The 84,168-nt window shown below is 68.3% G+C and carries 90 protein-coding genes, 6 tRNA genes and 5 pseudogenes (2 of these 101 only partly in view); 39 read left to right on the plus strand and 62 right to left on the minus strand.

Annotated features, from left to right (window positions below; translation table 11 throughout):
• The 4 genes in view from ccmA to ACY5J6_RS00295 are tightly spaced (each overlapping or abutting the next) and all read left to right on the plus strand, a layout consistent with a single transcriptional unit that may run on beyond the window.
• Positions 1-26 carry the 3' end of a heme ABC exporter ATP-binding protein CcmA gene (gene ccmA / locus ACY5J6_RS00280; RefSeq protein ID WP_462845454.1) on the plus strand. 835 nt of this gene lie to the left of the window's left edge, so only the last 26 of its 861 coding nucleotides appear in the window; its start codon lies beyond the left edge, outside the window; the stop codon is at positions 24-26.
• Positions 23-1,144 (plus strand): ABC transporter permease, encoded by a 1,122-nt coding sequence (locus ACY5J6_RS00285; RefSeq protein WP_462845455.1) that lies wholly within the window; start codon positions 23-25, stop codon positions 1,142-1,144. The genes ccmA and ACY5J6_RS00285 overlap by 4 nt, the downstream gene beginning before the upstream one ends.
• A complete protein-coding gene (locus ACY5J6_RS00290; RefSeq protein WP_462845456.1) occupies positions 1,141-1,887 on the plus strand; it encodes a hypothetical protein in 747 nt (248 codons plus the stop codon). Before ACY5J6_RS00285 ends, ACY5J6_RS00290 begins: the two co-directional genes overlap by 4 nt.
• Entirely contained in the window at positions 1,884-2,528 is a 645-nt protein-coding gene (locus tag ACY5J6_RS00295) for an outer membrane lipoprotein carrier protein LolA (RefSeq protein WP_462845457.1), read from the plus strand. Before ACY5J6_RS00290 ends, ACY5J6_RS00295 begins: the two co-directional genes overlap by 4 nt.
• On the opposite strand, the gene cysK is transcribed toward ACY5J6_RS00295, so the two are convergent.
• On the minus strand, positions 2,525-3,439 hold the full coding sequence (gene cysK, locus ACY5J6_RS00300; protein ID WP_462845458.1) for a cysteine synthase A: 915 nt from the start codon (positions 3,437-3,439) through the stop codon (positions 2,525-2,527). The two genes, ACY5J6_RS00295 and cysK, sit on opposite strands and share 4 nt — an antisense overlap.
• A 107-nt stretch (positions 3,440-3,546) precedes the next feature.
• Here cysK and ACY5J6_RS00305 point away from each other — a divergent pair, with 107 nt between their 5' ends.
• From ACY5J6_RS00305 to ACY5J6_RS00315, 3 genes are all read left to right on the plus strand, one after another.
• Positions 3,547-4,014, plus strand: a complete 468-nt coding sequence (locus tag ACY5J6_RS00305; protein WP_054638412.1) for an FKBP-type peptidyl-prolyl cis-trans isomerase — start codon at positions 3,547-3,549, stop codon at positions 4,012-4,014.
• A gap of 79 nt (positions 4,015-4,093) precedes the next feature.
• Positions 4,094-4,168, plus strand: a tRNA-Glu gene (locus ACY5J6_RS00310).
• A gap of 1 nt (position 4,169) precedes the next feature.
• Positions 4,170-4,246 (plus strand) — tRNA-Val (locus tag ACY5J6_RS00315).
• Positions 4,247-4,325: 79 nt separating this feature from the next.
• Here the strand turns inward: ACY5J6_RS00315 and ACY5J6_RS00320 are convergent.
• The 10 genes from ACY5J6_RS00320 to ACY5J6_RS00365 form a co-directional block, all read right to left on the minus strand.
• Positions 4,326-5,507, minus strand: a complete 1,182-nt coding sequence (locus tag ACY5J6_RS00320) for a tyrosine-type recombinase/integrase (protein WP_462845459.1) — start codon at positions 5,505-5,507, stop codon at positions 4,326-4,328.
• 338 nt (positions 5,508-5,845) lie between these two features.
• Positions 5,846-6,313, minus strand: coding sequence for a hypothetical protein (locus ACY5J6_RS00325; protein WP_462845460.1), 468 nt, complete (start codon positions 6,311-6,313; stop codon positions 5,846-5,848).
• A 119-nt stretch (positions 6,314-6,432) separates the two neighbouring features.
• On the minus strand, positions 6,433-6,765 hold the full coding sequence (locus tag ACY5J6_RS00330; protein ID WP_462845461.1) for a hypothetical protein: 333 nt from the start codon (positions 6,763-6,765) through the stop codon (positions 6,433-6,435).
• 217 nt (positions 6,766-6,982) lie between these two features.
• Complete coding sequence (locus ACY5J6_RS00335; RefSeq protein ID WP_462845462.1) at positions 6,983-10,015, minus strand: UvrD-helicase domain-containing protein; 3,033 nt, start codon at positions 10,013-10,015, stop codon at positions 6,983-6,985.
• 2 nt (positions 10,016-10,017) lie between these two features.
• On the minus strand, positions 10,018-12,600 hold the full coding sequence (locus ACY5J6_RS00340) for a PD-(D/E)XK nuclease family protein (protein ID WP_462845463.1): 2,583 nt from the start codon (positions 12,598-12,600) through the stop codon (positions 10,018-10,020).
• Between the two features lie 400 nt (positions 12,601-13,000).
• Positions 13,001-14,014 (minus strand): hypothetical protein, encoded by a 1,014-nt coding sequence (locus ACY5J6_RS00345; RefSeq protein ID WP_462845464.1) that lies wholly within the window; start codon positions 14,012-14,014, stop codon positions 13,001-13,003.
• Positions 14,011-16,779 (minus strand): type I-G CRISPR-associated helicase/endonuclease Cas3g, encoded by a 2,769-nt coding sequence (cas3g, locus tag ACY5J6_RS00350; protein ID WP_462845465.1) that lies wholly within the window; start codon positions 16,777-16,779, stop codon positions 14,011-14,013. Before cas3g ends, ACY5J6_RS00345 begins: the two co-directional genes overlap by 4 nt.
• Entirely contained in the window at positions 16,769-18,151 is a 1,383-nt protein-coding gene (csb2, locus tag ACY5J6_RS00355) for a type I-G CRISPR-associated protein Csb2 (protein WP_462845466.1), read from the minus strand. Before csb2 ends, cas3g begins: the two co-directional genes overlap by 11 nt.
• Entirely contained in the window at positions 18,152-19,087 is a 936-nt protein-coding gene (locus ACY5J6_RS00360; protein WP_462845467.1) for a type I-G CRISPR-associated protein Cas7, read from the minus strand.
• Positions 19,088-19,161: 74 nt separating this feature from the next.
• Positions 19,162-20,333 (minus strand): IS3 family transposase gene (locus ACY5J6_RS00365; protein ID WP_462845468.1). Its coding sequence is split into 2 segments (ribosomal slippage): positions 19,162-20,078 and positions 20,078-20,333, totalling 1,173 coding nucleotides; the frame shifts between segments, so codons are not numbered across the junction.
• A gap of 157 nt (positions 20,334-20,490) precedes the next feature.
• Between ACY5J6_RS00365 and ACY5J6_RS00370 the strand changes: the two genes are divergently transcribed.
• From ACY5J6_RS00370 to ACY5J6_RS00395, 6 genes and pseudogenes are all read left to right on the plus strand, one after another.
• Positions 20,491-21,105 carry a carbohydrate ABC transporter permease gene (locus ACY5J6_RS00370; RefSeq protein WP_462845469.1) on the plus strand — a complete coding sequence of 205 codons (615 nt, stop codon included), beginning with the start codon at positions 20,491-20,493 and terminating at the stop codon, positions 21,103-21,105.
• Between the two features lie 67 nt (positions 21,106-21,172).
• A protein-coding gene (locus ACY5J6_RS00375) for an IS3 family transposase (RefSeq protein ID WP_462845468.1) occupies positions 21,173-22,344 on the plus strand; the annotation gives its coding sequence in 2 pieces (ribosomal slippage) (positions 21,173-21,428 and positions 21,428-22,344; 1,173 coding nt in all).
• Between the two features lie 74 nt (positions 22,345-22,418).
• Positions 22,419-22,586: a hypothetical protein gene (locus ACY5J6_RS00380; protein WP_462845470.1), complete on the plus strand. Its 168-nt coding sequence runs from the start codon at positions 22,419-22,421 to the stop codon at positions 22,584-22,586.
• A gap of 196 nt (positions 22,587-22,782) precedes the next feature.
• Positions 22,783-22,971 carry a hypothetical protein gene (locus tag ACY5J6_RS00385; RefSeq protein ID WP_462845471.1) on the plus strand — a complete coding sequence of 63 codons (189 nt, stop codon included), beginning with the start codon at positions 22,783-22,785 and terminating at the stop codon, positions 22,969-22,971.
• A 6-nt stretch (positions 22,972-22,977) separates the two neighbouring features.
• A pseudogene (locus ACY5J6_RS00390) lies at positions 22,978-23,820 on the plus strand (glycosyltransferase).
• A 195-nt stretch (positions 23,821-24,015) separates the two neighbouring features.
• Positions 24,016-24,153 carry a hypothetical protein gene (locus ACY5J6_RS00395; RefSeq protein WP_462845472.1) on the plus strand — a complete coding sequence of 46 codons (138 nt, stop codon included), beginning with the start codon at positions 24,016-24,018 and terminating at the stop codon, positions 24,151-24,153.
• Positions 24,154-24,207: 54 nt separating this feature from the next.
• On the opposite strand, the gene ACY5J6_RS00400 is transcribed toward ACY5J6_RS00395, so the two are convergent.
• Complete coding sequence (locus ACY5J6_RS00400) at positions 24,208-24,357, minus strand: hypothetical protein (RefSeq protein WP_462845473.1); 150 nt, start codon at positions 24,355-24,357, stop codon at positions 24,208-24,210.
• Between ACY5J6_RS00400 and ACY5J6_RS00405 the strand changes: the two genes are divergently transcribed.
• Positions 24,334-24,801: a HEAT repeat domain-containing protein gene (locus tag ACY5J6_RS00405; protein WP_462846542.1), complete on the plus strand. Its 468-nt coding sequence runs from the start codon at positions 24,334-24,336 to the stop codon at positions 24,799-24,801. The two genes, ACY5J6_RS00400 and ACY5J6_RS00405, sit on opposite strands and share 24 nt — an antisense overlap.
• A 101-nt stretch (positions 24,802-24,902) precedes the next feature.
• On the opposite strand, the pseudogene ACY5J6_RS00410 reads toward ACY5J6_RS00405, so the two are convergent.
• Positions 24,903-25,441 (minus strand): annotated as a pseudogene (locus tag ACY5J6_RS00410) (IS701 family transposase); the annotation flags it as partial.
• A 151-nt stretch (positions 25,442-25,592) separates the two neighbouring features.
• Here ACY5J6_RS00410 and speB point away from each other — a divergent pair.
• Complete coding sequence (gene speB / locus ACY5J6_RS00415; RefSeq protein ID WP_462845474.1) at positions 25,593-26,519, plus strand: agmatinase; 927 nt, start codon at positions 25,593-25,595, stop codon at positions 26,517-26,519.
• Here speB and hutH read toward each other — a convergent pair.
• The 11 genes and pseudogenes from hutH to ACY5J6_RS00470 form a co-directional block, all read right to left on the minus strand.
• On the minus strand, positions 26,511-28,031 hold the full coding sequence (gene hutH, locus ACY5J6_RS00420) for a histidine ammonia-lyase (RefSeq protein ID WP_462845475.1): 1,521 nt from the start codon (positions 28,029-28,031) through the stop codon (positions 26,511-26,513). The two genes, speB and hutH, sit on opposite strands and share 9 nt — an antisense overlap.
• Complete coding sequence (gene hutI, locus ACY5J6_RS00425) at positions 28,022-29,200, minus strand: imidazolonepropionase (protein ID WP_462845476.1); 1,179 nt, start codon at positions 29,198-29,200, stop codon at positions 28,022-28,024. Before hutI ends, hutH begins: the two co-directional genes overlap by 10 nt.
• Entirely contained in the window at positions 29,197-30,852 is a 1,656-nt protein-coding gene (gene hutU / locus ACY5J6_RS00430) for a urocanate hydratase (RefSeq protein WP_462845477.1), read from the minus strand. The genes hutI and hutU overlap by 4 nt, the downstream gene beginning before the upstream one ends.
• Before the next feature lie 9 nt (positions 30,853-30,861).
• Positions 30,862-31,560 (minus strand): ABC transporter ATP-binding protein, encoded by a 699-nt coding sequence (locus ACY5J6_RS00435; protein ID WP_462845478.1) that lies wholly within the window; start codon positions 31,558-31,560, stop codon positions 30,862-30,864.
• Complete coding sequence (locus ACY5J6_RS00440; RefSeq protein ID WP_462845479.1) at positions 31,547-32,296, minus strand: ABC transporter ATP-binding protein; 750 nt, start codon at positions 32,294-32,296, stop codon at positions 31,547-31,549. The genes ACY5J6_RS00435 and ACY5J6_RS00440 overlap by 14 nt, the downstream gene beginning before the upstream one ends.
• Positions 32,293-33,105: a branched-chain amino acid ABC transporter permease gene (locus ACY5J6_RS00445; RefSeq protein WP_462845480.1), complete on the minus strand. Its 813-nt coding sequence runs from the start codon at positions 33,103-33,105 to the stop codon at positions 32,293-32,295. The genes ACY5J6_RS00440 and ACY5J6_RS00445 overlap by 4 nt, the downstream gene beginning before the upstream one ends.
• Before the next feature lie 13 nt (positions 33,106-33,118).
• On the minus strand, positions 33,119-33,982 hold the full coding sequence (locus ACY5J6_RS00450; RefSeq protein WP_462845481.1) for a branched-chain amino acid ABC transporter permease: 864 nt from the start codon (positions 33,980-33,982) through the stop codon (positions 33,119-33,121).
• A gap of 9 nt (positions 33,983-33,991) precedes the next feature.
• A pseudogene (locus ACY5J6_RS00455) lies at positions 33,992-35,113 on the minus strand (ABC transporter substrate-binding protein).
• Positions 35,110-35,817 (minus strand): GntR family transcriptional regulator, encoded by a 708-nt coding sequence (locus tag ACY5J6_RS00460; RefSeq protein ID WP_462845482.1) that lies wholly within the window; start codon positions 35,815-35,817, stop codon positions 35,110-35,112. The pseudogene ACY5J6_RS00455 and the gene ACY5J6_RS00460 overlap by 4 nt, the downstream one beginning before the upstream one ends.
• A gap of 66 nt (positions 35,818-35,883) precedes the next feature.
• Positions 35,884-36,299, minus strand: a pseudogene (locus ACY5J6_RS00465) (transposase); the annotation flags it as partial.
• Positions 36,288-37,036, minus strand: a pseudogene (locus ACY5J6_RS00470) (IS110 family transposase); the annotation flags it as partial. The pseudogenes ACY5J6_RS00465 and ACY5J6_RS00470, both read right to left, overlap by 12 nt.
• Positions 37,037-37,099: 63 nt before the next feature.
• Between ACY5J6_RS00470 and ACY5J6_RS00475 the strand changes: the two are divergent.
• A complete protein-coding gene (locus ACY5J6_RS00475; protein WP_462846543.1) occupies positions 37,100-37,444 on the plus strand; it encodes a hypothetical protein in 345 nt (114 codons plus the stop codon).
• 429 nt (positions 37,445-37,873) lie between these two features.
• Here ACY5J6_RS00475 and ACY5J6_RS00480 read toward each other — a convergent pair whose 3' ends face one another.
• Positions 37,874-39,094 (minus strand): ATP-binding protein, encoded by a 1,221-nt coding sequence (locus ACY5J6_RS00480; protein WP_462845483.1) that lies wholly within the window; start codon positions 39,092-39,094, stop codon positions 37,874-37,876.
• A 180-nt stretch (positions 39,095-39,274) separates the two neighbouring features.
• On the opposite strand from ACY5J6_RS00480, the gene ACY5J6_RS00485 reads away from it, so the two are divergent.
• Entirely contained in the window at positions 39,275-39,490 is a 216-nt protein-coding gene (locus tag ACY5J6_RS00485; RefSeq protein WP_462845484.1) for a ribbon-helix-helix protein, CopG family, read from the plus strand.
• Positions 39,487-39,900, plus strand: coding sequence for a type II toxin-antitoxin system VapC family toxin (locus tag ACY5J6_RS00490; protein WP_462845485.1), 414 nt, complete (start codon positions 39,487-39,489; stop codon positions 39,898-39,900). The genes ACY5J6_RS00485 and ACY5J6_RS00490 overlap by 4 nt, the downstream gene beginning before the upstream one ends.
• Before the next feature lie 456 nt (positions 39,901-40,356).
• Here ACY5J6_RS00490 and ACY5J6_RS00495 read toward each other — a convergent pair whose 3' ends face one another.
• From ACY5J6_RS00495 to ACY5J6_RS00530, 8 genes are all read right to left on the minus strand, one after another.
• Positions 40,357-40,650, minus strand: a complete 294-nt coding sequence (locus ACY5J6_RS00495; RefSeq protein ID WP_462845486.1) for a hypothetical protein — start codon at positions 40,648-40,650, stop codon at positions 40,357-40,359.
• A complete protein-coding gene (locus ACY5J6_RS00500; protein ID WP_462845487.1) occupies positions 40,637-41,164 on the minus strand; it encodes a hypothetical protein in 528 nt (175 codons plus the stop codon). The genes ACY5J6_RS00495 and ACY5J6_RS00500 overlap by 14 nt, the downstream gene beginning before the upstream one ends.
• Positions 41,161-41,409 carry a hypothetical protein gene (locus ACY5J6_RS00505; protein WP_462845488.1) on the minus strand — a complete coding sequence of 83 codons (249 nt, stop codon included), beginning with the start codon at positions 41,407-41,409 and terminating at the stop codon, positions 41,161-41,163. The genes ACY5J6_RS00500 and ACY5J6_RS00505 overlap by 4 nt, the downstream gene beginning before the upstream one ends.
• A gap of 224 nt (positions 41,410-41,633) precedes the next feature.
• Positions 41,634-41,972 (minus strand): hypothetical protein, encoded by a 339-nt coding sequence (locus tag ACY5J6_RS00510; protein WP_462845489.1) that lies wholly within the window; start codon positions 41,970-41,972, stop codon positions 41,634-41,636.
• Positions 41,969-43,744, minus strand: a complete 1,776-nt coding sequence (locus ACY5J6_RS00515) for a hypothetical protein (RefSeq protein WP_462845490.1) — start codon at positions 43,742-43,744, stop codon at positions 41,969-41,971. Before ACY5J6_RS00515 ends, ACY5J6_RS00510 begins: the two co-directional genes overlap by 4 nt.
• Complete coding sequence (locus ACY5J6_RS00520; RefSeq protein WP_462845491.1) at positions 43,741-44,646, minus strand: bifunctional DNA primase/polymerase; 906 nt, start codon at positions 44,644-44,646, stop codon at positions 43,741-43,743. The genes ACY5J6_RS00515 and ACY5J6_RS00520 overlap by 4 nt, the downstream gene beginning before the upstream one ends.
• A 9-nt stretch (positions 44,647-44,655) precedes the next feature.
• Positions 44,656-44,871 (minus strand): hypothetical protein, encoded by a 216-nt coding sequence (locus tag ACY5J6_RS00525; RefSeq protein WP_462845492.1) that lies wholly within the window; start codon positions 44,869-44,871, stop codon positions 44,656-44,658.
• Between the two features lie 77 nt (positions 44,872-44,948).
• Positions 44,949-45,695 (minus strand): hypothetical protein, encoded by a 747-nt coding sequence (locus tag ACY5J6_RS00530; protein WP_462845493.1) that lies wholly within the window; start codon positions 45,693-45,695, stop codon positions 44,949-44,951.
• A 40-nt stretch (positions 45,696-45,735) separates the two neighbouring features.
• Here ACY5J6_RS00530 and ACY5J6_RS00535 point away from each other — a divergent pair, with 40 nt between their 5' ends.
• Complete coding sequence (locus tag ACY5J6_RS00535; protein ID WP_462845494.1) at positions 45,736-45,957, plus strand: DUF1902 domain-containing protein; 222 nt, start codon at positions 45,736-45,738, stop codon at positions 45,955-45,957.
• Positions 45,957-46,151 carry a type II toxin-antitoxin system HicA family toxin gene (locus ACY5J6_RS00540; protein WP_462845495.1) on the plus strand — a complete coding sequence of 65 codons (195 nt, stop codon included), beginning with the start codon at positions 45,957-45,959 and terminating at the stop codon, positions 46,149-46,151. The genes ACY5J6_RS00535 and ACY5J6_RS00540 overlap by 1 nt, the downstream gene beginning before the upstream one ends.
• Positions 46,152-46,367: 216 nt before the next feature.
• On the opposite strand, the gene ACY5J6_RS00545 is transcribed toward ACY5J6_RS00540, so the two are convergent.
• The 9 genes from ACY5J6_RS00545 to ACY5J6_RS00585 form a co-directional block, all read right to left on the minus strand.
• Entirely contained in the window at positions 46,368-47,150 is a 783-nt protein-coding gene (locus ACY5J6_RS00545; RefSeq protein ID WP_462845496.1) for a DciA family protein, read from the minus strand.
• A complete protein-coding gene (gene recF / locus ACY5J6_RS00550; RefSeq protein ID WP_462845497.1) occupies positions 47,135-48,166 on the minus strand; it encodes a DNA replication/repair protein RecF in 1,032 nt (343 codons plus the stop codon). The genes ACY5J6_RS00545 and recF overlap by 16 nt, the downstream gene beginning before the upstream one ends.
• Complete coding sequence (locus tag ACY5J6_RS00555; protein ID WP_462845498.1) at positions 48,166-49,338, minus strand: MFS transporter; 1,173 nt, start codon at positions 49,336-49,338, stop codon at positions 48,166-48,168. Before ACY5J6_RS00555 ends, recF begins: the two co-directional genes overlap by 1 nt.
• A gap of 16 nt (positions 49,339-49,354) precedes the next feature.
• A complete protein-coding gene (gene pstB, locus ACY5J6_RS00560; RefSeq protein WP_462845499.1) occupies positions 49,355-50,134 on the minus strand; it encodes a phosphate ABC transporter ATP-binding protein PstB in 780 nt (259 codons plus the stop codon).
• Entirely contained in the window at positions 50,135-50,980 is an 846-nt protein-coding gene (gene pstA, locus ACY5J6_RS00565) for a phosphate ABC transporter permease PstA (RefSeq protein WP_462845500.1), read from the minus strand. It abuts the gene before it with no gap.
• On the minus strand, positions 50,977-51,924 hold the full coding sequence (gene pstC / locus ACY5J6_RS00570) for a phosphate ABC transporter permease subunit PstC (RefSeq protein ID WP_462845501.1): 948 nt from the start codon (positions 51,922-51,924) through the stop codon (positions 50,977-50,979). Before pstC ends, pstA begins: the two co-directional genes overlap by 4 nt.
• A gap of 64 nt (positions 51,925-51,988) precedes the next feature.
• Positions 51,989-53,065, minus strand: a complete 1,077-nt coding sequence (gene pstS, locus ACY5J6_RS00575) for a phosphate ABC transporter substrate-binding protein PstS (RefSeq protein WP_462845502.1) — start codon at positions 53,063-53,065, stop codon at positions 51,989-51,991.
• 36 nt (positions 53,066-53,101) lie between these two features.
• The gene (gene mnmA, locus ACY5J6_RS00580; protein WP_462845503.1) at positions 53,102-54,202 is read right to left on the minus strand and encodes a tRNA 2-thiouridine(34) synthase MnmA; all 1,101 of its coding nucleotides are present in this window, start codon (positions 54,200-54,202) and stop codon (positions 53,102-53,104) included.
• Entirely contained in the window at positions 54,199-55,080 is an 882-nt protein-coding gene (locus ACY5J6_RS00585; RefSeq protein WP_462845504.1) for a DUF1385 domain-containing protein, read from the minus strand. Before ACY5J6_RS00585 ends, mnmA begins: the two co-directional genes overlap by 4 nt.
• 40 nt (positions 55,081-55,120) lie before the next feature.
• Between ACY5J6_RS00585 and ACY5J6_RS00590 the strand changes: the two genes are divergently transcribed.
• On the plus strand, positions 55,121-56,506 hold the full coding sequence (locus ACY5J6_RS00590; RefSeq protein ID WP_462845505.1) for a leucyl aminopeptidase: 1,386 nt from the start codon (positions 55,121-55,123) through the stop codon (positions 56,504-56,506).
• Between the two features lie 84 nt (positions 56,507-56,590).
• Here the strand turns inward: ACY5J6_RS00590 and ACY5J6_RS00595 are convergent, their stop codons facing one another.
• Complete coding sequence (locus ACY5J6_RS00595; protein WP_462845506.1) at positions 56,591-57,034, minus strand: Fur family transcriptional regulator; 444 nt, start codon at positions 57,032-57,034, stop codon at positions 56,591-56,593.
• Between the two features lie 197 nt (positions 57,035-57,231).
• Here ACY5J6_RS00595 and ACY5J6_RS00600 point away from each other — a divergent pair, with 197 nt between their 5' ends.
• A complete protein-coding gene (locus tag ACY5J6_RS00600) occupies positions 57,232-57,495 on the plus strand; it encodes a septum formation initiator family protein (protein ID WP_462845507.1) in 264 nt (87 codons plus the stop codon).
• Positions 57,492-57,749 carry a hypothetical protein gene (locus tag ACY5J6_RS00605; RefSeq protein ID WP_054638029.1) on the plus strand — a complete coding sequence of 86 codons (258 nt, stop codon included), beginning with the start codon at positions 57,492-57,494 and terminating at the stop codon, positions 57,747-57,749. Before ACY5J6_RS00600 ends, ACY5J6_RS00605 begins: the two co-directional genes overlap by 4 nt.
• Here the strand turns inward: ACY5J6_RS00605 and ACY5J6_RS00610 are convergent.
• On the minus strand, positions 57,746-58,603 hold the full coding sequence (locus ACY5J6_RS00610) for a LysR family transcriptional regulator (RefSeq protein ID WP_462845508.1): 858 nt from the start codon (positions 58,601-58,603) through the stop codon (positions 57,746-57,748). The two genes, ACY5J6_RS00605 and ACY5J6_RS00610, sit on opposite strands and share 4 nt — an antisense overlap.
• Positions 58,604-58,715: 112 nt before the next feature.
• Between ACY5J6_RS00610 and aceE the strand changes: the two genes are divergently transcribed.
• From aceE to ACY5J6_RS00635, 5 genes are read left to right on the plus strand one after another with little or no spacing between them, the layout of a single operon-like run.
• Positions 58,716-61,433: a pyruvate dehydrogenase (acetyl-transferring), homodimeric type gene (gene aceE / locus ACY5J6_RS00615; RefSeq protein ID WP_462845509.1), complete on the plus strand. Its 2,718-nt coding sequence runs from the start codon at positions 58,716-58,718 to the stop codon at positions 61,431-61,433.
• A gap of 9 nt (positions 61,434-61,442) precedes the next feature.
• Positions 61,443-62,675: a 2-oxo acid dehydrogenase subunit E2 gene (locus ACY5J6_RS00620; RefSeq protein WP_462845510.1), complete on the plus strand. Its 1,233-nt coding sequence runs from the start codon at positions 61,443-61,445 to the stop codon at positions 62,673-62,675.
• Positions 62,676-62,700: 25 nt separating this feature from the next.
• Positions 62,701-63,612, plus strand: coding sequence for a hydroxymethylbilane synthase (gene hemC, locus ACY5J6_RS00625; protein WP_462845511.1), 912 nt, complete (start codon positions 62,701-62,703; stop codon positions 63,610-63,612).
• 36 nt (positions 63,613-63,648) lie between these two features.
• Positions 63,649-64,044: a manganese-dependent transcriptional regulator PerR gene (gene perR / locus ACY5J6_RS00630; protein ID WP_462845512.1), complete on the plus strand. Its 396-nt coding sequence runs from the start codon at positions 63,649-63,651 to the stop codon at positions 64,042-64,044.
• On the plus strand, positions 64,044-65,285 hold the full coding sequence (locus tag ACY5J6_RS00635) for a bifunctional folylpolyglutamate synthase/dihydrofolate synthase (protein ID WP_462845513.1): 1,242 nt from the start codon (positions 64,044-64,046) through the stop codon (positions 65,283-65,285). Before perR ends, ACY5J6_RS00635 begins: the two co-directional genes overlap by 1 nt.
• A 152-nt stretch (positions 65,286-65,437) precedes the next feature.
• Here the strand turns inward: ACY5J6_RS00635 and rplL are convergent, their stop codons facing one another.
• The 12 genes from rplL to ACY5J6_RS00695 all read right to left on the minus strand — a co-directional run bounded on the left by rplL (position 65,438) and on the right by ACY5J6_RS00695 (position 70,305).
• On the minus strand, positions 65,438-65,815 hold the full coding sequence (gene rplL, locus ACY5J6_RS00640) for a 50S ribosomal protein L7/L12 (protein WP_428716272.1): 378 nt from the start codon (positions 65,813-65,815) through the stop codon (positions 65,438-65,440).
• Between the two features lie 10 nt (positions 65,816-65,825).
• Entirely contained in the window at positions 65,826-66,347 is a 522-nt protein-coding gene (rplJ, locus tag ACY5J6_RS00645; RefSeq protein WP_054638619.1) for a 50S ribosomal protein L10, read from the minus strand.
• Positions 66,348-66,555: 208 nt separating this feature from the next.
• Positions 66,556-67,245 carry a 50S ribosomal protein L1 gene (gene rplA / locus ACY5J6_RS00650; protein ID WP_462845514.1) on the minus strand — a complete coding sequence of 230 codons (690 nt, stop codon included), beginning with the start codon at positions 67,243-67,245 and terminating at the stop codon, positions 66,556-66,558.
• Positions 67,238-67,681 (minus strand): 50S ribosomal protein L11, encoded by a 444-nt coding sequence (gene rplK / locus ACY5J6_RS00655; protein WP_054638616.1) that lies wholly within the window; start codon positions 67,679-67,681, stop codon positions 67,238-67,240. Before rplK ends, rplA begins: the two co-directional genes overlap by 8 nt.
• Before the next feature lie 45 nt (positions 67,682-67,726).
• A complete protein-coding gene (nusG, locus tag ACY5J6_RS00660) occupies positions 67,727-68,281 on the minus strand; it encodes a transcription termination/antitermination protein NusG (RefSeq protein WP_054638617.1) in 555 nt (184 codons plus the stop codon).
• The gene (secE, locus tag ACY5J6_RS00665; RefSeq protein ID WP_462845515.1) at positions 68,278-68,460 is read right to left on the minus strand and encodes a preprotein translocase subunit SecE; all 183 of its coding nucleotides are present in this window, start codon (positions 68,458-68,460) and stop codon (positions 68,278-68,280) included. Before secE ends, nusG begins: the two co-directional genes overlap by 4 nt.
• Positions 68,460-68,624: a 50S ribosomal protein L33 gene (gene rpmG, locus ACY5J6_RS00670; protein ID WP_054638618.1), complete on the minus strand. Its 165-nt coding sequence runs from the start codon at positions 68,622-68,624 to the stop codon at positions 68,460-68,462. The genes secE and rpmG overlap by 1 nt, the downstream gene beginning before the upstream one ends.
• Positions 68,625-68,670: 46 nt before the next feature.
• Positions 68,671-69,891 carry an elongation factor Tu gene (gene tuf / locus ACY5J6_RS00675; protein WP_462845516.1) on the minus strand — a complete coding sequence of 407 codons (1,221 nt, stop codon included), beginning with the start codon at positions 69,889-69,891 and terminating at the stop codon, positions 68,671-68,673.
• A 62-nt stretch (positions 69,892-69,953) separates the two neighbouring features.
• Positions 69,954-70,029, minus strand: a tRNA-Thr gene (locus ACY5J6_RS00680).
• 3 nt (positions 70,030-70,032) lie between these two features.
• A tRNA-Gly gene (locus ACY5J6_RS00685) sits at positions 70,033-70,108 on the minus strand.
• A 25-nt stretch (positions 70,109-70,133) separates the two neighbouring features.
• Positions 70,134-70,219: transfer RNA gene (locus tag ACY5J6_RS00690), tRNA-Tyr, on the minus strand.
• Between the two features lie 10 nt (positions 70,220-70,229).
• Positions 70,230-70,305: transfer RNA gene (locus ACY5J6_RS00695), tRNA-Thr, on the minus strand.
• Between the two features lie 70 nt (positions 70,306-70,375).
• Here ACY5J6_RS00695 and ACY5J6_RS00700 point away from each other — a divergent pair.
• The gene (locus ACY5J6_RS00700) at positions 70,376-71,671 is read left to right on the plus strand and encodes an MBL fold metallo-hydrolase (protein ID WP_462845517.1); all 1,296 of its coding nucleotides are present in this window, start codon (positions 70,376-70,378) and stop codon (positions 71,669-71,671) included.
• A gap of 102 nt (positions 71,672-71,773) precedes the next feature.
• On the opposite strand, the gene metF is transcribed toward ACY5J6_RS00700, so the two are convergent.
• Positions 71,774-72,652, minus strand: coding sequence for a methylenetetrahydrofolate reductase [NAD(P)H] (gene metF / locus ACY5J6_RS00705; protein ID WP_462845518.1), 879 nt, complete (start codon positions 72,650-72,652; stop codon positions 71,774-71,776).
• Positions 72,653-72,708: 56 nt separating this feature from the next.
• Between metF and ACY5J6_RS00710 the strand changes: the two genes are divergently transcribed.
• From ACY5J6_RS00710 to ACY5J6_RS00720, 3 genes are read left to right on the plus strand one after another with little or no spacing between them, the layout of a single operon-like run.
• Positions 72,709-73,299, plus strand: coding sequence for a nicotinamidase (locus ACY5J6_RS00710; protein WP_462845519.1), 591 nt, complete (start codon positions 72,709-72,711; stop codon positions 73,297-73,299).
• 24 nt (positions 73,300-73,323) lie between these two features.
• Positions 73,324-73,926 (plus strand): hypothetical protein, encoded by a 603-nt coding sequence (locus ACY5J6_RS00715; RefSeq protein WP_462845520.1) that lies wholly within the window; start codon positions 73,324-73,326, stop codon positions 73,924-73,926.
• Complete coding sequence (locus tag ACY5J6_RS00720) at positions 73,916-74,719, plus strand: histidinol-phosphatase HisJ family protein (protein ID WP_462845521.1); 804 nt, start codon at positions 73,916-73,918, stop codon at positions 74,717-74,719. The genes ACY5J6_RS00715 and ACY5J6_RS00720 overlap by 11 nt, the downstream gene beginning before the upstream one ends.
• Here ACY5J6_RS00720 and ACY5J6_RS00725 read toward each other — a convergent pair.
• From ACY5J6_RS00725 to crcB, 4 genes are read right to left on the minus strand one after another with little or no spacing between them, the layout of a single operon-like run.
• A complete protein-coding gene (locus tag ACY5J6_RS00725) occupies positions 74,695-74,964 on the minus strand; it encodes a hypothetical protein (protein WP_462845522.1) in 270 nt (89 codons plus the stop codon). The genes ACY5J6_RS00720 and ACY5J6_RS00725 overlap by 25 nt on opposite strands.
• 28 nt (positions 74,965-74,992) lie before the next feature.
• Positions 74,993-75,595 carry a sulfite oxidase-like oxidoreductase gene (locus tag ACY5J6_RS00730; protein WP_462845523.1) on the minus strand — a complete coding sequence of 201 codons (603 nt, stop codon included), beginning with the start codon at positions 75,593-75,595 and terminating at the stop codon, positions 74,993-74,995.
• Between the two features lie 44 nt (positions 75,596-75,639).
• Positions 75,640-75,972 carry a DUF190 domain-containing protein gene (locus ACY5J6_RS00735; protein ID WP_054638517.1) on the minus strand — a complete coding sequence of 111 codons (333 nt, stop codon included), beginning with the start codon at positions 75,970-75,972 and terminating at the stop codon, positions 75,640-75,642.
• Positions 75,973-75,976: 4 nt separating this feature from the next.
• Positions 75,977-76,354 (minus strand): fluoride efflux transporter CrcB, encoded by a 378-nt coding sequence (gene crcB, locus ACY5J6_RS00740; protein WP_462845524.1) that lies wholly within the window; start codon positions 76,352-76,354, stop codon positions 75,977-75,979.
• A 20-nt stretch (positions 76,355-76,374) separates the two neighbouring features.
• Between crcB and ribH the strand changes: the two genes are divergently transcribed.
• Positions 76,375-76,848 (plus strand): 6,7-dimethyl-8-ribityllumazine synthase, encoded by a 474-nt coding sequence (ribH, locus tag ACY5J6_RS00745; RefSeq protein WP_054638516.1) that lies wholly within the window; start codon positions 76,375-76,377, stop codon positions 76,846-76,848.
• Here the strand turns inward: ribH and ACY5J6_RS00750 are convergent.
• On the minus strand, positions 76,835-77,239 hold the full coding sequence (locus ACY5J6_RS00750) for a DUF4395 family protein (RefSeq protein WP_462845525.1): 405 nt from the start codon (positions 77,237-77,239) through the stop codon (positions 76,835-76,837). The two genes, ribH and ACY5J6_RS00750, sit on opposite strands and share 14 nt — an antisense overlap.
• Before the next feature lie 71 nt (positions 77,240-77,310).
• Here ACY5J6_RS00750 and pgeF point away from each other — a divergent pair, with 71 nt between their 5' ends.
• The 6 genes in view from pgeF to purM are tightly spaced (at most 35 nt apart) and all read left to right on the plus strand, a layout consistent with a single transcriptional unit that may run on beyond the window.
• Entirely contained in the window at positions 77,311-78,036 is a 726-nt protein-coding gene (gene pgeF, locus ACY5J6_RS00755) for a peptidoglycan editing factor PgeF (protein ID WP_462845526.1), read from the plus strand.
• Positions 78,037-78,071: 35 nt separating this feature from the next.
• Positions 78,072-78,548 carry a YqeG family HAD IIIA-type phosphatase gene (locus ACY5J6_RS00760; RefSeq protein ID WP_462845527.1) on the plus strand — a complete coding sequence of 159 codons (477 nt, stop codon included), beginning with the start codon at positions 78,072-78,074 and terminating at the stop codon, positions 78,546-78,548.
• Position 78,549: 1 nt separating this feature from the next.
• Positions 78,550-81,219, plus strand: coding sequence for a type IV pilus assembly ATPase PilB (gene pilB / locus ACY5J6_RS00765; RefSeq protein ID WP_462845528.1), 2,670 nt, complete (start codon positions 78,550-78,552; stop codon positions 81,217-81,219).
• Positions 81,220-81,227: 8 nt separating this feature from the next.
• The gene (locus ACY5J6_RS00770) at positions 81,228-82,331 is read left to right on the plus strand and encodes a type IV pilus twitching motility protein PilT (RefSeq protein ID WP_462845529.1); all 1,104 of its coding nucleotides are present in this window, start codon (positions 81,228-81,230) and stop codon (positions 82,329-82,331) included.
• Positions 82,332-82,334: 3 nt separating this feature from the next.
• A complete protein-coding gene (gatB, locus tag ACY5J6_RS00775) occupies positions 82,335-83,744 on the plus strand; it encodes an Asp-tRNA(Asn)/Glu-tRNA(Gln) amidotransferase subunit GatB (RefSeq protein ID WP_462845530.1) in 1,410 nt (469 codons plus the stop codon).
• 5 nt (positions 83,745-83,749) lie between these two features.
• Positions 83,750-84,168, plus strand: the start of a protein-coding gene (purM, locus tag ACY5J6_RS00780) for a phosphoribosylformylglycinamidine cyclo-ligase (RefSeq protein WP_462845531.1). Its footprint extends 583 nt past the window's final position; only the first 419 of its 1,002 coding nucleotides appear in the window; the start codon lies at positions 83,750-83,752; its stop codon lies beyond the right edge, outside the window.

Consider the following 84,168-nt stretch of genomic DNA (forward strand, 5'->3'; position numbering starts at 1 on the left):
TCCTCCTCACCAAGGAGGCCTTATGAGCCGCGTCCTGGCCCTAGCGCAGAAAGAGCTGCTGCAGATCCGGCGGGACCACGTCCTGCCCCGGCTCATCGTCCTTTTGCCCACCCTGATGCTCCTCCTTTTCGGCTACGCCATCAACTTCACCCTGAAAGACATCCCCTTAGCCCTTTACGACGCCTCCAAAGACCGCATCAGCGAGGCCCTCTTGGCGGAGCTCACCCGGGGGGATACCTTCCGCCTGGCCCTGGAGGTGGAAGACCCGGAAGGGGTGGTGGCGGCCATAGACCGGGGCCAGGCCCGGGTGGGCCTGGTGGTGCCCCCGGAGGCCCTAAAGAGGGTGCGGCGGGGGGAGAGCGTGGCCCTCCAGATCTACGTGGACGGCACCGACCCCAACTTCGCCTTCCAGGCCCAGGCCGCCCTGAGGAAGGCGCTTCAGGAGGTGAACGCCCGCATCCTGGTGAGCCGGGCCCTGGCCGGGGAGACGGTGCTCCCTCCCTTGAACCCGGAGCTTCACACCCTCTACAACCCGGAGAACCGGACGGCCTGGTTCATGATCCCCGGGATCATCGGCCTGGTGCTCACCATGTTCACCGTGCTCCTCACCGCCCTTTCCATCGTGCGGGAGGCGGAAAGCCGCATGATGGAAAGCCTCCTCGCCTCCCCCCTAAGGCCCCACGAGATGGTCCTGGGAAAGGTGCTCCCCTACCTCTTCATCGCCTTCGGGGTGGCCCTTTTGGTGCTGGCTTTGGGGCACTGGGTCTTCGGCGTGCCGGTGCGGGGAAGCCTGGGGTTCCTTCTCCTGGCCATGTTCCTCTTCGTGCTGGGCTCCCTGGCGGCGGGGGTGTTCATCTCCACCCTGGCCCGCACCCAGGTCCAGGCGGTCTTCGGCACCTACGCCTACGCCTTCCCCACCATCTTCCTCTCCGGGTTCGTCTTTCCCGTGGAGGGCATGCCCCGGTTTTTCCAGCTCCTTTCCTATCTGGTCCCCGCCCGCTACCTCATCGAGGTGCTGCGGGGGGTGATGCTTAAAGGGGTGGGGTTTGCGGTGCTTTGGCCTCACCTCCTGGCCTTGGCCCTCTTTTCGGGTCTGGTTCTTTTCCTGGCCTCGGCCCGCTTCCAGAGGCAGGTGGCGGTATGAGGAGGCTCTTCGCCCTTTTGCCCCTTTTGCCCCTGGCCCTGGCCCAGGGCCGCCTCGAGGCCGGGGTGTACCTGGGCCCCCGGGTTTCCCCCACCCTCGAGGCCGGCCTCGCCCTGGAGGAAGGGGAGGTCTTTTTGCGCTTCCAGGGGGAGCGAGGGGCCTTGGGCTACCTGGGAAGCCTGGCCCTGGGACCTCTGGGCTACCTGGCCTACGGGGTCCAGGGGGAGGCGGGGGAAGGAGGGGTGGGCGGGGCCTTCTTCCTGGAGGGCGGGGCGGGGCCCTTGGCCTTGCAGGGGAGGCTGGGCTACCGGCCCCAAGGCGCTTTCCCCCTCTTTCCCCAGGAGGGGGTTTTCGGGCGGCTTCACCTGCGCTACCGCCTGGTCCCGAGGGAGGTGGCGGGCCTCCTTCTAGAGAGGGAGGGGGGCTTCAGGGCCGAGGCCACCTACGCCCTACGGGAAGGGGCCACCTACACCCTGGGGGCGGGGATAGGGGCCGGGCCTTACCTGGTCCTGGGCTGGAAGGGGGAGGTGGGAGAGGGAGGGGAGGTTTTGGACCTCGCCTTGCGCCTCGGGGGGGCGAACCGCCTGGAGGGCGGGCTTTACTTAGGGGAGGCTAGCCTCCTTTTCACCCTTTCCCATCCTTGGGCGGGTAGCCTGGCCCTGTGGTTTGGGGACCTGGGCCTCGAGGCGGGCTACCGGGAAGCCCCCTACGCCTGGGTCCGCTACGCTTGGAGGTGGCCGTGAGAAGAGCGGAGATCCTTTGGCTTCTGGTGCTCCTTTTCTCCTTAGCCCTGGGCCAGACGGCAGGGGAGATTCTGGACCGGGTGGAGAAAAACCTCTCCGAGCCCTGGCGGGCGGTGGTCCAGGGCACCCTCCAAGGCCCCTCGGGGCAGGAGGAGCTTAGGGCCCGGGTCTTGGCCATCCCCAAGGAGAACCTCTTCCGCATAGAGTTCCTGAAGCCCGCCTCCTTGGAGGGGAACTTCACCGTGATCACCGAAAAGGAGGTCTGGAACTACCTGTACCTCACCAACCAGCTCATCGTCGCTCCCAAGGAGAAAGCCCAGGTCCAGGGCCTGGGCTTCAGCCCCCAGGGCCTGGGGGACCTAAAGGCCCTCGCGGAGCGGGTAACCTTCCGCCTCGTGGGCGAGGAGCGCCTTCCGGAGGGCGTCGCCTGGAGGCTCGTGGGGCGGGCCAAGGAGGGCCAGGGCTTCGCCGAGATGGAGCTCTACGTCCTCAAGGCCGACCCCAGGCCCTTGCGCTTCGTCTTCAAGGACGAGGCGGGAAAGGTTCTGGCGGACCTCAGGGTGGTGGAGTTCCAGCGGACGAGCCTCACCCCCGCCCAGCTCAAGCGCTACCCCAAGGACGCCCAGGTGGTGCGCCGCTAGGGCTCGGCGTAAAGGGGGGTGGAGAGGTACTTCCACCCCCCGTCCGGGCTGATGCAGGCCACCCGCTTGCCGGGGCCGAGCTCCCTGGCCACCTGAAGGGCAGCCCAGACGATCCCCCCCGAGCTCATCCCCAGGAAAAGCCCCTCCTCCCGGGCCAGCCTCCGGGCCAGGGGAAAGGCGTCCTCCTCCCACACCTGGATCACCCCGTCCAGGAGGGAAAGGTCCAGGTTCTCCGGGATGAAGCCCGGGCCCATGCCCTGGAACCCGTGCTGGCCCATCTTCCCCCCTGAGAGCACGTTAGAGCGGGCGGGTTCCACGGCGATGACCTTCACGTGGGGGAGGCGTTCCTTGAGGTAGCGGCCCACCCCGGTGATGGTCCCCCCGGTCCCGGAGCCGTAGACGAAGGCGTCGATGCGGCCTTCTAGGGCCTCGTAGAGCTCGGGCCCCGTGGTCTCGTAATGGGCCCGGACGTTGGCGGGGTTTTGAAACTGGTCGGGCATGAAGGCCCCAAGCTCTTCCTTGAGCCTTAGGGCCTCCTCCCTGGCCGCGAGCATCCGCCTCTCCGGATCGGTGAGGACGAGCTCGGCGCCAAAGGCCCTTAGGACCCGCTTCCTTTCCTCGGACATCTGGGCGGGCATGGTGAGGATGAGGCGGTATCCCCGGCTTGCGGCGATCATGGCCAGGCCGATGCCGGTGTTGCCGCTGGTGGGTTCCACGATGACCTGGCCCGAGCCCGGCCTGAGGATCCCCCGCTCCTCGGCGTCTCGGATCATGTACCAGGCGGGCCGGTCCTTGATGGAGCCCCCTGGGTTCTGTCCCTCCAGCTTCACGAAGACCTCGGCCATGTCCGGGGCCACCACCTTGGCCAGGCGGACCACCGGGGTCTTGCCGATCGCCCCTTCCACCCGCATACCCCCACTATAGCCCCTGGCCAAGGGCGGAACCCCCTTGGCCCTTTTCCCGAGGCCTCGAGTCTGCTAGGCTAGAGGGAGCAAGCCTGGCTTGCGAAAGGGTGAACATGAAGGTTGAACAAGACAAGGTGGTGACCATCCGCTACACCCTCCAGGTGGAGGGGGAGGTTTTGGACCAGGGGGAGCTCTCCTACCTGCACGGGCACGGCAACCTGATCCGGGGTCTCGAGGAGGAACTGGAAGGCCGCGAGGAGGGGGAGCGTTTCCAGGCCCACGTGCCTGCGGAGAAGGCCTACGGCCCCCATGACCCCGAAGGGATCCAGGTGGTGCCCCTTTCCGCTTTCCCCGAGGACGCCGAGGTGGTGCCTGGGGCCCAATTTTACGCCCAGGACATGGAGGGGAACCCTATGCCCCTCACCGTGGTGGAGGTTCAGGGGGAGGAGGTCACCATTGACTTCAACCATCCCCTGGCGGGCAAAGACCTGGACTTTGAGGTGGAGGTGGTGCGGGTGCGCGAGGCCACGCCGGAGGAAGTCCTCCACGGCCACGTGCACGAGGGCGGCCACGCCCACTAGAGCGTTCCCGGGGTCTTGCAGCCTTGGCGGCCTAGGGCCTAAACTGGTTAGGCGCGGGCGCATAGGCCCCGCTTCGCTTGGCCCCATCGTCTAGCGGTCAGGACGCGGCCCTCTCAAGGCCGAAACGGGGGTTCGATTCCCCCTGGGGTCACCATGGGCGGCTAGCTCAGCTGGCGAGAGCGCTCGCCTTACAAGCGAGAGGCCAGAGGTTCAAGTCCTCTGCCGCCCACCAGCTCCAGGACGCAAAGCTTCCCCCCACGGTAGCGTGGGGGGGAAAGCCTTTGGGGGGCTTATTTGGGGGCTTATGGGGTTCAGGCTTGGGGCCTCGTCTTAGGGCTTCCTAGAAGTTCACTAAGGCTCAGCGCCCACCCCCGGCGCTCCTCCTCCAGGAGGTGCCGGTACACGCTGAGGGTGATGGTGGGGCTGGCGTGGCCCAGCCGCTCACTCACCACCTCCAGGGGCATGCCCCGGGAGAGGGCCAAGGTGGCCCAGGTGTGCCGGAGGTCGTGCACCCTCACCCGGCCCAGGCCCGCCCTTTCGGCCAGGCGGCGCAGGTAGTGGTTGAAGGCATCGGGGTCCACGGGCCTCTCCCCGCCCACCAGGAAGAGGTTGTCCACCTCCTCCGGGGTGAGCCTTTCCAGAAGCTCCTCTCTCCGGTCCCGGAAGAGGGCCAGAAGGTCTTGCGGGAGAGGGATGACGCGGCGGGCCGTAGGGGTCTTGGGGGCGGTAAACTCCCCCCGGTTGCCCACCTTGGCCCAGGCCCGCCACACCCGCACCTCGCCCCGCTCCAGGTCCACGTCCCGCCATTGCAGGGCCAGGGCCTCCCCCCTCCTCAGCCCGGTGGAGAGGATGAGCTTGAGAAGAAGGGCCATGTCCCTGGACCGGGAGGTTTCGGCGGCCTCCAGGAGCCGGGCCACCTCGTGGGGCTCCAGGGCCCGCGCGGCCTTCTCCTCGTTAGGAAATCGCAGGCGTATGGCTTCCACGGGGTTCCTGGGCACCAGCTCCAAATGCACCGCTTCCCGGAACAGGCCCCGAAGGTGCCCCACCACCTTCCTGACCGTCCTCGGGGCGTAGCGGTTCACCAGGCTATCCACCACCCCCCGGATGTGGACCGGGGCCACCTTCTGCAAGGCCATACGCCCGAGGGGGTCGTGCACTCCCGGGTCCTTGAGGGAGGGCAAGGCATAGGAGAGTTCGTGCTGGAGGAGCCTCAGCCTGTTGGGGCGCACCCCCTCCCGCTCCTTGCGGGCCAAGTACTCCAAGGCAAACTCCCGCACGGTGAGGCGCGTAGGGGAGGAGAGAAGCCCCCGGGCTTTTTGGGCGGAAAGTTCGGCCAGGAGGGCTTCGGCATCCCTCCGGGTAAGCGTGTACTTGCGTACCTTGACCAGCTTCCCGGTAAGCTCATCCACCCACTTCACTTCGGCTACCCACTTGCCCTTGCTGGGGTCGTAGTAAGTGGTGCCCCCGCCTTTACCCCTCCTTTCCTTGCCCATCTACCACCACCTCCTTCTCTCCGATACCCAGACTCTTCAGTCCGGCCATAAGGGCTTCCCCCCTCTGCCTCGGGGTCAGTTGTTCAAGGAGCCGAAAAAGGGACTCTGGGCCGCGTACGCGCACCTTCTCCGAACGCTCCCCCGGCCCCAGGGCTTCCACGCCTAGGGCCTGGAGGCGCACCTCGAGGGGGGGCACTTTGCGCATGGGGCTATATTACCATATCACGCGGGCCGCGTGTTCTTTCGCGAAAAAAACGTAGCTTTCGCGAAGAAAGCCCTGCGGAAGGCCCTACGAAAAGGCCGGGGCCCAGAGAGCCCCGGCCCCTCGGAGCGCCGGGCTAGGGCCTGTGGCCCTTTTGGCCCTTCGCCCCGCCGTGGTCCTCCGAGGGGGCCTTGCCCTGATCCTCTCCCTCGTGTCCTTTGTGCTCTTCCTCGGGCTTGGGCTTCTCCTTCACGATGGCCCCGTCCTTGAGGGCGAAGCCCTTGGCGTGGAGGAGCCCGGGGAGAGGCACGGTCTTCCCGTCTACGGTGAGCTTCACCTCGCCGAGGCCCGCCCCCTCGCCCTCGACCCGGACGGCCACGAGGTAACTGGCGCTGTCGGGCAGGGTGATCTTAAGGGCCTTGGCCTGGGCCAGGGCCTCCCGGGTCGGGGGGCTTCCGGGCTGCCACACCACCTGGCCCCCAGCGTCTACCAGGGTGAAGGCGGTGCCCTCGGGCCAAGAGCCTTTGAGCGCCTTGGGGAGCTCGGGAGCCACCGTCACGGAGGCCAGGGCGAGGCCCAGGGGCGCCGCCAGGGAAAAGAGCATCTTCCCCCTTCACCTCCCACCCCAGGATACCGCGCGTTCTGAAGGGAAGCTGAAGCAGGCCTTTAGAATGCGCCCGCCCGCCGCTGCCTTGGTCACCTATCCTTTGGGCCCGGGTCCCTTCAGCCCCGGAAGGGCCACCAGGGGGCCCGCCTCCCCAGCCCGAGCTTCTCCAGGCCCTTCTCCTTGAGGATCAAAACCTCCCCCTGGACCTCCTCCAGGACCAGGGCCTGGAGGGCGAGGAGCTGGTCCAGCTTGCCCACGGGGGTGGGGTGGCCGAAGACCACCTCCATCTCCCCCACCCTGGGGGCGAGCTCCCGGATGAGGCCCTCGGAGGCGGAGTAGGTGAGGGCGAGGACCCGGTCGGCGCCCTCGAGGGCCTCGAGGGAGAAGGGCTCCTCGGCGAGAAAGCGGACCCTGAACGCCTTGGGACCTGTCGGGAAAAGACCTTCCACCACAAACCCCCTTTCCCAGGGCTAAAACAACCATAGCCCTTTCCTGGGAGGAATGCAAGAGCCCTGGGGACCACACGCACAGGCGGAGCTTTTCGTGGGCTGGAAGGCCCCCAAGAAGCCCCCACCCCATCCGCGGCCAGCGCCCAGTCCCCTTCTAGGGCTATCCCGGCTAGCCTCATCGTCCCCACCCCAAAGGGCCGCCTTCGGACAGGCCTCCTCAGCCCGGGCCCGCTTCCGCCCCAAGGAGGCCCACGAGGCGGCGCAGGACCTCCTCGGCCCGCTCCTTGGCCCTCGGGCTTGCCTCCTCATGCAGGGTCCCCTCCCGCAGGTCCGCCACCAGGGCCCGGGGCTTCCCCAGGGCGTAGGCGTAGAGCCCCACCTGCAGGAGGTAGGCCTCCGCGTCCACCCGGCGGTCCGTCTTGTAGTCTAGGACCCAGTCCTTCCCCACCCGGTCCGCCCGGCCCTCGAGGCGCACCCCCAGGAGCTCCAGGGCCACGGGCACCTCCTTGGCCACCGGGGTCCCGCAGTAGGGGGCGAAGGCCTGGGCGGTGAAGAAGGCGCGGGCGAGCCCAAGGGCCTCCTCCACCTCCTCCCCTTCCGCCCCGGGGAAGGTCTTCTCCAGGAAGTCCCGGCCCTCCCTCTCCAGGGCTTCCAGGGCGTCAAAGCGCTCCAGGAGGGCGTGGACCAGCTGGCCCACCCCGGCGCCGCCCGGGGCCTCCTCCTCTTCGGGGTCCTCCGGCGCCCAGGCCTCCCCCTCCTCGGGCTCCCCGAGGAGCCGCCTCCGGACGGCCTCAGGGTCTTTGGCCGCCAGGGGGAGGAGGGAGATGGGCAGGGCCTCCAGGGGAAGCCCCTTAAGCCCCTCCACGAGGAACCTGGCCTCGGGCTCTTCCCTGGTCCAGGGCCCCAGGGGCTCCCCCTTCAGGCCCTTCTCCGCCGCGCCCGCGTCCTCCAGGGCCTGAGGGTCCAGGGAGCCCTGGGGAGGAAGGAGGAGGTAAAGCCGTTCGGAGGCCCGGGTGGCGGCCACGTAGAGGAGGCGGTCCTCCTCCCGCCTTTCCTCCTCCTGCACCCGGCGCTTCGCCAGGTGGAAGAGGGCGCTCGCCTCCCCCTCCTCGTCCAGGACCGGGGGCACCAGGGCGAGGCCGGGGCGGAAGAGGGGTCTGTCCTTCCTCGGGCTTTGCCCCTTCCAGCCCCCGGCGTTCAGCACGAAGACCACGGGCCACTCCAGGCCCTTGGCCCCGTGGACGGTGAGGAGGGTGAGGGCCTCCCCCGCCTCCAGCGGCGGACGGGGCACCTGGGTCCCGTGGCGGAGGAGGAGGCGGAGGCGGCGGGCCACCAGGAAGGGGTCCTCGTTTCCCGCCTCCAGTCTCCGCACCAGGTCCAGGGTGCCCTCCCAGTCCTTCACCCGCCTCTGGCCCTGGGGGAGGCGGGAAACCACCCCCGTGTAGCCCGTGGCCCCATCCAGGCGCTGGAGGAGGCGGCTTGGGGCCTCGAGGGCCTTGCGCCGGAGGAGGTCTCGGAGGACCTCCCTGGCCCATTGGGCCTCGGGGGAAAGGCCCGCGCCCCGCTCCAGGACCTGCCAGAGGGTCTCCCCGTCCCCCCGGGCCCCGGCCAGGCGGCGGATCTCCCCGTCGGTGAGGGCGAAGAAGGGGGAGCGCAGAAGCCCCAAGAGGGCCTCCTCGTCCCCGGGGTCCCCCAGGAAGCGGAGGGCCAGGTAGGCGTCCTGGAACTCCCGGCTCTCCAGGAGGTCGCCGCCCCCGGCCTCCACCGCGGGCACCCCCAGGCGGCGCAGGGCCTCCCCCACCTCGGCGAGCTCCCGCCAGGTGCGGCCGAGGACCGCCACGTCCCGACGCATCAAGGGCCTGTAGGTTCCCTCGCCCAGGTCGTAGACCGGGAAGCCTTCCGAAAGCAAGCGCCCTACCTCCTGGGCGATGAAGCGGGCCTGGGCCTCCAGGTCCCCCTGGAAGTGGAAGACCCACGGGCCCTCGCCTCGGGGGGGCCTCGAGGCCTCCACGGAGGAGAACCCGGGAAGGAGCCCCTTGAAGAAGCGGTTGTGGAAGTCCGCGAGGCCCTGGTGGTAGCGGCGGCTCTCCCGCAGGGCCTCCTGGTCCACCCCTGCCCCACGGGCCTCCTCCAGCAGGGCCGCCATCACCCGGGGGTCCGCCCGGCGGAAGCCGTAGATGGACTGATGGGGGTCCCCCACTGCGGTCCAGGCCTGGAGGTCGGGGAAGAGGGCCTTCAGGATTCGGACCTGGACGGGGTTGGTGTCCTGGAGCTCGTCCAGGAGGAGGCGGCGGAAGCGACCCCGGTAGTGGGCCCTCACCTCCTTCCTTTTCAGGGCGCAGAGGGCGTGGACCTCGAGGTCGGCGTAGCCCAGGCGCCGGGCCCGGAAGCGGCGGGCCTCCAGGCGCTTTAGCACCTCCTCGGCAAGCCTCTGGAGGAGGGGCCAGACCGCCTCCATGCGCCCGTCCGCGGGCCTTGGGGCAAGCCATTCGGACTCTTTCCGCAGGATCTCAAGAAGCGCCTTGAAGGTGGCATCGCCTCTTAAGTTTCTCCTGGGGTTCTGGTTCAGGTTCACCCCCTTGGCCCACGCCCAAAGCGCCTTGGGGGCGCTTGGGGTCTCGCCGCGCCAGCCCTCGGGGAGAGTGGGGTACCTCTTCTCAAGCCGCTCGCCCAGGGCGCGCTCCAGGTCCTCTATCCGGGGCTTGAGGCCCCGCCAGGCCTCGAGGCGGAGGGCCTCCGCCACCTCCTTAGGCTCCTTGAGGAGGAGCTCCCGGGCCGCCAGGGGGTCCCCCGCCACCGCCTTTAGGGTGTCCAGGAGGCCCTCGTACCCCAGGGCCTCCACCAAAGGCGCGTACCCAGGGTCCCGAAGCTCCTCCAGGAGGGCCTCTTCCAGCCACGCCTCCAGGAGGAGGGCGGCCTCGAGGTCGTCCAGCACCTGGAAGTCCGCCGGAACCCCCGCCTCCTCCGGGAACTCCCGGCAGATCCTGGCGGCCAGGGCGTGGAGGGTGCCGATGGGGGCCGCCTCCAGCTCGGCGAGGACCCGCTCCTTTTGGGGCACCTCCGCCTCCCGCACCTCCCGGCGCACCCGGTTCCGGAGCTCCAGGGCGGCCTTCTCCGTGAAGGTGACCGCCACCACATCCAGGGGAGAAAGCCCCTCTCTGAGGAACTCCACGTAGCGCCGCACCAGCCGGTAGGTCTTCCCCGTTCCCGCCCCGGCCACCAGAAAAAGCCCCTGATGCGCTTCCGCCATCCCTACCTCCCGGCGTAGCGGCAGAGGAGCGCCACCGAGCACCCCGCGCAGGCCTCGCCCTTGCGGTCGGGATGGGGCGGGAAGGCGCCGTTTTTCAACGCCTTACGAACTCCCTTGAACACTACCCAAAGAGCGCTTCGGTCCCGTTTTGCCGGCTGTGCCCTCCCGGTGGTGAGGGAGTAATAGACCCCCGCCCCCCTGCCCTTCCCGTGGAGGAGGATGTAAAGGGGAAGCTGAAGGTCCGTGGAGAGCTCCCCCGTCCTCGGGTCCTTCACCCGAGGGAAGGCGCTCCCCAGCTTGTAGTCCAGGTAAAAGTGGCTTCCCGAGCGGCGCTCCAGGCGGTCTATGACGCCCCGCACCTTCAGGCCATCGTAGCCGCGCACGAGCCCCTTGAAGACCTTCCCCGCCCCCACCTCCACCTCCACGTCCAGGATCTCCGCGTCCTCCTTGAGGAACCCCTTCCCGTCGCCAAAGGCCCGGGCGAGAAGCCGGAAGAACCTCCCCCGGCGGTGGGGCCAGTCGGGCCGCCTCAGGAAGAAGGGGGAATCGGGCCTCCTCCCCCACTCCGCCTCCGCCTCCGAGAAGGCCTTCTCCAGAAGGCCCCCTTCCCCAAGGGCAAGGGCGCTCACCTCTTTGCCCTTTCGTTTGCCCTCCGCTAGGGCCGCCCGGAAGACGCGGGCGATGACCCGGTGCAGGAAGGCCCCCAGGTCCGCCCGCTCCCCGTCCCCTGCCTCCCGGTCCCCCCGGGGGCGGAGGAGGTGGCGGACGTAAAAGCGAAAAGGGCAGGTGGCCAGGTTCTCCAGCTCCGAGACCGAAAGGCTTTCTGGCAGGAAGGGCTCCCCCGTGGCCCCGTGGTGGGGCGAGGCCGCCTCTCCCGCCATGCGGTCTTCCTCCGCCCTCAGGGCCCGCTCCATGGCCTCCCGGAGGGGGTCCCCCTCCCAGCGGCCCGCCCTTCGCGCCTCCACCCGGCTTCCTATGAGGTTTCTCTCAGGCCTCCTTGGCTCCAGGCCCAGGCGCTCCAGGAAGGGGCTTGGGGGCACCGGGCTCCCCTCCACCCCCTCGGGGTAGGTGAGGACCGCCTCTCCCCCCTCCGCCACGCTCCCAAGGAGGGCGGCGAAGACCAGGGCCTCCCGCAGAGCCGCCTCCCAGGGCTCCTCCAGGGGCAGGCCGAACCTTTCCTTGAGCTCCCGCACCTCGGGCAGGCCCAGCAGGGGCTCCTCCCCCACGGGGGGCGGGGTGAGGCCCTCCGCCATGCCCAGGACGAAGAGGTGGCGAAAGGCGCCCCCGTAGCGGGCGAGGGGCGTGTGGAGCTCCACCCCCGCGTGGCCCGGTTGGGCGGGCACGGTGAGGTGGTAGAGGAGCTCGGGCACCCCCTGGAGGAAGCCCTCCCGGTCCTCCTCCTCCAGCTCGGCGAGGCCCTCGAGGAGGGCCTCCAGGGCCGCCCGCTCCCTGGGCCAGCCCCAAAGCCGCTTTTTCAGCGGCGAAAGCGCCCTGCGGAAGCCCTGGACGAGCTCCTCGCTCGAACCCGCCTGGGCGAGCTCCAGAAGTTCCCCGGGAAGCCCAAGCCCCTTCCACCCCTCCCCGGAGGGCCGCCACAGGCGCACCTTGTCCAGGTCCACCTCCCTCCGCCAGGGGAAGAGGGGGTGGAAGAGGAGACGCAGGGTGGCCTCGTAGGGGAAGCCCTGGAGGGCCTCGGCCAGGAGAAGGGCGAGCCCCCCCACCCGGGTCTCTCCCACGGGCACGCGGTAGAGGAGGCGCACGGGCAGGCCCTGCTCAAACCCTATGGCCGCCACCAGGGGGCCGTAGCGGCGGTCGTCCCGGGCGATAAGGGCGAGCTCTTTGGCGGGAACCCCTTCCTGGAGGAGGGCCTTGAGGGAGGCCAGGACGTGGCGCACCTCGGCCTCCATGTCGGGGAAAAGGAGGGCCCGGACCCGGTGGCCCCCGCCCGCCCCTCCCCCCTCGAGGAGGGCCCTCCCCGGGCCGGAGAGGTTTAGGGGCTGGACCTTAAGGCCCGCCTCCTCTAAGGCCGCCTTGGCCCGGGCGTTGGCCTCGCCCCACGCCCCCCCGGGGAGGAGGAGCTCCACCTCGCTCCCCGGGGCCGCGGCCCCCCGCAAGAAGGCGAGCTCCCCCAACCCGAGGTAAGGGTAGTGGTGCACCTTGAGGAGAAGCTTCTTGCCCAGGGCCCCGGCCCGCGGCAGGGCCTCCGCGGGGTCCAGGAGCCCCCGGTCCCCGAGGAGCTCCTCGTAGCGGCGGGCCACCCGGGCAAGCCGCGCGAGGCGGGGGGAGGCCTCCCCTGCAAGGCGCTTAAGGCCCTCCTCCCCCTGGCCGGAGGCCTCTAGGGCCAGGAGGAGGGTCCGCACCGGGCCCTCCAGGGCCGCGGCCAAGCCCTGGGGGTCCCTAGGGGAAAGGACCTCCCGCACCGCCTGCACCAGGAGCCGCCGGGCCCGGTAGGGGGAGGCCAAGAGAAGCTCCCCTTCCCGGAGAAGCTCCCGGGCCAGCCCCGAGAGGGTGCGGTAGGGCACCCCCAGCCTGCGGGCCACGGCCCGGTTTGGGCTGATGTCTATAGCCTTTTCCAAAGGTTGCACTTTTCACCTCCTTTCGCCCGACAATGTAGCCAAGCTGTAATGCTTGGATGAAACATCACCAACAAGGGTGTGAACGTCTACGTGACCCCCCTGCAACGTAGCCAAGCTATAAAGCTTGGATGAAACCCTTCACCAAGGCGTTGGTCATGAGGATGGCGCTCACGCTGCAACGTAGCCAAGCTATAAAGCTTGGATGAAACTACTCGTGGCGCTATCAACGCAGGTGACGAGCTCGGGCTGCAACGTAGCCAAGCTATAAAGCTTGGATGAAACTCCCTCCCTAACCAAGCCCGTTGGGTAGCCGCTTTTCAAGATCCTCCGCGCGAACCCCTCTTTGGAGAGACTTGCCGCGCGCTACGATTATATCTCCCCGAAGTCGGTAAACCCCGTCCCCGAGGGCCTAACCCCGCCCGCGCGAACCCCCCGGGGTTTGGGCGCCCGCTTGGGATCCGCGAGGGACGGGCCGGGCCTCCATGTAGACCGGGTAAGGCGCCTCGCTCCTCTTGGGATGCCCTAGGCGGGGGGAGCGCCACAGGGCCACCTCCGGGGGCCAGGCCCTGGGGTCCTGAAGGGCCAATGGAGCCTGCAGGAGGAGGGCCTGGAGGGTCCGCAGGGAAACGGGATGGCCCGGGGCGGGAAGGAGGAGGCTGGGCCTGTCCTCGGGGTCGTGGATCCCCGCGGCCCTGACCCCGTCCGGAGCCGGGTACAGGAAAAAGAGGGGCACCGCTTCCCAGGCCAAGAGGGTGGCCACGGGGTGAATGCGCGTCTTCTCCGTGAAGTCAAGGCTGTTGGGCTCCCGCGCCCCTTCCGCCCACTGGCGGTACTGGCTAGGGTGCCAGCCCACCAGGCCGAACTCCACCGGGGACCTGCGCCGCGTAGCCCTGCCCCTCTGCCTGGCCCAGGTCCAAAGCGCCTCCCCGGGCCCGAGGAGGACCCCGGAAAAGAGCACCCGCCTCAACCCCTTGAGAAGGTGGACCCTCCGCGCCGCCTCCCAGTTTTCCCGCAGGGCCTTGGTGAGGCGTTGCTGCCCCTTGGAGGTGTCCAGGGGGCTCGGGAACACCCCGCCCCCGGGAAGGGGTAGAAGAAGGGCGGGCAGGAAGCGGCGGGCCCTGGGGTCGGCGGCGGCCAGGCGGCCCATCTCTTCCAGGGAGAGGTCTTCCAGCTTCTCCCGCCCAAGAAGCTCCTCTCCCAGGGGAGGCGTGCGGCGCAAGCGCCGGGCCAGGCGGCAAAGAAGCTCCCCCTCCCCCACCCCCAGAAGCCCGGGCACGGGGCGGCTAAAGGGGTCGCGGAAGACCAGGCGCACCTCTTTCATTCCCTCCTCCTCCACCAGGAGCCTGAGGGCGCCGTAGGCCGCCAGGGCGGCCACGGGGAAGCCCTCGAGGCCCAACCCCTCCAGCCAGACCACCCCCTTCACGCCTCACCCCCCGAGGCCAGGAAGTCCGCCAGGCGCAGGAGGGCCTCCCGGTAGGCCAAGCCCCAAGGGCCCATCTCCTCCAGGAGGCGGAGGAAGTTCTCCAGGTAGCCGCTTTCCAGCCGCTCCAACCCGTGGGCGCTTTCCCCGTGGGAGGGCCCGGGCCAAGAGGCCCAGGGGGCCTGGAGGGGCACGAGGAAGCCCGGAGCGTCGGGGGAGGGAGCGGGGAGGGGGCGCCCGCGCCCGTGGTGGGTGGCCACCAGGTGGGCTTCCAGGGGGTGGCTTCCCAGAAGGGGCCGGGCGGCCACGTGCTCGTGGCGCTGTCCCGGGGGGTAGCCCGCCAGCTCCCGCAGGCGCTCCAGTTCCTTGCGGGTGAGCCGGGTGCCGCTTTTGGCCAGGGGCATTAGGGCGGAGTCCACCCTTTCCCCCGCGCTCAAGCGAAGCCAGTGCTGCATACGGGGGTCCTGCTTGGCCAGATCGTGCCAGAGGGCGCCCCGGCGGAGGGGGGCGAAGGCCGCGGGATCCAGCCCGAGGCGCTCGGCGAAGCCCTCCACCGCCTCGGCCACCCGCAGGCTGTGGGCCTCCAGGGCTTCGGGCCTTCCGGGGCCGTAGAGGGGGTTCTCCGGGCGCAGGCGGAGGACGTAGCCCTCGTAGCCCGCCTCCTCCCCCCAGGGCCACACCTCAAAGGCCTCCTCCAGGAAGGCCCGGACCAGGGGGCGCCACTCCCCGCGGAAGTCCGGGAGGCGCTCCTCCAGAAAGCCCCGCACCTCCTCCCGGGCCTCCCTACGGTTCTCGGCCCCCTCGAGGCGTTTCTTGAGCTCTCGGAAAACCTCCCCGGCCCCTTCGGGGTCTTCCAGGGCCTGGGCCAAAACCGCCGGGTGGAGCCGGAGGAAGCGAGGCCTCTCCTCCCCCCACTCGGCCACGTCGGGGACGGGCTCCTGGGAGGCCGGGTCCCAGTGCCCCTCGGAAAGCCCCCCAAGCGCCGCGGGCACCAGGAGGGTGTCCCCCGGGCGCAGATAGGGGTCTTGGAAGGAGACCTCCGCCACCCTTTCCCCGTCGTAGCGGAAGGCCTTGCCGTTCTTCCTGCTCAAAGTCCTCTCCTTCCTCTTGCCGGGCCCTGGGGGCTCCTCCTCCTGGCCTTCCAGGTCGGCGAGGTCGGCGGCCGCTCCCTGGAGCCAGGCCCGCACCGCGTAAAGGGGCAGGCGCACCGCCTCCCTGGGTCCGGGGTGCGCGGCCTCGAGGTAGGCCTCCACCCCCTCCCGGGTGTCGGGGAGGTCGGCCCGCCACACCACCTCCACCTCGGGGGCGCTCCTCTCTAGGCCGTGGAGGAAGGGGTCCGGGTCCAGGGGGACCAGGGGGTCGGTGTGGGCCAGGGCGGGAAGAAGGGCCTCCCAGAGGGGCATGGAGGAGCGGGGGCGGCCGAAGGCCACGGGGTCGGGAGGGCGGCGCGTCGTGGCCTCCGCCCAGGCCTTAGGGGAGAGGTCCACGCCCGCTCTCGCCCCCAAAGAATCAAGCCACGCCCACGTGGCCTTAAGGGCCTCCGGAGTGTAGGGTCGCGCCTCCTTGGCCTCGGCCTTTTCCTCTCCCAGGACCACCACTTCGGCCTGCGCCCTCTGGCCCCGCCGGTTCACCCGCCCCAGGCGTTGCTGCAGGGCGGAAAGGTCGGAAAGCTCCGTGACCATCCCCGCAAAGTCCAGATCGGCCCCCACCTCCAAGGCCTGGGTGGCCACCACGTAGGCCACCTCTCCCCGGTCCAGGCGCTCCTGGAGCGCCCGCGTGCGGGCGAAGCGCAGGTCCCGCTCGTGGGGGCGCATGCGCCCGGTGAGGAGGAGCGCGTCCTGGCCCCCCTCGCGGAGGGCCTGGTAGACCTCGAGGGCCCGCCCCACCCGGTTCACCACCACGGCCACGGGGCCTTGGAGCTCCTGGCGAAGCCTGAGGGCCTGCTCCACCAGGTCCTTCACCCGCCTCTTGGGCGGGCTTTCCAAGAGCCTCACCCGCCGCGAGGCGGCGAGGACCCGGCCCAGGCGGGGGTGGTGGGCGTCGTCCTCCCCCAGGCGGAAGGCCTCCCCAAATCCGAGGCTTTCCGGGGTGGCGGTGAGGGCCACCGCACGCACGCCCGGGCGGCCCCAGGGGCCAGGACGCTCCGCCACCGCCTCCAGGGTGGCGAGGAAGGGGGCCTCCAGGTGGGCCTCGTCCAGGAGGTAGAGGGCGTCCACGCCGAAGAGGGCCCCCTCCACGGGCAAAAGCCCCCGGGAGACCCCGTACCCCCGGAAGAGAAGCCGGCTCCCCGCCATGTCTATGGTGGCCAGGATCGCCGCGGGCCGGGCCGGGTCCAGCAGGGTGGGCTTTGGCTTCGGTACCCCGCCCACCTCCAGGGGCTTCCCGCCCCCTAAGGCGGCGAGCCTGCGGGCGGCCCGGACGAGGGGGGTGGCCTCCCGGGGAGGCCGGGCCAGGGCCCCCTCCAGCTTCTCCAAGAGCCCCAGGGCCACCTCGTGGGCCTGGTCCACCACCAGGCGGCGGTTCACCACGTAGACCACCCGCCGGGGCGCCTTGGGGTCCAGGGCCATAGCGAAGACGGCCACCAGGAGGGCCGTGGTCTTCCCCGCCCCGGTGGGCACCGCCACCGCCTGGGGCCACCCCTGCCGGGCAACCTGCCGCAGGAGGGCCTCCTGCCAGGGGTAGGGCTCGTGCCCCGTGGCCTCGAGGAAGAAGCCGGGAAAGTCCTCCAGGGCGAGGGGGTTTTCGGCAAAGACCGCTTCAAGGCTCATCCTCTACCTCCAGGGGGGCGAAGAGCCCCAAGCCCAGGTACCGCCCCCGGCCCAGGAGGACGGGGCCGGAAACGGGCTCCGGGAAGAGGACCTCCGCGTGGGCCGCGTAGCCTTCCACCCCAGGGGGCAGGCGGAAGTGGCGGCTGAGGGGCACCCCCCGGAGCCGGGGGTAGGGCAGGACCCAGCCCTCCTCGGGCTCCGGTAGGCCCGCGACCCGGGCGGAGAAGCGAAAGGCCGCAAGGAAGTCCCCCCGCTTGGGGTATCGGTCAAAAACGAGGGGGGTGACGCTAGCGAAGCGCCGGGCGGGGCGCCGCCACCGCCTCTCCGCCAGGGCCCAGCGTCCGTCGGGGGGAAGGACGCGCACCGCCAGGCCCTCCAGGCGGACCTCCTGCAGCCGAAGGAGGGCCTCGAGGAGGGGGAGCTCCGCGGCCTCGTCCACCCCCTTTGGCAGGAGGACGGCCAGGCCCAGGACGCGGCCGTCCCCGTGGCGGTGGCCCACGTTGGGCAGGGGGACCAGGGCCAGGTGAGGGGCCTTGAGGGGTCCTCCTTCCTCCCCGTGGCCGGTGAGGGCCGGCGGCGCCCCCGGGGGCAGGAGGCTCAGGAGGGCCCTCCGGGCGGCGTGGGCGAGGAGGGGCGCCCACTCCAGGGGGAGGGAAGGTTCTATGGCCAGGACCCTCCAAGCCCCCCAGGGGGAAGGGGTCTTAGGGCTTGGGGGCCCGGGCTCACGGTAGGGCACCCAGCGGTGGGGGAGCTCCCGCACCCGGGCCTGGAAGCGCTCCTCCGTAAGGCGGAGGAAGCCCGGGGGGGCGATCCGCATGAAGAGGTCCCCCGCCCCTGGGGACGCCTCCTCGGGAACCAGGACCCGGGGCCCCAGGGCGGCCTCCTCCTGGTAAGCGGCACGGGGGTCCTCCACCAGCCGGGCGTCCACCCACACCAGGTTGCGGCTTGTCCCCAGGTAGGTGACCCTCCCCGCGAGGCGCTTCAGGGCGGAAAGGTGGGCCTCAGCCGGTCCCGAGGCCCCGTTCTCCAGGGGGTAGGCGTAGGTGAGGAGCCTGCCGGGGAGGGGGAGGGCGTGGTGCCGGAGGGGCTGCCCCTTCCGGTGGGCGGGCAACGCGGCCACGTCGTGGGGGGGCGCGTAGGCCACCCAGCTCCGCCAGTGCGCCTCGGGAACCTTAGGCACCAGGACCAAAGGGGGAGGCAGGGTCTCCAGCCACTCCAGGGCCTCCGTGGCCCAAGGGGGCTTCCCCTCCAGGGCCCACGACCGCACCAGGGCCGCCCGCAGGCGCACCTCGTGGGGAGGAAACTCCCGTCCCCGGGGGCCCTTGCCCCGGTGGGCCCCCACGGCGTAGCGCACGAAAAAGGCCAGGTACACCTATTCCTCCCTCTCCCGCTTGAGCTTGGCCCGCTCCGTTTTGCCCAGGAGGGCCTTTTGGTAAAGTTCGTTCAGGCTCTCGTTAGCCCGCAGAACGATGGGCTCCGTGGGCCAGCGCAGGTCCTCGGGAAGCCGTTTTAGGCGCTGGTCCAGTTCCTCCCTCAGGGGCTCCACCTCGAGGGCAAACACCTCCCCAGAGGGCAGCGCCTTCACCTTAAGCGGGGCCGCTTCCTCAGGTATCAGGTCGGCCCCCGAGCGCAGCCGGTACCCCTCCCGGTGCTGTAGGGCGAGACCCAGCAGGGCGAGGGCCAAAAGGACCTCCCGGGCCTCCTGGGGCAGGCGCAGGTTCCTGAAGCCCACCAGGGAGACCGCCCCCACCAGAACCGCTCCCCTAACCGCCACGTCAAGCGGGCTCACCGTGGGAGGAAGGCGACCCAGGCCCGCCTCCGAAAGCCGGCCCTTTTTTTTCTGTTCGGCCAAGGCTTTGGCGATGGCTTCGGGTAACTCGGTGAGGTTCCCGGGTAGGCTTAGAGGGTTCAACCTGGAGCTGGTGCGGTGGGCCGGCTTCGGGTCGAGGCCCAGAATCTCCAGGGCCACTAACCTCGGCCACTTAGGGGCCATCTCTGCGGGTATGTCGCCGTACGAGAGCCAGCCCCCGTAGACCAGGGTGAGGGGGGAATGGCGGAAAAGGGCCCGCTCCGCCGACTCCCCGCCCCTGGCAATTTCCTGGAAAAGGGGGGTCTGGTGGAAGGGCGTCCCGTTCCAATCGGTCTCGCGGAAGAGGGCGTCCAGGATCCGGCCTGGCGCCTCGTATTGGGACACCCGGCGGCCGTCAAAAAGCTCCACCTGAAGGTCGGGGAGGGGAACATGGCGGTAGAGAAGGGCCTCCTGGCGATTGGCCTGGCTCTCCACCGAGTCCAGCAACACGGTGCTCACCTCCTGGCCCTGCAGGTACCGGGTCTGGAGGAGAGGGGCTGTACTGCGGCCCTAAATTTGGACCACCTTACCCGTCAGTTTAAGTCAGGACTCCCACCCCCTTTCAACAGGCTCTCCGAAAAGGCCTCGGGCGTCATGTAATCCAAGGCCGAGTGAGGACGCTTACGGTTGTACACCTGGAAGACAAACCGCTCCACCGAGGTCCGTGCCTCTTGCAAGGTCCTATACTCCCGTAACGCCACCCACTCCTCTTTGATCGTCCGGATCAACCGCTCCGCGTGCCCGTTCTCCCAAGGCCTCCCCGTCCCCGCGTAACTGAGCCGCACCCCTAGCCCCAAAAGCCGCTCCACATACGCCCTGGAGGTGTACTGCACCCCCCGGTCCGAATGGTGCACCTCCGGACACCCCTCCCTCAAGGCCATCTCCAGCGCTCCCAGGGTCAGCCCCTGGGAAAGCCTGGGCCCCAGGGCCACCCCCAGCACCTTCCGGGTGTGGAGGTCCATCACCACCGCCAGGTAGGCCACCCCCTCCCCCAGGACCACGTAGCTCAGGTCCGCCACCCACACCTGGTGCGGGCGGGTCACCGCGAGTCCCGGCAGGAGGTTCTTCACCCCTTCCGGGAGAAGGCCCCCTGGGGAGGTGGTCCTGGGAGGGGGAGGCTTCCGAGCAAGAAGCAGACCCTCCTCCCGCATCAGGGAGCACACCCGCTTCTTTCCCACCTGGAAACCTTCCCCCCGCAGGAGGGCGGTGAGGCGCCGGTAGCCGTACCGGGGCCAGGCCTCCGCCAGGGCCCGCAGGCGTTCCCGGAGGGCCCTCTCCTCGGGAGGGGGGTCCTGGGGCCGGTAGTAGAGGGTGCTCCGGGGCACCCCGAGGACCCGGGAAAGCAGGCGGAGGGGGTAGGCTCCCTTGGTCACGGGCGTAGCCCGTACCTTGAGGGCCTTCACCAGCTCCCGCCTTTCCTTTGCCGGTAGAGCCCCGAGGCTTTTTTTAGGACCTCCACCTCCAGGGCCAGCTGGCCCGCCAGGCGCTCCAGCTCGCGGATACGGGCCTCCTGCTCCGCGCAGCCGGAGGTGAAGGCGGCGTGGGCGTTCTCCATGGTCAGCGAAGCTATCTTGTCTTCTCGTTGCCAGCGGTAAAGGAGGGACTCCGCCACCCCATAAGCCCGGCAGGCTTCGGCCACGGTCCTTTGACCGGACAGGATTTCCAAGACGATCTTTGCCTTTTCCTTTGCCGACCACTTGCGCATCTTGCTACCCCTTCAGACTACACCCCTTAGCCTCTCTCTTGGGGTGGTCCAAATTTGGGGCAGCACTTCATGGGGCAAAGCACGCAGGACGTCACACGGGAGGCAGGGTGAAAGTGTCTAAGTTCAGGGGGCTGGATCAGCTCACGAGGAGGACAGAATGAGAAGGTGCCTCCTGGACTTCCTGGTCCTCGCCCTCTTGGGGCTTGGCAGCCTCGTCATGCTCCTGCCCTTCCTCTGGATGCTCCTCACCTCCTTGAAACCCTTCCCCGAGCTCTTTGCGCTCCGCTTCCTCCCCCAGGAACCCACCTTGGACAACTACCGCCAGGTGCTGGAACAAACGGGCTTTCCCCGCTGGTTTCTCAATAGCCTCCTGGTGGCCTCGGCCACCACGGCCTCCGTGCTCTTCTTCGACAGCCTCGCCGGGTACACTCTGGCGCAGCTCCGCTTCCCCGGAAAGAACCTGGTTTTCCTCCTCATCCTCTCCACCCTCATGGTGCCCACGGAGATGCTGGTCATCCCCTGGTACGTGATGAGCGCAGAAAGGGGCTGGACCGACACCTACTGGGGCCTCCTCTTCCCCGGCCTCATGAGCGCCTTCGGGGTCTTCCTCCTGCGGCAGTTCTTCGAGACCCTACCCCAGGACCTCTTCGACGCCACCCGGATAGACGGGCTTTCCGAGTTCGGCGTCTTCCTCCGCGTGGGCCTGCCCCTGGTCCGCCCCGCCCTGGCCGCCTTGGGCATCTTCACCTTCCTTGAGAACTGGAACGCCTGAAGTGCTGCCCCAAATTTGGACCACCCCAAGAGAGAGGCTAAGGGGTGTAGTCTGAAGGGGTAGCAAGATGCGCAAGTGGTCGGCAAAGGAAAAGGCAAAGATCGTCTTGGAAATCCTGTCCGGTCAAAGGACCGTGGCCGAAGCCTGCCGGGCTTATGGGGTGGCGGAGTCCCTCCTTTACCGCTGGCAACGAGAAGACAAGATAGCTTCGCTGACCATGGAGAACGCCCACGCCGCCTTCACCTCCGGCTGCGCGGAGCAGGAGGCCCGTATCCGCGAGCTGGAGCGCCTGGCGGGCCAGCTGGCCCTGGAGGTGGAGGTCCTAAAAAAAGCCTCGGGGCTCTACCGGCAAAGGAAAGGCGGGAGCTGGTGAAGGCCCTCAAGGTACGGGCTACGCCCGTGACCAAGGGAGCCTACCCCCTCCGCCTGCTTTCCCGGGTCCTCGGGGTGCCCCGGAGCACCCTCTACTACCGGCCCCAGGACCCCCCTCCCGAGGAGAGGGCCCTCCGGGAACGCCTGCGGGCCCTGGCGGAGGCCTGGCCCCGGTACGGCTACCGGCGCCTCACCGCCCTCCTGCGGGGGGAAGGTTTCCAGGTGGGAAAGAAGCGGGTGTGCTCCCTGATGCGGGAGGAGGGTCTGCTTCTTGCTCGGAAGCCTCCCCCTCCCAGGACCACCTCCCCAGGGGGCCTTCTCCCGGAAGGGGTGAAGAACCTCCTGCCGGGACTCGCGGTGACCCGCCCGCACCAGGTGTGGGTGGCGGACCTGAGCTACGTGGTCCTGGGGGAGGGGGTGGCCTACCTGGCGGTGGTGATGGACCTCCACACCCGGAAGGTGCTGGGGGTGGCCCTGGGGCCCAGGCTTTCCCAGGGGCTGACCCTGGGAGCGCTGGAGATGGCCTTGAGGGAGGGGTGTCCGGAGGTGCACCATTCGGACCGGGGGGTGCAGTACACCTCCAGGGCGTATGTGGAGCGGCTTTTGGGGCTAGGGGTGCGGCTCAGTTACGCGGGGACGGGGAGGCCTTGGGAGAACGGGCACGCGGAGCGGTTGATCCGGACGATCAAAGAGGAGTGGGTGGCGTTACGGGAGTATAGGACCTTGCAAGAGGCACGGACCTCGGTGGAGCGGTTTGTCTTCCAGGTGTACAACCGTAAGCGTCCTCACTCGGCCTTGGATTACATGACGCCCGAGGCCTTTTCGGAGAGCCTGTTGAAAGGGGGTGGGAGTCCTGACTTAAACTGACGGGTAAGGTGGTCCAAATTTAGGGCCGCAGTACAGCCTTCCTCTGGCCCCTCATCGTGGTCCAGAGGTCGGAGATGCGCACCGTCCCCGTGGGGGTGGCCCTCTTCTCGGGGGAGGCGGGCACGGCCTGGAACCTGATCATGGCCGCCTCGAGCCTCGCGGTCCTCCCCGTGCTTCTGGTGTTCCTCTTCGCCCAGCGCCAGATCGTGGAGGGCGCCGTGCTCACGGGGGTGAAGGGATGAGGCCGCCCCGCGGGCCACGTCGGGACGCCCCGAGGAGGGCGCAGGGCACGCCGCCCATCCCCCTTGGGCCCAATGGTGTACCGAAGCCCCTTTTGGCGGGCAGGGAAGCCCGGACCCAAGGATCGGCGAGGCACCCTGGCCTGAGGGTTTGTTAAGTGAGGCTTAAGACTCCCCCACTATCCTTGAAGGTGAGCCTATGGAAACCCTCCACACCCTCTACCTAGCGCTCGTCGTCACAGGCTCTCTCTTACTCGTGGCCTACCTGCTCATCGGAGCGGACGAGGTCTTTTGGGACCTGTACTACTGGCTCACCTCGGCCCGGAGGTGGTGGCGGGCCCGGCGCTACCCCCGCCTCTCCCTTGACTGGCTCGAGGCCAGGGAGTAACAGGCCATGGCCATCCTGATCCCGGCGTGGCAGGAGGCCTCGGTCATCGCCAAGACCCTCAGGCAGCTCTGCCAGACGGTGCGTTACCGCAACTACGAGGTCTTCGTGGGAACTTACCCCAACGACCCCGCAACGCAGCGGGAGGTGGACCTGGTGGCGGCGGACTTTCCCCAGGTGCATAAGGTGGTTGGGCCGGACCCTGGGCCCACCACCAAGGCCCACAACCTCAACGCCCTGGTGCGCGCCCTCCGGGAGCACGAAGGGCGGACCGGAAAGCGGTTTGAGATCATCGTTATCCACGACGCCGAAGACGTGGTCCATCCCCTTTCCCTGTTGCTTTTCAACTACCTGATCCCCCGGCTGGACATGGTGCAGCTCCCGGTATTCCCCGCGCCCGTTTCCCTTTGGAACTTCACCCACTGGACCTACGCCGACGAGTTCGCCGAGCGCCACACCAAGGAGCTCTTGGCCCGGGAGCGCGCCTAGGGCTTCGTCCCTTCCGCCGGAGTAGGAACGGGATTCAGCCGCCGGGCCCTGGACCTCCTTGCGCTCCGGGGCAAGGGGGAGGTCTTCTCCATGGAGAGCTTCACGGAGGACTACCTCATCGGGCTAAGGTTGCGGTTGGAGGGTTTCAAAACCGCATTTGTCACGCAATCCCTTCCCCTTTGGGATCCCCAGGAGAAGCATCCTAGGCTCTGGCGCTGGATCGCTACCCAGGCCCTCTTCCCCAGGTCCCTCCCCCAGGCCATCCGGCAGAAAGCCCGCTGGATCCTCGGCATTCGCTCTCCAGTCCTGGGCGGCTCTGGGCTGGCCGGGACCTTGGAGCGTGCGCTGGAACCTCCTGCATGACCGCAAGGTGCTCTTGAGCGCCCTCTTGGGCTTCCTTGGGTATGGCTGGGTGGCCTGGGCCCTCTACTACGAGGGGTTGCGGCGGGATCAAGCCTCCGCTCTGCCCCCCTGGCGGCCCCGGGCTCGCCCCTGTGGGGCCTCATCCTAGGCGCCACGGGTCTTCTGATCTGGAGGCTCTTCCACCGGGGGCTGGCCGTGGGGCGCATCTACGGGCTGTGGCCCGCCCTTACCTCCGTGCCCCGCGCCTTCTGGGCGAACGTGGTCAACTTCTTGGCGGTCTACCTGGCCCTGAAGCAGTTCCTCCGCTACAGGCGGCGGGGGCAGCTGGCCTAGGACAAAACCGCCCACGAGTTCCCCGAAGCGTGGATCGGGACTTCTCAAGGGCTTCTAGAGAAAGCCGCCAAGGTTGAACCCCCAGCGCTGCTCGCCCTCGAGGACGAGGCCGAGGGGGCTTCCCTGGAAAAAGACCTGCGCTCCTCGGACCCCAAGGTCCGCCAGGAAGCCCTCCGGCGGATCCCCAGAGGGCTTGGGGAACACCTGCTCCCCGTCGTGGGGGAGCGTTTGAAGGACGAGGACTGGCGTGTCCGGGCCGAGGCCTGCAGGGTTCTCGGCTTTTTCCGCCTTCCTCAAGCCGCGTCCTGGCTGGAAGAAGCGGCTCACGACCCCTCCTACGTGGTCCGGGCCAACGCCATCAAGACCCTCACCAAGCTGGGGGTAGCTGGGGAGGCCGCGCTTCTCCGCCTCCTCTGCGGCTCCGACCGGTACGCCCGGGAGGCCGCCCTGGCCGCCCTGGAGCAGGGAGGCTTCCTGGAGAAAAACCTTTCCCGGCTACGGAGCGCAGCCCCTGAGGAGCGGGCCAGGGCCCAAGCCTTCTTTAAAACCGTGGAGCGCTGTGGACCTTCGCAGCTGGCCCGGGAACTCCTGGCACGGGAGGGTGTAGAAGGCGTGAGGGTCCTGGAAACTCCCCAAGACCAAGACTAGGCCGGAGTGAGACCCTGTGGCGTGGGCGTGTCCTAAGCCGGGACCAGGAACCCACCCCCACCAGGGCAAGCGCCGTCTGCGGTCAAGCTTCTCTACTGGACTTATGCGGCGCCTGCTGTTGCCGATAGCAAAGGGCTCAGATCCAGCCTCAGCCTGCCCGCGATGAGTTTCCGTCGGCGCTGGTAGAAGCTCAACCCCAACCCCTCCCGCTGCCGCTCTATCCGCCCGTAGGCCACCAGCCCCAAAGCCCAATGCGCCAGCAGCGCCGCGTACCAGGCGTCAAAGAGCACCCTCTCCGGGCGAAAGCCCGCCTCCTCGGCCCACTCCAGCAGAGCCAGGGCCGGGTCCCGCTTGCTCTCCTTCCCGAACTAGGGCAGGAAGGCCAGGGGGAGGCGCCGCTTCCCGTCCGTCCAGGCCAAGACCACCCGGAAAAGCCCGAAGACCCAGGCTCCCGTGGCGGTGTCTCCGGTCTTCTTGGTCAGCGAGGCTATCTTGAGGCCCAGCTTCCCCGAGGGGTAGCGCTGGATGAGGACGCCCTCCAGGATGAGGTAGCTGTGGAACCTATGGCCTTGCAGAGCTCCAGGGAGAGCTCAAAGAAGAGGACCAAGGGTTGGTTGAGGGTGCGGTAGAGGGTGTCGTGGATTCCCTAGCAGGGAAGCAGCTTCATCGGGCCTCCCTAGTCACCGGCTGCTCTCCTGTAGGGAAACATCTTGAGGCCCATCCTTTGGGGACCATAAGCAGGGCGTAAGTCCGGTATAGAGGACAGCTTGGGTTAATCTGTGGGCGTGCACATGCGCGCAGGCGAATTGACCTTCACTGGCCCCCATACCTTCTTTAAGGCCCCCTACCTTCCCCTCGAGGCCACCTGGGAAGCCGACGTGGCCCTCTTGGGCCTACCCTACGACTTCGCCGTGGGCTTTCGGCCAGGCGCCCGCTTCGCCCCGAGCGCCATCCGGGAGGCCAGCGCCCGCTACGCCTTCCATCCAGAGGAGGGCCTTTTCGACCCCGAGCGGGGTCCGCGCCTCCGCGGGGTCCGGGTGGTGGACGCCGGGGACGTGGACCCGGCCCAGCTGGAGTACCAGGAAAGCTTTCGCCGCATCACCGAGGCGGCCCAGGTTCTCCGGAACAGGGTTCGCCTCCCCGTCTTCGTGGGGGGCGACCACTCCGTCACCCTGCCGGTCCTGCGCGCCTACGCGGGCGAACCCCTCTACGTCGTCCAGTTGGACGCCCACTTAGACTTCAGCGACCAGCGCCACGGAACCCGCTACTCCAACTCCAGCCCCTTCCGCAGGGCGGTGGAGGAACTCCCGGGCCTCCAGGGGATCACCTGCATCGGCCTCCGCGGCCTTCGCGTGAGCCCCGAGGCTTACCGGGCGGCCAAGGAGCGGGGCCACGTCCTGGTGTCGGCCCAGGAGGTCCGCCGGAACGTGGAGGCGGTAAAACCGCTTTTGCCCCAGGGCCAACGGGTCTACGTGAGCGTAGACGTGGACGTGCTCGACCCCGCCCTGCTCCCTGGGACCAGTAGCCCCGAGGTGGAGGGGTTGAGCTACGGCGAGACCCTGGCCCTCCTGGAAGGGGTGGTAGAGCGGAACGAGCTTATCGGTGTGGACCTGGTCGAGCTGGCCCCCAACCTGGACCCCACCGGCCTTTCCTCCTTGGTGGCCGCCCGCCTTCTGGCCGAGGTCCTCGCCCTCTGGTGGGCCAGGGCCTCAGGCTAAGGGGCCCACCGCTGCCTCTACCCGGGCTAGGAGGTCGCCGCTGAAAAGCAGGGCGTGGACCCTGGCGTGGTCCGGGGCTAGGAAGCGGTCTTCCGTGAGGGGTGGGATTGCTTCCCGCAGGGCCTGGCGGGCCGCCTCCACCCCCCTTCCCGCCCGGAGGGGTCGGTGGTACTCCAAGGCTTCCAGGGCTACCCGGACCTCTATGGCCAGCACGTGGCGCAGGTTCTCCATGACCATGCGGGCGTGGCGGGTAGCCGTGGTGCCCATGGAAACGTGGTCCTCCTGATTGGCGCTGGTGGGGATGGAGTCCACGCTGGCCGGGTGGGCCAGCACCTTGTTTTCGGAGACCAGGCTGGCCGCGGTGTACTGGCTGATCATGAGGCCAGAGTGGAGCCCTCCCTGGGCCGCCAGGAAGGCGGGCAGGCCGGAGAAGGCCGGGTCCAACATCTTCTCCGTCCGCCGCTCGCTGATGCTGGCCAGCTCCGCCAGGGCTATCTTGGCGTAGTCCATGGCCAGGGCCACAGGCTGCCCGTGGAAGTTGCCCGCGGAGAGCACCAGGTCCTCCTCCGGGAAGAGGAGGGGGTTGTCCGTTACGGCGTTGGCCTCCCGGAGCAGCACCTCCAAGGCGTGCTCCAGCGCATCGCGGCTAGCACCGTGGACTTGCGGGGGGGCGCGGAAGCTGTAGGGGTCTTGGACCTTAGGGCAGTTCTCGTGGGAGCGCATGATCTCGCTGCCCTGGCAAAGCTTTAGCACGTTCTCCCCCACGCGCGCCGCTCCAGGGTGGGGGCGCAGGCGGAACACCTGGGGAAAGAAGGGCCGCAGCGAGCCCTTGATGGCCTCTAGGCTCATGGCTAGGGCCACGTCCGCCACCTTGACCGCGCTCAAGGCATCGGTCAGGGTCAGGAGCCCAAGGGCGGTCATGGCCTGGGTGCCGTTGATGAGGGCCAGCCCCTCTTTGGCCTCCAGCCCGATGGGAGAGAGCCCTGCTCGGCGCAAAGCTTCCCCGCCAGGGAGGACCTCCCCGGCGTACTCGGCGAACCCCTCCCCGAGGAGGGGAAGGGCCAGGTGGGCCAGGGGCGCCAGGTCCCCGCTGGCCCCCACCGAGCCCTGGGCAGGAACCACAGGGTGAACCCCCCGGTTCAGCATCTCCAGGAGGAGCTCCACCACCTCGGGGCGCACCCCGCTGTGTCCCAGGGCCAGGCTCTGGGCCCGCAGGAGAAGCATGGCCCGGACCACGTCCTGGGGCAGATTTTCCCCGACCCCCATGGCGTGGGAGAGGAGGAGGTTACGCTGCAAGGACCGGGCCTCTGAGGGGGGGATCCGCACCTGGGCCAGGCGGCCGAAGCCCGTGGTGACGCCGTAGACCCTCCGCCCCTCCTGCAGGAGGCGCTCCACGTAGGCCCGACACCGCTCCAGCCGCTCCCGCGCCTCTTGGGCCAGCCCCACGGTCCGTCCGTCCCGGGCCACGGCCAGGATGCTCTCCAGGTTCAAGGGCTCGCCCACTAGACCCATACCCGCTCCCCTCCGATGTAGACGGCGAGGGGCGGATGCTCGCCGAAGCGGTAGATGGGATCCAGGGGCGGCGCCTCTAGGGCCACGAAATCGGCCATGGCCCCGGGCTCGAGCCTTCCCAGCTCCGGACAGCCCAGGGCCAGGGCCGCGTGAGCGGTGTGGGCTACCAAGGCCTCTTCCGCACCCAACCCTACCACGTGCACCGCCAGGGCCATGGTGAGCCAGGGGTTGAGGAGGGGACTCGTCCCCGGGTTGTGGTCGCTGGCCAGCGCCACCCTCACCCCGGCCTGGCGCAGAAGAGCGGCTTGGGGAAGGGGTTTTTTCAGGGAGAGCGCAGCCCCGGGCAGGAGGACCGCCACCACCCCCGCCTCTGCCAAGGAGGAGAGATCCTCCAGCGTGGCCATCTCCAGGTGGTCTGCGGAAAGCGCCCGTAGGCGTGCGGCCAGCTGGGAGGCCCCGGTCCGGGCGATCTGTTCCGCGTGGAGCCTCACCCCGAGGCCGCGGCCCCTAGCGCTGGTCAAAAGGACCTCTGCCTCCTCCACGGTGAAGGCTCCCTGGTCGCAGAACACATCGGCCATGAGGGCCAGGTGCTCCCGGGCCACCTGGGGTAGAACCTCCTCCACCAGCGCCCGCACATAGGCCTTCCGCGCCCACCCTCGGGGCACCGCGTGGGCCAGCAGGGTGGCGAAGACCCGCTGCGGCACCCTCTCCTTTAGCCGGCGGATGAGCCGGAGGAGCCGCAGCTCCGCCTCGGGCTCCAGCCCGTAGCCGCTCTTGATCTCCAGGGAGGTTACCCCGTGGGCCAAGAGGCTCCTGGCCCGCGCCTGGGCCGAGGACAAGAGCGCCTCATCTTCGGCTTGAACCGTGGCCCGGACGGTCTCGTAGATGCCTCCCCCGGCCTGGAGGATGGCCTCGTAGGGCTCGCCCCGCGAACGGCGCAGGAACTCCTCGTAGCGGTCGCCCGCGTAGATCAGGTGGGTGTGGGGGTCCACCAAGCCCGGGACCACGCTGGCTCCGGCGAGGTCCTCCTGGGGCCAGGAGGCGAAGGCCTCGGGAAGCTCGCCCTCCGGCCCCACCCACGCCACCCGCCCCTCCCGCACGGCCAGGGCCGCCTCCCGGTAGCGGGCGAAGGGGGAAAGAAGCTCGCGGATGCCCCGGAACACCTTCACGGCTCTTCCCAACCGCAGAGGTCTACCCTGCGCTCCCTGGCGATCCGCTTGGCCTTCTCGTAGCCGGCATGGGCGTGGCGCATGATCCCGGTTCCGGGGTCGTTGGTGAGGACCCGTTCCAAGCGGAAGGCGGCCTCCTCGCTACCGTCGGCCACCACCACTTGGCCTGCGTGCAGGCTGTAGCCCATGCCCACCCCTCCCCCGTGGTGGAAGCTCACCCACCCGGCCCCAGAAACGGCATTGAGGGCGAAGTTGAGAAGGGGCCAGTCCGCGATGGCATCCGATCCGTCCAGCATGGCCTCGGTTTCGCGGAAGGGGCTGGCCACGCTCCCGGCGTCCAGGTGATCCCGGCCGATGACAATGGGGGCCTTGAGCTCCCCCTTCCGCACCATCTCGTTGAACCGGAGCCCCGCCCTATCCCGTTCTCCGTAGCCCAGCCAGCAGATGCGGGCCGGGAGCCCCTGGAAACGGAACCGCTTAACCCCTTCCGTGAGCCACCGCTTCAGGCCCTCGTCCTCCGGAAACAGCTCCAGTACGGCCCGGTCGGTCCGGTAGATGTCCTCGGGATCGCCGGAAAGGGCCACCCAGCGGAAAGGCCCCTTGCCCTCGCAGAATAGATCCCGAATAAAGGCAGGGACAAAGCCCGGATAGCTGAAGGCATCGGCGAAGCCGCCCAACTTGGCCATCGCCCTCAGGTTGTTGCCGTAATCGAAGGCCACCGCACCCCGGCGCTGCATCTCCACGATGGCCTGGCAGTGGCGGGCCATGGCCTCGAGGGCCCGGGCCTTGTACCCCTCGGGATCCTTCTGCCGCAGCTCCCCGGGGTCCTCGTCGGGCTTCAGGGGCGGGACGTACCCGTAGAGGGGGTCGTGGGCCGAGGTCTGGTCTGTGACCAAGTCGGGGGTGAAGCCCAGGCGGACCATCTCCGGCAGCACCTCGGCAGCGTTTCCCAAAAGGCCGATGGAAAGGGCTCTGCCCTGCCTCCGTGCCTCCTCCGCCCAACGGAGGGCTTCCTCAAGGCTGGCCGTCCAGGTGTCCAGGTACCCCGTGTCCAGGCGGCGGCGGATCCGCTCGGGGTCCACCTCCACGACCAGGGCCACGCCCTCGTTCAGGGTCACGGCCAAAGGCTGGGCTCCGCCCATCCCTCCCAGACCAGCGGTCACGGTCACGGTACCGCGCAGGCTACCGCCAAAGTGCTTTCGGGCTGCCGCCAGAAAGGTCTCGTACGTGCCTTGCAGGATGCCCTGGGTGCCGATGTAGATCCAGCTTCCCGCCGTCATCTGGCCGTACATGAGGAGGCCCTGCCTCTCCAGCTCGTCGAAGACCTCCCACGTGGCCCAGCGCGGGACCAAGTTAGAGTTGGCGATGATCACCCGTGGAGCCAGCTCGTGGGTGCGAAAAACCCCCACGGCCCGACCCGACTGGACCAGAAGGGTTTCGTCGTTCTCCAAGCGGTCCAAGACGCGAACGATGCGATCGAAATCCTCCCAGCTCCGGGCCGCCTTTCCCCGCCCCCCGTACACGATGAGCTCCTCGGGCTTCTCGGCGACCTCGGGATCCAGGTTGTTCATCAACATCCGCTTGGCCGCTTCCTGAATCCAGCCCTTAGCCGTACGGTCACTGCCTCTCGGCGCGCGCACCAACCGACTCATACGTCTTCCCTACCCTCCTATGTACGCTTCCAAAACCCGCGGATGCCGCCTCAGCTCCACCGCAGGCCCCTGGAGGGCCACCCGGCCCAGCTCCAGGACATAGCCGCGTTGGGCGTACACCAGTGCCTTGCGGGCGTTCTGCTCCACCATGAGGATGCCCATCCCCTCCCGGTGGAGCTGGGCCAGGGTGGCGAAGACCTGGACCACCATTTTGGGCATCAGCCCCCAGGAGGGCTCGTCCACGAGCAGCAGTATCGGCCGGGACAACAGCGCCCTGCCCAAGGCCAGAAGCTGTTGCTCCCCTCCGGAAAGGGTGCCCGCCAGCTGCCGCCGCCGCTCGGCCAGCAGGGGAAGGATGGCGTAGACCCGGTCCAGCCCTTCCCGGAGGGCCTGCCTGCCCAGGCGGTAACCGCCCAGCCGGAGGTTCTCCTCCACCGTGAGGTCGGCGAAGATGCCGCGCCCCTCGGGCACATAGCCGATACCTAGGGCGCTCCGGTGCCAGGGGGGAAGGCGATCCAGGCGCATCCCCTGCCAGAGGATCTTCCCCGAGGTTTGCGCCAGGCCCATGACCCCTCGCAGGAGGGAGGTCTTCCCCGCCCCGTTGGCGCCGATCACCGCCACCCACTCCCCAGGAGCCACCTGAAGGTCCACGCCGGCCACGGCTTGGACCACTCCGTAGCGCACGGAAACGCCCTCAAGCTGGAGCATCCTCTTCCCCCAAATACACCTGGATCACCCGGGGATCCGAGCGCACGGCGTCGGGCCCGCCCTGGGCGATGATCGTACCCCGGTCCAGCACCAGGGCCCGGTCGCAGACCGGCAGGGCCAGGTGCACGTGGTGTTCCACCAAGACCACGGCGATGCGTCCCCTTAGGGCGGTCACCACCCCCAGCACCTCCTCCGCTTCCTTGAAGGTAAGGCCCGCCAGCGGCTCGTCCAAGAGCAGAACCTTGGGCTCCAGGGCTAGGGCCCGGGCCACCTCCAGCCGCTTCAAAACCCCTAGCGGCACCTGGGACACGTTCCTATGGGCGAAGTCTGCGATCCCCACCTGCTCCAGCAGGGCCAGGGCCTTGGCCTGCCGCTCCGGGGTCGCCAGCCTGCCGAGGGGCAGGAGCCTGCGGAAGCTGTCCCTGGCCAAGGCCACCAGGACGTTCTCCAAGGCGGTCAAGGAGCGGAAGGGCTGGACGATCTGGAAGGTCCTGGCGAGGCCCAGCTGAGCGCGCCGGTAGGTGGGCAGGTGGGTGACCTCACGCCCCTCCAGGTAGACCTGGCCTTCCGAGGGAGGGATGGCCCCCGCCAGGAGGTTGAAGAGGGTGGTCTTGCCCGCGCCGTTCGGGCCGAAAAGGCCCAAGACCTCCCCTTGGCGGACCTGGATGTCCACCCGGTGTACCGCGACGAGCCCCCCGAACCTCCGGGTCAGGCCACGTCCTTCGAGCACGGTCACGAGACCCTCCCCAAGATCCCCTGGGGGCGGTAGCGCATGACCAAGGCCAGGAGGAGGCCATAAAGGACGGCCTGGTAGTCGTGAACGAAAGCGAAGGCTTGGGCGAAGCCCCCAAGGAGGAAGGCGCCGAGAATGGGTCCCCAAAGACCCCCCATTCCGCCGACCACCAGCATGGCGATCAGCGTTACGGAAAGCGGAAACCCGAAGTCCTCGGGCCGCAGGGTACCGATGTAAGCCGCGTAGAACACGCCAGCCACCCCGGCCAGGGCGGTGGACAAGGCGAACGCCACCAGCTTGAACCGGGCCACGCTGAGGCCCAGCGCTTCGGCCGCCGCCTCCGAGTCGCGCAAGACCACGAGGGCGTAGCCGCTTTCCGAGTTTCGGACCCGTTCGTGTATGAAGACGGCGAGACCGAAGGTGGCCAGAAGGGCCAGCACGTAGGTGCTTGGCGCCAGGCCTCGCGGGATGCCGCTTAAGCCGTAGGCTCCACCGAAGTAGGGGGTGTAGAGGAGGGCCGCCACCACGGCGAAGTTGAAGCCGATGGTGTCAATGGCCAAGTAGTCCCCCCGCAGGCGGAGGCTGACCGCTCCCAGCACCAGGCCCAGGGCCGTGGCGGCCGCCGCACCGGCCGCAAGGGCTACGGGAAAGGGGGCCCCCGCCTTCAGCAGGGTGCCCCCCACATAGGCCCCGATCCCGAAGAAGGCCGCGTGCCCCAGGTTGACCTGACCGGCGAGCCCGACCACCAGGTTGAGGGAAAGGGTCAGGAGGGCATAGATCAGCAGGAGCTGGAGGATGGTCGCCACGTACATGCCCGCACCTCCCTTACCGCCGTGCCCGGCTGAAGAGCCCTTGGGGCCGAAAGAGGAGCACCAGGATCAGGGCTACAAAGGCTACGCCCTCCGGAGGAAAGCGGTGGCCCAGGTAGGCCACCGCCAGCGACTCCAAAAGGCCCAGGAGAAGGGCGGCAGCCACCGTGCCCCAGAGATTCCCCAGCCCACCTAGGACCACGATGGCCAGGCCCTTGTAGGCCAGCACGGCCCCCATAGTGGGGTAGACCTGGTTGTAGTAGGCGCCCACCAGCACCCCTGCCAAGCCCGCCAGGAGCGAGGCGGCTAAAAAGGCCAAGCGGCTCATCAGGGGAAGGTCCACGCCCAAGGCGGCCGCGGTCGGGGCGTCCTGGGCCATGGCCCGCCAGCCCAGGCCCAAGCGGGTCTGCTCCACGAGGAAGTAGACCCCGAGCAGGAGGACCGCCGTTGCCCCCACCACGACCAGCTGGGGTGCGGTGAGCATGCCGACCACGGGGGCGGGCGCCAAGGCGGGAAGGCTTTGCTGGTAGGGCCCGAAGAGGATGCGCAGGAGATCGCCCACGGCCAGGAAAAGGCCTATGGAGCCGATGAGGGCCACGTGGGGGGGGCGGGACAGGAGGGGCCGGTAGAACCACGTCTCCAGAAAGAGGCCGAAGAGGGCCGCCACCACGGCGCCCGCACCGAGGGCCAGCCCGAAGCTCCCCGTCTTTTGGAAGGCCCACCACCCCGCGTAGGCCCCGACCGCGTAAACCCCCGCATGGGCCACGTGGAGCACCTGGAGAAGACCGTAGACCAGCGTGAGCCCCAGGGCCGTTAGCGCATAGATAGAGCCCACCGCCAGCCCATCGCCCAAGAGAGCCGTCAGCGTGAAAAGGTCCAAGATACCCCCTTAGGGTTTCAGGAGGGCCAGGTCGGTTACGTTGAGGAAGCGGCCGAACTGGCCGTTTTTGACCACCTGGACGGTGGCCGACTTGACGGGGTCGCCCTGGCTGGTGAAGAAGAAGATCTTGCCCACGGCGGTCTCAAGGTTGATAAGCCCCAGGAGCCCGCGACGGAGGGCCGGCCCGTCCAGGCCTCCGGCTCGCTGTACCGCCTGGGCCATCACCTTCAAAGCCGCGTACCCAGAGGCCCCTACCATGTCCGCGGGGAGGCCCGTCCGCTCCTGGTACTTGCGAAGAAAGCCCCGGACCTCGGGGCTCTGGCTGTCCCGGTCCAGGGTGGTGGTGATGTACACCCCTTCGGCTGCCGGGCCTGCCAGCTCGATGAACTTGGGCGAGTCGTAGCCCTCCTGCCCGATGATCGGGATGTCCAGCCCGAGGGACCTGGCCTGGCACACCAGGTTGGCGGCCTCGGCGTAGTAACCGCTGGCGTAGAGGGCCTGGGCACCGCTGGCCTTGAGCCGGGCAAGAAGAGGGGAGAAGTTCTGGTTCCCGGGGGGGTACACCTCGCTGAAGACCACCTCGAGGCCCAGCTTGGCCGCCTGGTCCCTAAACCCCTGCTCCAGGGAGCGGCCGAAGTCGTTCTAGATGCTCAGGACGGCCACCTGCTTGGCCCCCAGGCGATGGGCCAGAAACGCCCCCACGCGTCCCTGAACGGGCCCGAGCAGGCCCATGCGAAAGGCGTAAGGTTTCCCGTGGGTGATGTCGGGATGCACCGCGTAAGCCGCGATGAAGGGCACCTGGGCCTCGTTGGCCACCGGGCTCGCGGCCAGGCTCGCTCCGCTGTAGGACCCGCCGATGATAAAGGCCACCTTGTCCAGCTCGATCAGCCGCCGAACAAAGTTCACCGCCAGGCGGGGGTCGGCCTGATCGTCGTAGACCACCAACTCGATCTTGCGCCCGAGAAGGCCCCCGGAGGCGTTGATCTCCTCGGCGGCAATCTGAATCCCCGAGAGGACGCTCTTCCCGTCCGCCGCCGCCGGACCCGAGAGGGGCGCGAGCACCCCCACCTTGATCCCCTGGGCCAACGCCGCGCCCAAAAGCCAGAACAGCACGAACCCAACTCGCCTCATTCCTGCACCTCCCTTTGGGGGGAAAAGACGTCCTCAAAGTAGTACCGGTCCCCCCTCATCCGGTACTCAACCCAGGTAACGGGTGTGTCGAAGGTGAAGGTCACCCGTTCCAGCCGAAAGCCGGGGGTTCGGTTGGGAACGCCCAGAAGCCGGGCCACCCGGCCCCTGAGGGAGGTGGCCTCGAGGCGCTGCCAGACTTGCGTAAGGGGCAGGTTAAGGTTGCGAACGAGAATCTCGTGGATGGACTCCGCCTCGAGATCGTGCTCGAGGATGCTACTGCAAAGGTCCGTCCGCAGGTAGCGGACCTCCAGTATCACGGGGTCATCGTTAAGGAAGCGGAGCCGCTCGATGCGGATGGTGTCCGAGGTGCCCAGCCGTTGCTGCACAGTGGCCGGAGGCTTGGCCGGCCCAGCCGCTAGGAGGCGCGTGGAGGGTCGGGCCCCCACGCTCTCTGCGAAACGGTAGAAAGGGCGGACGCGGAAAAACCCCTGTCCAAAACGCAACTCCGCCAGGCGGCCACGGCGGCCCCTGCCCCGCTCCAACCAGCCCTCCGCGGCCAACTCCTCCAAAGCCCTACGGGCGGTCATGCGGCTAACGGAGAAGCGCCGGGCGAGGGCCTCTTCCGAAGGGACCTCGCCGTTGAGCTTGCCCGCTCTGATCTCCCTAAGCAATGCCTCCTTGACCTCCACGTACTTGTGCGCCATGACCCGTTTAGTTGTATATACAACACCACAGGCTACCCCCGTCTGTCAAGTCCTTGGGGCTGGCCTCTGCACCCCCCGACCCAAATGGTGTGCCTCAGAGCATCCGTACCTAAGGGCAATCCTCAACGCAGCTAAGGTCACTGAAGAAAGCCTGGGCCCCAGGGCTATCGCCAGGACCCTCCGGGTGTGGAGGTCCATCACCCCCGCCGGGTAGGCCACCCCCTCCCCCAGGACCACGTAGCTCAGGTCCGCCACCCACACCTGGTGCGGGCGGGTCACCGCGAGTCCCGGCAGGAGGTTCTTCACCCCTTGGAGAAGGCCCCCTGGGGAGGTAGTCCTGGGAGGGGGGGCTTCCGAGCAAGAAGCAGACCCTCCCCCCGCATGAGGGAGCGCACCCGCTTCTCCCCCACCTGGAAGCCTTCCCCCCGCAGGAGGGCGGTGAGGCGCCGGTAGCCGTACCGGGGCCAGGCCGCCGCCAGGGCCCCCATGTACAGCTTCCGCCGCAAGAGGGGGGGTCCTTTCCTGGAAAGCCGGCTCCTCTCCACGCTCTTCCCCGACTCCTCCCGCTCGGGGATGAGCCCCGCGTAGGAGGCCGCCCTCTTCGCCCGGCCCCAAAGCTCCGGGGGCAGGAGGGCCAGCACCGCCGCCGCCACCTGGGGCCCCACCCCGGGCAGGCCCATCAGCACCTCCGCCTCGGGGAGGGCGGCGAGGAGGGCCTGGACCCTGGCCTCCACCTCCCCAAAAAGCCCCTTCACGCACGCCAGCTCCCTCTGGAGGAGGGCGAGGACCTCCTTGCTCCCCGCCCATTCCGCCGCCTCCAGCTGGTTGAGGATGGCCCGCTCCCGCCCGGCCAAATCCTCCCGGTAGCCCACCAGGGCCTTGAGCTCCTGGAGGGCTTCTGGGGGGAGGGTGTAGGCCCGGAGGCTTTCCCGGTAGACCCGGGCGTAGTGGGCGAGGAGGAGGGCGTCCTGGCGGTCGGTCTTGTGGCGCTCCCCCGCGGCCCGGCGGAAGGCGGCCAGGTGGTAGGGGTTGACCAGGGCCACCTGGAGGCCCTTCTCCGCCAGGAGCTTGAGGAGGGGGAGGTGGTAGGCGCCGGTGGGCTCCAGGGGCACCCAGGCGGGGCGGAGGTGGGCGAGGGCGGCGAGGAGGGCTTGGCGGTGCCGGAGACCAGGGCCAGGTCCAGGTGGGGCTTGCTGACGTCAATACCTGCGCGGAGCATGGTCTTTCTCCCTTGGGTAGACTGAGGGAGGTGGCCACCCGACCCCGTGGGCCTTCCATGTGGATGCGGTCTTTGACGACCGGGATACTGTGCGGCGGGGAGGCCGGGGCGGGTGGCTACCCATCAGCCCTGCGGGCGTGGTGGCCCGGTGACCGGAGCGGTAGGGCCTCCCTCAGGGGGCAAGATACATGGATCGGAACGGGCACGAGCTACGCCCTGCCCGACCTGAGCTCCTTGGGCTTCCCCGTCCCGGCCACCAACGACACCGTGGGCTACGAGGCGAGCGCCTTCTACATCAACAAGCCCTTGGGTACGCTCTTGGCCGCCCCCAACTTCTGGAAGCTCCTCGCCACCCCGGGGATCTACTTGCGCTCTGGAAGCGAGGAGGGAAGCTACACCGCCCCTTGAGGGGGGAAGAACCTGGGCGGCCTTCGGGCCGCCTGGGCTTTCCTTTTCGCCCCTCTAACGCGATCTCTCTTGCCGTCCAGATACCGGGCTGGTGGTGCTGTCGCTGGGGGGGAAGGCTTTGGCCCAGGTAGAGGGACTACGGGCCGGCATACCGTCCCCACTGAGTCAGAGGGAAGCCAGAGAGCTTTGGAGCCTCGGGAAGTGCGCGGGCACCCGCTCTCCCGAGGACGAAGCGCTAGGCGCTCCCCGAAGGGGCGAGGAGAAGGGCTCGGACCGGAGGTCTTATTGCCCTGAAGCTTGCAAAGCGGGATAACGATCTTTGCCCTTTCCTTTGCCGACCACTTGCGCATCCTGCTACCCCTTCAGACTACACCCCTCGGCCTCTCCCCTGGGGTGGTCCAAATTTGGGGCAGCACTTCACAATCCGTATCAGGCCACCGTCCACCAGGGGGCGGCCACCACCCGTTCCACCAGGGGAAAGACCTCCTCCCCCCCGTGAAGGAGGAGCCCGCCGGGGGCTTCGGGGTACTCCGCCAGGAAGGCCAGAAGCCCCTGGGCGTCCTTCGGGGTGGGCCTGGAGGTGGCCTTCACCTCCACGGGCAGAAGTTTCTCCCCCGCCTCCAGGACGAAATCCACCTCCTGGCCGGAGGCGGTGCGCCAGTGGTAAAGACCCGGGGGCTCCGCCTGGGCGTCCCGGAAGGCCAGCAGGTCCAGGAGGACCAGGGTCTCCAAGTGGGCTCCCGAAGGCCTTCCCCCCGCTAGGTAGAGGGCCAGGGCGGGGTCGGGGAGGTAGACCTTGGGCGACTTGACCAGGCGCTTGGTGCGGTTACGGGCGTATCCCCTAAGGCGCACCAGGAGGAAGCTCACCTCCAAGAGGTTCAAGTAACGGTGCACCGTGGGCTGGGATATCCCCAGGTCCCGGGCCAGCTCGCTCTGGTTCAGGAGGCTTCCCGAACGCAGGGCCAGGGCCTCCATAAGCTTGCGGAGCTCGGGCAGGTTTTCCACCGCCCTGAGGGCGGGCACATCCCGCTCCAGGTAGGTTTGCAGGTAGGCGCGGAGCCACATCTGCCGCTCCTCCCAGTCCTTCAGGAGGAGGGCGGGGACGGGAAAGCCGCCCCGGGCCACGGCGGAACGCCAGTCTTCCCGGAGGTCCCAGGCCTCCCGCAGGAGGGAAGGCCACGCCTCCATGGGAAGGGCGAGGAGCTCCTCCCACGGCCCCGTCCTCCCCAGGCCCCGCTGCTCCCGCCGGGTCATGGGCCACAAGACCAGATGGGCCGCCCGACCTGCCAGGGTCTCCCCCAGATGGGCGTGGAGGAGGAGGTGGGCGGAGCCGGTGAGGACAAAGCGGCCGGGCATGCGGGCCTCGTCCACGGAGCGCTTTATGGCCAGGAGGAGCTCGGGCACCCGCTGCACCTCGTCCAGGATGAGCCGCTCCCCCCGGCGGAGGAGGGCGTGTGGGTCGGCCTCCGCCTGGAGGCGGAGGTCCAGGTCGTCCAGGCTCAGGTAGAGGTGCCCCCCCAAGGCGGGCAGGTGCCGCACCAAGGTGCTCTTGCCCACCTGCCGGGCCCCCATGACCGCCACCACGGGGAAAACCTGCAGAAGCCGCTCCAGGAGGGGCCCGGCTGCGCGGGGGAGGAAAGACCTTTCCACAGTCTGAATGATAGTCATTCAGTAGCGGAAAGGCAATACCACCTCTCCGGGGAAGGGCGGAAGGGCATTCCCCTCTCCGCCCTCAGGTTCCTGGGGCTCTATGGGGTATAGCGGTCAAGTCTGCCTAGTCCTCACCGCCCCCCTCTCCCTCTCGGCCAGGGTAGTATGATGATGTATGACATGCGGGTGACCCTCTACCTTCCCGACCATCTGGCCCAGGAAATAGAGGCCTACCGCAAGGCCCGCCCCGGCCTAAGCCTCTCCGCCCTGGTGCGGGAGCTCTTGGAGCGCGAGCTCCTCAAGCGCCCAGAGGCCCTTCTGGAAGTGGCGGGGCTGGTAGGGAAGGCCGAGCGCTCCGCCCGGGAGCACGACGCCCTCATCCGAAAGGAGCGGTGATCCCCCCAAGGCTGGTCCTGGACGCGGGGCCCCTCATCACCCTCCTCCACCGCTCCGACCCCGACCACGAGGAAGCGGTGAGGGGCTTCCGCCGCCTCGCCAAAGGGGGTACGCGTCTCTTCGTGCCCATGCCCATCCTCTTTGAGGTGTTCAAGTGGCTCCTCTACGAGGCGGGGCCGCAGGTGGCGCGGAAAGGTTTGGCGAAGGTGGTGGAGGGTGCGGTGGTGGTTCCCTTCGCCCTGGAAGACCTGGAGGAGGCCAGGCTCCTCCTCACCCACCTTCCCGGCTGGGAAGGCACCCTGGAGGACGCCAGCGTGGCCCTCCTCGCCCTGCGGCTTGGGGTGCCCGTCTGGACCCTGAACTACCGGGACCTGGGCGCTTTCCCGGCCCTTCGCTTCTGGACCCCTTGATGTGGGCAGACCCCCGGCAGCGGATTCGGGGGAAGGACACGGGTCCAGGGCTTAGCCCAACGAGCCGTTTACGGCCCTCCGGGTTGAGGCGGGAAGCACCCCTACGCCCTAGGGGGAAAGTCTTGCCCCGGGCTCACGGCCCGTCCACGGGCTTCCCAGTGCCGAGGGTTTTCCAGAAAAGAGAGAAGGCGCCCCCCTTGGCCGGGAGGGGATTCCTTCGCGAAAGGCAGCTTTCGCGAATGAGCGCCCCGGCCTCCATGGGGGGTAAAAAACGGGGAACGGCCCCCTGGAGGGCCGCCCGTCCTGCACCGGGCTATCGGGAACCCAGGCCCAGCCCGGTGGGTTGACACCCATCTTACCACGGGGGGGCATGAGGTTTCCACGCTTACCCATCCCTTAGGTTTCCCCTTGAGGGGAGAAGGGGTAAGCCCCCCTCCAGAGCGGCAACCCTTCAGCCTAGCCCTCCTTCCCGTCAATCCTTGACGACTTCAGGGCTTCCTTCAGGGCGAAGAGCTCGGGGCTGGGCTCCGCCTCGGGCCACGCGCTCATGGCGAGCCGGAGGGCCAGGACGGCCAGCTTGGCCCGGCGCTCGGGGTCAAGCTTCTTGGCCTCATCCAAGGCCGCCTCCAGGACTTCCAGGGCCCTGGGGGCCAGGGCGCCCAGCCGCTCCCTCCACGCTTCGGCCTCCTCCCACTTGGCCTTGGCCTTCAGGTAGCGGGCAACCCACGCGGGTTCTTTAGTCTTCCTCATCCCTCACCTCCACGCTCAGCTTGCCGAAAAGCCCTTCCAGCTCCTTCCGCACGTCCTGGGCCAGGTCCTGGGCCAGGGCCTCGGGGAGGCCCCCCAGCATGCGCCTCCCCCAGAGGGGAAGGCCAAGCTCCAGGGTCCTCCCCTTTCTCCTGGCCTGGGAGAGGTAGCCCAGCTTCCCGCACCTTCGGCAGAGGAGCCCCCGGCGCGTCAGGTAGAGCACCCGGCGCTTTCCCCCGCACCCCGGGCAGAGGAACTGCCACTCGTAGCCGAAGGGGCGTTCCACCCCCACCAGCCGCACCTCCTGCCCCTCGTAGGTCAGCCGGACGGGGGGCACCTCGGGGAGGGGGCGGCGCGTCTTGAGCCTCCAGTATTCGGCAAGCCACGCGGCCCAAACCTGGGGCGTTTCCTCCACAAGCCCCTGCCAGGGCTCCCCCGGGCCGCGCCCTTGCCCCGGGAGAGGGCCGCGCCTTCCCGCGCCTAAGGCCTCCCTGAGGAGGGTCATGAGCTCGTTCACGCGCTCACCTCCCCGCAACGTCTAGCCCCCCTACCAAAAACCTCACGACTCAGAGGGCGGCCTTTCTCATCCATGACCCCCAGGGCCTGGAGGGCTTGGGCCAGGGCCTGCACCTCCCCGGGCGAGAAGACGCGGGTAAAGGGGCCATCCCGCACCACCAGGTGCCCGGGGGGCTCCAGGGGGTCCGTGAACACGTCCAGCCCCTCCTCCCACAAGTACCGCGCCACCGCGTCAATCGCCCGCATGGGCCACCTCCTCCCAGGGGGTCCGCGCCTCTCTATCTCCCCGGAAGCGCGTGCGCGTTCCCCTCCCAACGGGGGGTTTATCGCGTCCTGCACGGGCAAAACCCTCGCGCACGCTGTGCGCACGCACGCGCACGCGTGGGAGAGGAGTGCCGTCCTGGACGGCACAAAGTGCGTGCGCGTTCTTCCTCCCGTCCAGGACGGCGTTCCCCGAAACTCGCGCACGCTCAGGCATGGCCTACCCCCTCCTTGGTCTTCACCCGGGCCCGGGCGATGGGCTCAAGGCGGGGCGGGTCCCCCGTCCACACGCCCAGGAGCTCCACCTCCCTCGCCTCCGGCCAGCTTTCGGCCAGGAAGGCCAAGCGCTCCACAAGCCAGGCCTCGAGGCTCGGGGCGTTCTGCCCGGGCCAGGCGGCATGCGCCTCCAGGTCCTCCTCCCCCGGGACGGCCAGGGCCCAGTAGAGCACCCGGCCATCCGCCAGCACCCGGAGCTTGGGCGGGCGCATGGCCCGCACCTTGGCGGCCAAGGCCGGGGCCAGGGCGATGAGCTTCCGCCACGGGCTCACAGCTCCACCTCCACCTCGTCTTCCTCCAGGGCGCGGGGGAGGGGCACGTGGAACACCCGCGCCCCTGTCTTTTCGGCCAGGGCCTCCAGCTCGGAGCGTGCGCGTTCCTCCGGGTTTTGCGATGGGGAAGCCACTTCCGAACGCGCACGGGGTTTTTCCTCTCCAGAAGGGCGTTTCTCGGGGGGGCGTGCGCGGTCGTGCGCATGGCGTGCGCGAGGGTTTTTCTCGTCCTGGAGGGCGTTTCCCTCGGTTTTCGGGGAGAACGCGCACGCGCTTCCGGGAAGGTAGAGCACGTGCACTTCCCCGGTGATGGGGTGCACGTACCTCCCCCCCTCCCCCAGCTCCCGGGCTAGCCGCTCGGGCTCGGGGAGGAGCCGGAAGGCGGCCTCCTCCAGGGGCGCCCCCTCCACGGGCCTCAGGGCCAGGCGGTTCCCGTCCTTCTGCACGTCCACCAGCCCGGCGGCCTCGGCCAGGTCCACCCACTTCTGCACCGTGCGCTTGGCCCAGCGCAGATGGCGGGCCACGTCCTTCACGTACACGGCCACGCTCCCCTCGGGGACCTTCCCCTCAAGCTCTTCCCGCTTGGCCTCGTACACCTCCCGCACGGCCACGGCCAGGGCCAGGGCCTGGGGGCTCACGGTGTGGACGCTCCGGGCCAGGGGGCGGGCGGCCAGGTGGTAGGCCAGGGCGTAGTCCTCCAGGGAGGCCACCAAACGCCCCTCCCGCTCCTCCCTTCGGGCGTGGTGGAGGAGGGCCACCACCTTGACCAGGGTGAGGAAGCGGCCAAAGTCCCGGCGGAGCCGGGTCAGGTCCTCGGGGAGGTCCTGGGCCTCCAGGAGCCGGGCGATGGCCGGGGCGTGGGGCACCACCACCCCCACTTGGGGAAGGGCCTCGTAGAGGGCGTGCCAGGGGGCCACCTCCACCTCGGGCCGCGCCCCCAGGGCCTCCCGTTCGGCCAGGGCCTGCACCACCCGGAGGGTGTGGTCCTTGGAGTCGTCCATGTAGAGGCTGAAGGTGCGGGTTTCGTTGTCCTCCTTGGTGAGCCCCCTGGTGAGCGTGGTGATGAGCCCGGTGGGGCCGGGACGGGTGATTTCCCGGGCCACCATGCGCCCCTGGGGGCTCTTCTCCACGGTCATGTAGCGGATTTGACCCTCGCTGAGGAGGCTGCGCACCAGGTAGAGCACTTCCTCGTTGTTCAGCCCGTCCTCCTCGTAGAGCACCAGGTGGCGGTGCCGGAAGTCCAGGTCGGCGTACACCAGGGCCTTGGCGCTCATGCTGGTGAGCTCGTAGTAGCCCCGAGGGGGGATGAGCTTCAGCACGGTGCTCACCAGGAAGGACTTCCCCGAGGAGGAGCGTCCCTTGACCAGGATGGAGATGGGACTTTCCGTCCGGGCGGAAAGGAGGCCCAGGTAGAGGAGGCCGCGGTTTTCCTCCTCCCCCACCACCCCCAGCGCCCCGAGGGTGCCGATGACCTTGTGGAGGAGGGCGGGGTCCTCCGAGAGCTCCCGGGCGGCCTCCCGGTCCTCGGGGGTGAGGGCCGGGGCGGCCTCCTCGCGGGCCTCCTCCTCCCGCGCGACCCGGTAGCGGGCCCAGTCCTTACGGAGGGCGCCCACGCTCACCCCGGTCTTCTTCTTGATGAGCATGAAGAGGGCTTCCAGCTCGGTATCCAAAAGCCCCGCCTCGTAGATGGCCTTGAAGAGCTCGGGGAGGAGGCCGGGGAGGGTTTCCGCCTTGGCCCCTTCCACCCGCTTGAGAAGGTCCTGGAAGGTCATGCCCACCTCCTCATGCGGGCGTAGACCCTGGCGCGGTAGGTGCGGGGCTCGGGAGGGGTAGGGGAAGGCTCCAGGGGGAGGGGCTTGGCCTCCCCCACCCTCCTGGCCCAGCGCAAGACGTCCCTGGCCTCCCCCTCGGGTAGCCCCGAGGCCCGGGCGGCCTCCAGGAGGGCGGCCTCCGCCTCCTCGGGGGGGAGGCCGTGGGCCACCAGGCCGAAGGCGGCCAGGCTGTATCGGAGGAGGGTCAGGTGCCGCGTGCCCACGTGGGCCCGGGCCACGGCTTTCGCGAGGCCCCCGAGGATGGCCTGGAGCCGCTTGGGGCTGGCCCCCTCCACCGGGGTCCACGCGGGCTTAGGGGGTGGCGGTGGGGGGAGGAGCCGGAGAAGGAGGCCTTCAGGCACCGGGGGAAGCTCCTCCGGCCTCACCAGGGGCACCTCCCAGGCGTAGCCCCGTCCATCGGCAAGCCTCGTAGGCCAAGCCACCGTGTAGGCCTTCTTCATGCCCCGGACGTCCACCTTGGGAATCTTCCTGGTCGTGGCGGAAAGCCGCACCCCGTGGGGAAGCCGGAGGAAGACGTGGACCCCTCCCTTGGGGGTCCTCTGCCGGGGGGCCTCCAGGAGGGCGGGGTGCTCCCGCCTCAGCTCCTCCCAGGCCTCGGGGGCGTCAACGTCCAAGACCAGGACCCCCTCGGGGGCCAGGACGCCCACTCCCGCCTCGGGGCAGGACTTCCACCAGGCGGTGATGGTGGCCGGGTCCAGGGTGGCCTGCCTCAACCCGTGGGGCACCAGGCCAGCGTGGGGGCGCTTCTCCCCCGGGTAGAGGGGGAGGACGGCGTAGCCCAGCCGGGCGTAGGCCAAGGCGGCCTTCAGGGCGGTAGGGGTAGAATGGTCTTGACGCGGCACGGCAACCTCCTAGCGCCCCCGGGCCTCCACCCCGGGGGTCTTCTCCAGCTCCTCCAGCCGCCCCTCCAGAAGGGCCTCCACCACCCGGGCCGGCACCAGGAGCCGCTTCCCAAGCCGCACCCCGTAGCGGCGGGCCAGCGCATACGCCGCGTCCCGCCCCAAAAGGTCCTCGCCTACCAGCCGCCGGACTTCCTCAACCTTCAGGAGCCGCTTCTCAGCGTTCATGCCCCCAGGTTGGCGGCCAGGTTGTTCACCTAAAAAGGGGAAGGCTCAGGTGAACATAAGTGAGAGAACGCACAAGCTCAGGTTGGCGCCAGCCCCAGCGCCTTATCCAGGCTTGCGATGGCCTTCGCAACCGCGCTCGGGGCGGCTTCCTCAATCAGGACGCGCCCCTCGTTGTCCACAAGCCCTTCCAGCCGTGCCCTCTTGGCCAGGGTCCGAAGGCTCCACCCCTTCACCTTGTGGGCCACCCACCAGCGGGCATGCTTCAGAAGCTCACGGTTGGGGAGGCTCCACTCCTCGTAGAGGGCCCGGCACTCCCTTAGCCAGGACTCAAAGGCTTGGCGGAGCCTTTCCTCCACCTTGGCCCAACTCCCGGTCTTCTCCCCGCCGTAGATGGGGGGGGTAAACTCCGGCACCCGAAGAGGAGGGAATGAGGGGATGTCCACAAGGGGGCCGGTGTGAACAAACGGCCCCCCCGCCAGTTCGGGGGCTTTGGCCCATAACCGAAGGTTCTCCATGGCCCACCCTAGGGGCTCAGGATGGGCCAGGTTCCACCTACGGCCCCAGGCGAGGAGGGCTTCCCGGAAGTCCCTTATCTTTGTCAGAGGCTCTTCATAGCCGGGCACGCCCGTTAGGGCTTCTAAGGCTTTCCCCAGGCTTTTCCAGTCGTAAACGTACCACCCGGGGCGGTCCATGTGGGGGGCGGCTTCCCGGTACACCGGCACCAGGCGGGCCAGGTCCTCAAGGGCTTCTGGCGCTATCTCTTCCACGGCGTGAAGGACGTAGCGCCAGGCGTTCCACCTACGCCACGCCTCAGCGTCCCCCATGCCCCCAGTCTACTCCGGCCCCGTGCGGTATCCTACGGGTATGCGCTCCCTCAAGGTACGGGCCTCCTGGGATGGGGAAGCCGGGGTGTGGGTAGCGGAAAGCCAGGACGTGCCCGGACTGGCTACGGAGGCCCCCACCCTGGAGGAGCTTCTTGCCAAGCTCGCGGTGATGGTGCCGGAGCTCCTTGAGGAGAACGGGGTGAGGGTGGAGCCCCCGGTGGAGCTTCACCTCGAGGCCGCCCGGCCTTTGGCCCTCTCCTGATGGCGGATTACGCCCCCGAGGTCAAGCGCCTCCTCCGGGAGGCGGGTTGCTATCCCGTGCGTCAGGGCAAGGGGGACCATGAAATCTGGTATAGCCCCATAACGGGGCGCAAGTTCGTGGTGGACGGCAAGATAAAGTCCCGCCACACGGCTAACGGGGTCTTGAGGCAAGCCGGTTTACCGAAGCGGTTTTAGGAAGCTCATGTAAAGGCTCCAGGAAGTGGGGGGCTTATCAGGGGGCTTATGGAGCCGTAAACCCCCGTATATCGGAGGAAGTTCCAGGAAAGTGGGTGGAAGAAAACCGCGTCCAGAAGGCTGTTTCCGTGGAATAGCGGGCGATTTTTCCCCGCCTTACAAGCGAGAGGCCAGAGGTTCAAGTCCTCTGCCGCCCACCAACCGCTCCCGCCCCCCCTAGGGGGGCGGGGGTTTTTCTTTTTCCAAAAGGCTTTGGACCCCCGCAGGAAGGGCTTCCTCAGGGAAGAGCGTCCGGAAGCGGCGGGCCAGATCGGCCAGGAAGGGCCTTAGGCCTTCCTCCCTCAATGCCTCGGGGTAGAGCTCCCGCATGGCCTGGAGAAGCTTTCCCCGGGCCAGGTGCCGGGCCACCCGAAGGGCTTCCCCTTGGAGACGCGGGGGTTTTCCCCGGTAAAGGCGTTCCGCCTCCTTGACCACGGCGGGCGCTTGCAAAAGGCGCCGGCAGGTGGGGCAAGGGTGGGTCTCGCTAGGGGTCTGGCAGATGGGGCAGGGAGTGCCCTTCCGCCGTTGGAGAAGGGCTAAAGCCGCCCGGGCCACCTTGTCCCGGAGGTCGGGAGGGGCTTCCTGGGCCAGGGCCAAGGCCTTGCGGCTTTGGGCGAGCTGCACGCCTTGGGCGGGACCAGGGTCTTGGGGCCTGGGGGAGTCTTCCCGGGCCTTGGGGCTTCCCACTTGGAAGCGGATTTCCTTCACCATCCCCGGAAACCGCTCCTCGTAGCGGCGAAGGAGAAGGAGGCGGTGGTAGGTGAGCTGGTGGGCCACCACGGGATCGGGGACCTCTACCCAAAGGGTGCCGTCCTCGAGGGCCAGAGCCTCGGTGACCCGGGCCAGGCCCGGCCCCACCACCTCCCGCCAGGCGGCGAGGACCATGCCTCGCCTAAGCCGCTCCTTGCCCCCGGCCCGCTTTAAGGCCTCGGGAATCACCTCCTTTAGCCGCCAGGGCACAGGACCACCCCCATTTGCATGGAGCATACCACCACCCCTTCGGGCGCTTGGAGGCCAGCCAGGACCGCCTGGGGGAGGTCCTTGGCGTAGCGCAGAACCGCCTGCCGCCGGGGTTCGTCCAGTTCCTCGCTCCACTCGTCCAAAAGAAGGATGGGGGGGTCCCCGTGGTGCTCCGCGAGGAGGCGGTGCTCGGCCAGACGCAGGGCTAGGGCCAAGGCCTTGGCCTCCCCCCGGCTGGCGAAGCGGTGGGCGGGGCGGCCCTGGAGGAGGACCACCAGGTCGTCCCGGTGAGGTCCCACCAAGGTCTGCCCCCGGAGGAGCTCCTCTTGCCGCCTTATCTGAAGGGCTTCTAGAAGGCTCCCCTGCACGCTTTCCTCCAGCTCGAGGCCCGCTTCCCCCGGGGCCAGGGCCCGGTACACCTCCTGGAAGATGGGCAGAAAGCGCCGGAGAAAGCGCCTTCTTAGGGCCAGGATTTCCTCCCCGTAGCGGGCGAGTTCCTGGTCCCAAACCCCTAGCCCGTTTCCCCCCACCTTCAAGAGGGCGTTCCTCTGGCGCAAGACCTTTTCGTAGGCGGTAAGGAGGGCGGCGTAGCGCCGGGAAAAACGGGAAAGAAGCCGGTCTAGAAAGGCCCGCCTGGCCTCTTTGGGCCCAAGAACGATTCCCACGTCTTCGGGGAGCACCAGCACCGAGCCGGGAAGCTCCCATAGCGCCCTTAAGCCCACGGGCTTCCCGTTGAGGCGCACCTCCCTCCCTTCTGGGCCTAGGCGTTGCTCCACCCGGTAAAGGCCAAGCTCGGTTTGCACCTCGGCGAAGAGCCAGGCTTCCCGTTCTCCAAAGCGCACCAGGTCCCCCAGGGCCCCGGGCGCCTCCCCCCCTAGGAGGAGGTGCCAGGCCCAAAGGAGGTTGGTCTTCCCCTGGCCGTTCCCCCCCACCACGGCGAAAAGCCCCGGAGGAGGGCGGAAGGCCTCCAGGGCTAGGTTGCGGAAGTTCCGCTGCCGAAAGAGGAGGAGCCGCATCAAAGCCGGACCCGGCGGAACAGGAAGGGCAAGGAGGCCAGGCCCAAGAGGAGAAGCCCCGCTCCCAGGAGGTAGGGGGCTTCGGGGGCCATCCGGTAGAGCCCCGTGCCCAGGATGGGCCCGAACATCCTTCCTAAGGCCTGGGCCGAGCTGTTGAGGCCCGCCACCAGCCCTTGCTCCCCTTCCCCCACCGCCAGGGAAAGCCCCGCCGTCACCCCAGGCCCCGCCAGGGCCGCCCCTGCTCCTTGGAGGGCAAGCCCCAGGGTGAGGGCAGGAAAGCTCCTGGCGAAGACCAGCACCAGAAAGCCCAGAAGGCCCACGGAAAGACCCAGGAGGAGGAGGGTCTTAGGGGGCCAGCCCGCCTTGCGCACCAGGAAGCCCTGGAGGAAGACCGCCACCAGGCCGTAGAGGACCAAGGCGAGCCCCACGCTCCGAGCGGTCTCCACCCCCGTTAGGCCCAGGCGGTCCTGGAAGTAGAAGGCGATGGTCTGCTCCAGGGCCACGCTGGAGAGGTTGAGGGCGAATCCCAGGAGGAGGAGGGGGAAGACCCGCCCGTCCCAGGGGGAAAGCCGCGCCGGCTCCCCCTTCCCTTGGGTCCTGGACTCGGGCAGGGCCAGGTGGACGAAGAGGGCGTTGAGGAGGGCGATCCCCGCCGAGAAGAAGACCGGGGCCAAAAGGCCTAAGAAGGCGGCAAGCCCCGCCCCCAAGGCGGGCCCCAGGATCACCGCGAGGCCAAAGGCCGCCCCCAGGAGGGCCATGCCTGCGGTGCGGTTTTCCCGCCCCGTGACGTCGGCCACGTAGGCCTGGGCCGTGGGCAGGGTGGCGGAGCTGAAGGCCCCTCCGAGAAGCCGCGCCAGGAGGAGCAGGAGGAAGAGGAGCCCCTGAGGCACAAGGCCCTTTTCCCCCATAAGGGCGAAGACGCCGAAGAGGAAGAAGCTCGCCGCGAAGCCCAGGATGCCCACAAGAAGGACGGGCTTCCGGCCCCCTTCGCTCCACCTTCCCCAGTAGGGGGCAAGGAGGAACTGCATGAGGGCGTAGCCCGTGGAGAAAAGGCCCACCTGGACCTCGCTCAGGCCCAGCTCCCGGCCCAAAGGCCCCAGGATGGGGAAGAGGATGGAGAGGCCCAGGACGCTGTTGAAGAGGGTGAGGAAGAGGAGGGCGAGGGGAGACATGGCACCGATTATTGTATTAGCCGAAGCGCCCGCTGATGTAGGCCTCGGTGCGGGGATCCTTGGGCTTGGTGAAAAGGACCTCGGTGGCCCCGAACTCCACCATCTCCCCGTTCAGGAAAAAGGCGGTGAAATCGGAGACCCGGGCGGCCTGTTGCATGTTGTGGGTGACGATGACGATGGTGACCTGCTCTTTTAAGGTCAGCAGGAGGTCTTCTATGGCCTGGGTGGAAATGGGGTCCAGGCTGGCGGTGGGCTCGTCCATGAGGAGGACCTCGGGTTCCACCGCCAGGGCCCGGGCGATGGTGAGGCGCTGTTGCTGGCCCCCAGAAAGACCGCTGGCCGGGGCCCTCAGGCGGTCCTTCACCTCGTCCCAAAGGGCCGCCCATTTGAGGGCCCGCTCCACGGCCTCGTCCAGGCGCTTGCGATCGCGGATACCCACCAGCTTGAGCCCGGCCGCCACGTTGTCGTAGATGGACAGGGTGGGGAAGGCGGTGGGTTTCTGGAAGACCATCCCCACCCGGCGGCGCACCAGCACCGGGTCCACCCCTGGGGCGTAGATGTTCTCTCCGTCCAGGAGGACTTCTCCCTCCACCCTGGCGATGGGGGTGAGGTCGTGCATGCGGTTCAAGGCCCTTAGGAAGGTGGTCTTCCCGCACCCCGAGGGACCGATGAGGGCGGTGATTTTGTGGCGGTAGAGGGGCAGGCTGACCCCCCCGCCCACCCCCACGCCGACCCGGTTCCCGTAACGGACCACCAGGTTCCTAGACTCCATGTGCACGTCCACGGCTTCTGGCATTTAGAACCTCCGCCTCGAGGCCCAGCGGGCGAGAAGGCTTGTCAGGGTGATGAGTCCGAAAAGCACCAACCCTGCGGCCCAAGCCTGGCGGTGCCAGTCCTCGTAAGGGCTGATGGCAAAGGCGAAGAGCCTTAGGGGCAAGGTGTCCATGGGCTTCAAGGGGTTGAGCTCCAAAAGGGGGCTGCCGAAGGCGGTGAAGAGGAGGGGGGCGGCCTCCCCCGCCGCCCGGGCAAAGGCCAAAAGGATCCCGGTGATGAGTCCCGCACGGGCCGTGGGCAGGACCAGGGAAAGGATCACCCGCCAGCGGGGAAGCCCCAGGGCGAGCCCCGCTTCCCGGATCTCCTTGGGCACCAGGGAGAGCACCCCCTCGGTGCTTCGGGCCAGGATGGGGATCATGAGGAAGCCCAGGGCGAAGGCTCCGGAGAGCCCGGAGAAGCCCCCCATGGGCTTGACCACCAGGACGAAGGCCAGAAGGCCAAAGAGAATGGCCGGCATCCCGTTTAGGGTGTCGGAGAGGAGGCGGAGGTAAGGATTGACGGGATGGTCCGGGTACTCCGCCAAGAGGATACCTGCGGCCAGCCCGAAGGGCAGGGCGATGAGGAGGCCCAGGCCGTCCACGATGAGGGTGCCCACGATGGCCTGCCGCAAGCCCCCCCCCGTTTCCCCGGGGGGACGCATGTCCTTGAGGAAGAAGTCCACGTTAAGGGCCCCCGCCCCCTGCAAAAGGGCGTAGGCCAGGACTAAAAAGAGGATCAGGAAAGCCAAAAGGGTGCCTAGGGCCACCAGGGCCATCATGAGGCGCTCCACCCGGTAGCGCCGCCTCAGGGCCAGGTCCTTCTCGGTCACAGCACCCCCTTCACCAGGCGCTCTTGGCGCCTGAGGATGTAGGCGGCGGTGAAGTTGACCAGCATGGAAACCAGGAAGAGAAGGAAGCCCACGGCGATCAAGGCGGACAGGTGCAGGTCCTCCACCGCCTCGGTGAACTCGTTGGCGATGACGCTGGGCATGGTGGCCGCCCCTCCGAAGAGGGTGTAGGGGAGCTTGTGGGAATTTCCGATGACCATGGTGACCGCCATGGTCTCCCCCACCGCCCGGGCCAGGGCCAGGAAGGCCCCGGCGATGATCCCCCCCCGGGCCAAGGGCAAGACGGCCAGGCGCATCACCTCCCAGCGGGTGGCCCCCAGGGCGTAGGCGGCCTCCCGATGCTCCTTGGGCACCAGGGCGATGGCGTCCCGGGCCAAGGCCGCGGTGTAGGGTACGATCATGGAGGCCAGGATGAGCACGGCGGTCATGAGGCCGTAGCCCGTGGGTACCCCGAGGAAGGGGAGGAGGCCGGGAAGGCGCTCCGCCGCCCACATGTAAAGGGGAAGCTGGACCGCATCCCTAAGCCAGGGGGCCAGGACGAAGATCCCCCAAAGCCCGTACACCACGCTGGGCACGGCGGCCATCAGGTCCAGAAGGAAGTTGATGGTCTGGGCGAGCCACCTGGGGGCGTACTCGGCGGCGAAGATGGCCGCCGCCAGGGCGGGGAAGAAGGAAAGAAAGAGGGCGGAGAGGCTCACGATAAGGGTGCCCAGGATGTAAGGCCAGGCCCCAAAGGCCTTCTGGACCACAGGGTCCCACTCCCTTCCCAAGGCGAAGCCCAGGAGGCCGAAACGCTTCAAGGCCAGGCTTCCCCCCTGATAGAGCTCGTAGGCCATGAGGAGGGCTAAAGCCACCACGCCCAAGGCCAGGAGAAGGAGGAAAAGGGCGAAGATCCGGTCGCCTAAGTGGCTGTAGAGTCGCCGCATGCGCAAACCCTTCTTCAAGATAAGGGGTGGCCCCGGGAAAGGCCACCCCTAGGCTGGCCTGGCTTTAGCGGCCCACGATCTCCTTGCCGATGGGCTTGCCCTCGTAGGTGACCCGGGACAGAAGGGCCAAGGCCCGCTGCTGGGCCACCGGGGAAAGGGCCCCATAGGTGAGGGGCTCGTTAAACCTTTGCCCCTCGGTGAGGACCCACTTGACGAACTCCACCAAGGCCCGGGCCTCGGCCTCGGACTTCACCGCCTTGTTGACCGAGAGGTTCTCGTAGAGGAGGAGGTAGGTGAAGCTGGCGATGGGGTAGCCGTCGGGGGCGGCGGTGTCGGTGAGGGAAACCCGCATGTCCCCCGGCAGGGGCACGTTGGCCGCCGCCTTGATGGAGGCCAGGTCCGCCAGGACGAAGCGGCCCGCCTTGTTCCGCACCGCCCCGTAGGCCAGGTTGTTCTGCTTGGCGTAGGTGACCTCCACGTAGCCGATGGCCCCGGGAGTCTGCTTCACCACCCCGGCCACGCCCTCGTTGCCCTTGCCGCCCACGCCCACGGGCCACTGGACGCTGGTGCCCCGGCCCACCTTCTGGGCCCACTCGGGGGACACCTTGGAGAGGTAGTCCACGAAGACGTAGGTGGTACCCGAGCCGTCGGAGCGGTGGACCACGGTGATGGGCAAGGGGGGAAGCTTCACCCCGGGGTTCAGCTCCTGGAGGGCCGGGTCGTTCCAGGTCTTGATCTTGCCCAGGTAGATGTCTGCCAGGACGGGGCCGCTGAAGCGCAGGGGCTCTTTTAGCCCCGGCAGGTTGTAAGCGGGCACCACCGCTCCCAGGGCATAGCCGATGTTTAGGGCGTTGGTCTTAAAGCGCTCCTTGACCTCCTTCATGCGGGGGTCGTCCAGGGGGGCGTCGGAGGCGCCGAAGTGCACGGTCTGCTCCAGGAACTGGCGAATGCCGCCCCCGGATCCGATGGACTGGTAGTTGATGCGCACCTTGCCCCCGGTAAGCCCCGTGTACTCGTCCCCGTACTTGGCCATGAGGGGGTAGGGGAAGGTGGCCCCCGCTCCCACCAGGGTGATGGTCTGCTGCGCCAAACCTAGGCCCGCCAGGGCCACCGCCATAAGAAGAACCGCTTTCCCTCGCATCGCTCAACCTCCCACCCGTACTTTGACCGACCTTTGTCAGGAGAAGGTCAAGGCGGGGGCCTCGAGGCCCGCCAGGTTGTAAAGCCCCCTCCGGATCACCGCACCCCCAAGGAGCCTCTCCCCCCGGTAGAAGACGGCGCTCTGCCCCGGGGTAACGGCGAAGACGGGGTGGGCGAAGCGGAGGCGCAAGGGGTTTAGGGACTCCACCCGGGCCCGCACAGGGGGGGTGCGGTAGCGCACCTGGACCTCCACCTCCTCGGGAAGGTCGGTGAGGAGGTTCACGCCTTCCCCTTCCAGGCCCTCCCAGTAGCAGGCCTCCCTGGGCCCCACGTAGACCACGTTCCGTTCGGGGTCCACGCCCACCACGTACCGCTCCAGGTGGGTCTTGTAGAGCCCGAGCCCCTTCCTCTGGCCCAGGGTGTAGAGGCTCGCCCCCTGGTGCTCCCCCACCACCTCCCCCGTGAGGGCGTCCACGAGAGGGCCGGGCCTGGGCCTTAGGCGCTCCTTGAGGAAGCCCTCGAGGTCCCCGGCCACGAAGCAGAGGTTTTGGCTTTCGGGCTTTTGGGCCGTGGGGAGGCCCGCCTTCTCGGCGAGGGCCCGCACCTCGGGCTTGGTGAGCCCCCCCACGGGGAAAAGGAGGTGGGGGAGGGCCTCCTTGGGGGTGCCCCAGAGGAAGTAGGTCTGGTCCTTCCTTGAGTCAAGGCCCCGAAGAAGGGCCTCCCCCTCCTTGCGCACGTAGTGGCCCGTGGCCACGTAGTCCAGGCCGAGCCTCCTCGCCTGCTTGAGGAGGGCCCCGAACTTGACGAAGGTGTTGCACCGGGCGCAGGGGTTCGGGGTGCGCCCCCGGGCGTAGTCCCTCAAAAAGGGGGAGATGATCTCCTCCTCAAAGACCTCCCGGTAGTCCAGGAGGTAGAAGGGGATGCCTAGGCGGTCCGCCACCCGCCGGGCCTCGTAGGCGGCATCGGGGGTGCAGCAGCTCTCCCAGGCCCGGGGCCTGCCCCCCTCCAGGCTCGGGGGCGGAAGGTCGGGCCAGAAGCGCATCATGGCCCCCACCACCTCGTAGCCCGCCTCCTTGAGGAGGAGGGCGGCCACGGAGGAGTCCACCCCCCCGGACATGGCCACGAGAACCCGCTTCATGCCACCACCTTCTCCCCCAGGGCCGCCTCCGTGCTCCTTATGGCCACCTCCACCATCTCCGGGGTGGGCTCGGCCACGGTGAGGGCCTGGAAGCGGAAGCCGAGCTCCCGGAAGAGGCGGGAGAGGGGGTCTTGGTGCCGGGCGGAGAAGTAGAGGAGCTCAAAGGCCAAGGCGGCCACCACGGGCAGGAAGAGGACCCTCGCAAAAAGCCGCCACCAGAGGACCTCTGGGGCCGGGATCAGGCTGTAGACCAGCACCGAGACCACGATGACGAAGGCGAGGAAGGTGGTGCCGCACCGGGGGTGGAAGCGGGGCTGGGCCAGGACGTTTTCCACGGTGAGGGGAAGCCCCTTCTCGTAGGCGTGGATGGCCTTGTGCTCCGCCCCGTGGTACATGAAGAAGCGGCGGATCTCCGGCATGCGCCGGATGAAGAGGAGGTAGCCCACGAGGATCCCCACCTTGATCGTCCCTGCCAGGAGGTTGTAGAGCACGGGGTGGCGGGCGGGGTCCAAGAGAAGCCCCGAGAGGAAACCGGGGAAGACGATGAAGAGGGCGATGCCGATGAGGAGGCTCACCGCCACCGTCCCCCAAAGCGCCCCCTTGGGGACTTCCTCGCCCCCGGCGAGCTCGGCGCTCCGCGCCAGGGCCCGGTAGCTCACGCTGAGGGCGTCCAAGAGGGCCACCACCCCCCGGAGGAGGGGAAGCCGTGCCCAGGGGTAGCGCTCGGTGAGGGCCCTTTCCTCGTGGCGTTCCACGTGGATCTTTCCGTCCGGCAAGCGCACCGCCAGGGCCCAGGCCCAAGGGGCCTTCATCATCACCCCCTCGAGGGCCGCCGCCCCCCCGAGGGCCGCCTGCTTCGCCAAAAGAAGCCACCGCATCCCTCCCATTCTGCCACGCCTTTGTGGTAAAACCTTGCACGTGATCACCCTACGCGCCGTTTCCACGGGCCTGGCCGAGGGCCGGGCCCCCCTCAAGGTGGTCTGGGCCAAGGAAGGCGCCCTCCTCCCCCAGGGGGAGGTCCTGGACGCCCGCCTCAAGGGGCGGCTCCGGCAGGCCCTGAAGGAGGCGGGGCTTAAGGCGGGGGAGAGCCTCCTCCTCTACGCGGAGGAAGGCCCCGTCCTCCTCTTCGGGCGGGGCGAGGACGACCGGGAAAGCGGGGGGAGGCTCGCCCAGGCCCTCCTCAGGCTCGCCTTCCCCGAGGCCCTGGTGGAGCCTTTGGAGGACGCCTACGCCCTGGCCGAGGGCCTTCTCCTCGGGGCCTACCGCTTTGACCGGTTCAAGGCCACCCAGGAGGAAAAGGCCCTCACCCTCCTCCTTCCGGGCGTCCCCGAGGCCCTTTTGGAGCGGGCGAGGAAGGTGGCGGAAGGGGTTTACCTGGCCCGGGACCTGGTGAACGAGCCCCCCAACCTCCTCACCCCCGAGGCCCTGGCGGAGCGGGCCTTGGAGCTTAGGGCCTTGGGCGTGCAGGTGGAGGTCCTGGACGAGAAGGCCATCGCCGAGCTCGGCATGGGGGCCTTCCTCGCCGTGGCCCAAGGCTCGGAGAACCCGCCCCGGTTCATCCGCCTCCGCTACGCCCCGCCAAGGCCCAAGGCCCGGCTGGACCTGGTGGGGAAGGGCCTCACCTTTGACTCCGGCGGCTACTCCCTAAAGCCCACGGAGAGCATGGCCACCATGAAGGGCGACATGGCGGGGGCGGCGGCCGTGCTCGGGGCCTTCAAGGCCGCGGCCCTTTTGGGCCTTCCCGTGGAGCTAAGGGGCTACATCGCCGCCTGCGAGAACCTGGTCTCCGGTAGGGCCTACCGGGTGGGGGACGTGCTCAAGACCCTTTCCGGAAAGACCGTGGAGGTGATGAACACCGACGCCGAAGGCCGCCTCACCCTGGCCGACGTCTTGGCCTACGCCGAAAGGGAGGGGGCGGAGCGCATCCTGGAGCTTTCCACCCTCACGGGTGCGGCGGTGGTGGCCCTGGGGGAGGAGGTGGCGGCCCTCTTCGCCACCGAGCCCTCCTGGGGGGATAAGGTGCGGGAGGCGGCGGAAAAGGCGGGGGAGAAGGTCTGGCCCATGCCCTTGGAGAAGGCCTACCGGGAGAAGCTGAAAAGCCCTGTGGCCGACCTCAAGAACGTGGGGGACCGCTACGGCGGGGCCATCACCGCCGCCCTCTTTTTGGCGGAGTTCGTGCAGGTGCCCCTCGTCCACCTGGACATCGCCGGGCCCGCCTTCGCCAAGAAGGCCCACGCCCTGGGCCCCGAGGGGGGGACGGGCTTCGGCGTGCGCACCCTTCTGAAGGTGGCGGAGGCCCTGTGATGCCACCCCATGCTGGCTTTCGCCAGCATGGGGACCCCAGAGAAAGGTTCCTGGGGAGATTCCCCAGACCCCAGGTTTAGGCGCCTACTTTTGGCAGCTCGGGCACTTCCCCCGGAATTCCAGGCGGAAGCCCTCCAGGGCCCAGCCCGTGCGCTCGGCGGCCGCCCGCATGGCGGGGTTCACGTCCAGCTCGGGAAGGTTCTTGAGGAGCAGGTCCTCCACCTTGCCGCAGGAGAGGCAGACCAGGTGCACGTGGGGCTCGTTGTAGCCGTCGTAGCGGGTGTAGCCCTTGGGGTCCTTGAACTCGTAGATCAGGCCGTGCTCCCTAAGCACGTGGAGGTTGAGGTAGACGGTGGAGAGGCCGATGTCGTAGCCCCGCTTCTTCAGGCCCTGGTAGAGCTCCTCCGGGGTGGGGTGCACGTTTTTGCGGTCCAGGTAGCTCAGGATCCGCTCCCTGGGCAGGGTGTGCCGCAGGCCCACCGCCTTAAGCCGCGCCCGGTAGTTCTCCTTTTCCTTGGTCCTTGGCATGGCTCCTCCTTCCTTTCAGTTCCAGTATACACAGGTGGTGTGCAGATGCAACACGCAGAAGATCGCCAATGAGGTAGATACGCCACCTTTGCCCTTGGCGGGCTTTTTCTGCACCCGTTGCCTTCTTGCCTTTACCTCTATTCTAGAAATAATCCTTGGTTTTCCCAAGACGGGGCTTCGGGTATAATGGCCGCACCGTGGAGCGTCCCATCTACCGCTTCCTCCACCTGGTCTTCGCCCTGGGCCTGGTCCATGCGCTTTTCCTTTTGGCCCAGGAGGGGGTGCGGGCCCACGAGCTGGCCCAAAGGGAGGCCCGGCTGGAAGCGGAGCTTCGCCGAGCCGAGGCGCGGGTGGCGGAGCTCAGGGCCTGGCTTGCGGCATCCCAGGACCCCGCCCACCTCGAGGCCCTGGCCCGCAGGCTTGGCATGGTGCGCCAAGGGGAGATACTAAAGAGGCGATGAGGGACGACCCCGCCCACCTGCTTCTGGAAGACGAGGCCCTGACCGATGGCCTCACCGACGAGGAGGCCGAAACCCTCCTCTCCTGGCTTTTGGGCCTGGCCCAGGAGGCCGGCCCCGCCCAGCTTGCCCATCTCCGCCGCCTGGGCCACGAGATCACCCGCCTTTCCCGGGATTATGGGGTGCCCGTGGAGGACCTTATCGCCCTGGTGGAGCTCGCCTGGGGCGAGGGGGAGGCCCCCGGGCTCCAGGCCTAAAGGACCAGGCCGGAAAGCAGGGCCCGCACCTCCTGAAGGCGGGGGGGCGGGGGGTGTTTGCAGTAGATAAGGGAAACCTGCAGGGCGGCTTCCTCTCTCAGGGGCTTAAGAACGGTGCCCGGGTGGGGAAAGACCCGGTACGGGGCCAGGGTGAGGTAGACCCCCACCCCGGCGGCCACCAGGCTCACCGCCTGGGGAAAGCGGGCCACCTCCCGCACCACCTTGGGGGCGAACCCCGCCTTGCGGAAAACCTCCATGAAGGCCTGGTGGAGGGGCGGGAGGGACTCCCGGGGGATGAGAAGAAAAGGTTCCTCCCGCAGGTTGCTTAGGGCCACCCGTTCCTCCCCCGCCAAGGGGTGGCCTTCGGGCAGGAGGGCCACGATGGGCACCTTGAAAAGGGGCTCCTCCCCGATCCCGGGGTCCTCCACCTTTAGCCCGGCAAGCCCGTAGTCCAGCCGTCCTTCCTTGAGGGCCCGCACCTGCTCGGGGGTGTGCATCTCCAAGACCTCCACGGGCTGGCCCAGCCCCCGGCGCAGGTGGTCCAGGAGGGGCATAAGGTCGGGGAGGAGGTTCTCCGGCACGCCGAAGCGCAGCTCCCTCCTTCCCGCCCGGCGCACCCTTTCCTTCAGGGCCTCCACCTCCTTAAGAAGCTTCTCCCCCTGCTCTTTCAGGGCCTCCCCCGCCGGGGTCAGGCGGAAGGGCCTCCGCTCCACCAGCTTGACCCCGAGTTCCCGCTCCAGGGCCTGGATCTGCTGGGAGAGGGCCGGCTGGGAGAGGTAGGCCCGCTCCGCCGCCTTGTGGAAGTTTTTTTCCTCGGCCAGGAGGAGGAAGAGGCGCAGGCGGCGCAGGTCCATGATAAGAAAAGCTTATCACATGGGCTCGGGAGGTTCTATTGGACAAACCGGCCTCCCCTGCGCCACACTTAGAGGTAGGTCGGTGTAGTGTAGTTTTCCGCAAGGGGGAGGCATGACGGAGAAAGCGCTGGTGGAAGCCTTTAGGGCCCTCTCGCCGGAGGAGCGGGAGCGCCTTAGGCAGGTGGAGAACCGGGAGTGGCTGGAGTCCTTGGAGTACGTGCTCCGGGTGGAAGGCTTTGAGCGGGTGGAGGAGCTTTTGCGCCTTTTGGACCAGTACCTCTACCTGCAGGGCTTTTTTCCCCAAAACCGCCTCAACACCCCTTACCTGAATACCCTCCCCAAGGAGAAGGAGCCCCCTTACCCCGGGGACCTGGAGCTGGAGCGCCGCATCGCCAACATCCTGCGCTGGAACGCCGCCATGATGGTCACCCGGGCCAACAAGAGGGCCGAGGGCATCGGGGGGCACATCGCCACCTACGCCTCCATCGCCGAGCTTTACGAGGTGGGCTTCAACCACTTCTTCCGCGGGCCGGAGGCGGGGCTGGACCGGGATTTGGTCTTCTTCCAGGGCCACGCCTCCCCCGGGAACTACGCCCGGGCCTTTTTGGAGGGGCGGCTTAGGGAGGAGGACCTGGAGAACTTCCGCCGCGAGGTCCACCCCCTGGTGCCGGGGGGGCGGGGGCTTTCCAGCTACCCCCACCCCTGGCTCATGCCCGACTTCTGGGAGTTCCCCACGGTCTCCATGGGCCTAGGGCCCATCCAGGCCATCTACCAGGCGCGCTTTATGCGCTACCTCGAGGACCGGGGCCTCAAGCCCAAAAGCTCCGCCAAGGTCTGGGCCTTCCTGGGGGACGGGGAGCACGACGAGCCCGAGACGGTGGGGGCTTTGCACCTCGCCGCCCGGGAGAACCTGGACAACCTCATCTTCGTGGTGAACTGCAACCTCCAGCGCCTGGACGGCCCCGTGCGGGGCAACTCCAAGGTCATCCAGGAGCTGGAGAGGCTCTATAGGGGGGCGGGCTGGCACGTGATCAAGGTGGTCTGGGGCTCCGCCTGGGACGCCCTCCTCGCCAAGGACACGGAGGGCCACCTCCTCCGCCGCTTTGAGGCCCTGGTGGACGGGGAGAGCCAGCGCTACGCCGCCTTCGGGGGGAAGGAGCTAAGGGAGCGCTTCTTCAACACCCCCGAGCTCAAGAAGCTCATTGAGGGGATGACGGACGAGGAGCTCACCGAGCTCACCCGGTCCCGGGGCGGCCACGACATGGTCAAGATTTACGCCGCCTATAAGGCCGCGGTGGAGCACCAGGGAAGCCCCGTGGTCATCCTCGCCCGGACCATCAAGGGCTACGGGATGGGCCCCACGGTCATGGCCAAGAACGTGGCCCACCAGGTGAAGAAGCTCACCGAGGAGGACCTGAAGGAGGCGAGGCGCTTCCTCGGCATCCCCCTTCCGGAGGAGAAGCTGGTGGAGCTTCCCTACTACCACCCGGGGCCGGACTCCCCCGAGGTCCGCTACCTCCTGGAAAGGAGGAAGGCCCTGGGCGGCTTCGTGCCCGAAAGGCGGGTGCGTTTCAAGGGGGGCCTCGAGGTCCCGGAGGAGGAGTTCTTCCGGGAGTTCTACGAGGGCTCGGGGGAGCGGGAGATCTCCACCACCATGGCCTTTGTGCGCATCCTGGCCAAGCTCCTCCGCCACCCCAAGATCGGCAAGTACATCGTCCCCATCGTCCCCGACGAGGCCCGCACCTTCGGCATGGAGGCCCTGATCGCCCAGGTGGGCGTCTACTCCCCCCAGGGGCAGCTCTACATCCCCGTGGACGCGGGCACCCTCACCGCCTACCGGGAGAGCAAGGAGGGGCAGATCCTGGAGGAGGGGATCACCGAGGCCGGGGCCATGGCCGACTTCATCGCCGCCGGCACCGCCTACGCCCACTGGGGCATCCCCACCATTCCCTTCCTCATCACCTACTCCATGTTCGGCCTGCAGCGGATCGGGGACCTGGTCTGGGCCGCCGCCGACCAGAGGACCCGGGGCTTCCTCCTGGGGGCCACCGCCGGGCGCACCACCCTGGCGGGGGAGGGCCTTCAGCACCAGGACGGCCAGAGCCACGTCTACGCCCTGGCCGCCCCCAACCTTCTCGCCTACGATCCCGCCTTCGCCTACGAGTTCGCCGTGATCCTGGAGGACGGCCTCCGCCGCATGTACGCTCGAGGGGAGGACGTCTTCTACTACATCACCATAGAAAACGAGAACTACGCCCATCCTCCCATGCCCGAGCCCCGGGAAAAGGTCAAGGAGGGCATCCTCAAGGGGCTTTACCTCTTCCGGAAAGGGGAGGGGAAAGGCCCCAGGGTGCAGCTTTTCGGCTCCGGGCCCATGCTGCCCCAGGCCCTGAAGGCCCAGGAGCTCCTTGCGGGCTTCGGCGTGGTGGCGGACGTCTGGAGCGCCACCAGCTACAAGGCCCTTTACCTGGACGCCGTGGAGGCCGAGAGGGAGCGGAGGCTTCTCGGTAAGGCGCGGAAGCCCTACGTGCAGGAGGTCTTGGAGGGGCACGAGGGCCCCGTGGTGGCCGTGACCGATTACCTCAAGGCCCTCCCCAGCCTGGTGCGAGACCACGTGGGGCGGCCCTTCTGCGCCCTGGGCACCGACGGCTTCGGCCGCTCGGATACCCGGGAGGCTCTCCGGGACTTCTTTGAGGTGGACGCCCGGCACATCGCCTACGCCGCCTTGGCCCTCCTCGTGGAGCAGGGCCAGGCGGAAGCCAGGGCCCTGGACCAGGCCAGGGAGGCCCTGGGGCTTAAGCTGGAAGAGGTACCGCCGCACAGGCGGTAGGGGGAAGGCATGGAACTCAGGCTTCCGGAACTGGGCGACAACGTCACGCAGGCCACGGTGGTGGGGGTCCTGGTCAAGGAAGGGGACCAGGTGGCCCCCGGCCAGCCCCTCTTGGAGTTGGAAACGGACAAGGCGGTCATGGAGGTGCCCGCCGAGGTGGGCGGGGTGGTGAAGCGGGTCCTGGTCAAGGTGGGGGACGAGGTTCGCCCCGGCCAGCCCTTCCTGGAGCTCGCCGAGGAACGGGCGGAAACGCCTCCTCCTGAGGCGGAGGAAAAGCCGGAAGCGCCTCCTCCCAAGGCCGGGGAGGCGCCCCGCCCCGCTCCCCAGGAGGCGCCCTCCGAGCGCCGCCTCGTCCCGGCCGCCCCCTCCATCAGGCGGCTCGCCCGGGAGCTCGGGGTGGACCTCCTGAGGCTCCGGGGCACGGGGCTTGCCGGGCGCATCACCGAGGAGGACGTGCGGCGGGCGGCGGGCCTTGCCGAGGCCCCCGCGGCCTCTCCGGCGGCCCCCGCGCCCAAGCTTCCCGACTTCGGCAAGTGGGGCCCCGTGCGCACCGAGCCCATGAGCGGGGTGCGGAAGGCCACCCTGCGCTCCATGGGCCAGGCCTGGGCCCAGGTGCCCATGGTCACCCACTTTGACGAGGCGGACATCACCGAGCTGGAGGCCTTAAGGAAGCGCTACGCCAAGAAGGCGGAGGAGCGGGGTTTCCGCCTGACCCTCACCGCCTTCCTCCTCAAGGCCCTGGCCCTCACCCTGAAGGCCTTCCCCAAGTTCAACGCTTCCATTAACGTGGAGAGGCAGGAGATCATCTACAAGGAGTACATCCACATCGGGGTGGCGGTGGACACCCCCCACGGCCTCCTGGTCCCGGTGATCCGGGACGTGGACCAAAAGGGGGTGTTGCGCCTGGCGCGGGAGCTCCAGGAGGTCTCCGAGAGGGCCCGAGAGCGGAAGCTCTCCCCCGAGGACATGCAGGGGGGTACCTTCAGCCTCTCCAACCTGGGGGGCATCGGCGGGGTGGGTTTCACCCCCATCGTCAACTGGCCGGAGGTAGCCATTCTGGGGGTTTCCCGCTCCCAGACCAAACCCCTTTGGGACCCCGAGAAGGAGGCCTTCGTGCCCAGGCTGGTGATGCCCTTTGGCCTCACCTACGACCACCGCCTCATCGACGGGGCCGAGGCCGCCCGCTTCTGCCGCCACCTGGCGGGGCTTCTGGAGGACCCCGTGGGGCTGGCCCTGGAGTGAGGTTCTTCGTGTAGTATGGGAAAGTATGCGCGTCATCGTGGTGGGAACCCGGGGCAGCGCCTTGGCCCTGGCCCAGACCCGCTTTGTGGTGGAGCGCCTCAAGGAGAGCTGGCCGGAGGCCGAGTTTAAGGTCAAGACCATCAAGACCCGGGGGGACCAGGGGGCGAGCCCTAGGGAACAGGCCATCTTCGTCAAGGAGCTCCAAGAGGCCCTCCTGGCCCGGGAGATAGACATCGCCGTCCACTCCCTTAAGGACCTCCCCACGGAGGAGCCCAAGGGGCTCAAGATCGCCGCCATCCCCAAGCGCCAGGACCCCCGGGACGCCTTTTTGGGCAAGGCCTACAAGCGCCTCGAGGACCTGCCCCCGGGGGCGGTGGTGGGCACCAGCTCCCTGCGCCGCAAGGCCCAGCTTCTGGCCTACCGCCAAGACCTCGTGGTGAGGGACCTCCGGGGCAACGTGGACACCCGCCTCGCCGCCTTGGGCAACGGGGAGTACGACGCCATCCTCCTGGCGGCGGCGGGGCTCATCCGCCTGGACCTGAGAAACCGCATCGACCAGTTCCTGGAGCCCGAGGTCATGCTTCCCGCCCCGGGCCAAGGCGCCCTGGCCCTGGAGGTCCGCCAGGGGGACGATCTGGCGGAGGAGCTCTGCTACGCCCTCCACCACCCCCCATCCCACGACCGGGTGCGGGCGGAGAGGGCCTTCCTGAAGGGCCTTGGCGCCGGGTGCCTGGCCCCGGTGGGGGCCCTGGCCCAGGTGGCCGAGGACGGCACCCTCCTCCTGGAAGGGGGCCTCTTCTCCCCCGACGGCAAGAGCTTCATCCGGGCGGAGATCGAGGGAGAGGCCTCCGAGGCGGAGGAGCTCGGCCTGGAGCTCGCCCGAGACGTGCTGGAGCAGGGGGGGCGGGAGATCCTGGAGCAAACCCGACCCCTTTAGTGGAGATTCCCCCCGCCTTAGGGTATAGTGGAGGGGATGGCGCTGAAGCGCTTAACCCGCCAGCGTAGGGCCGTCCTCGAGGTGGTGCGCCGGGCCCACAACCACCCGGACGCCGCCTGGATCTACCAGGAGGTGCGCAAGGTGGTCCCCAAGGTGAGCCTGGCCACGGTCTACCGCACCCTCGAGGCCCTGGTGGAGGAGGGCTACCTGGTGCCCCTCACCAAGGCGGGGGAGGCCACCCGTTACGACGCCAACCTCCACCCCCACCTGCACCTGGTCTGCGAAGGTTGCGGGGCCATCGTGGACCTGGAGGTGGACCTGCCCGACCTTCAGGCCCTGGCCCAGGAGGCCCACCCCGGGGTGGAGGTGCGGGGGGTGGAGGTCACCTACCGGGGCCTCTGCCCCACCTGCAAAGCGGCCCTCAAGGGCTGATGGACCCCCTGGCCTGGCTTTACGCCCGCCAAGGGCTTTTCGCCCCGGGCCTGGAGCGCATCCGGGCCCTTCTTTCCCGCCTGGGGGACCCCCAGGAGGCCTACCCCGTGGCCCTGGTGGGGGGCACCAACGGCAAGGGCAGCACCGCCCGGGCCCTGGCCGCCATCCTGGAGGAGGCCGGGCTCAAGGTGGGGCTGTACACCAGCCCCCACCTGGTGGAGTTCGCCGAGCGCATCGCGGTCCAAGGCAGACCCATCCCCCAGGACAAGCTTCTGGAAACCGCCGAGGAGGTCCGCCCCCTGGCCGAGGGGGTGGGGGCGAGCTTCTTTGAGGCGGCTACAGCCATGGCCCTCCTCCACTTCGCCCGGGAGGGGGTGGAGTTCGCCGTGTTGGAGGTGGGCTTGGGCGGCCGCCTGGACGCCACCAACGCCGCCGAGCCCGCCCTTTCCGTGGTCACCAACGTCGGCCACGACCACCTGGAGGTCCTGGGACCCACCCTGAGGGACGTGGCCCGGGAGAAGGCGGGGATCCTCCGCCGGGGCGTCCCCGCCCTCACCGCCGCCAAGGGGGAAGGCTTGGCGGCCCTTAAGGCGGAGGCCCAGGCCCGGGGCGCCCCCCTTTGGGTCCTGGGGGAGGCCTTCCAGGTGGAGGGGGTGGAAGGAGGGGAAGGGGGCCTGGCCTTTACCTTGCGCCTTGGGGAGGAGACCCGCCGCCTCAGGGTCCGGCTCCTCGGCCCCCACCAAGCGGAGAACCTGGCCCTTTCCGCCCTGGCGGGCCGCTTCCTGGGGGCTTCCTGGGAGGCGGTGGAAAGGGGGCTTCTCAAGGCGGAAAGCCCAGGCCGGCTCCAGCGCCTCCCTTGGCCTGGGGGAGGGGAGCTTTTCCTGGACGGGGCCCACAACCCCGAGGGGGCCCAGGCCCTCCGGGAAGCCCTCCGCTTCCACGGGCTTCTGCCCGCCGCCTTCGTCCTGGCCTTTTCCCGGGACAAGGACCACGCCGCCATGGCCGAGGCCCTGAGGGGCCTTGGGCCCGTGGCCCTCACCCGCTACGCTTCCCCCCGGAGCCAGGACCCCCAGGCCCTCCTTCCCCTCTTCCCAGGGGCCCACGTGGAGGAAGACCCGATGCGGGCCCTGGCGTGGGCCTTTGGGGTTTCGGAGCGGGTGGTGGTGGCGGGAAGCCTCTACCTGGTGGGGGAGGTGCTGAGGGGGCTTAGGGGGCTTCCCCCCGAGGAGCGCTGGCAGTAATACCACCCCATGCTGGCCCAAGCCAGCATGGGGGCCCCGGTCAAAAAGGCCCGCAGGGCTTCCGTACCTGGGCTTGGGCGAAGGATTCACGCCAAAGGGGTATAAAAACCCCGGGCCTTTAGGCCCGGGGGGCACCCCGTGGGACGGAGGGCTTACTTGAGCTCCACCACCGCGCCCACGGCCTCGAGCTTCTTCTTGATCTCCTCGGCCTCGGCCTTGGAAACCCCTTCCTTGATGGGGCCGCCCTTTTCCGCCAGGTCCTTGGCCTCTTTGAGGCCGAGCCCGGTGATGGCGCGGAGCTCCTTGATGACCTCCAGCTTCTTGGCCCCGGCCTCCTTGAGGATCACGTCAAACTCGGTCTTCTCCTCCGCGGGGGCCGCCGCGGCCGCCGCCGCCGGGGCCGCCGCCACGGCCACGGGGGCCGCGGCGGTCACGCCCCAAGCCTCCTTGAGGACGTCAATGAGCTGCTTGAGTTCCAAAACCGTCGCCTGGGAAAGCTCTTCCTTGATGCGTTCGATGTCCAAAGCCATCCTTTACCTCCTAAGCCGCCTTTTTCTCCGCGTACGCTTCCAAGATGCCTACCAGCTCCCGGGCCACACCGCCCAGGACCCCCAAAAGCTCCGCCATAGGGGCCTGCAGGACCCCCAAAAGCTCCGCCCGGAGCTCGTCCATGGTGGGTAGCTCGGCCAGGGCCACCACGTCCTTGGCGCTGAGCGCCTGGCCCTGGAGAAGCCCGCCCTTGGCCTCGGGGATGCCCTTGGGGTTCTTCTGGGCGAACTCCTTCAGGGCCTTGGCCGCGGCCACCGGGTCCTGGTAGAAGACCACGGCGCTTGGGCCCTGGAGGCCGTCTAGCTCCGGAAGGCCAAGCTCCCTTAGGGCGATGCGGATCAGGGTGTTCTTGGCCACGAAGAGCCGGGCGCCCTTCTCCTTCAGGGCCTGGCGCAGGGCGTGGGTTTCCTTGGCGGAGAGCCCCTGGTAGTTCACCAGGAAGAAGGAGCCATGGGCCCGCTCAAGGTTCTCCTTGAGGGCGGCGAGAAGCTCAACGTTGCGCTTGTTTGGCACGCCTTCCTCCCTTGTGGGGCAGGGGAACCCCGACCTTTTGTGTGGGATTTCCGAAACGCTTCCCCTCAAGCGCCTCGGCGGGATGTTTAAGGCCCTTAAGCCCCCCGCTGTCTTTGGCCTGGGCGCAAGAGCGCCCGGGGTGCCAAAGAAGAGTCTAAAAGGGAGAGGCCCGGGCGTCAAGGACCCGGGCCTCAGGGCCCCGAGGCCCTTAGGAATGGGGGTTGATGCGGATGCTCGGCCCCATGGTGCTGGTCACGTAGACCGAGCGGAGGAAGGCGCCCCGGGCGGCCTCGGGTTTGCTGGCCTCGAGGGCCCGGAGGAAGGCCCGGATGTTGTCGGCGAGCTTTTCGGCGGGGAAGCTCGCCTTGCCCACGGGGGCGTGGATGGCCCCGGTCTTGTCGTTGCGGAACTCGATCCGCCCCGCCTTGATCTCCCGGATGATCTCCCCGATGTTGAAGCCCACGGTCCCCGCCTTGGGGTTGGGAAGGAGGCCCCGGGGGCCCAGGATCCGGCCCAGCTTGGAGCCCACCGCCCCCATCACGTCCGGGGTGGCCACCACGGCGTCAAAGTCCATCCAGCCATCCAGGATCTTCTGGATGATCTCCTCGCCGCCCACGTAGTCCGCCCCGGCTTCCTCGGCCTCCTTGATCTTCTCCCCCTTGGCGATGGCCAACACCCGCACCTGCTTGCCCAGGCCGTGGGGCAGGGAGACGGTGCCGCGGACGTTCTGGTCGGACTTCCGGGGGTCAATGCCCAGCTTGGCGTGGACCTCCACCGTCTCGTCAAACTTGGCGGTGGCGAGCTCCTTCACGAGATGAGCGGCCTCGTCGATGGTGTAGACCTTGTTGGGGTCCACCTTCTCCAAGAGGGCCCGGTAGCGCTTGCCGTGCTTAGGCATCCTTCACCTCCGGGGCGCCCACCACCTCCACCCCCATGGACCGGGCCGAGCCCGCGATCATGCGGGCGGCGGCCTCGAGGTCGGTGGTGTTCATGTCGGGAAGCTTCTGCTTGGCGATCTCCAACACCTGCTCCCAGGTGATGCGGCCCACCTTCTCCCGGCCGGGCTTGTGGGCCCCCTTCTCCAGGCCCGCCGCCTTGCGGATCAGGTAGCTGGCGGGAGGGGTCTTGGTGACGAAGGTGAAGGAGCGGTCGGCGTAGATGGTGATCTCCACGGGGACGATGGCGTCCCCCATGTTGGCCGTGGCGGCGTTGAAGGCCTTGACGAACTCCATGATGTTGGCCCCGTGCTGGCCCAAGGCCGGGCCCACCGGGGGCGCGGGCGTGGCCTTGCCCGCGGGCAGCTGCAGCTTCACTACGGCAACGATCTTCTTCATGTTTTTCCTCCTAGGCTCCCCCCAAGTTGGGGGTGCAGACGCCTTTTAGGCCTTGACCACCTGGGAGAAGTCCAGCTCCACAGGGGTCTCGCGCCCAAAGATGGTGACCATGACCTTGACCTTGCCCTTGTCGGGGCTGATCTCGGTCACGGTGCCGGTAAAGTCGGCGAAGGGGCCGGAGACCACCCGCACCTGGTCCCCTTCCCGGAAGGCCACCTGGGCCTTGGGGGCCTCCTTCTTCCCGAGAAGCCCGGAGACCTCGAGGATGTGGCGCACCTCGTCGGGGGAAAGGGGGACCGGGCGGTTTCCGGCGCCCACGAAGCCGGTGATCCCGGGGGTGCCCCGCACCACCTCCCAGGCCTCGTTGGGCTCCTCCTCGTCTCCCAGGTCCATCTGCACAAAGAGGTAGCCCGGGAAGAGCTTCCGCTTGACCACCTCTTTCTTGCCCCCCTCGCGCACCTCCACCACCTCCTCCGTGGGGATCAGGACCTGGAAGATCTTGTCCTCCATGCCGAAGGCCTTCACCCGCTTCTCCAGGTTGGCCTTGGCCTTTTCTTCCTGTCCCACGTAGGTGTGGACCGCGTACCATTCAATGCTCATCGCAAGAGCCCTATAAGGAAGCGGAAGACCAGGTCGTAAAGCCCCAGGATCACCATAAAGGCGGCGGTGAAGGCCAGGATGGCCTGGGTGCCCTCGATGACCTGCTCCCGCGTGGGCCAGGTGACCCGGGAAAGCTCCGCCCGGGCCTCCTGGAAGTAGCGGACGATGCGCCCCAGCATCAGATCTTCACTTCCTTGTGCACGGTGTGCTTATCGCACCAGGGGCAGTACTTCCGGAGTTCCAGCTTGGAGGGGGTGTTGCGCTTGTTTTTCTCGGTGGCGTAGTTGCGGCGCTTGCACTCCGTGCACTCCAAGAGAATCTTGATGCGGACCTCGCTGGCCATGCCTTACCTCCCTTGGGGCGGGGGGAGGAAGCCCTCCCCCCAGGGGTTACTCCAGGATTTTGGTGACCACGCCGGCGCCCACGGTGCGGCCGCCTTCCCGGATGGCGAAGCGGAGGCCCTCCTCCAGGGCCACCGGCTTGATGAGCTCCACCGTGAAGGTCACGTTGTCCCCAGGCATCACCATCTCCACCCCCTGGGGCAACTCCACCACCCCCGTCACGTCCGTGGTCCGGAAGTAAAACTGCGGCCGGTACCCCGAAAAAAACCCCGTGTGCCGGCCCCCCTCCTCCTTCTTCAGAATGTACACCGAGGCCTCAAACTTGGTGTGCGGCGTAATGCTCCCAGGCTTCGCCAACACCTGGCCCCGCTCCACCTCGTCCCGGCCCACGCCCCGCAGGAGCACCCCCACGTTGTCCCCAGCAATCCCCTCCTGCAGGGTCTTCCGGTGCATCTCCACACCCGTCACCACCGTCTTCCGCGTCTCCGGAGCAAGGCCCACAATCTCCACCTCGTCCCCCACCTTCACCTTGCCCCGCTCAATCCGCCCCGTGGCCACCGTCCCACGCCCCGTAATGGTGAACACGTCCTCCACCGGCATCAAGAAGGGCTTGTCCACGTCCCGCACCGGCGTGGGAATGTACTCGTCAATGGCGTCCAAAAGCTCCCAAATCTTGTCCACCCACTCGTTCTCACCCCGCTTGGTCTTCGGGTTCTTGTGCATCTGCTCAAGCGCAAGCAAAGCGCTCCCCCGAATCACCGGCACCTCGTCCCCAGGAAACTCGTACTGGTTCAGGAGGTCCCGCACCTCCATCTCCACCAGGTCCAAGAGCTCCGGGTCGTCCACCATGTCCACCTTGTTCATGAACACCACGATGTACGGCACCCCCACCTGCCGGGCCAAAAGAATGTGCTCCCGCGTCTGCGGCATGGGACCGTCCGCCGCCGACACCACCAGGATGGCCCCGTCCATCTGCGCCGCACCCGTGATCATGTTCTTGATGTAGTCCGCGTGCCCAGGGCAGTCCACGTGCGAGTAGTGCCGCTTCGCCGTCTCGTACTCCACGTGCGCCGTGTTGATGGTGATCCCCCGCGCCCGCTCCTCCGGGGCCTTGTCAATCTCCCCGTAGTCCTTCACCTCCACGTTCGGGTTCTCCGCCGCCGCCACAAAGGTCAAGGCCGCGGTCAGCGTCGTCTTCCCGTGGTCCACGTGCCCAATCGTCCCCACGTTCACGTGAGGCTTCGTCCGGATAAACTCGCCCTTGGCCATGGTTCCTCCTTCTTGCACGCAAAGGCCGCCCTGGGCGGAAGGGCCCAGGGCAGTCAAAAAGATGGAGCTCGCGGCCGGGCTCGAACCGGCGACCTCACCCTTACCAAGGGTGTGCTCTACCTGCTGAGCTACGCGAGCTCGTGGAGCGGGAGACGGGACTCGAACCCGCGACCCTCGGCTTGGGAAGCCGATGCTCTACCAACTGAGCTACTCCCGCGCGGGGTGTGCCGGAGCACACCGGATGGTGGGCAGGGCTGGATTCGAACCAGCGTAGGCGTGCGCCAACGGTTTTACAGACCGTCCCCTTTGGCCGCTCGGGCACCTGCCCATGCCCCTTGTGGAGCCACCCAGGGGAGTTGAACCCCCAACCCCCCGATTACAAGTCGGGTGCTCTGCCGGTTGAGCTAGGGTGGCAGGACCGGGGTTGGGACCCTGTCCGAGGGTTTAGGCTAACACAAAGCCGGGCGAGTGTCAAGATAAAGGCATGCGCATCGTACCTTTTGGCGCGGCCCGGGAGGTGACAGGAAGCTGCCACCTCCTTCTGGCCGGGGGGCGGCGGGTGCTTCTGGACTGCGGCCTCTTTCAGGGCCGGGAGGAGGCCAAGAACCACGATCCCTTCGGCTTTGACCCCAAGGGGGTGGAGGCGGTGGTCCTCACCCACGCCCATCTGGACCACGTGGGGAGGGTGCCCAAGCTTTTTCGCGAGGGCTTCCGGGGTCCGGTCTACGCCACCCGGGCCACGGGGCTTTTGATGCGGATCCTCCTCGAGGACGCCCTCAAGGTCATGGAGGCGCCTCCCTTTGACCGGGAGGACGTGGAGGAGGCCTTGGCCCACGTGACCCCCTTGGAGTACGGGGAGTGGCTTCGGCTTGGGGATCTGGCCCTGACCTTTGGCCAGGCAGGGCACCTTCTGGGAAGCGCCTTCGTGGTGGCCCAGGGGGAGGGGAGGACCCTGGTCTACAGCGGGGACCTGGGCAACCGGCAGAAGAACGTCCTTCCCGACCCCTCCCTGCCTCCCAAGGCGGACCTGGTGATCTCCGAGGGGACCTACGGCGACCGCCCCCACCGCCCCTTCCCGGAGACGGTCCGGGAGTTTTTAGAGATCATGCAGGAGACCCTGGGCCAAGGGGGCAAGGTGTTCATCCCCTCCTTCGCCGTGGAGAGGGCCCAGGAGATTCTCTTTCTCCTTTACGAGAACGGCCACCGCCTGCCCAGAGCGCCCATTTACCTAGACTCTCCCATGGCCGAGCGGGTCTTGGAGCTTTACCCGAGGCTCGTGCGCTACTTCAGCGAGGAGGTTCAGGCCTATTTCCTCCAGGGGAAGAACCCCTTCCGCCCCAAGGGGCTTAGGGTGGTGGAAAGCCCCGAGGAGTCCTGGGCCCTAAGCCGCGAGCCCGGCCCCATGGTGGTCATCGCCGGTAGCGGGATGCTTTCGGGGGGGCGGATCCTCTCCCACCTGAGGCACGGCCTTTCCGACCCCAAAAACGCGCTGGTCTTCGTGGGCTACCAGCCCCGGGGAGGCTTGGGGGCCGAGCTCATCGCCCGGCCTCCTTCCGTGCGGATCCTGGGGGAAAAGGTCCCTTTGCGGGCCAGGGTCTACACCCTGGGGGGGTTCTCGGGGCACGCGGGCCAGGACGAGCTCTTGGACTGGCTGGCGGACCAGCCCCGGGTGGTCTTGGTGCACGGGGAGGAGGAGAAGCTCCTGGAGCTGGGCAAGCTCCTCGCCCTACGGGGGCAGGAGGTGAGCCTGGCGAGCCTGGGGGAGGGGGTGGAGGTTTAATACCACCCCATGCTGGCTTGCGCCAGCATGGGGGCCCCGGTAAAAACGATCCGCAGGACCTCCACGTTTGGGCTTGGGAGAAGGATTCATGCCAGAGGGGTATTAGGCGGGTTTAAACCCCAGGCTCTCCAGCACCATGCGGGTGGCGGGGCTCTTGTTAAGGGTGTAGAAGTGCACCCCTTCCACCCCGGCCTGGAGGAGCTCCGCCACCTGGCGGGTGGCGTGCTCCACGCCGATCTCCAGGATGGCTTGGGGGTCGTCTTGGTAACGCTCCAGCTTGGAAAGGAGGGGCCCAGGGATGCTGGCCCCGCAGACCTCGGTGAAGCGGCGGAGCTGAGCGTAGCTGGTGATGGGCATGATGCCGGGGAGGATGGGAATCTGGATCCCCGCGCGCCTTGCCCGCTCCAGGAAGCCGAAGTAGTGGGCGTTGTTGAAGAAGAGCTGGGTAATGGCGAAGTCCAGCCCCGCCTCCACCTTGGCCTTGAAGTGGCGGAGGTCGGCCTCGAGGCTCTCGCTTTCCGGGTGGCCTTCGGGGTAGGCCGCCCCGCCCACGGAGAGGGCCTTTCCGTAGCGCTCCCGGACGAAGGCCACGAGCTCGGCCGCGTAGCGGAAGCCCTGGGGGTGGGGCCGGAAGACCTTTTCCCCCTTTGGGGGGTCGCCGCGCAGGGCCAGGAGGTTCTCCGCCCCCGCCTCTACGAAGCGCTCCAGAACCCCGGCCACCTCCTCCCGGTTCTGCCCGGCCACGGTGAGGTGGGCCAGAGGGGTTAGGTCCAGGGCCTGGATGCGCCTCACCCAGGCCACGCTCTTGTCGCGGCTGCTGCCCATGGCCCCGTAGGTGATGGAGACAAAGGCGGGGCGGAAGGCCCGGAGTTCCTCCATGGTGCGGAAGAGGGCCTCCTCCCCTTCCGGGGTCTTGGGGGGGAAGAACTCAAAGGAGAGGAGGGGCCCCCTGCGCGCCTCGAGGAGGTCCCGTATTTTCATGCGACCGAGTGTAGCCCTTCCCCGGGTGGGGGTCAAGGTTGGGGGATAATAAGGGCATGGTGGAGGTCCCCGAGATCCCCAAGGTGGAAGCCCTAGAGCTTCCCGCTAAGGAAACGGCCCTCATCGTGGTGGACATGCAAAACGACTTTGCCCATCCCGAAGGCGCCCTCTTCGTGCCCGAGGCTCCCAAAAGCGTCCCCGCCATCCAGCTCCTTTTGCGGCGGGCGCGGGAAGGGGGGGCCAAGGTGGTCTACACCCAGGACTGGCACCGGGAGGACGACCCGGAGTTTCGCATCTGGCCTAGGCATGCGGTGGCGGGCACCTGGGGGGCGGAGATCCTGGAGGAGCTCAAGCCGAGGCCCGAGGAGCTCGTCATCCAGAAGGTCCGCTACGACGCCTTCTACGGCACCCCCCTGGACCACTACCTGCACCTTTGGGGGGTGAAGCACGTGGTGGTCACCGGCACCGTAGCCAACATCTGCGTCCTGCACACGGCGGGGTCCGCCGCCTTGCGCTGGTACCAAGTGGTCCTCCCGGAGGATGCCACCAGCGCCCTCACCCCCTTTGACCTCGAGGCCGCCCTCCGCCAGGTGACCTTCCTCTACCAGGGCAAGGTCACCCGGGCCGAGGGGGTGCGCTTTGTGTGAGCCCTGCTTGGGGCAAGGCCTGGGATGAGGGAACCCCCAGAAGGCATCGCGCCCTTGGCCCTGGCGGGGGAGGAGGGGGAACTGGGCCTCCTGCGGCGTGCCCAGGCCCTGGGCTTGCCCGTGGTCCCCACCTGGGTGGTGCGCCTGGAAGAAGAGTTCTTCCGCCTGAACAACCTGGGGGAGCGGATAGAAAAGCTCTTCCAGGGGGTCTTCGGGGTGCGGATAGACGAGGAAAGGCTCCTCCTTGCGGCGGAGGAGGCCAGTAGGGCGGTGCGGGAAAGCTACCTGCTGCCCGAGCGGGCGGAGGCCTTTCTCGCCGCCCTGAAGGGGCGGGGGCCCTTCGGGGTGCGCCGGGCGGGGGAAGGGGGTGGCCTTCGGGCGGCCACCCCCCAGGAGGCCCTCTTCGCCCTGAAGCGGCTCTGGGCGGCTTCCTTCCAGGTGGGGGCCGTCCTTCGGCGCTACCCCCGCCTTCTGCCCCCCTTCCGCCCGGTCCTGGTGCAGGAGGCGGGGGAGGCCGTGGAGGACCCCTTCCTTTCCCTGGACCTCTCCCGGGCCTGGGGGCAGGAGGTGGTGGCCTACACTTGGCAGGGCCGGGTGGTGCGAATAGAATCCTCCCATGGTGGATAGCCACGTCCACACCCCCCTTTGCGGGCACGCGGAGGGCTCCCCGGGGGAGTACCTCTTCCAGGCGCGAAAGGGGGGGCTAAAGGGCCTGGTCTTCACCGATCACGCCCCCATGCCCGCCTGGTATGACCCGGAAAGCCGCATGGCGCTTTCCCAGCTTCCCTTTTACCTGCTGGCCCTGGAGAGGGTGCGGGAGGACAACCAGGACCTCTACGTGGGCATCGGCCTCGAGGCCGATTTCCATCCCGGAACCGAGGCCTTCGTGGCCCACCTTCTAAAGGCCTACCCCTTTGACTACGTCATCGGGAGCGTCCACTACCTTGGGGCCTGGCCCCTGGACCACCCAGACCACCAGGAGGAGTTCGCCTGGCGGGAGCTAAAGGAGGTTTTCCGGGCCTACTTCCAAGAGGTGGCCAGGGCGGCCCGAAGCGGCCTCTTCCACGCCATCGGGCACCTGGACCTCCCCAAGAAGTTCGGCCACCGCCTCCCGGAAGAGGCCCTCCTGGAGCTCGCCGAGCCCGCCCTCAGGGCCATGGCCGAGGAAGGGCTTTTCCTGGACGTGAACACCGCCGGCCTCAGGAAGCCCGTGGGGGAGGTGTACCCGGCTCCCGTCCTCCTGCGGAGGGCCCGAGAGCTCGGCATCGGCCTCGTTCTGGGCTCCGACGCCCACCGCCCGGAGGAGGTGGGCTTCGCCTTCGGCGAAACGCGGGACCTGCTCCTTTCCCTGGGATTCCAGGAGGCTTTCTACTTCCAAGAGGGTAGACCCCGGGCCTATTCCCTGTCCAGCACCCCGTAGACCCGGGCTTCCTTGCCCCGAAGCTCCAGATCCTCCCGGTTCCCCCCGGCCTTCTCGTAGGCCCGTACCGCCCCCACGAGGCGCAGGAAGGCCTCGGCGCAGGGGTCGGGGGCGGGGGCCTCGTACTCCATGAAGGTCACCCGCTCGTACTCCTTCCCGTACTCGGCCTCCTCCCAGGCCACGCACTCCTCGTACGCCTTAAGGGCCTCGTCCACCTCGAGGCGGGCGCGCTCCAGGGCGGTCATGCTCCCCTCCTTTCTCAGCCTGATTATATCAGGTTTTCTTACTATGAAAGCGCAAACTGGCGGCGGGGATGGGGCCCTCCTGGAAGCGCTCCTCCCGCCAGGGGTCGCCCCGCCAGTGGTAGCCCAACCTTTCCCAAAAGCCCAGCTCCAGGTGGTCCAGAAGCGCTATGCTCCGCACCCACTTGGCGCTCTTCCAGGCGTAGAGGTGGGGCACCAGGAGGCGCACGGGCCCCCCCCTTTCCGGGGGCAGGGGTTTGCCGAAGAGGGTGTGGGCCAGGAGGACATTCTCCCGGAGGAGGTCCTCCAGGAGAAGGTTGGTGGTGTAGCCGCCGTAGCTCTCCACCAGGGCCGCCACCGCTTCGGGGCGGGGCCGGGCCCGCTCCAGGAGGTCCCGCACCCTCACCCCCCGCCAGGCCACCTCCAGGCGGCTCCAGCCGGTGACGCAGTGGAAGTCCCGGGTGAGGTCCACCTGGGGGAGGGCCAGGAGGTCGGCGTAGGTGAGGGTCAGGGGGGTTTCCACCAAGCCGAGAAGGTCCAGGCGCCACGCCTCTTGGGAAACCCGAGGCTCCTCCCCGTAGGTGAGGATGGGAAAGCGCTCGGTGACCCTCTGCCCCGGAGGAACCCGCTCCATGCTCCCAGGGTAGGCGGGCCCCGGGAAGGGAAAAGGGTTCTGGCTCACCGGCTCCGGTAGCGGATGACCTCCACCCTTTCCAGGGTCACCAGCCCCTCCCTGACCATCTCGTCCAGGACCGGCAGGAAGGCCTGGATCTTTTCCTCGGTGTCCACGATCTCCACCATGACCGGAAGGTCCTCGGAAAGCTGCAGGACCTTGGCGGTGTGGATGCGGGAATGGGCCCCGTAGCCCATGAAGCCCTTGAAGACCGTGGCCCCGGCCAGGCCCCGCCTGCGGGCCTCGAGGACCAGGGCCTCGTAGAGAGGCTTTCCCCCGTATCGGTCCGACTCCCCGACGAAGATCCTGAGGAGCCGGGCCTCCCCTTGGAGCTTCATGCCCCTAGCTTACCAGGGCCCCGCCCAGGCGGTACCCCCAAAAGACCAGAAAAAGCCCGAGGAAAAGGCTTCCCCCTGCATAGAGGAGGGCCTTCACCGCCTCGCCTTCCTGCAGGAGGGCCAGGGTCTCGTAGCTCAAGGAGGAAAAGGTGGTGAAGCCCCCCAGAACCCCCACCGCCAAGAAAAGCCGGGCCTCCCCGGAAAGGGCCCCTTCCAGGGAAAGCCGCACCACGGCGCCGATGAGAAAACTTCCCAAAGCGTTCACCAGGAGGGTGCTCCAGGGAAAGCCGGGGCCCAGCGCCCCTTGCGCCCAGGCCCCCAGGGCGTAGCGCAGGAGGGAGCCCAAGGCCCCACCCAGGGCCACCAGGAGGTAGCGTTCCACCCCCAAAGTATAGTGAGGCCATGAAGCCCAAGACCTTTTCCCCCATCCTCACCGCCAGGGGGGTGCGGCTCGCCTTGGCCGTGGGCCGCTTCAACGAGCGGGTGACCAAGCTCCTTTTGGAGGGGGCTCTGGAGGCCTACGCCCGGCTTGGAGGGGACCCCGCCGAGGTCCTGGTGGCCTGGGTGCCGGGCTCCTTTGAGCTCCCCCTGGTGGCCAAGCGCCTGGCGGGCCGTCCCGACGTGGACGCGGTGGTGGCCTTGGGGGCGGTGATCCGCGGGGAAACCCCCCACTTTGAGTACGTGGCCGCCCAGGCGGCAAGCGGCCTCATGCAGGCCATGCTCCAGACGGAGAAGCCCATCGTCTTCGGGGTCCTCACCACCAATACCCCTGAGGAGGCCCAGGAGAGGGCCGGGGGCAAGGCGGGGAATAAGGGCGCCGAGGCGGTCTTCACCGCCATTGAGATGGTGCGGCTCCTGGAGGCTATTTCCCGGTGAAAAGGGCCCGGGCGTAGCGGAGGTGGAGGTAGAGGAAGCACCCCAGGCAGAAGCCGAAGGCCAGGTTGACGAAGGCGAGGAGGGCCACCAGGAGGGCCAGGGTGTAGCCCACCCCCTTTAGGCCCAGGAGGAGGGCGAGGGAGGCCAGGCCCAGGAAGACCGCTCCCAGGAAGCGGGCGAAGCGGTGGGGCCTGGGGTCCTCCTCCACCGCCTGGGCGGGGATCCTGAGGAAGCGCTTCAGGGCCACCATCAGGTCCAGGGGGGTGTGCTGGCTGGCCATGAGGAGGAAGAGGAGGTAGACCAGCCAGGGCTTGTCCCAAAGGGCCGCCAGGGGCAGGGCGAGCACCAGGAGGGCCTGGTTGAAGCGGAGCTGGTTCCGGTCCGTCCGCATACCCTCCACTATACACCTGAGTCCGTGAAGAATAGGGGTAAGGAACACCCTCCCCGTGGCACAATGGACCCGTGGTTCCCCTCCTCACCACCCCCCTGCCCGTCCCCCATGGCTTCACTACCCGGCTTGGGGGCGTGTCCGAAGGCCCCTTCGCTAGCCTCAACCTCTCCGCCGCCACCGGGGACGACCCGGAGAGGGTGGCAGAAAATCAGAGGCGGGTCCTCGAGGCCTTCGGCCACCCAAAGGTGGCGGGCCTCAAGCAGGTGCACGGCACGGCGGTGCACCTGGTGGAAGGCCCCGGGATCTGGGAAGGGGACGGCCTCCTCACCCGCACCCCCGGCCTCCTCCTCCGGGTGGGGGTGGCGGACTGCTACCCGGTGCTCCTCTACCACCCCGAAGGGCTGGTGGGGGCTTTGCACGCGGGCTGGCGGGGGGTGGTGGGGGGGATTCTTCCCAAGGCCCTGGAAAGGGTGGAGACCCTGGGGCTGGACCCCAGGGAGGTCCACCTGGCCATCGGCCCCGGCATTGGAGGGGCGTGCTACCAGGTGGGGGAGGAGGTGGCGGAGGCCTTCGCCCGGGCGGGCCTTCCCACCTTCACCCCGGACCCCAAGGCCCCGGGCAGGTACCTCCTGGACCTGGAAAAAGCCCTCCTCCTTCAGGCCAAGGAAGCGGGGCTTAAGGAAGGGCGCATCCACCGGGTAGGGCTATGCACCCACTGCACCCCCACCCTCTTCTCCCACCGCCGCGACCGGGGGAGGACGGGGAGGATGTGGGGCCTCGTCCTGCTTCCCCGTTAAGCTCCCCTTCACCCCGCCCGTGGCACAATGAGAACATGCTTTTCCCCCGGGAGGTGCTGCCCTCCCTCCTCCACCTCACCCCGGAGTGGCTTAGGGCCCGGGGCCTAAAGGGGGTGATCCTGGACCTGGACAACACCCTCCTGCCCTACGGGGAAGAGGAGCTTCCCGAGGCCTATGGGGCGTGGCTTAGGGCCTTGAAGGAAAGGGTGCCCGTCTACCTCCTTTCCAACGCCCTTCCCGAGCGCTTCGCCCGGGTGCAGAGGGCCCTGGGCCTTCCCGGCCACGCCCCGGCCCTCAAGCCCTGGCTGGGCTTCCGCAAGGCCTTGAGGGCTCTGGGCCTTCCCGCCAGGGAGGTGGCGGTGGTGGGGGACCAGGTCTTTACCGATGTGCTCGGGGGCAACCTGGTGGGGGCCTACACCGTCTTGGTGCCCCCCTTGCGGGAGAGGGAGTTCTTTTACACGCGTTTCATACGGATGCTGGAGACTCCTTTTAGAAGACCTCGAGGGGTGTGAGATGAGCGTCCTGACCATAGGGGACAAAAGGCTAGGGGCGATCCTGTTGGACTCCGGACTCCTCACGGACGAAGAGCTGCAGATGGCCCTGGAAAGGCACCGGGAGGTGGGGGGTTCCTTGGCCGAGGTGGTGAGCGACATGGGCCTCCTCTCGGAAAGGCGTATCGCCCAGGCCATTGAGGACCACTTCGGCATCCCTTTGGTGGAGCTTCATTCCCTGGAGATCCCGCCCAAGGTGAAGGCCCTCCTGCCGGCGGAGAAGGCCAGGGAGCTCCAGGCCATTCCCTTCGCCCTGGACGAGGAGGCCGGGGTGGTGCGGGTGGCCTTCGTCAACCCCTTGGATCCCCTGGGCCTGGAGGAGGTAGAAGACCTCACCGGTCTCGTGGTGGAGCCCTACCAAGCCACCAAAAGCGATTTCCTCTATGCCCTGGCCAAGAACTACCCCGAGCTCGGCCTGCCCCTTCCCGCCTTGCCCTCGGGCCCCAGCCAGGGGGAGCTAAGGCTGGGGGAGCTCCTGGTGAAGAAGGGCCTTCTTTCCCCGAAGGCCTTGGAGGAGGCCTTGGCGGAGCAGGAGCGCACCGGGGACCTTCTGGGGCGGGTTCTGGTGCGAAAGGGCCTTTCCGAAAAGGACCTGTACCAAACCCTGGCCGAGCAGAAGGGCCTGGAGTTCTTGGAAAGCACAGAGGGCCTCTCCCCCGACCCTGCCGCCACCGCCCTCCTCCTCCGCGCCGATGCCCTGCGCTACGGGGCCGTGCCCTTGGGTTTTAAGGAGGGCAAGCTGGAGGTGGTCCTTCACGATCCCCGGCACAGGGAGGCGGTGGAAAAGCTTCTAGGCCGCCCCGCCCGCTTCTACCTCACCCTGCCCCAGGCCTGGGAGGCCCTTTTCCAGCGGACCTATCCCGAAAAGGGCCGCCTGGGGGAGGTCTTGGTGCAGGAGGGGCGCCTTTCCCGGGAGCACCTCAGGGAGGCCCTAGAGGTGCAGAAGCGCCTGCCCAAGGCCAAGCCCCTGGGGGAGATCCTGGTGGAGCTGGGTCTAGCCCGGCCCGAGGACGTGGAGGAGGCCCTGAAGAAGCAAAGGCAGGGCGGGGGGCGCCTCGAGGACACCCTGGTCCAGTCGGGGAAGCTCAAGCCCGAGGCCCTGGCCCAGGCGGTGGCCACCCAGCTGGGGTACCCCTACGTCAACCCCGAGGCCGACCCCCCCGATCCGGCGGCGGCCCTCCTCCTGCCTGAGGACCTCTGCCGCCGCTACGGGATCTTCCCCCACCGCCTGGAGGGGAACCGCTTGCTCCTCCTCATGAAGGACCCCCGGAACATCCTGGCCCTGGACGACGTGCGCCTGGCCCTGAAGCGAAAGGGCCTGAACTACGAGGTGGTCCCCGCCGTGGCCACGGAGGCGGCCATCACCAAACTCATAGAGCGCTTCTACGGCAAGGAGGAACTGGGAGAGCTGGCCAAGGAGCTCTCCAAGGGGTACCAAGAGGAGGAGGCCCAGGCCGTCACCGACCTGGACGAAAGCGCTGCCCAGCGGTTCGTCAAGCAGGTGATCCGGGAAGCCTACCTTCAGGACGCCTCCGACATCCACATTGAGCCGCGGCAGTCCGACGTCCTGGTGCGCCTCAGGGTGGACGGTACCTTGCGCCAGTACACCACCCTGCCCAGGGGGGCCTTGAACCCCATCATCAGCGTCATCAAGATCATGGGCGACCTCAACATCGCCGAAAGGCGCCTCCCCCAAGACGGCCGGGTGCGCTACCGGGAGGGGGCCATCGACCTGGACCTCCGGCTTTCCACCCTGCCCACGGTCTACGGGGAGAAGGCGGTGATGCGCCTTCTGAAGAAGGCCAGCGACATCCCGGAGATAGAAAACCTCGGCTTCGCCCCCGGGGTCTTTGAGCGCTTCCAGGAGGTGATCTCTAAGCCCTACGGCATCTTCCTCATCACCGGACCCACAGGGTCGGGCAAGAGCTTCACCACCTTCTCCATCCTCAAGCGCATCGCCACCCCCGACAAGAACACCCAGACCATTGAGGACCCCGTGGAGTACGAGATCCCCGGCATCAACCAAACCCAGGTGAACCCCCAGGCTGGCCTCACCTTCGCCCGGGCGCTCCGGGCCTTCCTCCGGCAGGACCCCGACATCATCATGGTGGGGGAGATCCGGGACTCGGAGACCGCCAAGATCGCCACCGAGGCCGCCCTCACGGGGCACCTGGTCATCGCCACCCTGCACACCAACGACGCCGCCCAGGCCATCACCCGCCTGGACGAGATGGGGGTGGAGCTCTTCAACATCTCCGCCGCCCTCATCGGCGTCCTCTCCCAGAGGCTCGTCCGGAAGATATGCGAGCACTGCAAGGTGGAGGTCTCTCCGGACCCTGAGGTCCTGAAGCGCCTCGGCCTTTCCCAGGAGGAGATGGAGGGGATCAAGCTCTACAAGGGCCTGGGGTGCGAGCGGTGTAGCGGCACCGGCTACAAGGGCCGCTACGCCATCCACGAGCTCTTGGTGGTGGACGACGAGATCCGCCACGCCATCGTGGCCGGGAAGTCGGCCACGGAGATCAAGGAGATCGCACGCAGGAAGGGCATGAAGACCTTGCGCGAGGACGGCCTTTACAAGGCTTTCCAGGGGATCACCACCCTCGAGGAGGTCCTGGCGAGGACCATTGAGTAGGAGGGAATATGCCGAAGACACCGGACATCGTGGACCTTTTGAGCCTGGCCGTGGAGCGAGGGGCCAGCGACCTGGTGATCACCGTGGGCCTGCCCCCCATGCTGAAGATCGACGGGGAGTTCCACCCCACGGAGTACGAGCCCCTTTCTCCCCAGGACACCCGCCGCCTCATGTACGCCCTCATGGACGAGAAGCAGCAGCGCGTCTTTGAGGAGGAGAAGGAGCTGGACTTCTCCTTCAGCCTCCCGGGCAAGGGGCGCTACCGGGTGAACGTCTTCCTGCAACGGGGGAGCGTGGGCGGGGTCTTGAGGGTGGTGCCGGCGGTCATCAAGAGCTTTGAGGAGCTGGGCCTGCCCAAGAACATCGCCGAAATCGCCCTGAGCCCCAGGGGCCTCGTCCTGGTCACGGGACCCACGGGGAGCGGCAAAAGCACCACCCTGGCCTCCATGATCGACTACATCAACGAGCGCAAGCCCGTGCACATCGTGACCATCGAGGATCCCATAGAGTTTTTCCACAGACACAAGAAGGCCATCATCAACCAACGGGAGATCGGCGCCGACACCCACGGCTTCCACAAGGCCCTCCGGAGCGTCCTCCGCCAGGCCCCGGACGTGATCCTCGTGGGGGAGATGCGGGACTACGAGACCATCGCCGCCGCCATCACCGCCGCCGAGACGGGGCACCTGGTCATGGGCACCCTCCACACCAACTCCGCCCCCGAGACCATAGACCGCATCATCGACGTCTTCCCGGAGAACCAGCAAGAGCAGGTGCGGGTCCAGCTTTCCAACAACCTGGTGGCGGTTCTCACCCAGCAGCTCCTGCCCAAGGCCTTTGGCGGGGGGCGGGTGCTGGCCTATGAGCTCATGATCGCCACCCCAGCGGTGAGGGCCCTCATCCGGGAGGGGAAGAGCCACCAGCTTAGGAGCGTCATCCAGACGGGGGGCCAGTACGGCATGATCACCATGGACGCCTGCCTCGCCGACCTTTACAAGCGCAAGCTCATCACCTACGAGATGGGCCTCGCCCGGGCCGTGGACCCCAAGGAGTTCATGCGGTTGAGCGGGGTGGGGGAGGGGGGCCAAGAGGTGCGGCGCGGTAAACTCTAAGCCATGTACGAGGCGGTCATCGGCCTCGAGGTCCACCTGCACCTCAAAACCCGCACCAAGATGTTCTGCGGCTGCCGGGCGGACTACTTCGGGGCGGAGCCCAACACCCACACCTGCCCGGTCTGCCTGGGCCTGCCGGGGGCCCTCCCCGTGCCCAACCGGGTGGCGGTGGAGCACGGCCTCAGGCTCGCCCTGGCCCTGGGGGCGGAGGTGCCGGAAAGGCTGGTCTTCCACCGCAAGAACTACTTCTACCCCGACCTCCCCAAGAACTACCAGATCAGCCAGTACGACCTCCCCTTGGGCCGGGGGGGGAGCCTGCCTGTGGGAGAGAGGGCGGTGCGCATCAAGCGCCTCCACCTGGAGGAGGACGCGGGGAAAAGCCTCCACCTGGAAGGGAGGACCCTTCTGGACCTCAACCGGGCGGGAAGCCCCCTCGTGGAGCTCGTCACCGAGCCCGACCTACGGACCCCTGAGGAGGCCAGGCTTTTCCTCCAGCGCATCCAGGCCCTGGTCCAGACCCTGGGGATCTCCGACGCCAACCCCGAGGAGGGCAAGCTCCGGGCCGACGTCAACGTCTCCGTGCGCCGGGTGGGGGAGCCTTTGGGCACCAAGGTGGAGATCAAGAACCTCAACTCCTTCAAAAGCGTCCAGCGGGCCCTGGAGTACGAGATCCGCCGCCAGACGGAAATCCTAAGGCGGGGGGAGAAGGTGAAGCAGGCCACCATGGGTTTTGAGGAGGGAAGCGGCAAGACCTACCCCATGCGCACCAAGGAGGAGGAGGCCGACTACCGCTACTTTCCCGAGCCTGACCTGCCCCCCGTGGCCATCCCCTGGGACTGGCTTGAGGAGGTGCGGCGAAGCCTTCCCGAGCTCCCCTGGGAGAAGGAGGCCCGCTACCGGTCCCTGGGCATCAAGGAAAAGGACGCCGAGGTCCTGGCCTACGCCCCGGCCTTGGCCCGCTTCCTGGACGACGCCCTCGCCCTCGGCCTCGCCTCTCCCCAGGCCCTGGCCAACTGGCTCTTGGCGGACGTCATGGGCCTTTTGAACGAGCGCGGCCTCCCCTTGGAGGCCACCCGGCTTTCCCCGAAGGCCCTGGCCCGCCTGGTGGCCCTCTTTGAGCGGGGGGAGATCACCAGCCGGGTGGCCAAGGAGCTGCTGCCCGAGCTTTTGCAGGGCCAAGACCCCGAGGCCCTGGTGCGGGAGCGGGGCCTTAGGGTGGTGGCCGACGAGGATGCCCTAAAGGCCGTGGTGGCCGAGGCCATCGCCGCCTTGCCCGAGGCGGCGGAGAGCGTACGCCAGGGTAGGCTCAAGGCCCTGGACGCCCTGGTGGGCCAGGTGATGCGCAGGACCAAGGGGCAGGCCAAGCCGGAGGCGGTGCGGAGGCTCCTCCTGGAGGCCCTTGGGGTAGGATAGGGCCGATGCGCTACGAAGAGGCCGGGGTCCACATAGAGGCGAAGGCCGAGGCCCTAAAGCGGGCCAAGGCCAGGCTGGAGGCCACCTACACCCCCGAGGTGCTCCGGGGTCTGGGGGCTTTCGGTGGGCTCTTTGACGCCCAGGCCCTAAAGGGGATGCGCCACCCCGTCTTGGTGGCCACCACCGATGGGGTGGGGACCAAGACCCTTCTGGCCTTGGAGGCAGGGGACGTTTCCGGCCTAGGCTTTGACCTGGTGAACCACTCGGTGAACGACCTCCTGGCCCAGGGAGCCAAGCCCCTCTTCTTCCTGGACTACCTGGCGGCGAGCCGTCTGGAGGAGGGGATCCTCTCCGCCCTCCTCACCTCCTTGGCCGAGGCCTGCCGGGCCCAAGGCATTCCCCTTTTAGGGGGAGAGACCGCCGA

The sequence above is a fragment of the Thermus sp. H19.2 genome (assembly GCF_054979525.1).

What these genes read in the sequence shown, in the direction of transcription:
- ACY5J6_RS00320 (WP_462845459.1), bottom strand. Translation starts at nt 5,507, where the DNA reads ATGGGCAAGGAAAGGAGGGGTAAAGGCGGGGGCACCACTTACTACGAC.
- ACY5J6_RS00555 (WP_462845498.1), bottom strand. Translation starts at nt 49,338, where the DNA reads ATGTCTCCCCTCGCCCTCCTCTTCCTCACCCTCTTCAACAGCGTCCTG.
- pstB (WP_462845499.1), bottom strand. Translation starts at nt 50,134, where the DNA reads ATGCCAGAAGCCGTGGACGTGCACATGGAGTCTAGGAACCTGGTGGTC.
- ACY5J6_RS00610 (WP_462845508.1), bottom strand. Translation starts at nt 58,603, where the DNA reads ATGGACCTGCGCCGCCTGCGCCTCTTCCTCCTCCTGGCCGAGGAAAAA.
- ACY5J6_RS00475 (WP_462846543.1), top strand. Translation starts at nt 37,100, where the DNA reads ATGCGGTCTTTGACGACCGGGATACTGTGCGGCGGGGAGGCCGGGGCG.
- ACY5J6_RS00620 (WP_462845510.1), top strand. Translation starts at nt 61,443, where the DNA reads ATGGAACTCAGGCTTCCGGAACTGGGCGACAACGTCACGCAGGCCACG.
- ACY5J6_RS00290 (WP_462845456.1), top strand. Translation starts at nt 1,141, where the DNA reads ATGAGGAGGCTCTTCGCCCTTTTGCCCCTTTTGCCCCTGGCCCTGGCC.
- hemC (WP_462845511.1), top strand. Translation starts at nt 62,701, where the DNA reads ATGCGCGTCATCGTGGTGGGAACCCGGGGCAGCGCCTTGGCCCTGGCC.
- ACY5J6_RS00750 (WP_462845525.1), bottom strand. Translation starts at nt 77,239, where the DNA reads ATGCGGACGGACCGGAACCAGCTCCGCTTCAACCAGGCCCTCCTGGTG.
- rpmG (WP_054638618.1), bottom strand. Translation starts at nt 68,624, where the DNA reads ATGGCCAGCGAGGTCCGCATCAAGATTCTCTTGGAGTGCACGGAGTGC.
- hutU (WP_462845477.1), bottom strand. Translation starts at nt 30,852, where the DNA reads ATGAGTCGGTTGGTGCGCGCGCCGAGAGGCAGTGACCGTACGGCTAAG.
- pstS (WP_462845502.1), bottom strand. Translation starts at nt 53,065, where the DNA reads ATGCGAGGGAAAGCGGTTCTTCTTATGGCGGTGGCCCTGGCGGGCCTA.
- mnmA (WP_462845503.1), bottom strand. Translation starts at nt 54,202, where the DNA reads ATGAAGCGGGTTCTCGTGGCCATGTCCGGGGGGGTGGACTCCTCCGTG.
- recF (WP_462845497.1), bottom strand. Translation starts at nt 48,166, where the DNA reads ATGCGGCTCCTCCTCTTTCGGCAGCGGAACTTCCGCAACCTAGCCCTG.
- ACY5J6_RS00495 (WP_462845486.1), bottom strand. Translation starts at nt 40,650, where the DNA reads ATGAGGAAGACTAAAGAACCCGCGTGGGTTGCCCGCTACCTGAAGGCC.
- tuf (WP_462845516.1), bottom strand. Translation starts at nt 69,891, where the DNA reads ATGGCCAAGGGCGAGTTTATCCGGACGAAGCCTCACGTGAACGTGGGG.
- secE (WP_462845515.1), bottom strand. Translation starts at nt 68,460, where the DNA reads ATGCTGGGGCGCATCGTCCGCTACTTCCAGGAGGCCCGGGCGGAGCTT.
- ACY5J6_RS00730 (WP_462845523.1), bottom strand. Translation starts at nt 75,595, where the DNA reads ATGGAGCGGGTTCCTCCGGGGCAGAGGGTCACCGAGCGCTTTCCCATC.
- ACY5J6_RS00525 (WP_462845492.1), bottom strand. Translation starts at nt 44,871, where the DNA reads ATGAACGCTGAGAAGCGGCTCCTGAAGGTTGAGGAAGTCCGGCGGCTG.
- ACY5J6_RS00370 (WP_462845469.1), top strand. Translation starts at nt 20,491, where the DNA reads ATGAGAAGGTGCCTCCTGGACTTCCTGGTCCTCGCCCTCTTGGGGCTT.
- ACY5J6_RS00700 (WP_462845517.1), top strand. Translation starts at nt 70,376, where the DNA reads ATGCGCATCGTACCTTTTGGCGCGGCCCGGGAGGTGACAGGAAGCTGC.
- cysK (WP_462845458.1), bottom strand. Translation starts at nt 3,439, where the DNA reads ATGCGGGTGGAAGGGGCGATCGGCAAGACCCCGGTGGTCCGCCTGGCC.
- nusG (WP_054638617.1), bottom strand. Translation starts at nt 68,281, where the DNA reads ATGAGCATTGAATGGTACGCGGTCCACACCTACGTGGGACAGGAAGAA.
- ACY5J6_RS00385 (WP_462845471.1), top strand. Translation starts at nt 22,783, where the DNA reads ATGGAAACCCTCCACACCCTCTACCTAGCGCTCGTCGTCACAGGCTCT.
- speB (WP_462845474.1), top strand. Translation starts at nt 25,593, where the DNA reads ATGCGCGCAGGCGAATTGACCTTCACTGGCCCCCATACCTTCTTTAAG.
- ribH (WP_054638516.1), top strand. Translation starts at nt 76,375, where the DNA reads ATGAAGCCCAAGACCTTTTCCCCCATCCTCACCGCCAGGGGGGTGCGG.
- cas3g (WP_462845465.1), bottom strand. Translation starts at nt 16,779, where the DNA reads ATGAGCCTTGAAGCGGTCTTTGCCGAAAACCCCCTCGCCCTGGAGGAC.
- ACY5J6_RS00770 (WP_462845529.1), top strand. Translation starts at nt 81,228, where the DNA reads ATGCCGAAGACACCGGACATCGTGGACCTTTTGAGCCTGGCCGTGGAG.
- ACY5J6_RS00505 (WP_462845488.1), bottom strand. Translation starts at nt 41,409, where the DNA reads ATGCGGGCGATTGACGCGGTGGCGCGGTACTTGTGGGAGGAGGGGCTG.
- ACY5J6_RS00445 (WP_462845480.1), bottom strand. Translation starts at nt 33,105, where the DNA reads ATGTACGTGGCGACCATCCTCCAGCTCCTGCTGATCTATGCCCTCCTG.
- hutH (WP_462845475.1), bottom strand. Translation starts at nt 28,031, where the DNA reads ATGGGTCTAGTGGGCGAGCCCTTGAACCTGGAGAGCATCCTGGCCGTG.
- ACY5J6_RS00285 (WP_462845455.1), top strand. Translation starts at nt 23, where the DNA reads ATGAGCCGCGTCCTGGCCCTAGCGCAGAAAGAGCTGCTGCAGATCCGG.
- ACY5J6_RS00305 (WP_054638412.1), top strand. Translation starts at nt 3,547, where the DNA reads ATGAAGGTTGAACAAGACAAGGTGGTGACCATCCGCTACACCCTCCAG.
- ACY5J6_RS00380 (WP_462845470.1), top strand. Translation starts at nt 22,419, where the DNA reads ATGCGCACCGTCCCCGTGGGGGTGGCCCTCTTCTCGGGGGAGGCGGGC.
- pstC (WP_462845501.1), bottom strand. Translation starts at nt 51,924, where the DNA reads ATGCGGCGACTCTACAGCCACTTAGGCGACCGGATCTTCGCCCTTTTC.
- ACY5J6_RS00710 (WP_462845519.1), top strand. Translation starts at nt 72,709, where the DNA reads ATGGTGGAGGTCCCCGAGATCCCCAAGGTGGAAGCCCTAGAGCTTCCC.
- metF (WP_462845518.1), bottom strand. Translation starts at nt 72,652, where the DNA reads ATGAAAATACGGGACCTCCTCGAGGCGCGCAGGGGGCCCCTCCTCTCC.
- ACY5J6_RS00720 (WP_462845521.1), top strand. Translation starts at nt 73,916, where the DNA reads ATGGTGGATAGCCACGTCCACACCCCCCTTTGCGGGCACGCGGAGGGC.
- ACY5J6_RS00335 (WP_462845462.1), bottom strand. Translation starts at nt 10,015, where the DNA reads ATGGCGGAAGCGCATCAGGGGCTTTTTCTGGTGGCCGGGGCGGGAACG.
- ACY5J6_RS00325 (WP_462845460.1), bottom strand. Translation starts at nt 6,313, where the DNA reads ATGCTCTTTTCCCTGGCGGCGCCCCTGGGCCTCGCCCTGGCCTCCGTG.
- ACY5J6_RS00760 (WP_462845527.1), top strand. Translation starts at nt 78,072, where the DNA reads ATGCTTTTCCCCCGGGAGGTGCTGCCCTCCCTCCTCCACCTCACCCCG.
- ACY5J6_RS00635 (WP_462845513.1), top strand. Translation starts at nt 64,044, where the DNA reads ATGGACCCCCTGGCCTGGCTTTACGCCCGCCAAGGGCTTTTCGCCCCG.
- ACY5J6_RS00460 (WP_462845482.1), bottom strand. Translation starts at nt 35,817, where the DNA reads ATGGCGCACAAGTACGTGGAGGTCAAGGAGGCATTGCTTAGGGAGATC.
- rplL (WP_428716272.1), bottom strand. Translation starts at nt 65,815, where the DNA reads ATGGCTTTGGACATCGAACGCATCAAGGAAGAGCTTTCCCAGGCGACG.
- ACY5J6_RS00735 (WP_054638517.1), bottom strand. Translation starts at nt 75,972, where the DNA reads ATGAAGCTCCAAGGGGAGGCCCGGCTCCTCAGGATCTTCGTCGGGGAG.
- ACY5J6_RS00535 (WP_462845494.1), top strand. Translation starts at nt 45,736, where the DNA reads ATGCGCTCCCTCAAGGTACGGGCCTCCTGGGATGGGGAAGCCGGGGTG.
- rplK (WP_054638616.1), bottom strand. Translation starts at nt 67,681, where the DNA reads ATGAAGAAGATCGTTGCCGTAGTGAAGCTGCAGCTGCCCGCGGGCAAG.
- ACY5J6_RS00515 (WP_462845490.1), bottom strand. Translation starts at nt 43,744, where the DNA reads ATGACCTTCCAGGACCTTCTCAAGCGGGTGGAAGGGGCCAAGGCGGAA.
- ACY5J6_RS00540 (WP_462845495.1), top strand. Translation starts at nt 45,957, where the DNA reads ATGGCGGATTACGCCCCCGAGGTCAAGCGCCTCCTCCGGGAGGCGGGT.
- perR (WP_462845512.1), top strand. Translation starts at nt 63,649, where the DNA reads ATGGCGCTGAAGCGCTTAACCCGCCAGCGTAGGGCCGTCCTCGAGGTG.
- ACY5J6_RS00485 (WP_462845484.1), top strand. Translation starts at nt 39,275, where the DNA reads ATGCGGGTGACCCTCTACCTTCCCGACCATCTGGCCCAGGAAATAGAG.
- ACY5J6_RS00585 (WP_462845504.1), bottom strand. Translation starts at nt 55,080, where the DNA reads ATGCGGTGGCTTCTTTTGGCGAAGCAGGCGGCCCTCGGGGGGGCGGCG.
- ACY5J6_RS00595 (WP_462845506.1), bottom strand. Translation starts at nt 57,034, where the DNA reads ATGCCAAGGACCAAGGAAAAGGAGAACTACCGGGCGCGGCTTAAGGCG.
- ACY5J6_RS00530 (WP_462845493.1), bottom strand. Translation starts at nt 45,695, where the DNA reads ATGGGGGACGCTGAGGCGTGGCGTAGGTGGAACGCCTGGCGCTACGTC.
- rplA (WP_462845514.1), bottom strand. Translation starts at nt 67,245, where the DNA reads ATGCCTAAGCACGGCAAGCGCTACCGGGCCCTCTTGGAGAAGGTGGAC.
- ACY5J6_RS00435 (WP_462845478.1), bottom strand. Translation starts at nt 31,560, where the DNA reads ATGCTCCAGCTTGAGGGCGTTTCCGTGCGCTACGGAGTGGTCCAAGCC.
- gatB (WP_462845530.1), top strand. Translation starts at nt 82,335, where the DNA reads ATGTACGAGGCGGTCATCGGCCTCGAGGTCCACCTGCACCTCAAAACC.
- aceE (WP_462845509.1), top strand. Translation starts at nt 58,716, where the DNA reads ATGACGGAGAAAGCGCTGGTGGAAGCCTTTAGGGCCCTCTCGCCGGAG.
- ACY5J6_RS00605 (WP_054638029.1), top strand. Translation starts at nt 57,492, where the DNA reads ATGAGGGACGACCCCGCCCACCTGCTTCTGGAAGACGAGGCCCTGACC.
- ACY5J6_RS00725 (WP_462845522.1), bottom strand. Translation starts at nt 74,964, where the DNA reads ATGACCGCCCTGGAGCGCGCCCGCCTCGAGGTGGACGAGGCCCTTAAG.
- pilB (WP_462845528.1), top strand. Translation starts at nt 78,550, where the DNA reads ATGAGCGTCCTGACCATAGGGGACAAAAGGCTAGGGGCGATCCTGTTG.
- ACY5J6_RS00715 (WP_462845520.1), top strand. Translation starts at nt 73,324, where the DNA reads ATGAGGGAACCCCCAGAAGGCATCGCGCCCTTGGCCCTGGCGGGGGAG.